The sequence below is a fragment of the Paenibacillus sp. YN15 genome (assembly GCF_003285005.1).
In the GTDB taxonomy this organism is placed as follows: domain Bacteria; phylum Bacillota; class Bacilli; order Paenibacillales; family NBRC-103111; genus Paenibacillus_AR.
In genome coordinates, this window is record NZ_QMFA01000019.1 from 1 (window position 1) to 115,343 (window position 115,343).

Here is a 115,343-nt window from a genome sequence, read left to right on the forward strand (position 1 = left end):
GTATTTGGATATTTTTTCAAAGGATTTCAGCTCCTTTCGAGGAGACCTAAGTAGTAACGATTTTTCATATACATTTGGACAGCGCACCCACTTTCGGCCCTTTTATGTATGATTTTTCATATACATTTGGACGATATACCCACTTTTGGCGCTTTTATATATGATTTTTCATATACATTTGGACGGTGCAACCCATGTCGAGCCCCATCGCATATGCCGGTGCAGGCGGCAACCCCCGTATACGGCTTTGCTGCTGCCGCTTACTTCCGGCTCTCCGCCGCCTCGCGGATGAGCCCGACGATCTTCCCGGTGGCGTCGAATCCGGCCGCCTCCTGCTCCATGGCCGCCGCGTAGGCGGAGCGGTTCGTGTACAAATCGCGCACCCGGGCAAGCAGCGTTTCCGCGTTCAGCTCCTCCTCCTCCAGCACCTGGGCAAAGCCCCGGCGGGCGAAGGACTCCGCGTTCAGGACCTGGTCGCCTCGGCTGACGTTCCGGCTGAGGGGAATCAGCAGCATCGGTTTTCGGAGCGCGAGAAATTCAAAAATGGAGGTAGCTCCCGCCCGGGACACCGCCACATCCGCCAGCGCCAGCATATCGGCCAGGCCAACCGTAATAAACTCCACCTGCTTATAACCACGGCGTCCGGCCAGAGCTTCATCCACATTGCCTTTGCCGCAGATATGGATCACCTGGAAATCCTGCAGCAGCTCCGGCAGCGCCTCGCGCACCGCCTGGTTAATGGACTTGGCCCCCAGGCTGCCGCCCATCACCAGCACCACCGGACGGGTGCGCACAAAGTCCAGCTCCATTCTGGCCTTGTCCGCCTTGCCCGCGAAAAGCTCCCGGCGGATGGGCAGGCCGGTATACACCGCCTTATTCCCTTTGATGTGCTTGACCGTCTCGGGAAAATTGACGCAGACCTTGCCCGCCAGCGGAACGGAAATCCGGTTGGCCAGCCCCGGCGTAATATCCGACTCATGGATAAGCACCGGGATGCCTCGCAGCTTGGCGGCGATCACCACCGGCACCGTGACGAAGCCGCCCTTGGAAAACACCACATCCGGCTTCACCCGCCCCAGCACCCGCCAGGCATCCCATACGCCCTTGACTACCTTGAAGGGATCGCTCAGATTCTTCAAATCGATATACCGCCGCAGCTTGCCCGACGAAATGGCGTGGAAGGGAATTCCTGTTCCTTCCACAATGCCCCGCTCAATGCCCTCGGCCGAGCCAATATAGTCCACCGCCCAGCCGGACTTGCGGAGCTCCCCAATAAGAGCAAGGTTCGGCGTCACATGACCCGCCGAACCGCCTCCGGTGAATACAATTTTGTTCCTGCCAATGAGTGAAGTGTTGTTCATATTGTGAGGATTCACCTCGAATATCGTGATATGTTCAGCAGAATGCCCATGGACACCAGCATCAGGGTCAAGGACGACCCCCCGTAGCTGATCAGGGGCAAGGTAATGCCCGTCACCGGCATCATGCCGATGACCACGCCGATGTTGATGATCACCTGGACGGCGATCATCCCGGTAATGCCGGCAGCCAGCAGGCTGCCGAAGGTATCCGGCGCCGTAATGGCGGTGCGCATCCCCCGCCAGACCAGAATGGTGAACAGCACCAGCACCAGGCCCGCCCCGATAAAGCCCAGCTCCTCCGAAATGATGGAGAAAATAAAATCCGTCTGCGGCTCCGGCAGGTAGCTGTACTTCTGGCGGCTGGCTCCCAGCCCCAAGCCCACCAATCCGCCGGGGCCGATGGCGTACAGGGATTGGATCGCCTGATAGCCCGCGCCCAAGGGATCTGACCAGGGATCAAGGAAGGCAGTGATCCGCTTCAGCCGGTAAGGCGCCGCGATGATCAGCCCCACAAATCCGGCCACGCCGATCATGCCCAGCCCCGCCAAGTGGGACATCCGCGCCCCGGCCGCATAGATGATCAAGAGCGACGCTCCCACCAGCACGGAGCCGGTGCCCAGATCGGGCTGGAGCATAATCAGCCCGAAGGCTGCGCCCATCACCGCCAGCGGCGGCAAAAGTCCCTTGGTGAAATCGGTGATCCGGTGGTTCTCGTCCGACAACAGCTTGGACAAAAACAGAATCATGCAAATCTTCATGAATTCCGAGGGCTGGATGCCGAAGGAGCTGATGCCCAGCCAGCTGCGGGCTCCTCCCCGGACCGCCCCGATGCCCGGAACGAGCACCAGGATCAGGAGGGCAAAGCCGCCCAGCAGGGCCGGTTTGGCCAGCTTTTTCCACACCTGGTAGTCCACGTTCATAATGGCGGTCATGGCGACAACCCCCAGAACGGCGAACAGGAGCTGGCGCTTCAGATAGTAGTACCAGTCCCCAAAATCATGGTACGACAGCACCGCGCTGGCACTGTAGACCATCACGACACCGATGCACAGGAGCGCAAGGGTTGCGATCAGCATAATCAAATCCGGCGAGTTACGTGTTTTTCCCATGCCCGACACCTCTTTAAGCGTAAGCTTGTGAGGGGCAAGCAGGGCTTGGACCCCTCTGTTAAAGGTTATGCACGGACTCCTTAAACATGCTACCCCGCTCTTCATAAGAGGAAAACATATCCCAGCTGGCGCAGGCGGGGGACAGCAGCACCACGTCGCCTTCTTGGGCAAAACCATGCGCCGCCTCCACCGCCGCCTGAAGAGCATCCGCAGGGGTGTTAGCAGTATCGACGGTTTTCACCAGCTTGATTCCCGCCAGTTCGGCGGCATGGGCGATTTTGTGCCGGGTTTCCCCCAGCGCCGCCACAGCCTTGACCCGCTCCCGGAAATGGGGAACCAGGTCCAGATAGTCCATCCCCCGCTCCAGTCCGCCTGCAATCAGCACGATAGGGCGCTGGAAGGCCTCCATAGCCTTGATGGTGGCCGCCGGGTTGGTGGCTTTGGAATTATTATAATAAACGATCCCGTTTTTCTCTCGGACAAACTCCAGCCGGTGCTCCACCCCCCGGAATTCCCGCAGCGCCTTGGCCACGGCGGACAGCTCCGCTCCTGCGGACAGGGCAGCGGCTACGGCAGCCAAAGCATTCTCCACGTTGAATTCCCCGGGGATGCCCACCTCCGCCGCAGGAAGCACCTGCACGGGCGCAGCGTCCGGTCCGACCTTATACATGATGGCGCGTTCAGGCGCGGCGGACAGATAGACGCCGGCCTCCAGCTCCTCCCTCATGGAGAAGGGCAGCACCCTGCCGCTTAACCCCGGAATCAGGGAGCGGCAGTAAGCGTCGTCCCAATTGACTACCGCCACATCCTCCGGCGTTTGGTTGGCGAACAGCTTGGCTTTGGAGCCGGCGTAATCCTCCATGGTGCCGTGGTAATCCAGATGGGTTTCGTAGACGTTCAGCAGCACGGCAATCCGCGGACGGAATTGCTGGGTGCCCTTCAGCTGGAAGCTGGAGAGCTCCACCACCATCCAGTTTTCCTCTGTGGCCTCCTCCGCCGCATCGCACAGGGCGCGGCCGATATTGCCGGCCACAATGGGCTTAAGCCCCGCCTCGTCCAACATCCGGCCGATCCAGGTGGTGGTGGTGGTTTTGCCGTTGGAGCCGGTGATTCCGATGATGGGCGCCTTGCAGATCCGGTACGCCACCTCCACCTCGGTGACCACCTCAATGGACAGCTCCAGCGCTCTGGCCACCGGCGGCGCTTTGTAGGGAATGCCCGGATTCTTCACCACCAGGGCTACGCCCTCATGAATCAGCTCGGGAGGATGTCCCCCGCACACAACAGAAATACCCAGAGCCTCCAGTTCGTCGGCCTCCGGGCATTCCTCGCGGTTCTTTTTATCGTTGACGGTCACAATCGCTCCGTATTGGTGAAACAGCCTGGCTACAGCCACTCCGCTCTTCGCCAACCCCAGAATGACAACCTGCTTGTGTTGATACCAGCCTGGCTCTCTCATGCCCTAGAACACCCCGTTCAAATATAGTCCGGCTCCCGCCAGCACCAGTCCGGCCAGCCAGAAGGAGAAAACAACCTTCCATTCGCTCCAGCCCACCAGCTCGAAATGATGGTGGATGGGGCTCATTTTGAATACCCGCTTGCCTCTTGTTTTGAAGGAGACCACCTGGATCACCACGGACAGCAGCTCAAAGACAAAAACGCCGCCGATGACCAGAATAAGCAGCTCGGCTTTGGTGAGAATAGCCACTGCCGACAAAGCGCCGCCGATCCCCAATGACCCCGTGTCCCCCATGAACACCTTGGCCGGATGGGCGTTAAACACCAGAAAACCCAGCACAGCCCCCACCATGGACGCGGCCAGAATGGCGGATTCCGGATGGTGGGCCTTCATGGCGATAATCAGAAAAGCGCCGAAGGCCACTGCGCTGGTGCCCGACAGCAGGCCGTCCAAACCGTCCGTAAAGTTCACGGCATTGGACATGCCCAGCATCATGATCACCACAAAGGGATAATACAGCCAGCCCAGAGGAATGGAGATATCCGTCAGGGGGATAGCCAGGTCCGTGGAATGTCCGATACGATACAGCATGTAGCAGACAAAACCCGAAACCAGCAGCTGCCCCAGGAGCTTTTGGCTAGCGGTCAGCCCAAGGGAGCGCTTGAACAGAATTTTGATGTAATCATCCAAAAAGCCCACCAGACCGTAGCCCAAGGTGGCCACCAGCAGGATGACCAGCTGTTCATTTTTGTCCGAGAACCGGAGAGCGGCCACGGATAAAGCCAAAAGGATAATGATGCCGCCCATGGTGGGCGTGCCCGCTTTTTTCTGGTGGCCCTGAGGGCCTTCCTTGCGGATCTGCTGGCCAAACTTCAGCCGGCGCAGGAGCGGGATAAACAGAGGCCCGGCCAACAGGGCGAATAAAAACGCAACTCCCATGGGAAACAGCACTTCTTTAAGATCGATCACAACATTTTGCCCCCTGTAATGACACGAGGATAAACGCCATACGGCGTCTTGCAGACGCCTTCGCGTTTGTCAAGAAATCGAGCAGCTTCCTCGCTTATGCTTTCTGTGATTTGTTTATACGCCTGTCAGCACCTCGACCAGCTCGTCGAGCCCCAGCATCCTGGAGCCCTTGACCAGTATGGCGTCCTTGGCATTGGCCTCCGCCGCTACGGCGTCGATCAACTCCGCCTTTTCCTGGAACCACTTGACCCGGCCCGGCGGCTGGCCTTTCCCTGCTTCAGACGCAATATGCCTGGCCAATGTTCCATAGGCGAATACCTTATAAATCTCCGGAGCCGTCAGCATGGCCCCGATCTCCTTGTGGTACCGCACCTCATCCGGTCCCAGGTCGGCCATATCCCCCAGCACCACGATTTTGCGCTGATAACCGGACAGCTCCTTCAAAAGCTCAATGGCCGCTTTCATCGATGTGGGCGTAGCGCTTAGGGAATCGTTGAAAATCACCGCGCCGGAGCGGGTGTACATGGGCACCAGGCGGGTATAGACCCGCTCCAGGCTGTTCATGCCGGTTACGGCGTCCTGGTCGCAAACCCCCATATACTTGGTCAGGGCGGCGGAGGCCAGCGCATTCATAATATTATGCAGCCCCAGCAAGGGAACGCGGAAATAAGAGGTGGTGGGCAGATTGGTCTTGAAGCAGGTGCCCTCCAGCTCGTTCATAATGGCGATGGGATAGATGTCCGCTTCCTCTGTGGAACCGAAGCGGTAAGTCAGCAGCCCTTCGGGTTTGTCCGCCAACGCCAGCATCTCCCTAAGCAAGGGCTCCTCGCCGTTATAGACCAACAGAGAGCCGGGCAAAAGTCCCTCCACCACCTTCATGGTGGCGGCCGCCACTTCCCGCCTGCTGCCCAGAAGCTTCAATTGGGTTTCCCCCACATTGGTGATGATGGCCGCCTCCGCCCGCACAAAACGGGCCTGCTCCGCCAAATCCTCATGGGCATTCCATTGCAGCTCGAACACCGCCATCTCCGTGGACTCCTCCATCCGGAGAATGGCGCAGGCCAAATCGGTCAGCGGGCGCTCCACTCCGCCGTCCGCCTGAAAGGTCTTGTAGGTAGTGGCCAGCATAGTCGCCACCACATCACGGGTAGTGGATTTGCCGTCGCTGCCGGTGATGGCAATGGAGCGTACCGGCAGCTCCTTGCGGTAAGCCGCGGCCAGCTTCAGCAGAGCCGCCTTGGCATCCTCCACGCAGATGGACGGAATTTGGCCCGGGTACTCCTCCATATGTCCCGCTTCACGCAGCATGGCGGACGCTCCGCGGCGCACCGCCGCCTCCGCCATTTCCCGTTTGTCCCCCTGGCTCTCGGACAGGGGGATGTAGAGACAGCCCGGCCGGACCTCATCCGGATGAAGCGCCACTCCTTGTATTTCCACTTCCCCGAACAGATCGGGCACACTGCCCTCCGCCATCCGGGCAACTTCACTCAGCTTTCTTGTTATCAATGCTTCCGACTCCTTAGCGCGGCCCTTGCTTCTTCCCGGTCATCAAAATGATGGGTGGCGCCATTTATAATTTGATAGGTTTCATGACCCTTTCCCGCAATTAATACTACATCTTTGGGGCTTGCCATTTCAATAGCCTTTTGGATGGCTTCGCGGCGGTCGGCAATGAGCTGGTAGTTCTCCGCGGCAAAACCCGCCTCCAGCACACCCGGCTCGATATCCCGCAGAATCGCCTCCGGGTTCTCCGAACGGGGATTATCCGAGGTGACAAACACATAGTCGCTGAACCGGGCGGCGATCTTTCCCATAATCGGACGTTTGGTCCGGTCCCGGTCGCCTCCGCAGCCGAAGACGGTAATCACCCGGCCCTCCGTCACTTCCTTCACCGCGGCCAAAGCGTTCTCCAACCCGTCCGGCGTATGGGCGTAGTCCACCAGCACCTGAAACTCCTGGCCTTCCCCCACCGCCTCCATCCGGCCCTCCACGGGCGGAATGGATTCCAGACTTTTAATTGCCTGCTCTAAGGATACACCTTCCAAAAGGCATACCGCAACCGCTCCAAGGGTATTGTAGACATTAAATTTGCCCACCAGCCGCAGCTTCACATCCGCTTCCCCCAGCCAGGTGACCAATCGGAAAAAGGTGCCCTGGGCGGTAATCCGGATATCCCTGGCGCTGACATCCGCAGCCTGCTCTACCCCGTAGGTGATCACCTCCACAGCTGTCTGCGAGGCAAAATAGGCGCTGGCCGGATCATCCGCGTTCAGCACGGCATAGCTCCGCTCACCGGCGTCGGAAACTCCTCCATTGCCAAGACGGGAGAACAGCAGCCCTTTGGCCTGGCGGTAATTCTCCATGGTTTTATGGTAGTCCAGGTGATCCTGGGTCAGGTTGGTAAAAAGTGCGGTGCGGAACCGGGTTTCCTTCACCCGGCCCAAATCCAGGGCGTGGCTGGATGCCTCCATGAGACAATATTGCACGCCCGCATCCGCCATCTTCCGCAGGCTTTCGTGCAGCTCCAGGGGCTCCCGGGTATTGGTGGAGCCGGTGGGATAGGAGGTTGCACCGATCCGCATCTCGATATTGCCCATCAGACCGGTGACATAACCTTGGTCGGATAAAATTTTCTCCATAATATAGGTGGAGGTGGTTTTGCCGTTGGTTCCCGTGACGCCGATCACCTTCAGCCGGCTGCTGGGATAGCCGTTAAAGCAGGCGGCAATGGCCGCCAGGGCGTGCCGGGCGTCCTTGACCACCAGCATGGGCACTGCAAGAGGCAGCGCCTCCTCTACAACCAAAGCGCTTGCGCCGGCTTCCACCGCTGCGGCGGCGTATTGGTGCCCGTCCGATACCAGACCTCTTACGCATATGAACAAATCACCCGGCTTCACCTTGCGGGAATCCGCCTGAATGCCCTGGATCTCCACACCGGCGTCGCCAATCAGCCTGTGTACGGCAAATAATCCGGCCAACTCTTGCAGCTTCATGCTCATTTCCTCCTTTAATCCGATAAATAAATCCGCACCGTGGAGCCTTGGGGAAGCCGGGTGCCGGCTGCCGGAAGCTGGCTCATCACCTTGGTGCCCGTGCCCGATTTGGCCAGCACCAGATCGGACCGGATGTCCTCATAGATATCCTGGATGGTCATGCCCACCATATTGGGCACCTCCACGTCGGGAACATCGGGATACTTGTATTCCTTCTGGATTTGATCCTTGCTGGGCTCCACCTTCATATAACGCAGGGAGTCGGCCATAATGTTGCGGACAATGGGGGCGGCGATCAGGCCGCCGAACTGGATGCCCTTGGGATTGTCCACGGCGATGTACACCACCAGCTTGGGATTGTCCGCAGGGGCGAAGCCGATGAAGGACACAATGTGCTCGCTGGCGGAATAACGGCCATTGACCACCTTTTGCGCCGTGCCCGTTTTGCCCCCTACCCGGTAACCGTCCACAAAAGCATTGCGTCCGGTGCCCAGGGCAACCACCTTCTCCAGGGACTCCCGCACCTTCTGGGAGGTCTCCGGGCTAATGACCTCCCGGACCAGCTCCGGCTTCACCGATTCCACCATCTCTCCCGTCACCGGGTGATACCAGCCCTTGGTGACGTGGGGCTTATACAGCTTGCCGCCGTTCACCGCAGCGGACACGGCAGTAATCTGCTGGATAGGCGTTACGGACACGCCCTGCCCGAAGGAGGTGGTGGCCAGCTCCACCGGACCGACGCGGCTTGGTTTGAACATGATGCCGTTCTCCTCGCCCATCAGGTCGATGCCGGTTTTTTTGCCAAAGCCGAACTTGCCGATGTAGTCAAACAGGGTTTCCTTCCCCAAATTCTGGCCCATCACCACAAAACCGGGGTTGCAGGAGTTCTCCACCACCTGCTGGAAGGTTTCGCTGCCGTGGCCTCCGCGTTTCCAGCAGCGCAGCCGCGCCCCTCCCACCTCGATATAGCCGGGATCATAGAAGGTATCGTTCAGGTTCACTTTATTCTCCTGAAGCGCCGCCGCCAGGGTGATGATCTTGAAGGTGGACCCGGGCTCATAGGTCATCCAGATGGGCAGGTTCCGGTTGTACACCTCGGAGGGATACTCCCGGAATTTGCCCGGATCATAGGTGGGCCTGCTGGCCATCGCCAGGATTTCCCCGTTGGTGGGGTCCATGGCAATGCCGATGACCCGGTCCGGCTGATGCTGCACCATCGCCTGGTCCATCTCCCGCTCCATGACGGATTGGATATAATGGTCCAGGGTCAGCTGAAGGTTCAGCCCGTCCTGGGGCGCGTTGTACTGGTCCGTGGAGCCGGGCATGGTTCCCCCGCTCGCCGTGGACAGAAACGACACCCCGCCGCGAATGCCTTGCAGCAAATTATTGTACGAAGCTTCCACTCCTGTCAAGCCCTGATTGTCAATTCCAGTAAAACCCAATATATGGGAGGCTAATGTTCCGAAGGGATAATACCGCTTATTGTCCTCCGCCACCACAATGCCGGGCAGCTTCAGCTTGTTGACCTCCTCGGCCTTCTCCGGCGAAATCTTCCGTCCGCCAGGCTGAATCCGCTCAATCATGGAGCGTTTGGTAATGGTCTCCAGCACCGATTGCTCGGAAATCTGCAGGACCTGGGCCAATTGGCGGGCCGTATCCTCGGGATTCTTGATTTGGGCCGGAATCGCCATAATGGTGGGTGTGGATACATTATACGTCAGCTTGACGCCGTTTCTGTCCCATACCTCTCCCCGCTTCGCTTCAAACGGAATATTGCGGCGCCAGGATTCCTCCGCTTTCTCCGCCAGGTCCGGCCCCATCCACAACTGCACGTATGCCAGCCGGATAATCAGGGCGGCGAACAGGACTGTCCCCCCCAGCATGGCATACCATAATCGGCGACGTATGGTTACATTGGAAACCCGCACGGGCGCTCTCCCCCATTCGCAAATAGTCAGACTCGTTCACTTCATGACTATTCGGGACAAACAGGGGATAGAACAAGCTCGTGCGGGAGATGACCGCTGGCATTGCTATGGCTTTTTGGAGGTCTGCGGCGTCGGTGTCGGCGTGGGCGTGGATGTGGCGGCGGTGGACGCCTTCTTGGCCGGCGGGGTGGGAGTCGCGGACGACTTGGCTTTCCCGCTGGGAGAAGGCGATGGACTCTCCGTGCCTTCCGGCACAGCCGCATCCGATCCCGGCTTCAAGGTGAGCAGCAGCTCGCGGTTATTCTCGTCCCCCGTCACCGTCTGCCCCACCACATAACCCTCTCCTTCCGTCTTGCACTTCAGTCCCGTTAACGAGCAGACCTCCAGCGCATCGCGCAGGGACTTGCCGGCAAGGTTGGGGATATTGGCCGTCTCCTCCTCCTGGGTCATCAGATAAACCCGCTGGGTGCTGGAGATTTTTGTATCCGGCAAAGGAATTTGCTTCAGCACATCCCCGCCGGAGCCGATCACCTCCGCTTTGAGCCCGGACTGGCTCAATGTGGTTTTGGCGGCCGAAATGGCCATCCCCACCACATCGGGCACAGGCGAGAGAGTCTCCATCTTGGCCATTTGGGCCGCGCTGGCTTCGGAAGTTACCCCCAGGTAGCTCAGAGACTGGGAAATAATCTCCTTGAACGCCGGAGACGCCACCTCGCCCCCCAGATGATAATCCTTCTGCAAATCAGGCACGTCGGCGACGATGACCACCACAATCTTGGGGTCCTCCACCGGCGCGAAGCCGGCGAAGGTAATCAGCCACTTCCCGTCGGCATACCCCTTTTCCCCGGGAAGCACGATATTGGCGGTGCCGGTTTTGCCGGCGATCCGGTAGCCGTCGATATACGCTCTCCAGCCGGTTCCGCCCATCTCCCGGTTGGCCACCACCTGCTCCAGGTCCAGCCCCACTTCCTTGGCGGTGGCTTCGGAAACCACCTGACGCACTATGGTGGGGGCGTTCACCTGAATCGGCTCCTTGGTGACCGGGTCAAGGATCTCTTTAATGATGTACGGCTTCATCAGCTTGCCGCCGTTGGCGATGGCCCCGTAAGAGGCCAACTGCTGGAGGGCGGTAGTAGTCAGGCCTTGCCCGTAGGTGGAGGTGGCAAACTCCGATTTATACTTCATTCTGACCACACCGGCCGCCTCTCCCGGCAGATCGATGCCGGTGGGGACGCCGAAGCCGAAATCGGCAATGTACTTGGACAGCTTCTGCGTGCCCAGCTTCTCAATGCCCAGCTTGACAAAGGCCACGTTACTGGAGCGGAGCAGACCTTCCATATAAGAAATTTTGCCCCAGCCGACGGTATTGTGGTCATGCAGCCGGCGGTCATCCACAACGATGCTGCCGGACTGGTACGTTTCATTGGGATTAAACAGCTTTTCCTCCACCGCTCCCGCCAAGGGGATCAGCTTGAAGGTGGAGCCGGGCTCATACGCATAGGACACCGCATTGTTGTTGTATACGGCGGGGTTTGAGGCAGCCTCCCAATATTTGTTGGGGTTGTAATCCGGCATGTTGGCCATGGCCAGGATTTCCCCGGTTTTGGGATTGGCGGCGATGGCCGTGACTCCCCGGGGATTCCACTTCTCATACACCTGGCGGATGGCATTTTCCACATAATACTGGATGGTCTGATCCAGAGTCAGAACCACATTTTTCCCGTTGATGGGGGCGGTATAGGACATTTTGCCGTTGGGAATTTCCACTCCCTTGCGGTCGCTCTCCTTTTCCAGCTTGCCCGGGGTGCCTTCAAGCAGATCGTTCAGGGAGGATTCCAGCCCGTATCCGCCGGGCTTCCCCCACTTGTCCATGTATCCCAATACATGGGAGGCCAGGTTATTGAAGGGATAAGCCCGCCGCTCCGTCTCGGTGAGGTAAACCCCCACATCCTTGGTATCCAGCTTTTTGCCTTCGGTTTCCTTGTTCCGCAGCTCGATCTTGGCCTTGAGCTGTTCGATCACCGCGTCTACCTTTTCCTTGGTTTCCGAGTCGATCTTGTAGCCCTCGCTCTGCACTTCCACAGAGATCATCATTTCTTCGCTGTTGGGTCTTTTGCGGGTAGCCATCTCGTAGATTTTGCTCTCCAGCTTGGCCACTGCCGCAGGATCATCGCTTGACGCCAACGCGGCCGACAGCCCTTGGGAAATATCCCGTTCCAGCCCCTTCGTCTTGATCACCTGGGGATTCAGCGTGACGATGTACGCAATCCCGTCCTCGGCCAGAACCTTGCCGTTGCGGTCGGTGATGGTTCCCCGCTCCGCCGGAATGGTCCTGGACTCCTGCCATTTTTTCTCCGCTTTTGCCATCAGCCATTCATGGTCAACAACCTGCACCCAATAAATCTTGACAATCAGTCCAAGAAAAAAAAGGGTAAAAAACAGGCCGATAACCAATGAACGGCTACGCGTTAGCTTCTCCATGTTTTCACCCTGCTTTATTCATATGTAGTTGGAACATCCGGATACGGCATTACGGCTTGGCCGCAACCGGCCCGCCCTCCCGGGCTTTCACTTCAACCGGCACACGAACGAAATCCGCTTCGGGAATCTGCACCAGACCCTTTTGGGCCGCTTCATCCAGGTACTGGGAGGGGTCCATCATCCTCGACAGCTTCTCCTTCAGAGCATTGTTATCCGCTTCCAGCCTGGAAATCTCCTTTTCCACATTTTGAATCCGGGTGTTCATCTGATAGATTTGCGCATACCGCCAAATGACCACCCCCGCCACCAGCGCACAAAGCAGCACCGTAAACAAATACAGGAGCTTTTCCTGTGTCGGAAGGCGGCTTGTGCGGTATACCACCCTGCGGGTTTCCTTGATTTTAACACGTTCCGGGGAGGGTTGTCTCTCCTCGACTGCCAAATTCCCACGTATGTAAGCTGCCATTTTTACACATCCTTCACCAGGTTCTCACTCGATCATTTCAATCCACAGACCGCTGTTGCAAGGGCGACACTTGATCTATGCGACAGACGACTTTATCCCAGCTTTTCGGCAATGCGCAGCTTGGAGGACCTGGCTCTCTGGTTTATTTCCAGCTCATTGTCCCCCGGCACGATTGGCTTCCTGTTCACCAGCCGCAGGGTGGATTTCCGGCCGCATACGCAGACGGGGAAATCCGGCGGGCAGGTGCATGACTCAATATGTCCGGCGAAGGCCTGCTTGACAATCCGGTCCTCCAGGGAATGGAAGGTAATAACCGAGATTCTTCCTCCCGGCTTGAGACATTCAATCCCCTGCTCCAGCACATCCTCCAGCGCTCCCAGCTCATCGTTGACAGCAATGCGGATGGCCTGAAAGCTCCGTTTGGCCGGATGCCCGCCGGTCCGCCTGGCTGCCGCGGGAATGCCCTCCTTGATCAGCTCGGCCAATTGGCCGGTAGTTTCAATAGGGGCCTTCTCCCGGGCCTTGACGATAACGGAGGCAATTCTTCTGGCGAATTTCTCCTCGCCGTATTCGAACAGAATCCTCGCCAGCTCCCCTTCCGGCCATTCATTCACCAGCTTCCGGGCCGTCAGGGAGGCGGTTTGGTCCATCCGCATGTCCAGCTCCGCATCCTGATGGTAGCTGAAGCCGCGATCCGCTTCGTCCAATTGGGGCGAGGACACCCCCAAATCCAGCAGGATGCCGTCCACCTGCGGCACACCCTCCGGGGACAGGGGAACTCCCGCCTTCTCCAAAGCTTGCCGGATATAGCGGAAATTGGTTTTCACCAAGGTCACCCTGTCGCCGAAGGGCAAGAGCTTCTCCCCGGCAAAAGCCAACGCCGCATCATCCTGGTCCAGGCCAATCAACCGGCCCTGCGGACCCAATTGCGCGGCGATCCGCTCGCTGTGGCCCGCCCCGCCAAGGGTGCAATCCACATAAATGCCGTCCGGCTTAACTGCAAGCCCCTCCACAGCCTCTTCCTTCAAAACCGTAATATGATGAAACAAATGTGTGAACCTCCCTGGAAATCCGAAATCAGAAGTTGAAGTCAATCAGCGTTTCCGCTATCTCGTTGAACGAATCCTGGGAGGCCTGGGAATAGCTCTCCCATTCCGCCTTGCTCCAGATTTCAATTTTTCCCGAAACGCCGATGATGACGCAATCTTTCTCCAATTGTGCATGGTTTATGAGATTATTGGGTATATTTACCCTTCCCTGTTTATCCAGCTCACATTCGGTGGCCCCGGAAAAAAACATCCGGCTGAAGGCTCTGGCCTCCGCCTTCATCATGGGCAGCGCCTTCAGCTTCTGCTCCAGAACTTTCCACTCCTCCATGGGATAAACAAACAGACATTTGTCCAGGCCTCTCGTCACGACAAAGGTAGGGGCAAGCTCATCGCGGAATTTGGAGGGGATGGTAAGCCGGCCTTTTTCGTCGATGGCATGCTGGTATTCCCCCATAAACATAATTCCGCCCCCTTTATCCCCACTTTGCCCCACTTTCCACCACACCTTTTAAAGAGTTCTCCACATGTGCAAAAAATCCTGCTGATGGCAGCAGGATTTCAAAAAAAGATTTCATGATTTTCGCTAAAAGTCAACCAATTGCGGCAAAGTTTAAATGGATTTTAGAAAATTATGTCGTTTTGTCGGGAGAATCCTCATCTTCTTCAGGCTCCACAGTAGGAAACGGATCATTCTTCGGGGGCAAGCTGCCCCTATACGCCTGCATGTTCCGAGTATATTCCTCCGCACGCGCGATCCGCTTCTCCCGGTTTCTTCTGTAACCTATCCACAGGGGAACACCGATCACCAGGCCAACGGCTGCGATGGGGATAAATCCGGCGATAAATACCAGCAAACCTTGCCCGAAGCCTACCAGGAAACCCAGGGAAGAAAGCATGGCATCCCGGGAGCGTCCGAATACGGAATCCGACTTGCTGATATCCAGAGAGCTGCCGGGCTGATAAAGGCGGATTTCCACTGTGGAAAAAGCCACATTCTGGTCGATGTAGCGCATCCGTCCCTTCATTTTTTCAATGGCTTCCTGAATCTTGGCCAGCTCGTTGGTGTATTGCACCAGCTCGTCTGTGCGGGTGGCCTTCTGCATAAATTCCAGATAACGGGCCTCCACCACTTGTTTGGCTTTCAGTTGGGCCTCCAGATCCACATATTCCTCCGAAAAATCCTGGGCCTGAACATTGCGCTGAATGGCCTCATTGGGGATCTTCTCCAGCTCCTTCAGGAAGGTGGAGAAGCCTGCGGACGGAATCTTCAGGACGAAGTTCCCGCCTTCCTCCCGGCTGGTACTGTTCTCCGAGAACTGGAGGATATACCCTCCCGACAGCGTGACCAGGTTGCGGATTTCCGCCTGGGCCTCTGCATAGCTCTTCACCTTCATGGTCAGATTGGCCTTATACACCAGCTTGCGGTTCAAGCCTTCCTGGTCCGTGCCCATTCCGGAGAAGCCTGCACCCTGCTGCTCCCCTACGCCGCTGTCCTGGCTGCCTGCGCCTGACTGGGCGGTTGGCTGTGAGGCGGGCGCGGCGTTACTGCTGCCCTTCGCCTCCGACTGCTGCGAGGTTTGGGTTGCTTCCATCTTGTCTTTTACAGTAAGGTTCAAATCCGCCGCCGCGCCGCTTTCATTGCTTAGCGAAGAGGATGACTTATCCGCCGCCGCGGAGCAGCCTGCCAATGCCAGCGCCGCCGCCAGCCACACCGCTAAAATCCTTTTCCCCCATTTCATGTCCGATTCCCCCTGTGTTTTTGGTCAGATTCACTGATCTGCGGAGCCTTGTAGGAGTCTGTTCGACGGTGTTGCGCAAGCAAATAAATATTCATTGGATTTCATTCCTTGCCGGGAAAGCAGTGCCTTGGATGCTCAAACAGTTTTTGTCGGCCTTGATTTTATTTTGAATGTTTAAGGTGTCAAAGCCGCCAAAAAAACTCGCCCTCAAGTCACTCTTTCCCTCCCAGTCATTCCATCATAAATATTTATTCGCTCGTTACTTTCGTCGGACAGACTCCTGGATGTCGGCATTATGCGGCTCCGATACCCCTCAAACGCAGCTTGCAGGGAAATTGTTGCAACAGGCCCGGCGCATCATCTTTTCAGGCTGCCATCCAGAGCGCCGAAGGCCAAACCGACTCCCCGGACAAATTTATTTTTCAGGGACAAATAGAAGAAAATATCGAGCACCACGAAAATGCCGTACATGAGGAAGACTCTGCTTTTCAGATAGGCGGAATACACAGTGAAGTTAAGGGCGGTGGTGATCAGGAACAATCCCAACAAACCGCCGATGATCATCGGGGCAAAAAAGATAATGGCCAGATGGGTCCGCAGATAAGCCCTGTACTCCGCCGCAGTCAGTCCGATCTTCATCAACAGCGCGGCCTGCTCCTTCTCCTCGTCGATGTCGGTAGCCACTTTATAGTACAGAACGATGCTGGAGGAAAGCAGGAACAGCACGCCCAGGAACGATAAGGCAAACAGCAAAAATCCGTTGATCCGGAAGACAATGGTTTGCCGCTCCGCCTTATAGACCGGACGCAGAGCCTCCGCATCGTTGCGGTCGATCAGAGCTTCCCCTGCGCGCTCGACAAACCTGGTATCGGGATTTGTCCAAAGGGAGGAATCCGCCTGATTTTTTTCCCGCAGCGCATCCAGCATGGCCGCAAAAATACGGTCCCCATCCCCAGCCTTCAGATTAAAAAGATAGACGGTATCCCGCTGGGCCCGGAGCTTGGCATACACCGAATCATTCACGATATTGGCCATGGCGCCCTTGAACTCTTCATCCCCGTAAGAATTGATAAAGCCGGCGTACATCGCCGTTGTTTTGCCGCGCTCAAACACCAGCCTCTCCGCATCCCCCAGCCCGGAGAGAAATTCGTCCATGGAAACGGGATTTCTCCGGAAAGCTTCAGCCCGGTTTATCCCTTCCTCCCACGGCTCAACGGCAATGACCGTATCATAGCCGATCGGCTCCTCCACCTGCCCTTTTACATTGTACACAATGACCAGCTCATCCTGCGCAAGCTCCAGGGATAGTCCCGTATGACGGTTAAATTCCGATTCGCTGATTAACAGGCTCGTCCTGTGGTGAACCAAACCGTTGGCCGTATTCCGGTAATTCACATTGTGGATAAACTCCAGTGCGCTGAAGGAAGCAAGGGTTCCGCCGTTATCCGCTACAATAGTCTGCAATTCCTGGCCGGTAATACGGTTGATGCCGCCGCTTGCCTCCACCATATAATCGTAAGGCACATATTCGCCGATTGTTTTCCTGGAGAAGCTGTAGAAGGTCAGGCCAAATCCCATAAAAACCATGGCCAATGTGATGAGGAGCGTAACCAGATAAAGCGAAACCTTGTAGGCGTTAAACCGGTGGGACAGATTGGTCAAAATCAAAATATGCCGGTTGTAAAGGGAAGGAAACCGCTTCAGCAGCATTCTTACGCCATCCATGCAGAAGGCCAGCACAAAAAAGAGCGCGCCAAAGATCCCGAATACCAGAACCATGTAGCCTGCCATGGGGTTGTTCTCGATAAATCCTTGGACCGGACCGTCTCCACCGGCTATGACAGCATGATAAATCCACAGCGACACGCTGAAAATGACGATTGCCAAACAGCCCACAACCGGATGGGGCTTGGAAATTCCCTTGGTGCTTGCAGCCTTGGCGATTTGAACAATCGATAATTTCCGCAAAAACCGTCCGGTAAACACTACGTTGCTTGAGAATACAAACAGGAACACGCCCAGACTCAGCAGGAAGGTTTTGTAGCTGATGGAATAAATCTCATTGGACACGGCAAGTATTCTGCCCAGAATCAAATAGAACAGCCGGGACAAGAGCATTCCCGACAGCAGCCCGGTTATGGCCGAGCCTGCCACAATAACCAGGTTCTCCAGACGGATCATCCGGCTCAGATCCCGGGTGGTCATGCCCAGAGTGAGATACAGGCCAAACTCTCTGCCGCGGCTCTTGACGAAATAAATGCCGGTGTAGCTCACAAAAACCACGGAAAAGATGACAATGGCATAGGCAGCGGCATCGATATAGGATTTGGCGATCCGCATGGCCGGGTCCTGCGCCAGAATGTCATTGAACAGCAGGCTGCCGTATAAAAACAACACCGCCACAACGAAGCTGTTGACGAACAGATAGGACAAAAACCGCTTGAGATTATGCTTCAGGTTCTGCAGGATAATATGCCGGAACGTCACCGGGAATCGCCTCCCATGACGCTTAATACCTCCAGGATTTTGTCAAAAAAGGCTTTCCGGTCCCCCGCCCGCCGGATTTGCGCGCTGACCTGGCCGTCCTTGATAAAGACAATCCGTTTGCAATAGGATGCGGCAAAGGCATCATGCGTCACCATCAAAATGGTGCAGTCCTTTTGTTCGTTCATCCGGGTCAGCATGTCCATTACATCTGCCGATGACTTGGAATCCAAATTGCCGGTGGGTTCGTCGGCGAAGCAAACCGCCGGGTCGGCGGCAAGGGCCCGGGCAGCGGCAGCCCGCTGCTTCTGCCCGCCCGAAGCATGGTATTGGTACTTTCCGGCCAGCTCAGCAATGCCGAAAAAGGCCATCAGCTCGTCCACCCGCCCTTCAATCTCCCGGGGCGTTTTTTTGTCCAGAATTAAGGGCAGGGCAATATTCTCCTTCAGCGTCAGGCTCTCCAGCAGATTGAAATCCTGAAAAATATAGCCTGTCCGCTGACGGCGAAACAAGGCCAGCTCATCCGGCTTCATGGCGGCGAGATTGCGCCCCTCAATCCTGACCGATCCTGCGGTTGCAGTATCCACGCCGGACAAAATATTGAGCAGGGTTGTTTTTCCGCTGCCGCTGGGCCCCATCACGCCGATAAACTCGCCCTTTTGGGCGGTCAGGCTGATGCCGTCCAACGCCGTAACCTCTTTGGCCCCCTTGAAAGAACGGTAAATCTTCGTCAAATTTTCAATCTCGATAATATCGCTCATAGGTTCATCCTCCATTCTTCCTACATCGTAGAGGATAGGGGGCCGCCGGGGAATCGAATTGCCTTACGGCAAGCTTACCGTTTTGCAAGGTTTCTTATCGGAGCGGAGCATCATGGGCGGCAAGAAATGTGATGCTGACGCAGGTCCCTTGGCCCACGGCCGATGTTAGCCCCACTTCATGCCCCAGCTGCTTGGCAATATGCTTGACCATGGCCAGCCCGATGCCTGTGGCGCTGTTGCGGGGAGAACGGCCGTTTTGCCCGGTATAAAACAGCTCGAATACCCGCGGCACATCCTCAGGCGGGATGCCGACGCCTTCATCGCGGATATGCAACGTCACCTGCTTGCCGTCGGATTCCATGTCAAAGCTGATTTTACCGTCGGCGGGGCTGTACTTGACAGCATTGGTCACAATTTGATCGAGCATGTATCCGCACCATTTTTTGTCCGTATAAACAAATGCTTGGGTATCGCACAGCTTGGGAAACACGCCTGCATAAATAAAATCCCGCCGCCTGTCATTAATCACCGAGGCCACAAGATCGTGAAGCTCGATGCGCTCGGGCACATAATCGTTGGCAAACTCGTCCAGACGCAGAATGTTCAGCGCCTGCTCCAGATTGCTCTTCATCTTCTCATTCTCCAGGGCGATATCGGCCAGCTTGCCGGCATGGGAAGAGCCTGCCGCCAATTCAATGACCGCAGCCGATGATTTCATATTGTGAATAAAGCTGGTGAACAATGTATTGCGCCCGGACACTTTTTCATTCAATGCCGCCAGCTTCTCCTGATACGCCGCATGAATATCCGCAATGGCGGAAAAAACCAACTCCTCCTTGGCATCATCGGTATAACGCGGCAAAACGCCGGCGGTGCCCGCGGCGTTCAGCTGGTCCAGAAAACAGTATAGGGTATACAGCTTGTACGACAGATACACCAGCAGCACAGCCAGGCTCATGATCAGCGGGTAGGCAATCGCAAGCTGATCCAGCATCAGGTTGAAGATCAGAATAAGGATTCCGGCATTGACCAGGTAAAATGCCAGAGCCGTTCTTTCCGTGCGCAGGGTTTTACAAACCAGCCGTATCCAGGACATAGCCCACTCCTCTTTTCGTGACAATGGCGTTGTCAAGACTCAGTCCGGCCAGCTTTTTCTTCACGCGGGTCATATTTACCGTCAGCGTGTTATCGTCTACAAAACCGGCGTCATCCCACAGCTCCTCCAAGATCTGCTCGCGGGTCACGATCTGCCCGGCGTTCCGGAGGAGAAGCCGCAACACCTTATATTCATTTTTGGTCAGCTCACAGGTTTGCCCCCGAAACCGCAGGCTCATGGTATCTCCGCAAAGGAAGAGGCTGCCTGTTGAGAGACCGGCGGCTTGTGCGTCCGACCGCCGCAAAACGGCGTTGATCTTGGCCACTAACACACCGATGGCGAAGGGTTTGGTGACATAGTCATCCGCTCCAAGCTCCATCCCGCGGATTTGCTCGCCTTCATCGTTGAGGGCGGAAATAATGATCACGGGAATATGCAGCTTTTTGCGGATTAAACGAAGGTAATAGAACCCGTCAAATTTCGGGAGGGTAATATCCAGCAGCACCAGGCGGGGCTCCAGCCTTTCGATGGTTTTCAGCACCGCGTCATAGTCATCCAGCACATGGGCCTCAAAATCATAAGCGTTCAAATAGTCGCAAATGTATTTCTGGAGCTGCTCGTTGTCCTCAATCAGCAAAATGCGGTTCATTGGGCTTAATGCTCCGACCAGCCTTCAAGATAGGTCTTTTGCTCCTCGGTCAGGGCGTCGATGGCAAGGCCCATGGAAGCCAGCTTGTAGCGGGCCACCTGCTCATCCAGCTCGTAAGGCACATTGACCACCTTGTTGCCGATGCTCTCGTACTGGTCATTGACATATTTCAGCGACAGCGCTTGAAGGGCGAAGGTCATATCCATAATTTCCGCCGGGTGGCCGTCGCCTGCAGCCAGATTCACCAGCCGGCCTTCGGCCAGCAGGTAGATGCTGCGTCCGTCCTTCAGCTTGTATTCCTCGATATTCTTGCGGACGGTGCGCTTGGAGACAGACAAGGCCTCCAGCTCCGGCTTGTTCACTTCCACATCGAAGTGCCCGGCATTGGACAGAATGGCGCCGTCCTTCATAACGGCATAATGCTCGCCGCGGATGACATCCCGGTTGCCGGTGACGGTGACGAAGAAGTCCCCTTCCTTGGCCGCCTCCAGCATCGGCATCACCTGGAAGCCGTCCATGTACGCTTCGATGGCCTTGATGGCATCCACTTCGGTGACAATTACCTTGGCGCCCAAACCCTTGGCCCGCATGGCCACACCCTTGCCGCACCAGCCGTAACCGACCACCACAACGGTTTTGCCTGCCACCACCAGATTGGTGGTGCGGTTAATGCCGTCCCATACGGACTGGCCGGTCCCATAGCGGTTGTCAAAGAGATATTTGCAGAAGGCATCGTTTACGGCAACCATGGGAAACTTCAGCTTGCCCTCCTTCTCCAGAGACTTCAGCCGGAGAATGCCTGTTGTGGTCTCCTCTGCCCCGCCCCGCACCTGAGCCAGCAGATCCTGGCGTTCGCTGTGGAGGATGGTCACCAGATCCCCGCCGTCGTCAATGATCAGGTCGGGCTTCTCCTCCAGGGTTTTGATCAGGAGGGCCTTGTATTCCTCGGGGGTGGGATTGTACTTGGCATATACCCGCACGCCGTCCTCCACCAATGCCGCGCAGACATCATCCTGGGTGGACAGGGGATTGCTGCCGGTGATGGTCACATCGGCCCCGCCGGCCTGCACCACCTTGGCCAGATAGGCGGTTTTGGCCTCCAAGTGGAGGGAGATGGCCACCTTCAGCCCTTTAAAGGGCTGCTCCTTCTGGAACTGCTCCTTGATCTTGTTCAGTACCGGCATGTGGGCATCCACCCAGTCAATTTTCAAATGCCCTTCCGGAGCCAGCGCCGGATCGGCAATGATGCTTTTGTTTTGCAAAGTCATTGGAATGCCTCCTAAAATTGAATTGGTTGTATTAAAAAAACATCAGCCGGTGTTTGCCGTCATTGTCATAGGGCGCGGCAATCAACTGGTCGATCCAGCCGCTTCCGTACCGGTTTAAATAAGCAAACACATTATACACTCTTTCCTGCGGCTTGGACAGCGGATTCAGGCTCAGATGGATGCGGTCCAGCTGCCGCAAGCCGCTGGAAAATTTGCTTTGCAGGGAATCGGCGGCCCGGTTGCGGAGATAGTCGATCTGCTCCACAATTTTTTGCCTATTGGTTTCCCCTAGCTTGGCCAAACCAGGGTTCAGGCTGGCTACCGTTTCCAATACCGGCCGGTACAGCTCCAGAAACCGTCTGCGGGTTTCCGAAAACAGCTCCTCCACCTCATATTGGCCCTGGTCCATCAGCCACTCCTCACGGAAATCATCGAACCGGTCCATGACGGCGTCATAGGTGAGGCCGAATTTCTCCATGTTCTTATGTACTGTTCCTTCAATTAAAGTAAACTCCAGACGGGGCATAATGAGCGGCAGCCGCAGCCCCATTCTGTGGAAAGCCTCCCGGGTCAAGGCCCAATAGGCGATTTCCCCCGGCCCCAGCACCACCGCCAGCACTGGCAGCAGATAATCCTGCATCATTGGCCGGGTCATCACATTATTGCTGAACCGCCAGGGCTCCTCCCGGGCAAGGCGCTCCAGCTCCGCCCGCTCTATCCTGAAGGTCCGCTTCCGGTTGGCAAAGCTGTCCCCGTCCCGGTACAGCAGCGTCCGCTCCCCTTCGTCATTGTAGAAGAACAGATTGGCCTGGCCGGGTGTTTGGTCCGCTTGGGGCGTATACCCCAGCTCCGCTACCACAGCGCTTCCGGTCAGAACGCACCGGTTCAGCTCCTCGCAGTCCGCCAGCAGCCGCTGGAACATGGGGCTCTCCAAACGGCGCAGCGCCGGGTCATCCGAATCCAGCAGCACCAGGCCATGGGCCCCGAACAGCCAACCCATAATCCGGGCAAAATAATCCGTCAGCGTCCGGGAGGAATCCGCATATTCCCGCAGCCGGGCCATCAGCTCGGGCTTGAAGTCGCTATCCTGCAGCCATTCCTCCATCTTCGCCAGCGCGTCGGCCCAGGATTCAAAAGCAAGACGGCTGACCGCCTCCCGCTTCCCGGTGGGATGCTCCAGCCGGAACCGCTCTACCGCAAGCTGTCCGGTCAAAGCATACCAATGGTTCACCTCGTCGAAATCATGGTCCTCTCCGGCAATCCAGAATACCGGGACAACCGGCTTTCCCAGCTTGGCCGAAGCCTCCCGGGCCAGACGGATCACCGATACCGCTTTATAAATCACCAGGAGCGGCCCCGTAAACAATCCCGCCTGCTGGCCGCCTGTAACCACCAGCGTCTCCTCCTGCGCCAATAGCGCAAGGGAATGGCGCACGGCCTCATGGTCGTTTCCTTGCTTGAGATTGTATGCTGTCAGCACATCGATCAAACCGCCCCGAGGCGCTCTCTCCAGCCGGGTGGAGGCAAGCCAGTCTGCCCGCCGCTCCCACTCGCCCTCCTGCCAAGGATGATAATCGAATCGCTCTGCCACCTTTTCAAAATGCCGGCAATAATCCTCTGCCAGCGGCTGGCTTTTGCTCCGTACCGCTTCTACCAGTTGCAAGATGCTCCGGCCTCCTCTCATGTCCAGCTTTTATCTTAACGCAAAGCCGGGGTTTGTACAAATGCTCAAACACAAAACCAATCCCCGAATGACACAAAAAAGAAGCAGTGCGCAAGCCATGCTTCTTTGGAGTATTTCAGCTATTCAGATTCGGCAGACGGGCTAAACAAGCAGCCCATGGCCGGCAAACGGGTAGTCGATTGTAATCCGGCCTGTTTCGCAATCTCCCAAGCCGCTGTACAGATCCACTTTCCCGTCCTCCCGCAGCACGATGCCGGAGGTAAACACGCAGTCCGTCAGGTCGGGCATTTTCGCCGGTCCCGGCGGATAGCAGCTGCGGGTGCCGATAATTTGCATATCCATAAATTCACGCCGCTCGGGATCAAACACAAATGACATATTCAAATAAACCTTCAGCTCCTGACCGCCGGAATCCTTGCCCTGTAAGAAATGTGGCCAATTATTCCCTATTTCCCCAGGCGTCAGGTCATGGTACAGCAGGGTGACGATATCATTTAATTGAAGCGGGGTTCCGATTTCCCATTCCCACCAATTTCCATAGGTTGCTATCGACGGATTGTAACGGTTGTGATACATCCAATCCAGCCCGTTGATGATGTCGTTCTTAAGGGCCTCATTGCCCTGCAAGGACGAACCTTTGACCTTGTAGGCCAACGTCATCGCCTTGAGATTCCCATAGGTCGTGGAGATTTGCGCCGGATTGCTTGTGCCTTCCAGCCCGGCCCACAGTGTGGTCCTCTCCGCTGTTTTGACCATGGTGCTCCACAAGGATTGGGCATTTAAGGTCAGCTTGTCGATGGCGGCACGGATGTCCGGCTCGTGATCTCGAATTGGCTGCCTCCTGTCAGATAATCACTCCAACGCTCGATCATCTGCTCATACGGGTCCGCAGGAGCTGCGCCCGCCACTCCCGCTTGTCCGAACAATGCAGCCAGCAAGGCCACAACACAGATAATCGCGTATAACCGCTTGCAAAATTTCGCCATTTCCTTTCCTCCGATCTGTTTGTTTGGAATTTACCCCGCTTTGGCTTTCACTTGCATCCCAAACATTAACAAACCCCCGACCCTTCGTATACCGACACCTCCGAAAGGAGGAATCATAATTTGATAATTGTGGAATTCATTTTTTGACCTACCGTTTATAAATTGAGATTGGGTGCCAATTGGAGTGAAAATTAGTAACTACTCAGCTATGTCCGTAACACCCCCAACTGTGTTGAACGCCGCGGCGTAAGCCTATGTAGGTAGTGAATGGGTCGTCGGAAATATGGAATAATATAGAATGCTCAACGTGTAAAAGTACATTTATTTCACGAGTTAGCTACTGGAACGGAGGGTCATCATGCAAAAGTACATCTATTTCACGAGTTAGCTACTGGAACGGAGGACCATAATGCAAAAGTACATCTATTTCACGCAGATTTCAGTTTTTTGGCGGTTTTAAACGAAAATAACTGCACTTTTGCATGATCGGAGCGAAAAAGTGGACTCGTGGCCAAAAATAACTGCACTTTTGCCATTATAGCATTGGTAGATGCTGGATCACCGGCAGGATGGCGCCCAAAAAGCCCTACCTTCCATCGGAGATGTTGTCACTAAAGCAGATAACGGCAATTTGGAATTGGGAGCGGAATGTGCCCGCGGCAGACAATAAGGGCTCCTAAGTCCCTTTAAAACACAATTTTTCCAAACAGATAACTGAGTAGTTACGAAAATTAGCCCGCTTTCCCGGCTCTCGGCCCGTATAACAAAAAAACCGCCTGCGGAGTCCCTAGGGAGCCGCGGCGGTTTTTGTATAGGATTAGTACAAGTGGCAGGCTGTAAAGTGGCCGGGTTCTACTTCCTTCATCTCCGGCATGGATTCCGCACATTTGGCCATTGCCTTGGGGCAACGGGTCCGGAAAGGACAGCCGCTGGGCGGATTCATGGGGCTGGGCACCTCGCCCTGAAGGATAATGCGCTCCCGCTTCTTTTCCACCTCGGGGTCGGGAATCGGAATCGCCGACAGAAGGGAAACCGTATAAGGGTGAAGCGGATGGGAATACAGCTTTTCGGAGGTGGTGATCTCCATCATTTTGCCCAGATACATAACGCCGATCCGGTCGGAGATATGCTTCACCATCGCCAGGTCATGGGCAATAAACAGATAGGTCAGATCCCGCTCGCGCTGGAGCTTCTTGAACAAATTTACCACCTGCGCCTGAACGGAAACGTCCAGCGCGGAAATGGGCTCGTCCGCTACGATAAACTGGGGCTGGATGGCCAGCGCCCGGGCAATCCCGATCCGCTGCCGTTGGCCTCCGGAAAACTCATGGGGAAAACGTCCGGCATGCTCGGCATTCAAGCCTACATCATCGAGCAGCTTATAAATCTGTTCCTTGCGCTCTTTGCCGGCAGCCAGGCCGTGGATATCAATGCCTTCCCCGATAATGTTTTCAATGGTCATTCTGGGATTCAGCGAAGCGTATGGGTCCTGGAATACCATTTGCATTTGCTGGTTGAACTTCTTGAGCTTTTGGCCCTTGTATTTGTAGATATTTTCACCGTTGAACAGTACTTCGCCTTCCGTGGCGTCGTACAGCTTCACGATGGTGCGTCCCGCAGTGGATTTGCCGCAGCCGGATTCGCCTACCAGACCGAAGGTTTCCCCCCGCTTGATGGCAAAGTTGATGCCGTCCACCGCTTTAAGCACGCCGTTTCTGACATTAAAGTGCTTCTTAAGGTTGCGTACCTCAAGCAAAATTTCTTCCTTCATCCTAGCGTACCTCCTTCGCAACAGGCCTGGACACTTCAGGCGCCATCGGATGGTTCAGCCAGCAGGCAGCCGCGTGGCCTTTGGCGATGTCGGTAAGCTCCGGGTCTATCTTTTTGCAAATATCCATAGCATAGGCGCAGCGGGCGGCAAAAGCGCAGCCCACCGGGGGAGCGAACAAGTCCGGAGGTGTGCCGTCAATGGGCATCAGCGGCTCGTCGGAATTTTGGTCCAGGCGGGGCATGGAAGCAAGCAGCCCCCATGTATAAGGATGTTTGGAGTTGTAGAATACATCATCCACCTTGCCCACTTCCACCACTTTGCCGGCGTACATAACTACAACCCGCTGGGCGATATTGGCAACTACGCCCAGATCGTGGGTAATGATAATAATGGACATCCCCAGCTTCTTCTGGAGGTCCTGCATCAGGTCGATAATTTGCGCCTGAATGGTAACGTCCAATGCAGTGGTAGGCTCGTCCGCAATCAGCAGCTTCGGACGGCAGGCCAGGGCAAGAGCGATCATAACCCGCTGGCGCATACCGCCGGACAGCTCATGGGGATATTGCTTCACCCGGGATTCGGGGCTGGGGATACCTACAAGCTTCAGCATTTCCACGGCTTGCTCAATGGCAGCCTTGTGGGAGAGCTTTTGGTGTTTGACCAGGCTTTCGGCAATTTGCTTGCCTACGGTCATGGTGGGGTTCAAGGACGTCATGGGATCTTGGAAGATCATGCCCATTTCATAGCCGCGGATATGCTCCATGTCCTTGTCGGACAGCTTGGCCAGGTCCTTGTCGCCGTCAAACATAATTTGCCCCTTCTTAATCTTTCCGGGAGGCATGGGAATCAGACGCATGATCGTCTGGGCGGTTACGGACTTGCCGCAGCCGGATTCGCCTACGATGGCGAGAGCTTCGCCTTTATGCAAATCGAAGGACACTCCCCGCACCGCCTGAACCTCGCCGGCGTATGTGCTGAAGGAGACTTCGAGTTCTTTAACATCAAGTATAAGGTCCTTGCTTGCTTTGTTCATGGGGTCCACCTCCTGTGTGTCCGCTTATTTGCGCATCCGTGGGTCGAGAGCATCACGGAGACCGTCACCCAGCAGGTTAAAGGCCAACATGATGAGAGAAATGACAGCAGCAGGGAAGAACAGCTGGTACGGATGTCCCTGAATAATGCTGCTGATGGCGTCGCTGGTCAGCGTGCCAAGGCTCGCCTGGGGAGCGGGAATACCCAGACCCAGGAAGCTCAAGGTCGCTTCAGTGAAGATGGCGCCGGGAATGGAGAATGTAATGTTAACGATAATAACGCCCAAGGTGTTGGGCACCAGATGTTTGAAGAGAATGCGGTTGTTGCCGGCGCCCAAGGTGCGGGCCGCCAAAATAAACTCCTGCTCCTTCAGCTGCATCACCTGGCCGCGGACCAGCCGCGCCATACCCATCCAGCCGAAGGCTGTCATGGCCACGATAATGGTCAGCAAGCCTTTTTCCATAACGACCATCAGAAGGATAACTACCAGAAGGTACGGAATGGCATAAAGCACTTCCACGATCCGCATCATGATGTTATCGGTAGTACCGCCCTTGTAGCCGGCAATACCGCCATAGATAACGCCGATAATCAAGTCCATGGTAGCGGCCACAACGGCGATGATCAGCGAGATCCGCGCGCCGTACCATACCCGCACCCACAGATCGCGGCCCAGGGCATCCGTGCCGAACCAGTGCGTGGCGTTGGGAAGCTTATTTACATTCATGAAGCTTTGCTCGGAATAAGAGAACGGGCGGATCATCGGCCCGAAAACCGCCAGCAAAATCAATGCGATCAAAGCAAACAAGGCGGACATGGCCACTTTGTTCTTCTTCAACCGGCGCCAGGCGTCCTGCCAATACGTGAGACTGGGCCGGACAATGCGCTCGCCCTGTTCATCCTTGGGCGCAGGCAAAAACATATTTTCATTAATATTCATCGACATCCGGTTCACCCCCTCAGCTTAATGCGCGGATCTATGATGGAATACAGCAGGTCTACTACGAAGAGTATGACGACAAGCGCAATGCCGTACACCACAGTAGTACCCATGATGAGGGAGTAATCCCGGTTATTGATGCCGTCCACCAGCATTTTACCCGAACCCGGCACAGAGAAAATTTTCTCAATGACAAAAGAACCGGTAACCAGATGGGCCGTAATCGGACCCAGGATGGTGATAACGGGAAGAATCGCGTTGCGGATGGCATGGTTTACAACGACACGCACATAAGGCAAACCTTTTGCCTTGGCCGTTTTGATGTAATCCTGATTCAAAACCTCAAGCATATTGGAACGCATTAACCGGGTAATCTGCGCCAGAGGCGAGGCCGATAATGCGAGTGTTGGCAAAACCGTATGTTTCATGGATGCCCATGTAGCTACCGGAAACCAATGCAACTGTACTGCGAAGAATTGGATAAGCAAGGTAGCGATTACAAAGCTTGGCACAGAGGTTCCGAAAACCGCCAGCACAGTCGCAACACGGTCCGGGATTCTGTTGTGGTACAAAGAGGAAGTAATCCCCAGGAATAACCCGCCGATAACGGCTACAACCAAGGCTTGCAAGCCCAATTGAATGGTAACGGGCATCGCTTCCTTCAGCATTTGGTTGACATCCCGGGACTGCGACTTGTAGGAAGGGCCAAGATCACCCTGCAGCAGGGAACCGACGTAACGGAAATATTGCTTCCAGACAGGCTCGTCCAAATGATAAAACTTATTCAAATTCTCCAGAATGGCTGGAGGCACCGGTTTTTCTTGGGTGAATGGTCCGCCGGGCACGGAATGCATGAGTATAAAGGTCAGAGTAATAATCACCAAAATTGTCAGAACGGCGTTTACTCCTCTTTTAATAAGAAATGATCGCATAAAGTTAGTTACCCCTTCCCAAGCCTCTATCATCAGAACATGAGGTATGCCTGCACGTACGGCATACCTCATGTGCGATCTTTTATATTTATTTGGTTACAGCGTAGCGGAAGTTCATTTCACGGTTAGCCGGAGTGTAGATGCCGGTGATTTCCTTCTTGATCGCATTAGCGGAGGAGTAGAAGTAAATCGGCAGGATCGGCATTTCATCCATCAGGATTTTCTCAGCGTCGCGGAACTGTTGGATACGCTTGGTCTCGTCTTGTTCCTTCTTGGCCGCAGCCACCAGTTCGTCGTACTTGGCGTTGCTCCAGCCGGTATTGTTGTTGCCGCCGCCGGTTACGAACATGTCGATGTAGGTCATCGGGTCCAGGTAGTCGCCAATCCAGCCGGTACGCATGATTTGGTAGTCCAGGTTGGATTGCTTGTCAAGCCATACCTTGGATTCAACGTTAGCCAGGGTTACTTCAATACCCAGGTTCTTTTTCCACATTTCCTGGATTGCTTCAGCAATCATCTTGTGGCCTTCGTTGGTGTTGTAAGTCAGCTCGGTCTTGGGGAAGGAGGTCAGGCCCAGTTCCTTCAAACCTTCATCCAGCAGCTTCTTGGCTTCTGCCACGTCTTCCTTGAAGTAGGCGTTGGTGGCAGCGTCGCCTGTACGGAAGTCCTTGCCGGCCATGATGATACCGGGGGAAACGAAAGCGAATGCCGGAGTTTGGCCGGTCTTGGTGATGTTGTCGATGATCGGCTGGCGTTGGATAGCCATGCTCAGAGCCTTGCGGATCTTGACATTGTTCATCGGAGCCTTGGTTACGTTAAAGCGGTAGAAGTAGGTAGCCAGCTTCGGAGATACAATCAGCTCGCCGTTCTTCTTGGCAGTATCGATAGCGGCCGGAGTTACGGATTGGTACACGTTCAGGTCGCCGGTGGTGTACATTTGCCATGCGGTGTTGTCATCGGTAATGTTGTTCCAGGTGATTTGGGTAGCGGTGATCTTGGCCTTGTCATAGTAGTTCTCGTTCTTGACAGCTACCAGCTTCTGGTCCTTGCTCCATTCCTTCACCATGAAGGGGCCGTTGCCGACCAGAGTTGCCGCTTCGTTGGCCCACTTGGGGTTGGCTTCAACAACCTTCTTGTTGACCGGATAGTAAGTATAGAAGGAAACCAGCTGTTTGAAGTAAGGAGTGGGGTTCACCAGGGTAACCACCAAAGTCTTGTCGTCAGTGGCCTTAACTCCGACAGCGTCCCTCAGTTTGTTCATTTCATCAGCGGAGAGCTTCTTGGGGTCAGCGGAGTTGTACTCAGTGCCGCCCTTCACGTAGTCACCGATTTGATATGCATATTCAGAAGCGAATGCCGGGTCCAAAACCCGTTTCCAAGCGTATTCGAAATCGCCTGCAGTTAACGGATCGCCGTTGGACCACTTCAGGTTGTCCTTCAGGGTGAAGGTGTAGGTCAGGCCGTCTTCGCTGATTTTAACGTCCTTCGCTTGTCCGGGAACCAGCCCGTCTTTGTCTTGGAAGAACAGACCTTCGAAAACATGGTCCAAGGACCAGCTGGATGAGGTGGACTTGGCAAGTCCCGGGTCCATGGTAGGAATTTCACCGTTGATGTAGGTATTGATCACTGCGCCTTTAGCAGCGGCCGGTGCAGAAGAAGCTGCCGCGCTGGCTCCAGGAGAAGCCGTAGGAGCTGTGGAACTGCCACCCTCATCAGATGTTGTCGTGCAACCTGCAGCAACGCCAAGCGCCATCACAGAGGACAGCGTGGCTGCTAACCACTTTTTCGTTTGCATAGTAACCCTCCCGAATATACTGAATACTTTTTTATGGTAAAGGTACGACATCCGTCCAGCAGTGACGAACATCACACCATTAGCCCGATTCCATGAACATTTGTACACCGGTCAAAAACATTTCGAATTTGCGCATTTTTGACCATGTTAGTTTTTATGACACGAAGCAAATTTCATGTTACTATTTTTAACACAAACTTATTGACCTGTAAATCATTTTTTTCAATTCCTTCACAAATTTCACAACTAAGTAACATTTCAATAAAAGAACGTTTTGCTTTGCCAGCCGAATTATAATCTTTTTCAATTATACAACCGCCGGTTAATAAAATCTACGATTTTCTTGTGGGAAAAATTGTTTTTCTGCGCAAACGCTTTAAGAAAAGCTCCCATGAGTTTGTGCGAACTCATATTTATACATTTCTAAGGCATTTTTATTCAACTCAAAAATATTTTCGACATATCCATACCTTCTTCGTTGCCTGCCCTTAACGCTTCTTTCGCCTTGACCAGCCGGTACACTGTTTCATGATGAGGAAGCTTCAGGCCATAGCGCTCTGCTTCCCGAAGTAAAGCGCCTGTCAGCCAATCCAGCTCCGTATGCCGCCCCCCCGTCAGGTCTTGCAGCATAGAGGATCTGTTGCCGGCTGTCGCCCGGCACACCTCAACAAGCTTTTGCCACCGAATCCCGGCCGTTCTCCCGTAACCGGCCGCTGCCGCCGCAGACTCCGCTTCCTCAAACAAACGCCGCATCAGCTCTATACTGTGGGCATCGTCCAGCAGCCGGCCGTTGCGTACCTCCAACAAAGCGGTCAGCGGGTTGATGACCGTATTTATGATCAGTTTGTCCCATATATCTGCCTGAATATTCCCTGAAGCAACAGCCTGCAATCCCGCATGGCCCAGAATCTCCGCCAGCAGGGCGGCATGTGTTCCGGACGGATCAGCTTCCTCTTCCGCAGCCCCGATGCGCGTGCTGCCCGTTCCCGTATGCCAAACCTCCGTATCCGACACCCGCATGGCCCCTTCTGTTGTAACGGCGGCATAAAGCCTGTCCGTACCCGTTGCGGCCCGCAGCTTCTCCAAATGCCCCATGCCGTTTTGGAGACAGCATATACGGGTATGCTGCCCGGCCCGCCTCCGGATAGCTTCTATAATCGAAGGACCGATATCCTTCTGCTTCAATGCCAGCAGAATCCAGTCCGCTCCGCCCTGGCTGCGCCGTTGCCCGTCCGAGTATGCCGCAAAATCCAGACATGCAGCAGCTGCCGTCCGGGGATGATTGCCGTCCTTGTCTTTGACCGTAATCCCCAAAGCGGAGATGGCCTCCGCCTGACGGAGTGTCCGCACCACTAGGGTAAGTGAAGCCCCGGTATCCGCGGCCGCCAGACTGCCTGCCAGCAGCAGGCCCAAGGAGCCTCCCCCGACAACCTCAATGTTCATGCCCTCACATCCTTTTTCCCACTATAGCACTTCAAGGAGAAAGGGAAAAGCGGCCCCGGTTACGGCAGCCGCTTGTTGATTGATAGACATTTTATTGGGAGGACATTTATTCAATTCTCTCCAAGTTGCCGTTGGCATCCATCTTAAACTTGGATTTGGCCTCTTCCTCTTCTTCCTGCAGGAGCGATAGCTTCCTCGCCCGGTCCATGATCTGGATCAAGGCTTTGTAATCATCATTTACCACTCTGTAATCGGTGGATACTTCATGAACCTCGGAATTGAGCTTTTCATTCTCCCTGCGCAAATTCGTCAACTCCTCGCGGGTCTCCGCCAGCTCCTTCTCCAAGGCGCGGATTTGCCGCGACATGTCGGCGTAGGTGGTTTTCCACTGGCGCAGGAAACGGATGACCGCATCGATGGATACGGATTCCTCGGAAATCGCCTCCGTCCGGGTGTAGCCGATGTCCTGGACATCCAGCATGGCAACGGACGCTGTTGCTGCCCCGGCGGCGGAATGCTTCTTGGCCTGATTCCGCTGCTGCCGCTGCTTTTTGGCGATCTGAATGGCCGCCTCATATTTTTTGCGGACAAAGCTGTTCCAGCGGAAGCCGCATGCGGCAGCCGTCCGCCCGATCCGCTCCCCTACTTCCTCGAATGCGGCCAATTGCGTGCCGCCTTCCCGTATATGGCGGAGTGTCACCTCGGCCAAAATCAGATCATCCTCTTCACTCCACGCATCTTGTCTGACTGCTGACATTTTACTACCTCCCAAAAAAGGTTATTCTCCTGTTGCGGCGCTCCAGAGCTCCTTCAAGCAGCCAGTAACCGCTTCATATCTTATAGGCGCTATCCTACCCGCAACTGCCTGGTATGTATCCCATACTTAAGGTTATGCCGATACTAGAATTCATAGAATCTATTTGCTTGCAAAAGTCTTCTCATACTATTCGGTATTGACACTTTTTCTTAGAAACATACCTTTATGGGAGGCTGCCATTGAAAATGAAGCTGCCTGCATAGAAGCCGAGATTCCGCGAGGTTCCTCCAAAGCTGGCTCCCTGCTGCGCGGTCCCTCAGCGGGCATCCGCCTGAACTCTGCATTATGGGCCTCATTTGGCGGACCGTGGTTCCGTTATTTCGCAAAAAGCCGCCTCTTTTTCTCCGGAGCGGACACAGAATCCGTTAAGTATGAAAAACAGGGGGTTCCCCTGTTCCAGAAGCGAAATAACGGATCGTGTGTCCTCGGAAATCCGCAGAAGGGTCAAATGCGAAAAATAACGGATTCTCTGTCCGCAACCATCGGAACTTTTCCCCCGCCATCATTAGTCCGCAAAACTTACAAAAAAGGCCGGCTTCCGAAGCGGCAAGATTGCCTGCCGGGAAACCAGCCTTGAAGAAGAACATCAGCCTTGCCGCCGCTGAATCAGCACCTTGAATAACTCGCTCATGCCATCGGACAAAAGAAGCTGCCTGATGGCCCGGTTGCGCCTGGCGGCCGGGCTGAACGGGTCCCGTCCATCGTGGGAGACAAGACGCTCCAGCACACCGCTCTCCAGCAAAAACTCCTTCTGGGTCATAAGCCGCCAGTCGACAATGCCTGCATGAATCCCCGCCCGGATGCAGGCGCTGAAATCCACATGCGCCGTCATATCCTGTTCACCTGCATAAATATACGGATTTTGGCTAGCCAAATGATTTTTATAGCACAGAAGCGTCCCGTTCATACGGTGATTTCCGAACAATTCCCCTGCCCTATCCCCATAATCGATAGTAATTAGCTCTCCACTTTCCAGTTGGCGCAGCCTCTCCCCGAGCCATTCCGCTGCCTCCAGGGAAATATCCGCGGTTTGCCCGTCCGCCAGTTCAATTCCCGAATCCCGCAGATAATCGGCGAGGGCCGGGTTGCTGCATGGCCATTCAAGCTCCCGGAAGCCGCCGCTGGTTTCATCCCAGCCTACATGAAGCTCCATCAGCATCTCTTTCCTTTGCCGAAGGCGGTGAACGGGAAATGCGTCCAGCAGCTCATTGGACAGCACAAAGCAACCCGCTTGTCCGCTGCTTCCGCCTGCCCCAGCCGCTTCTTCAGGCGTCAATTGGCGGACCAGATGCCAATGGGAGCGAAGATTTTCTCGCTGGCTTGCCTGATGCCAGGGGCTCTTTTCCACGGCGGTATATTGCAGCCGCCCATACAGCTCCGGAAAGTGTTCGCGGAAGCTGTCCAGAAGCTGGGCCGCCAGCCGGCCTGTGCCGGCCCCCCATTCCACGATCTCCACCGGACCGGTTAGAGACCGGGCTTGGCGGGCAATATAGAAAGCCAAGGCTTCTCCCAGAACACCGCCGATATTCGAAGCGGTATAAAAATCGCCGGCTTTCCCGATTTTCTCCCCGGGTTGCATATAATAACCAAGCTCGGCGTGATACAAGCACAGCTCCATGTAATCTCTGAAGGGGATGGCGCCTGCAGGATGGGCGCTGATCCGTTCCCTGATGACCGCTTCCAGCTCCGAAGGGGCTTCAGGCTGGTGGTCCGTTGGAAGTTTCATGATTCCTCCATTCTTCCGGTTTTCGTTGCAGGGTGGTTTCATAGAGACAAACAAACCGGATGCCAGTATAATGGAACATAACTTATTGCAAAAGGAGAATATCCCCGTTATGCGCAAAACTGTCACTAAAACCTTGCTCCTCGGCACCCTTTTGGCTGCCGCCGCAGTTGGAGCCGGCTGTACCCAAGAGCCGGACCTGGCCAAACAAAACATGGAGCAGGCATTTCTGAAGCAAAGTGAAGCCACGGCTTATTCCTTCGCCGGGAAAGCCTCTATGAATATTCAGCTGCCTTCCGAGGGAACCGGCAAAAACCTCATTGCCTCCGCCCTCAAGGGTATGCTGACCAAGGGCAATCTGGAATGGAGCGGCGCGGCTTCCTATGAGCCGGTCCGCCTGGAGGCCGAGCTGAAGAGCACGCCCGAAGGCTCAACCGCCCCTCTGAGCCTGCCCCTGTTGTTTAAGGATAACAAATTGTATCTGCAGCTGCCACTTTTAGGCAAGCAGAACGAGAGCTTTTCCTTGGATATGGCGGAGCTCTCCGGCTTGTCCGGACAAGCCAATCCCTTCACCCAGGACAGCCTGAAGGCGGCAGGCAAGCTGGTTTCCGAAGCCTTCCGGCTTTTGATCGCGGATATTGATGCCAAATGGTTTGCCACTGTGGAGGAAACGGAGCTGGCCGACGGCAGCAAAGCCCCGGTTTACCGCCTGGAAATTACCGAGAAGAATAAAAGCGAGCTTGAGACGGCTATCAAGGGCAGGCTTCCGGAGCTTATTGACCGCCTGTCTGCCGCAGGCATTGCAAGCGATGCGCAAGTTCAAGCCCTGAAATCCGCCGCCGCAGGCTTCGTTCTTCACGCGCCGGGGGAAATCTCCGTAGCCGTGGACCAGACGGGCTATGTCCGCCGCGAGAGCCTGCAGCTGGCATTCAGCGGCGCGGGAGCAGGCGGAGCATCCGCCCAAAATTCCATCAAGCTGGAGCAATCCTTTGCGGATATAAACGGAGCTCCCGCCTTTAAGCAGGAGCCGCCTGCAAACGCCAGATCCCTCGGCGATATCTTGAAGCTGCTGATGCCCCAGACCGGCAAAAAGTGAATCGCGCCTGTCCGTCCGCTATGTTTTTTTGAGGAAACTGTCATTTTTTCCGGCGGTGCAAGATATGGTTAATGATAGACTCTCCCAATGGCTGCCGCGCTGCTTGGGAGAGAATGAATGAGATGACCCTCCAATCGGCCCTGCCGGTTTCGAGTTAGGAGTCGTTCTATGAGAAACAACCCGCGATTGTTCACACGCATCTTTCGCTGCCGGACGCCCCGACGCGTCATAGGAACCGTTTTATGCCTCTGTCTTTCTTTGACCGGCGCTATGCCGGGCTCTGCGGAGCCCACTCTTGAGGAAACCCGCGCTTTGCTTCAGAAGGGCCTGAACCTTGCCGAGCTGGATCAGGAGATCGCCCGTCTGTCGGCACAGGACAGCAAGCTGGCCGTGCAAATCGCAGAGACGGAGCAGAGCATCGCCTCCAACCAGGAAAATGTGGAGAAAACCCGGGAGCATGCAGGCAAGGTGCTGCGCGCCTACTATATGGGCGAACGGGTGAATGTCTGGATGCTGGTGCTGTCGGCCCGCTCCATGTCCGATGCCATTTCCATCTATGAATATTTCAATCTGCTGGTGCAAAATGACCACCGCACGCTGAATGCCTACGCTGACTCTTACAACGGTCTGCTTGCCGCAAGAGAGCTTTTGCAGAAGGAGCGGCAGGAGCTGGCTGAGGTCAAGGCTTCCTTCGTTGCCCAGCGGGAAAAGGCGGCGACTATTGCCCAGGAAATTGAAGCCGTTATTGCCACAAACCCCGACGGGGAAACCCTCCGCCAGGAGCTGGACCGTTTTACGGTGGAGTGGAAAGAGAAGGGCGTACCCATGTTCCGCAAATACCTCTCCTCCATCTCCGATGCCATGCAAAGCCTGCCTGAGCTTTTGACAGGCAAAAACGCCAGCACTTATATCAAGGATATCGATTTTAAAACGGGCAGCATGGTCTTTGCAATCTCCGACGAGGATCTGACTTCCTTCTTCCGCTCCAAAAACCCGCTGTTCAGCAATATCAGCTTCCGATTCGAAAATGACGAGCTTTTTGCCTCCGGCCAAGAGGATGGCGTGGATGTCTCCATCAGGGGACACTATACCATCGAAAACAAAACGGTGAACAAGCTGCAGTTCCATGTGGACCAGCTGACGTACAGCGGCTTCGTGCTTCCGGAAACCTCCAACCGGTCCCTGGAGGAGGAATTTGACCTGGGCTTTACGCCAAGCCTTTTCTTGAAGGGGATCAGCGTAACGGAGGTCAGCATGAAGGGCGGCGTGCTGCGCCTCAAAATCAAGCAATGAGAAAAACCCGCGAATCCAATGGATGACCGCGGGTCTTTTTGTGTGCAGGTATGTGTTTTCGTTATCAACAAGTGCGAATAAATTCGGGTTACGGCTTGCGGTCTTCCAGACGCCAGGACTTGTCCGCGTGTTCCATCAGCGTCTTGACGGTGTTCTCCGCTTTCCACAGCTTGGCCAGCTCCTTTTGGAGAGCGGACAGGCTTCTGGAGGTTTCGGAAGCAAGGGGCAGCACCCTGCCTTGGCTGATCAGCCAGTCAAACGACTTGATCTGCTCATCCCCCTTAAGCGGGGCAAGGCTGTAAGCCGGAATTTGGGCAGGCAGCATCTGAGCCTCGCTCCAAAACTCAATTTCACTCTCCGGCGTGGTAAGCTCCTTAATCCAATCCATCAGCAGCTTGGTATGCGGGGAACGGGAAGACACGGCAAAGCTTCTGCCCTTCAGCCAGACCGTCTTCTGGTCATTGCCGATCAGCACCGGAATGGAGGCCATTCCCAAATTGGTATCGGCCGCACGGTGCTTGTACTCGGATACGGTGGTGATCATGGCGGCAATTTGCCCTTTGGCCAACAGCTCCCAGGGCGACCAGGCTGCGGAGGGCAGCGGATAATTCTTGGGAAATGCCTTGCCTGTCCAGGTTTCCTCCTGGGGCGCCAGGAAACTCTCCAGCCGCTTCTGCGCTTCGGCGTCGTTGGTCCACACTTCCTCTTTCCCCAGCCAGCCCGAGGTCAAAGAAGAAGCCGCCGCAATAAAGGCATACGGGTCCTGAGGGTCCAGATAGACGCCGTACCGGCCGTCCTCCGGCTTCATCAGCTGCTTGTTCCATGCCAGCAGCTCGTCGCCTGTCTCCGGCGCGCGGGACAGCTTGTTGTCCGACGCGGTTTTTTTGTTCCAGACCAGGATATACGGATCAACATCCTTGGGCACGCCCCATATGTAGCCGTTCCATTTCACCTGATTCATGAGCTTGGCAATCCGGGCGTTCTGCTGGTCGGTGGAGAAAAATTCGCCTACCGGCTGCAGGAAGCCCAATGCGGCAAACTCCTGGACCCAATCATTGTCCAAGAGCATCAGATCGGGAGCTTCTCCCAGCTGGGCGGCCTTCTTCCACTTCTCGTACGCCTCCGGCCGGGCAACATTCTCGATCTGGATATCAATGCCCTCATGCATATCCGAAAACCGCTTGGCCATGCGGGAGAACAGGTCATACTCCCTGGACTCCATTGCGACGGCCACCTTGATAATCTGGCCGCCTTCCGTGGAATCGCTTCCGTTCGCTGCCGAACGGGAGTTGGGAAGGCCTGTTGCTGTGGAATCACCGCCATTGCTCCGTGTACCGATGCATTGGCTGAAGACGAGAGCGGAAAGCCCGAAGATGCAAAGGATAATAAGCAAACCCTTCTTCTTTGTCAACGATCAACTCTCCTTTCATTTCCACCCCCGCCCTATATCATAACATAAAAAATCTGCCGTTGGACGTATTATTTTTGGAGAACGGTCGAAAACCAGGGACTTTTTGTCGAAATTGTTCCGAATTGTAGTTCTTTTATCCCACAAAATACAGACGAGAAAAGATCCGAAGTATGCAGTTCTATCAAAATTTGGTATAATCAGCTTTGTGCAGGCTTGGTGGGCGGTCGGCTATCCTCTCGAAAGGGAGGTGATGCCCGTGGAGATTAAGGACGCTTTGGCGCTGATGATTTCATTTGCGACATTGATCGTGCTAGTTCTCTCCTTCCATAACAAAAAGTAGACCGCCCCCTGCAAAGGTAATGGTCTACTTTTTGTCCATTTAACTTTGTTAATTGCCGACCGCCTTTCAAGCGGTGCACACTGAGGAGCTGTTCCAGCAGCTCCTCTTTATCATTCTATCCACAGTATAGCACACGTATTACCGTTTGTCTTACGTGTTGCTCACAGGTGTGCAAATTTTGCCCTCTCCCTTAACAACCTCTGCTGCGCGCCAGCTTCAAACATTCGATTCCCGCCAGCAGCACAATGCCGATGCCGTGGGTGTCATTCAGCTGCCAGCCCAACTGGTCCTTGTAATAATATTTGTTGAAGGAATAGCCGGAGCCCCGGCAGACGCCGTACACATTGCCCTGCTTGTCGATGCACAGCTCCGTCAGAGCCTCCCATGCCCGAAGAGCCGCTTCGGCATACACATCCGGCTCCTCCAGCCACCCGAAACGGATGCCTCTGGAGAAGGCGTAGATGAACATGGAGGTGCAGGACGCCTCCTGGTAGGAGCTGTGGTCCGTGAGCACCTGATGCCAAAGCCCGTTTGGCCCTTGCAGCCTCAGGTACCCCTGACACAGCTCCCGGAAAAAGGCCAGAAGCGGCTGGTACAGAGCATGGTCCGCAGGCATCAGCTCAAGAATTTCCGTGAGGGAGAACAATACCCAGCCGTTGCCCCGTCCCCAAGGCACGCCGTTGGGCTTGCCGAACTTATGGTCAAATACATGGTGCATGATCTGCTGCCCGGGAATGAACATCCGTTCCTTGTACAGCAGGAACTGGCGGGCGGCATCCTCCAGATAGGACAGCTCACCGGTTAGCGCATAATATTTGCCCAAAAAAGGCGTGCTCATATACAGGTCATCGCACCACATGGTGCCCATCATAAAATCCGTGGTCCCCTTCACCCGGTACAAAGCGCCATCAGGAAGCCGGTCCTGAACATGGGTAATGTAATGGGCAATATGCTCCGCCGCCTCCCGCGCCCCGGCCAAAGGTCTGGCTGCATGGGCGGTCAGCATCGCCGCCCCGAAGGAGCCGCAGTCGTCCAGGCTGTCGATCAGCGCCAGCTGGTGATTGATCCCCGGCGCGCCAAACTGCTCCGTATCCCACAGGGCATATTCGTGAAGGGCAGTGCATTGCTCAATATGGTCCGCCGCATAGTCCACATAATGGGACTTCTCCAGTTCCTCCCCCGTTTTGAGAATGCCGTAAAGGGTCACGCCCAGCGGATAATTCCATCTGCCATACAGGGCTGCCTCCAAATACGGACGGACGGCAGCCTCCGGCAAATCCGCCCGCCAAAACCGCTTGCCGCCCGTCGGCCCGAACACACTATCCATCCTGGCCACATCCTCCGCTGCGGGAGCATCCTCCGGCGCAAAAGGCCCCAGATACAGCCAGACATCCGGCAGCCCTTCCACCGGGTACGGCTTCTCCAGCCGGATGCCGCAGCCCGCCTCGGGGGCCTCCAGCCGGAAATCCCATTTCGCCGCGGGGCAGATGGAGCGCACCACAAGTTGATGGCGGCCATATGCCAGCTCAAGGGGAACCCGGAAGGCCCCCTCCTGCTTCTCCGGCGAACGGTAGAACTCGCGGCCATCCAAGTAAAGGGCAAACGCCCCGGAGGCCGTACCGGCCAGGTGCAGCTTAGCCCCTCCGGCCCGCCCGCAGCGAAGGCCGGTCCAGGCAAAAGCCGTTTGCCCGGGCGCCGCTTCTGCGCCGAGAATCCGGGCGAAGCTGCCGGCCGCCAGCTCCGCAGCCGTCCACTCCCGCCGGGGAAACCACCCCGGCCCGTCTGCTCCCTCCTCCTCAAGAGCCGCCAGCTCCGCAGCCGCAGCATCCGTCCAAGGCTCGTCCTGGGGCGCACTGTAAATCCAGCCCTCCCGCCCGGCCCTTGCCGGACCCGGCGACAGGAAGTGCAGGGGCGCCCCCTTCAGGCTGCCCGTTCCGAAAACAGCGCCGCAGCCGGTTCCCGTTGCCGTAAATTCCAGCACCAGATGGTTCCAGCCCTTCAACATCCGCGCCCGGAACACCGCCCGCCGGTCGGGGAACACATCGTCATTGAGATTGGAGGCAAACTGCCTGCTGCCGTTCACAAATACCTTCACCGGACCATAGCAGCTCACCGCAAAAGGAAGCTCCCCCTCCCGGGCGCACCACAGCTTGCCCCAGGCGTAGACAAACTGCCCGTCCCGGATCTCCGGCCAGCGCTCCCCCAGATTCATGTCATACCGGCAGTCCGCCAGCCGCCGGAAGCCCGCCCCGTCATGGACGCGGTAGACCGGCGGCTCCTGGGGATTGGCGCCGATATAGCGGTTGGCAACGGTCTCCAGGACCTGTTCCGTGCTGCCTCCGCTAGAGCGGGCAATGGATTCCATTTCATGAATATAGCCCCTCACGCCCTCGGCCTCCTTATTTGATGATTTCCCCGCCGGGATAAAGGGTCGAGCTGTACAGCCGCTTGGGCTGGGGAAGGGGTCCTCCGGCCGCCGCCGAACGGGTCAAATCAGCAGGAGCGCTTGCATACACCACTGCCTGGGTATTGGTGTACACAATCGCCATCTCATTGCCGCTTCCCAAAAGATCGCCATGGACCACATAACCCTCGGTAGGGAAGGTGGCCACCACATTCATATTGCCGTCATACAGGGACGGGAAAACGCCGCAGCCTCTGCGGAAGGCCAGAATATAGTCGGGGGCCCCAACTTCCCAATTGGAGAGAGTTTCGGCAATGGTCAGCCAGCCTGGCGTCTTGCGGTCCTCCTTCCAGAGCTCCTTGCCCTCACAGTCCAGAAGAAACAGGGCGTCTCTGCCCTTAAGACCCTTGCCGTCATCCTCGCGGACCATCCGGTCCAGCCCGGCCACCTGCAGGCCCGGCAGCTCCGGACAGAACTTGCCCAGGGCGATATGCTGGGATTCGATGGAGCCCTCATAACGCCACAGCTCGTTGCCGTCCCGGTCATACATCACTGTCACGCTGCCGCCTACCACCAGCTCCGGCAGGCCGTCGCCGTTCACATCCCCTACCCAGATGCAGTCGGCATGGTCGTCCAGATCCTTGCAGCTCCACTGGAGCTTGCCGTTATGGTCCAACAGATCATAACCGGCCATCACTTCGTCATAGCCGTCTCCGTTCAGGTCATACACCCACGGGAAATGGCCCGGATTGCCCTCGTGGGTCCACAGCAGATTAAATTCATTGTCCAGCGCCCACAGCTTATGGTAACGGTCCTTCAGGATAATGTCCGAAGGGCGCTCCTTCCCGGTCAAATTGGCGATAATGATGCAGTCATGGGCCTCCGCCCCCGGCAGCTCATGAACCGCCTTCACCGCTCCCGTAGCACCGTCAAGAATATGGAACCGTCCGTCCATCACACAGAGAACCTCCAGCTTGCCGTCTCCGTCGATGTCATAAATTTGGGCCGGGTAATCGGAGCCTTGGCTGCCCGCCCCCGGGTCCGGCTTGCCGGTTTGCCACAGCAGCTTGCCGGTGAGATCATAAGCGGTCAGGCATTGCACCTGATGGGGAATGTAGCGGACATCCTGGCGGTTGTCCGGCTGAACCAGCAGAAGCTCCATCCGGCCGTCGCCGTTTAAGTCGCCCAGCAGAAGCTTGCAGCGGGGTCCTGCGGCTTGAATGTCCAGGGTGGCCAGCGGGGAACAAATTCGGGTTTCTGTCGTCATGCGGGAATTCCTCCTGTGAATAAGCTTTGTCCGGCCAGGCCAGCCAACGACCTGCCGGCTGTACATCTATAGCGTATCAACCCTGCCGCCCTTCCGGCAATGGCACATTCTTGCCCCGGCGTCCGACAGAGGTTGCACTATTTTGTACAGCTCGCACTATCTTGCAGGAATCGGACAGGAGGCCGCTCACCGGAAAAACAGGTATACCGAAGATCCTTCTGCCAACTGTCAAAACCAGGGTATTGACAGTTGGCAATGGCTGATATATTTCAGACACGGGCTGATATATGCTGATAGATGATCACTACAATCTGCAAAAATTGAGAAAATGCGACCAAATTCGTCATATCTGTTTTTGCAGATGAAGCATATCCATTCCTATACCAAGAGAGGGACACGTCAATGATGAAGCTGAAAAGTATAAAAGCGGAAATATGCTTGGTTTTTGCGGCGTTGTTATTCACAGTTTGCCTGGGGTTGGGATATACCTCTTACACTCAATCACACGACTCCCTCTCTGCAACAATTAATGATACCCTTATCCAATTCACCAGGGAATCCTCCAAGACGATTGAGAGCCGTGTCAATATTCAACTGCAAACAATGGAGGCTTTGGCGGGAACTCCCATCCTCAGCGGCTCCGGCACCACCATGGAAGAGAAGCTGGCCATGCTCAATGCAGAGGTCAAACGAAGCGGCCACCTGCAGATGGGAATCGGGAATTTAAAGGGATATGTTGTTCTTACCGATGGCTCGGAATCAGATGTGTTGGACAGGGATTATTACCGGCTGGCCCTGGAGGGAAAAAGCAATGTCTCCGATCCCATCGTATCCAAAACGACCAATTCAGTCGTCGTGGTATACGCGGTTCCCATCCGTCAGGGAGACAGCATTACAGGTGTTCTGACCGCCATTCGGGACGGCAATGAGCTGAGCAGAATGGCCGAGGACATCCGGTTTGGCACAAACGGACAGGCCTTTATGCTGGGCAAAAGCGGAACAGTCATTGCCCATGCCAATCAGGATCTGGTTATGAGTATGTACAGCGCCATTGAGGAAGCCAAGCAGGATGACAGCCTAAAGCCACTGGCTGCAATGGAGGAGCGGATGGTGCAACGTGAAGAGGGCGTGGGAACCTATACCTTTCAAAACATAACCAAATATATGGGTTATAGTCCGATTGATGGAACTGACTGGTCCCTGGGAATCATGGCGCCCAAATCCGACATGGTGGACAAGGCCGTCAACAGCTTGACGGTCAAGCTTCTGGCAGCGACCTTGCTTCTGCTGCTTGCCGGACTCGTCGCCACCTATTTCATGGCGGATTTTTTGTCCAAGCCCATCAGGCAAGCAGCCGCGCACCTGGAGGTTGTGGCTACCGGCGATCTTTCCCGGCAAGTTCCACCGCGGTTGCTGGCCAAGCGTGATGAAACCGGCATGCTGGCCCAGGCAGTTGCCGCCATGCAAGCCTCCTTCACCGGGATTGTCCGGCAGGTAGTGGGCGGTTCCCAGGAGGTAGGACTTGCCTTGGAGCGCATTCATCATGGCATGGAGGAGCTGAACCGGAACATTCTGGACATCTCCTCGACAACAGAGGAGCTTTCTGCCGGAACCGAAGAGGCGGCAGCGGCGGCGGAGGAGATGAGCGCTTCCTCCGAACAAATGGAGAAAGCGGCCGAATCCATTGCGGTGAAGGCCAATGACGGAGCAGCGGCAGCGGGGAGCGTCAATGCCATGGCGGTGGAAATGCAGGAGGAAGCCTCCGCATCCAAGGAGCAGGCGTTGTCCATGTATGATCAGAGCAAAGTCAGCCTTCGCCAAGCGATGGAGCAGGCGGAGGCGGCACACCAGGTTCATGAGCTGTCGGAAGCCATCATGGAGATTGCTTCACAGACCAGCCTGCTTTCCCTGAATGCTGCCATTGAAGCGGCAAGAGCAGGGGAGGCAGGCAGGGGATTTGCTGTGGTGGCAGGAGAAATTCGCAAATTGGCCGATTATTCCCAGCAAACTGCAGTAAAAATCCAGCGGGCCAACAGTGCCATTCTTGGTTCCATAGAGAGCATGACCAACAGCTCCGGAGAGCTGCTGGATTTTATTGAGAACCGGGTAATGGGGGATTATGACCGCCTGGTCACAGCAGGAGAGCAGTACAGCTTACAATCCGGAGAGATTAACGACCTGGTTACAGACTTCAGTGCCGTTTCTCAGGAATTGCTGGCCTCTGTACATAATCTGTCCAAGGGCATCAATGAAATTGCCGTCACCTCCAGCGACGGCGCTGCCGGCGCCACCAATATTGCCCGTGAGGCGGGAGCCATCGCAGAGCTGTCCTCCGACGTGACCGGTCTGGCGGATTCTGCCAGGGAGAAGTCCCAACAATTGATCGATTCCGTATCCCGGTTCAAAATATAGTTCCTTCTTCCTACTCGCCATGCTATTCCTGTTCGTCTCATACGAATACAATGGAATCGCCGCTATGCTGCAGCAATAAAGCAGGCGGCGATTCCATTCACATCCGGGGAGGAAAGCGGTGATGGCTCAAATCACGTTTGGGGAGTGCCTCAGCCTGTTGCTATCCGCTCTGGACATGAGCGCCAACAGGCTGTCGCGGGCAATTAATGTGGACGGCTCCCTAATCAGCAGATGGATTCGGGGGGAGAGGGTTCCATCCTACCGCTCCAATTATATTGATGATATGGCCAGCTACCTGGCGCAAAATGTTCTCCATTCCCTGCAAATCCAGCAAATAGACAGGCTGTGCATCAAGACGTTCGGTGAAATCAGACAAGAGGACAGTACGAGGGACAAAATCAGGAGGCTGCTGCTGGAGGCTCAAGGGTACTCGTTGGAGGCCAGAAAACAGATGGAAAAGAAGAAGTCCGTCTTCCGCAAACAAGCGGTGGTTCCCTTTACTTCACTTTCGTCGGATAACAAGATTATTTCGGGACAGCGCCAAATATCGGCTCTCGCCCTGTCCATGCTGGAAGCGGCCTCCAGCCGCAGTGCAAAACGAACAGATACTATCCGGTTTTCTCTGCTCCATACCGCAGAGCTGTTTCCGATGCACGCGGATTGGGCTAGGCTGGGCGATATGCTTACGTCGGCTATTCGCAATGGCTGGAGTGTAATCTGTCTTATGCATATGGACCGGAATATGGAACGGCTGGTTCGTCTGACCGACTTCGCTTCCCGGCTGATCCAGACAGGACACTTCACTCCTTACCTGCTGCAAGGCAGTGACGCGGCAAGTATGGGCCGGGAGCTGCTGATCGTTCCGGGAGAAGGCGCCTTATCCTGCCTGGCAACCAGCGCCTCCGGGGGAATCGACCGTGCCTTCTTCATGAAGGACCCGGTGGCTGTCGAGGTTTTCAGTGACTATTTCCTCACCATTCAAACAACAGCGGCACGGGCCGGAATAGATTATTATGCTGAATCCCTGCGCAGGGATTATGCACGGGGGCTATTGGCGAGTGAGCAGGCGGCAGGAAAGCGGCTGTATATTGCCAGTTTATTCAGTACGCTTACACTTCCCGATTTATTGTTCGAAAAGCTTTGCGCCGCCAATGTCCCCGCTGAGCATCAGCAGTCCGTCATGGCCAATCACCGTGAACAGGTCCAGGCCTTCAGGAGCAATTTGCCTCACTTCGAGCACCGGGAAATATATAGCCTGAAGGCAATCGAGGAGTGGATGCATGGACGCAAGTATGCCTTTTGGAACGAATGGGGGATGCAGATGATTCGCCTGGAAACTGCCGATCTGATCCAGCATCTTCAATATGTGATTCACCTGCTCACGGCGTATGAACACTTCCATATTGCTTTGGAGCACCGGACAGAGAGCCCGTCCAACCACCATTACTATTTTATGATGAAGGAATATCAGGCAATTGTGCTCAGCTCCCGCCAGGAGCAGCAGGCTCCGGAGATTCGCGGAATCATACGGGAGCCGATGCTTGTCCGCGCCTTCGAGCAGTATTTTGCAGATCAATGGGAAAGCATTGCTCCGGTAAATCGGGATAAACAAAGCATCCTGCATTATCTGCGCAGCAAGCTTCGGGTGCTGGAGCAAGAGCACCGCCCCCCTATTCGCGGTAATTCTCTACAATAATATTCAGCTTGCCGGCCCCCGAGGTGTTACCCCCGTGACTGCATCCTCTTTCATGCCATGCCGCTCGCCCTGTCTGTGACAGGGGCTTTTGTCGATACGTTTCCACCGGCTAGAAAATGCGTGCCTCTGGGCACGCCGCACAAGCAAAAACAGCCTGCCCCGGCGGCTTCCCGTCAGGTACAGGCTGTTTGGCATAAATCCGTTAGAACCGGACGGTGGCGCCGCCCGGGATTTCCCGGATTTCTCCGTCAACGCTAAGCCATACGGAGGCGGCGCCCGGGTTCTCCACAAATTCCATCCCCGCGGAGAAGCGGAGGCGCTGGTAGGCTTTCATGTAATCCACAATCTCTATATTGGTAGCATACCAGGTGTCGTCCCGGCCGCCGGCGAATTCACAGAACTCCTCAATGATTTCCCAGTTGTTGTCATTGTCGAACTCGTAGCTGTGGCCCCAGACATACATCAGGTAGAGATATTGCTTTTTGTGCAGGGAAACAAAGGTTTCGCCATGCTTCATCAGATTGTCCTTATGGTGGCAGGTGGCTTTCCACTCCAGCCAGTCATGGGGCAGGCCGAAGCCGCCATGGGTGGTTTCCACCACCCGGGAATATTCAATGCCCAGCTGCGGCAGCAATTCCTTGATCTGCGGGTTGTAGGAGCCGTTGGGATAGGACATGCCACGGATGGTGTATCCGAAGATACGCTCCAGGTTCTTCCGGTCCTCCATCACCTCATGGACCAGCATCTCCTTGGGGCAGCGGGCAATGGTGGGGTGGGTCAGGGTATGGGCCGAAACCTCATGCCCCTTGTACAGCTCCACGCATTCCGCTTCCTCCAGACGGTCATACTCCTTATTGCCGAAGAAGCCGGAATTGATATGGAAGGTCCCTTTGATGCCGTTGCGGTTAAAAATCTCCACCAGCCGTTTGTCGGCTTTGCGGCCGTCGTCATAGCTCATGGTCAGGGCCTTGAATTTGCCCTGGGGGTACGTAACATAAATCTTGGCCATCTGTTGTAAAAGCCTCCTTGTTTATCGCTTGGCATATACCTGCATATTGGCATATTCCGCCAGGAGCGGCGCCATCTGGCGGAAGCCGATCCGGCCTCCGGCCAGCAGCGGCCCGTAGGCCGCGCCGTCATCCCGCCATGAAAAAACCGGCAGCTCATTGATATAGAAGGAGACGGAGCCTCCCTGCTTCACAGCCAGCATCCGGTAAGGCTCCACAACATCCTCCACTCCGGGGATGGGGTCCGCTCCCTGGGCCACCAGATGGAAGCCGTAGCTTTTGCGGAGGTTGCAGGTGTGGAACTGCCGCTCCTCCGGCCATTTCCGCCGGAAGTAGGAAATGTGGAAAGCATCCATCTCCCCGTGATGGTACTGGTCGTAAATCCCTGTCCGCGGGGCCAGGGCGGGATCGAACAAATCCTTGCCCGCGGCGCCTCTGGCTGCCAGGAACAAGATAGCCAGCCCCGGCTCGCGGAGGGGCCTGAACTCCCAGGACACCGCCATATCCCCAGGGAACTCCTCCGGGCACCAGAACACAAAATTGGCCGCCTGGCCCGCCTCCGGGTCCATGCCGTTCTCCAGCCGCATCCGGCCCTCCGGGAAGGAGACCAGCCCCTGTCCCTCCATCCGGAAGCCGTTCACATGGGACGCCTCAGCCAGCGGATTATGATAGATCCTCTCCCAGCCGGAGGGAATCAGCCGGCCCGCTTCATTCCCGCTCATCTCCTATCACCTCACTTTTGTTTGCTGCCCAACGGCGGAAGCCATTCACTGATCAATTCCAGACTCAGGATAGTATTCAGCGACCATTGGCTGGCTTCATTGGTATTCATCCAGTCGATTTCCTTGATCCCGTCCATATACACCACATCCTCCGACTGCTCCTGAAGATCCGCCGCGCCGAAGGGATTGCCGTGGAGGATATTCCAGCAGCGCTCGGCGGTTACCGTATGCTGCTTGTAATACGCGCCGTAGGCGGCAATGGCCACACTCAGCACCGGATGCTCAAAATGCTTGTGGGAGATTTCCCCATGGGACAAAAGATCCTTCTCCTCCTGCGGCGCATTGTAATAGATGCCGTATTCGGCCATCATCTCGTTCCACTCCGGGTCCTCCAGCATCTCCGCCAGCTCGAACCATACCTGGGGGCCGCCCATGCAGATGGACAGATGCCGTCCCCGGTTGTCGTCGCCCATGGAGGACAAGATCCCCGTTTTCGGATCGTAGCCGTAGGCCGGGCCGGAGATCAGCCGGTAATTGGCCTTTTTGATGCAATCGATGCCTGTTCTGATCTTATCCCGGTAGAAGGTATCCTCAAAGCGCTCCCAGCGGGTCATCCAGTTGGAGCTGAAGGCCGCCCAGTCGGGACCTACCCGGATATGGGTGGGATGCTCGTCCTTGGGATGATACGCCCGCAGCGGGTCAAGGGTGACAGTGGCGTAATCGGCGTCCTTCACCAGCTCCATACAATCGCCGATCCGCTCATCCGCCGTCAGGTAATAATAGTAGCGGTGCAAGCCGGCCATGGCGATGCGGGGCTCCTTGCAGCCGCAGCCCCAATGGACCACATTGTGCCGGGAGCCCAGTCCGGCGTATTCGCCGATGTGGTACATATCCACCTCACTGGTATGGCGGGTCATGGCCTCCGCCATCCGGAAGATATCCGCCCGGCCGGAGCGGAGGAACATGGTCCACAGCCACATGTTGGGGACCAGCTCCGAATTCTGCCAGGCGCAGCCGCCCAGATCATAGTTCCAGACATGGCGGGTTGCGTCATAGCTGTGCATAAAATCGCCGTAATCCCAGAAGCCGAACCACTTGCGCTGCTCCACCTCCCGCTGGTAAAAGGCGATGATGCCGTCCAGCCGGTCCTCCAAATAAGCCTTCTCCGGGGTGCTGCGGTCCGGCAGGCTCCACAGGCCGAAGGCCCGGGTGTCGTGGTAATATTCCGGCGTACATACCAGAAGCTCCGGCATATCCGCTGCCTCCGCCAGCTGCCCGAAGGTATCGGAACCGGGGGTGGCGCCAAGGCACCAGACAGTCAGCTCATGGGTGTTGCCAACGCCGTAAGGCGTAGCCCTAAGCTCATCGGCTCCCTCATAGGAGGAGAGCACATGGGTTTCCGTATCGTAATGCCGCATATCCATGGCTTCCGCGTCCGGTGACCAGAACCAGACGGTGAAGCGGGCCTGCTCCCCGGCCATTCCCGTAATTTCCATACCGGAGGGATATTTCCTCCAGAAATCCTTCAGCCCAACGGCGATCCCGCCGGATACTCCGCCTGCGTAGCCTACGCCGCCTGCCCGGCGGCCTTCCGCCCCTTTTACCCAGGAGCAGCCTTCCTTGGTGCGCTTCCGGACGGTGAAATGCTCGGAGGAATCCTGCAGGATTTTGAAGCTGTCCCAAGTGGCGGCATCCTTCAGGAGGCCCAGGTAATAGGCATCCTCTTCCTCATCGAAGGAAAGGGCCTTGCCCTCCAACTGATCCTCATACTTCTCCAGATACTCGCCTTTGGTCCGCCGGTTGTACATGGACTTGGGCGAATCCTTGAACAGCCCCTGATCCCCCGCAAACCGGATATGGCGGTTATAATGCGGCCCCGACAGGGGCACCTCAAAGGAAATCCCCAGCCCTTTGATAAAATCGGTATGGGGGTTTCCGTCATAATAGAAGGTATGCACCAGCCGGATGGATTCCTGGCCCGCATAGAAATAAAGCCGCAGCGTAAACGGCAGCCACTCCCGCGCGCCGGACTTGGCCCGGTACCGGCCCTCCAGCCGGATCACCGCTCGCACCGGACCCGCGGCTTCCACGGTGGCCTGACGGATCATGCCCTCAAATGGCTCCTGTCGGTACGCCTGCATCCCCGAAACACGGTCATGCACTTCCGTCAGCGCCACCAAAGCTCCGCCAGCGCAGATTTCCGTTCCGCCGCGTTCAATCCCCTCGATAATCCGGCTGCCTTGTTTGGCCACAGCCCAACGGATTGCCCCGGAGGAAACCATAATCCGTTCTGCGGATTCTTCAACCGTTACGCGGGAAGCAGGAGCCGCCCCTTCCCCTTTGCCCAGCACAAAACCCCCGCTTTCCCAAGCGGGGACAACCGCCGCGTGGGCGGACCATTTGATACTTCCGTCAGGCCAATACGCCGTTGGCCAACTGTCCATGGGGTATTGGCGAGCGCCGTCGGCGCTTGAGAGGCACAGGCTCTCCTTGCGGTTAAGCTCGCCTTTCTTCCAGGGAATCCCCCAGGTAATGCCGGCGTCTCTCGACGGGTTCTTGAGCCAGCGCAATTGGACCGGTGTAAGTGAAGACAACAAGACCATCTCCTTTGTTCGTCTTTCGAAAGCTGCACCCCCATTCTAGGCCGCTTCCCCCTTGATGACAATGAGACTTTCTTGTCCGTCCGCTTCCCTGCAATAGCACATTTTCACCTGTTTTGGACTTTATTGCAGCCCCTTCTCCCGGCTTAATTCCCGGTACCGGGTGGGCGTCATGCCTTCCAGCTTCTTGAAAATCCGGTTGAAGTAGCTGTGCTGGTAACCCACCCGCTCCGCCACATCGTTAATCAGCAGATCCGTATCCCGCAGCAGCTCTCTGGCCTTCTCCATCCGGATTTCTGTCAGGTAGTCGATGAAATTCTTGCCGGTAACCTGCTTGAAGGATTTGCTCAGGAAGAAGGGATTGGTGCCCGTATGCTCCGCGCAATTGTCCAGGGAAATATCATTCATGTAGTTTTGCTGGAGGTACAGCATGGCCTGCTCAATAATCCGCTTCACCTGGGCGTCTGTCCGCTGCATCAGCTCCCGCAAATAAGGGGCGACGATTTTGTCCTGGAACCATTCCAGGATCAGCTTGGTTTCCCGGATCTGGGACAGGGATTCATACATATTGATCCCCTTGAACAGGCGGTTGGGATTGATGCCCGACACCATCACCGCATGCTGGATGCTGCCCAACAGGTGAAGCATACCCTGCTGCACATCGATTTCCTTGGCTCCGTTGGAGGAGAGCGACACCAGGAAATCCTCCAGCAGCTTATAGGTATCCGATTCCTGGCCGGTGCGCATGGCCTGGATCAGCTCCCGCTCCAGAGAGAAGGGATACTGCAGCTCCGCCTCCTCCGGCACATGGGGCTGGGTTTCCATATCGAGAATCTGATTCTCGTTGGAAAAATTGCGGAAGGCGGCAGCCTGTCTGGCCGTTTCAAAAGAACCGGGAATTTCGGAAATTTTGCTTACCGGCCGGCTGATGGCCAAAGTCACATTCATCTTCAGCATCTGGTTGACGGCCTGGGTCAGCTCCTCCGCGAAGGCCTGAAGCTCGCCGGCATAGGTTTCGTCATTGGGCACGATAACAAGCAAACCGGCGGTTAAGTCATGAAAGTTAATGGAATTATGCTGTTCAAAATGGAGATCGGCCAATTCGCTGATAATGTTCACCGCGGCGAAGGTAACCAGCCCTTCGTCGCCGTATTTGAATTTCCCCTCATGGCTGGTGATGCCGGTCAACTGCACATACATCACAATAAACACCCGGTCCCGGACTTCCCACTTGAAGCTCTCCATCCGGTTCAGCAGATCCTCCTCCGAATAGGCATAGAGGTAACCCTGCATCAGCTGGTGCAGGAAGCTCTCCTTAACATGGGGAAGCTGCTCGGCCAGTCTGCTTTGCAGCTCATGGCTTTGCTCATACAGGCTGTTCCAGCGCTGCTCGATCAAGGCGAATTCATCCTCTTTGCCTCCCGCCGGCGCCTGGCCGCCCAGGAGCTGCTGGACCAGCCGGTTCACCGGGGAATAGATGCGCCGCGAAGCCACCCACGACAGCAGCACCGCCAGCAGCAGCGCACAGAAGCTGATAATCAGGATCAGCTTGGAAATAAACACCACCGGCGAGGTAATGCTGGAGATGGGCGACGCCGACACATAAGTCCAGTTGGAGGCAATCCGGGAAAAGGTGCCGTACGATACCGTATAGGTAATGCCCTTCCACTCGAAGAAAAACGCTCTGCTGTCCGGATGCTCCTCAATTTTGTCCCGCAATGCGGTGACAAAGGATGAATCCAGCGCCCCTCCTCTTGCCGAGGCATATACATCTCCGGAATCCTGAAGCAGGAAGCTTTCCCCTTCATTATAGGGCAGCATGGTTTTGAGCATATCGGATACCTTCTGGGAATCCAGCCGGACCAGCAAGGTGCCGAAGGGGTCGAAGCTTCCCCCGGGAATTTGGTGAACCAGGGTAATATCCTTCTCATTGGGTCTGGCAGGGTCGAAGGCCCATTGGGTCCAGTAGGTAATCCGGTTGGGCTGGATCAGCTGCTTGTAGATTTCGGAAACGGCAGGGCTGCGGATGACGGAATATTCCGGGTCAAACATCACCTCAGGGGTTTCCTGCAGATACAGCTCCACCCGCTTGGTCATGGTATTGGAGCCCTGCATCACCAGCAGCGTTTTGGAAATATCCTTGGCCCGTTCGAAGTCGGTGTTAAAATCCACATCCAGCAGACTGTAATCAAACTTGTTGTCAAAGGCCCAATGGGACAGCATCAGCTCCAGATTGGTGAGCTGCTCGTCAATATTGCGGGCTCGCTGCTCAATTTGCACATTATGAAGATTAAGCAGCTCGGATTCCAGCCGCCCTCCTCCCATCCAGTACACCAGCGCGCCGATAATGAAGCCCGGAATACTGGACACCAGGAGAATCATGGCCAAACTTTTATTATAATGGGGCCGCTTGTTCCGGCCGAGCCGCTCCAGAATAGGCTTGCCAATCCGTTCCACAATACGATTCATCGCTTATTCACCACTGGTTCCTTGAATTGGTTTCGCTGTATTCATTTTCAAGCGGTAGGCATCATTGATTTCCCGGATCACCTGATCGCCTCCGATGGTGCTCCACGCCTCCAGCAGCGTGTCGAAGGCCTGATCGTCGATTTTGCCGGTGATATACTGGATTCTCGCCTGCTCAATCATTTCATCCAGCATGCCGCCCTTCTGGATATAGGTGGTGGACTCCAGCCCCTCCGCGGGATTGGTCACCAGAATCCGGGCATTCTCGGCAATGACGACATTGACCTTTTCCCGCAGGGGGGAGCCGGATTTAAACTTGGTCAGCTCCGGGATCAGCGGCAGCAGCTGCTCCAGATCATTGGCGTTGTACTCCGGAGGAACCTGGTCATTGGGGACGGCCTCCATGGCTCCATTGTACATCTTGTAGTGAATATTTTCCAAACCGTAATAAAGCATCCGCTGCACGGGCCCATCATTCAGCTTGTCCATAAAATCCAGTACCTTGAGCAGCTCCTGCTCCGTCTTGACTCCGTTCCTGGAGATCAGATAGACGCCGTTGTATCCGGTAGTGCTCAGGCTCCGCAAGCCATGGGATCCGGCAACCGCCCCCAGAACGTCGATGACCGCCTTGGGGTTATTCTGCTTCAGCCCCGTTTCCAGCCGCCCCGCCGTGTCCGCCACATCCAGCATCACTCCCGCATGTCCGCTGGTCACCTGCTCGTTCCAGCGCGTAGGGTCAAAGATTGGAAAGTCGGAATTCACCAAACCCTCGGCGTAAAGCTTGCGGAAAAACTTCAGGCTATCGCGGTACTCGGCCGTAAAATGCTCCGGAACCAGCTTGCCGCTTTCATCAATCCCCCATTTGTTGGGGGCTCCGAACCAAACCTGCATCATATCCCAGGGAAGGGGATACTTGGATACGGCAAGGCCATAGGTATCATGGAGGCCGTTGCCGTCCGGGTCGCCTTCGGTAAAAGCCTTCAGCATGGCGTAGAAATCATCAATGGTTTGAGGCTCGGCAAGCCCCAGCTTGTCCAGCCAATCCTTGCGGTACGAAATTCCCGGTCTGCCCTGCTGTCTCGCCCGATAGATGCCATATACCTTCCCGCCGTTGGAGATATTGCCGAGAATCTCCGGATTCGCCTTGCTCAGGTTGGGATAGCGGCTCAGGTAAGGGCCGATTTCCCAGAACTGTCCCTTCTGAATGGCAGCGGCCACGCCGGGAATGCGGGTATTCTCCACCTTGATCACCATGGGCAGCGTCCCGGAGGCAAGAGTAATATTCATTTTATCGTTATAGGACGCATTGGGCGTCCAGATTATATTCAGATCGGTATCGGTATACTCCTCCAGCATCTTCCACACCTTGCTGTCCTTGCTTGCAGGGTTATTGGAGAAGCTGGCAGTAAGCAGCGTGATGGAAAAAGGGGCATCAGAAGCAGCCTCCCCTTGTTTGCCGGACTGACAGCCGCTTGCAGCGGCAAGACTCGCGGCAGCCAGGAGAATCGTATATTTAGTTCTTTTCATCATAGCCTCCGACTGTATATCCGCTGAATGCACGGAACGTATAACTTAGCATATACCGTTTTCCTACCCAAGAACAAGCTTTTCATGATCCGGCGGACAAAAAAACGCAAAAAACAGGAGGGGGTGTGCTGTTCGCACATCCCCAATCCTGTCGGCTATGCCTGCAATCCTTGCGGATTATTTCTTTTGGGCAGCCACATACAATTCGTTCATTTCCTTCACCAGGTCGTCGCCGCCGGACTTCTTCCAGGTTTCAAAAGCGGAGCGCAGGCCGGCTTCGTCGATTTGGCCCACGATGAACTTGATGCGGGCGTCGTTGATGATGTTTTCCAATTGCGGTCCCTTTTGGTTGTAGATATCGGAAATCAACGGAGCGGCAGGGTTAGCCACGATGAATTCTTCATTTTTCTTGATCAGCTCGGTTTGCTTCTTTCTAAGCGCGGTTTGCTTTACAGTCAAAGCGCTGCTCTTCGGCAGGAAGGAGAGCATTTGGTTCAGGCCTTCCACCTCGGATTCCAGCAGAACCGTATCCTTGCTGATGGTGACATTCTTCTCGGCATCGGTGGTGTAGTGTTTGCCCTCCAGACCGAAGCTCAGCAGCGTTTGCATGTCCGGATCATTGATCTTGTCCAGGAACGCCAGAATGCGCTTCAGTTCAGCCTCTGTCTTGACAGAGGATTTCGGAATGGACATCATGCCGGAGTAGCCGGCAGTGGGCAGGGTATACAGCTTGCCGTCCTTGCCGGTTACGCCGCTGGCAACGTCAACATAATGAATGTCCGGATTGTCCTTGCCTTCCTTGGCCAATGCGGCATGGATCTTGTCGTCGGCGCGGGCGCCGCCGTCCACTACGTCCACGATTACGCCGGCCTGGTTGTTGACCATGGGGTCCACCCACTTGGCGCTGTCGAAGACGGCGAAGTCGGAGTTGATCAGCTTCTCGTCATACAGCTTCTTCATGAACTTCAAGCCGTCGATATATTCCTCGTATTGATGCTCGGGAACCAGCTTGCCGTCCTTGATGCCCCATTTGTTGGGAGCGCCGAACCACAGCTTGATGGTATCGAAGCCGCTGGCCCAGCCGCCGGTCCATTTGACCAGGATCATGCCGTAGGTATCGTTTTTGCCGTTTTTGTCCGGGTCCTTTTCCTTAAACGCTTTCAACATGTTGTAGAAATCGTCGATGGTTTTCGGCTCCTGCAGGCCCACCGCGTCCAGCCAATCCTTGCGGTAGTAGTAGCCGTTCCGGCCCAAATCGCGGCCGCGGTATACGCCGTAAATCTTGCCGTCGATGGAGCTGTTGTTCAATACGGTGGGGTTGGCTCCGGACAGGTTCTTGTAATCCTTCAGGTACGGGCTCAGCTCCCAGAAGGCGCCGGAACGGACCGCATTGACGAAGCTGGAGGACCGGTCGCTCAGTACGGCAATCAGGTTAGGCAGCTTGCCGGATGCCAGGGTAATGTTGAACTTGTCGTTGTAGGACGCGTTGGGCACCCACTCGAAGTGAATGTTAGTGTTGGTTTGCTTCTCCAGTTCAGCTGCAACAGGGCTGTCATCCTTGGGGAAGTTGGTCTTGAAGGTTGGAAGCATGATGGTCAGATCAAGCGGCGGCTGTTGGGTAGCTGCTGCGCTCGATCCGGCAGTTGCGCCGGCGGCAGGAGAAGACGCGTTTTCTTTATCTCCGCCCCCGCAGCCTGCAAGTGCTCCGGCGGCAATGGTTCCAACGGATACAACGGCAACAAAACGCTTCATGCTGCTTGCTTTTCTTTTCATTTTTTACCCTCCTTGATTTGGTCAATCATATATGGAATAACTCCAGATGGAGCAATTCTTGATTTTATGGAGGCGGATGGCATTGGGCTCATCCGCCTCCGGCTTCCGCGGGAGGATTAACCCTTCACGGAGCCGATCATGACGCCCTTGGCAAAATGCTTTTGCAGGAACGGGTATACGCACAGGATGGGAATCGTACCCACCACGATAACCGCCATCTTGATGGACTGCTCCGGTGGTTTCACGAAGTTGGGGTCCATGGAATTCATATCCCCGGCTGCCTGGGACAGCATGACGATCTGGCGGAGCATCACCTGCAGGGGCCACTTGGCCGGATCATTGATGTACAGCAGGGCCGAGAAGAAGTTGTTCCAGTGGCCTACTGCATAGAACAGGGTGAAGGTGGCTATTACCGGCATGGACAGGGGCAGCACGATTTTCCACAGAAGACTCAGCTCCTGGCAGCCGTCGATCCGGGCCGCTTCCTCAATTTCAGGCGGCAGCTCCTGGAAGAAGTTCTTCACGATAATCAGATTGAAGGCGCTGATGGCTCCGGGAAGAATCAGCGCATTGAACGAATCCAGCAGATGCAGCTCGCGGATAACCAAGTATGTGGGAATCATTCCGCCGCCGAACAGCATGGTGAAGATCACCATGTTCAGGAACACATTGCGGCCCATCAGGCTGCGCCGGGCCAGGGGATAGGCCATGGTCACGGTGAAGAACAGGTTGACGATGGTGCCGACAACGGTGACATAAACGGAAACCCCGATGCTTCGCATGATGGAATCCGTGGAGAAAATAAACTCATACGCGTTCAGCGTGAAGGTTTCCGGGATCAGGAATACGGCGCGCTGGGTAATTTCCGCATCGGATGCGAAGGAGCCCGCGACGATGATAATAAACGGCAGAATAGCGATAAGACCGGCTGCCCCCAGAAAGAGGTAGTTGGATACATCGAAGACCGTTCCGCCGACTGTTCTGTATTGCTTGGCCATCTGTTAACCCTCCTCTTAGTAAAGTCCGGACTCGCCGAATTTTTTGGCCAGCCAGTTGCTTCCCAGCACCAGCGTCACGCCGATGACGGACTTGAAGAGGCCGACTGCCGTACTGTAGCTGAACGCGCCTTGGGTAATACCCATGGTATAGACATAGGTATCGAAGACCTCCGCCACCTCGCGGTTCAGCGCATTCATCATCAGGTAAATCTGCTCGAAGCCGTTGTCCATAATATTGCCCATCCGCAGGATCAGCAGGATGACGATGGTGCTGCGGATGGAGGGCAGGGTAATATGCCAGGTTTGCTTCCAGCGGTTGGCCCCGTCCATAATCGCCGCCTCATATTGCTCTACATCCACGCCGGCCAAAGCCGCCAGGAAGATAACCGTCCCCCAGCCGCATTCCTTCCAGATGGTCTGGATGATGATCAGCGGTCTGAACCATTTCGGGTCAGTGAGGAAGGAGATTTTTTCCCCCGTTAATTGAAAGATAAATTCATTGATGGTGCCGCCCTCCGTGGTCAAGAGGATGTAGGTCAAGCTGGCCACGATAACCATGGAGATAAAGTGGGGCACATACACCAGGGTTTGTATGGAGCGCTTGTACCAGGAAAGCCGTACCTCGTTCAGCAGGAGCGCCAGCAGGATCGGGGCCGGAAACGAAAAGACCAGGCTGTACAAGGACAAGACCAGGGTATTGCGCAGCAGCATGCCAAATTCGATATTCTGGAAAAACATTGTAAAGTGATCCACGCCCACCCAGTCGCTCTTCATAAAACCAAGGAAGGGCTGGTAATTCTTAAAGGCCAGCATAATGCCCCACATGGGCACGTACTTAAAGATGATGAAGTAAAGCAATCCGGGTGTAATCAATAGATACAACCACTTGTCTCTCTTCAATCGTTTGCCAATCAGGTTCCATTTGCTATTCTGGGTATTCGGTACAACAGTCAACTCATCCGCAGCTGCCTGCTTCACTCCCCATCACCTCCGGGTTGTCTTTCGCTTCTCTCGAGCGGTTATGACCTGATTATGTCCTGACGGAAATTTTCCGACAATCGGAGATTCTTGAACAGCCGAAAATCGGGGTTTTCCGGCCTTGCTTCAAGAAAGTGCAAAGCCGGCAAAACTGTGTAAACCCTTGTGCTAAGCGGGTAAAATCGTCCTATTGAAGGGCTGTGCAGGCTTGAAGTAAAGTGAAAGCGAGTGCCTGCAAGCTGTTGAAATAAGTTGAAGGAGCGTGGAACAATGAGCCGAAAGCTCTATCACGGCGCATCGTGGTATCCCGAGCTGTGGAGCCGGGAGATATGGGAGCAGGATATCGCCATGATGAAAAAGACCGGCATCAATGTGGTGCGGCTGGGCGAGTTTGCCTGGTCCGTTTTTGAACCGGAGGAGGACAGGACCGATTTTTCATTATATATAGAGGCGGTCAGTCTGCTGCATTCGCATGGAATCGACACCGTAATCTGCACGCCGACGGCCACCCCGCCCATCTGGCTGTCCCACGGACATCCCGAACGGATGCACCGGGAGCCGGACGGCAGGATCATGGGCCATGGGTCAAGGCAGCATGCCTGCACCAATAATCATTTTTTTAGAGCACGCTCCGCCAAGATTGTGGAAGCCCAAGCTCAAGCTCTGGGCCGCCTTCCCGGTGTCATTGCCTGGCAAATCGACAATGAATTGAAGTCCCATGTAGCGGAATGCTTCTGCGATACCTGCCGCGGACTGTGGCAAAAGTGGCTGGAGAAGCGTTACGGAACCGTCCAAGCCCTGAACGAGGCCTGGGGAACGGCGGTGTGGAGCCAAACCTACCAATGCTTTGAGCAAATTCCGCAGCCTTCGACGGCAGTCCCTTTCCTGCACAGCTCGTCCCTCTCCACCATGCACCAGCTTTTTTCGATGGAAAAAATCGCTGAATTTGCGGATATGCAGGCGTCCATCATCCGCAGGCATTCTCCGCAGCCCATTACCCATAACAGCAGCATAGCGTTCCATCTGGATAATGAGCGGCTGTTCCGCGGCCTGGATTTTGCCTCTTACGACACCTATGCCAGCTTCCCGAACCGGAACGCTTATTTGATCAACTGCGATTTATGGCGCAATGTGAAAAAAGGCCGGGATTTCTGGGTGATGGAAACCAGTCCCTGCCATGGCGGCTCGCTGCATGGCCAGCCCCAGCTGCATCCGGACGGCTACTTAAAGGCCGAAGCGGCGGCAGCGTATGCGTTGGGAGCGGAAGCCTTCTGCTACTGGCTGTGGAGACAGCAGCGCTCCGGCAGCGAACAGCCCCACGGAGCGATCCTAAGCGCCTGGGGCAACCCCTCTATCGGTTACCGGAATGTGCTGGAGGTGGAGGAGGCGCGAAAGACGCTGGAGCCGGTGATCCTGGACACCCGCCCGCTTCAGGCGGAGGTGGGTTTGACGTATTCCGATCGGTCCAAGGTGTTTTTGCGGACCGAGCCTCACCGGAAGCTGCAGCACCGCTCCTTGATTACCCATTTTTATGAGCAACTGCTCCATTTGGGGCTTCACCGCGATTTGGTACCGGAAGGAGCAGCGGCATTGGACGGCTACAAGCTGTATGCTTCCCCCTACCTCCCTTATCTACCCAAGGAGCTGACAGACCGGGCGGTTGCCCGGGTGAAGCAAGGAGCGGTGTGGATTGTAGGCCCGCTTACCGGGGGAAGAACCGAAGAGCATACGATTCCAACCGACGCCGCTTTGGGCCGGTATCTGGAGGAGCTTGCAGGTGTGGAGACTCTCTACACCTATCCCATGGACGGCAGCGGCACTACGGGTACGGCCTTTGGCCATACGGCTCCGCTGTCGTTATGGAGCGCCGTGTTCCGGCCGGTAGCCGCCCAAGCTATGGGGGTTATTGACCAGGGGCCTGCCCGGGGCGAGGCTTTTTTGACGGAGCGGCGGCTTGGCCGCGGCAAAATTGTCATGCTGGGGTCTATGCCTGCGGGGGCTGAGGGCGATGCTATGCTGCGGCGGATTCTTCTTCATTATGCGGATGAGGCGGGGGTTGCCCTGCGGACGGATGTTACGCCGGGCACCATTGTGGCTCCCCGGGAAGGGAAGGGTTACCGGGTGTGGGTGGCTGTGAACATGGACGGCCAAGGAGGAAGCGTCACCCTGCCGCCGGGCTGCCGGGATGGGCTGACCGGGGAGCCGGTTCCGGCAGGACGCCTCTCCCTCTCCCCTTTTGATTGCCGCGTGATCCGCATGGAGCTTCCCGCCAAATCATGATACACTGGGGATATGAGCCCATTTAGATCTACAATCGATCCTCTTCAGCCCCATCTTCAAACGGATTGCAGCCAATGCTTCGGCCTGTGCTGCGTTGCCCTGCCCTATGCCAAGTCGGCGGATTTCCCCTGTGATAAACCGGGGGGAAGCCCTTGCCGGCATCTGCAAAAGGATTACCGCTGCGGCATTCATGACTCCCTGCGGAAGCAGGGCTACAAGGGCTGCACCGTCTACGACTGCTTCGGGGCGGGGGAGCGTGTCTCCAAGCTGACGTTCCACGGACGCAGCTGGCGGGAGGACGGCAATACAGCCCCGCTAATGCTGGCCGTGTTCCCGATTATGCAGCAGCTGCATGAAATCATCAGCTATCTAAGGGAAATTCTCGCCGGGGAACGGACGGCCACTGTGCATGAGGAAGCCGGGGATGCTTTAACCCGGCTGGAAGCTTGGGCCGGCCTGCCGCCGGAGGAGCTGCTTGCCCTGGATTTGGCGGCGGTGCGTGCGGCGGTGAATGAGACGCTGCTGGAGGCCAGCCGCCTGGTCCGGCAAAGCGGGGTGCAGGAATCCGGCCGCAGCGCCGGAGCTCTTCCCGCGCGGAAGGACTTCATGGGCGCCAACCTGAAGGGCAAGCGGTGGCGGGGCACGGACCTAAGAGGCGCCATGCTTATTGCCGCCAATTTGCAGCAGGCCGATCTGCGGGATTGCGACATGATCGGAGCGGACCTGCGGGATGCGGATTTGCGGGGCGCGGACCTAAGAGGCGCGCTGTTCCTGTCGCAGATGCAGGTCAATTCCGCCATGGGGGATGCCCGCACCAAGCTGCCGTCGGGTTTGCGGGCGCCCGCCCATTGGGCATAAGTACCGCCGAGTTGCCAACGGCTGTCGGGGCGTTGACGTCACGCAACTGATGCCGGACGGCAACGGCGGACCCAGCGTTGCACTCACGCAGCTGGGCCCGGATTAGATTCTAACGGAAGTGAGCGCCCCTATTTACACAAAAACCGCCCTCCGCAATTTCTAACGGAAGTACAGGCCGTTATTTGACCTTTTCAGGGCAAAAACAGGCTTCATGGCATCATATAGCGGCTCTGGCCGCCGTTAGAATTTCTCAAGGCTCATTTCGGAGCAAATAGCGGCTCTCACCGCCGTTAGAATCTGCCTGTCCCGCAACGCAAAAATCATTCCCCCAAAAGTGACGTACTGCTTCGAAAGTATATCCCGGGTACTTTTGGGGAAGCCCCCGAATGAAAATGCAGGCCTCCCGCATTTTCGTAAAAAAAGCCCTTGGTTCCGCGCGTACAACGCGGCAACCAAGGGCTTTTTTGCTGTTCTGCTATGCTCCTCCGGCTACAGCAAATCTGCGGCCAACTGGGCCAAATTGGAGCGTTCCCCCCGCTCCAGCATAATATGCCCGGCAATCCCCTGCTCCTTAAAGCGCTCCACCACATAAGACAGACCGTTGCTGGTGGCATCCAGATAAGGATGGTCGATTTGGTGGGGGTCGCCCAGGAGCACAATCTTGCTGCCCTCCCCTACCCGGGAGACGATGGTTTTCACCTCGTGGCGGGAGAGGTTCTGGGCTTCGTCGATGATAATAAATTGGCCCGGAATAGACCGGCCGCGGATATAGGTCAAAGCCTCCACCTGGATGCTGCCCAGTCCCGCCAGCACCTTGTCGATGTCCCCCGGCTTTTTCGTATCGAAGAGATACTCCAGGTTATCGTAGATCGGCTGCATCCACGGGCGCAGCTTTTCGTCCTTTTCCCCGGGCAGATAGCCGATATCCTTGCCCATAGGCACCACCGGCCGGGCGATCAGCAGCTTCTTGTATTTATGGTCATCCTCCACCTTCATCAATCCCGCGGCAACGGTGAGCAGGGTTTTGCCTGTGCCCGCCTTGCCGGTGAGGGTAACCAGCGGAATATCGTCGTTGAGCAGCAGCTCCAAGGCCATCCGCTGCTGGGCGTTGCGCGCCGCAATCCCCCAGATGGGATCATTGCTCAAGAACAAGGGCTCCAGCCGTTTGCCTTCCTTGTTCACCTTGAGCAAAGCGGATTTGGAGGTGCCCATCTCATCCCTCAGAATCACAAATTCATTGGGATACAAGGTGAAGCCCAAATTCAGGCTTTTCACATCAAGAAAGCGGTAGGTGTAAAATTCGTCGATAACCGCAGGATGCAGCTTGAGAGTAACGCATCCGGTATACATATCCGAGTTGGACACAACCCGGTCAGACAAATAATCCTGCGCCGTCAGACCAAGCACATCGGCCTTAATCCGGACCAAGGTGTCCTTGCTCACCAGAATAACCGGCTGGGGATGCTCCTTTTCCTGCTCCTCCATATGATAATTCAGCGCAACCGCCAGAATCCGGTTGTCATTGGACATTTCCCCGAAGACATCCTGCATCTTGGCAAAGCTGCGGTGATTCAACTCCACTTTGATCGAACCGCCGTTATCCAGCGTAACCCCGTCCTGAAGCTTGCCTTTGGCCCGGAAGCCGTCCAGAAGACGGGAGGTGTACCGGGCATTGCGCCCGATTTCGTCGGCCAGCCGTTTTTTGGCATCCAATTCCTCCAGCACGATGGCGGGGATAATCACATCATTGTCCTCGAAGGCGAATACTGCGTTGGGGTCCTGCAAAAGAACGTTGGTATCCAGAACATAAATTTTTCTCATAGGGTGTCGCCTCCAAGTGTGTCTAGTCAACCGGCATACATACGATGATGGAGATGTGGTCAAACTATCCTTATTCTCGAAAACCTAGAAGGGTGGGAACATCCCGATGCGATTACGATTACGGTTATGGATACTCTTGGTTGCGTTGGCGGCGGTTGCCGCCGGTTGCGGCAAGGCCGGCCACCAGGCAGGCGAAGGGGAAACCAATCTGCGGGCCCAGCAGGCGCAGCCCGCCAATCCCCAGGAAACGGCCGGACTTCCGGCGGATACGGCTGCACGTTTGGAGGAGCTGGCCAAAAGCATTCCCCAAGTTGAAGATGCCAAATGCGTTATCATGGGCAAAACAGCGATTGTCGGCATTACCGTGGAGCCCAATCTGGACCGCTCCCGGGTCAATATTATCAAATACTCCGTTGCGGAAGCTTTCCGCAAGGACCCGGAGGGCATCAATGCCTTCGTCACGGCGGACATGGCCCTGGGTGAGCGCATCCAGCATGTGCGCGACGACATTCAGAACGGCCGCCCCTTTTCGGGATTTGCCCAGGAGCTGGGCGACATTATCGGACGGGTAGCGCCGCAAATCCCCAAGGATATTGCACCGATGGACAACGGCAAACACCATGATCCCGACAGCAGCCAGTTCCAGGACGAGAATCTGTAGAAGAAATGCGGAAATAAGTGCAGAAAAGCCTAACTGCAGGCGCAGTTAGGCTTTCTTCATGGCTTCAAACACTTGTCCGTCCAGCTTGTCGGCTGCACGTTTGTCGTAGGTCTTTTCGTATTCGGGTGCAATCGACACGCGGGAGCCGTAGAACATGGCATCTCTGACCTCACGTATCGACACATCGATGCAGGCCAGCTTGAAGGGCACGCCGGCCAGCTCCTCCGCCACCACACGGGCATCGCCGTAAACCGCGTGGAAGGAACCCGCGGCGAAAAGCGACACGGCCGCCTGCGGCTTGGCCCTAAGGTTGGCAATGATTCGGGAACGCCCGTCCACTGCGAACCGGATGGTTTTCTCATCCTTGGCGTAAACCCAGGATATGGCGTTGACGACCGGGGCGCCGGTATCCGCATCCACCGTATTGAGGATGACGAAGGTCTCCTTTTGCAAAGTTGACATCAGCTCTTCATTCAGAACAGTTACCGCTTCTGCCATACCATCAGGTCCTCCTTTGACGTTGTGCCATAGATGCGAAGATAGTGCTGGTGTTCTTACGTCCAGTATAGCATAGCGCTTGGCATTTCGGCCACTAAAGCAAGCGCCCGTCCGCTATTCCAGCTGCTGCTTGAGGTGGGCCGTGGCCATTTTCCACTCTTTATCTGATATGTATACATAAGGGCTTTTCCATTCGCCCTCCAAATGTATATACTCCATCTTATCCTTGTCGATTCCAATATATGTCCGAATCATGGACTTCAGCTGCTCCACGGGGATATCCGTGGTGATATGCTCGCCGATTGCCTCCATCAGATTTCCCGCCGCCAGCACTCCTGCAGGGGTTTTCAGCTTATGGAGCAGCTCCGCCACCACCATTTGCTGCCGGGCATTGCGCTCCTGGTCGCTGGATTCGGCGGTGCCGTTATTGGATTTGCGGTACCGGACAAAATCCAGGGCGTTTTTGCCGTCCAGGGTCTGAAGTCCTTTGGTCAGGTTAATGTTGGTGCCGTCCGCCTTGTCCACATACCGCATATCCATGTCCACCTCAACCTTCACCCCGCCAACCGCATCCACAATATCCCGGAATCCCTGGAAATTGACGGTGGCCACATAATCCACGGGAACCCCCAAGGCGCCGGCAAACACCTTTTTGATTTTATCCGGCGCGGTGCTTTTGGAGGAAGCCATCAGATTGGGATAGAAGGCGTTGGCTTTGTTGGCTCTTAAGCCCTGGGACGCCTTCAGATAGGTATCCCTGGGAATCGAAACCACCGTGGCCGATTTGCGCGACGGGTTCAGCGCCGCCACCATAATCACATCGGTATTCAGGCTCCCGGTTTTGGGGCGGGAATCCGTCCCCAAAAGCAGCAGCACCAGCGGCTTTTCATTTGCCGCCATGCCGGCGGGAACGGACTGGTCCGTGCCGATTTTGCCCAGCATGGGCGTGAGCTTAAAGACATACAGGTAGGCGCCGTAGCCGATTGCGCCAACCAATGCCAGAACGGCCATCCACACAAAGGCAAAGGCGATTTTGCGTGGTTTGCCGGAGCGCGGGCGGGACTGGCTTCCCTGTTCCCCGGACAGAGGGTCTGACTGAGCCATGCGGCATTCATCTCCGTTTAATGATATTTGGGATTGGCATCGATATCCGAAAGCAGCTGCTCCGCCTGCTCTCTGCCGAACATTTGCATTTTGGTTTTGCCGTTTACCGTGTAGCGGATGTGGATCATCGTCGTGTCCTGGGCGCTGATGGCCAATTCGCTGACGCCATGATCCTCCGTCAGAATGTCCTCGAAAAAACGGACTGTTTCCTTGGCCGCCCGATCCTCCGGCCTGGCTTCCGCCACCAGATGAATTTGCAGCCAATTAAAAAGCGACTCTTCCAGCTTCATGGCAAACTCTCCCTTTTTGTATCCATTCGGATACCTCTGCTTTTATTCGCCAAAATTTGCAAAAAAGGCCCGGCGCAAACGCACCGGACCTGACTTCCCTTCAGCTACAGGCCGTTGCCAGCTTGCGAAAGTCTTGCATATCCCAAAGTCTGCCGCCGCCCGCCTGCCCTGTGGGGCAGATTAGGAGTTCACTTCCGCGTTTTTGCGCTGCTTATCTGCCCGCTCACGCTCGCCGCGGTTCAGGAGCTTCTTGCGCAGCCGGATGGACTTGGGGGTAATTTCACAATACTCATCATCGTTCAAATATTCAAGGGCGGCCTCCAGGGAGAAAATCCGCGGCGTCTTCATGCGCACCGTTTCTTCCTTGGTGGCGGAGCGGATATTGTTCACCGCTTTTTCCTTGCAGATGTTGACGACAATATCCGTATCCCGGGTATGCTCGCCCACGATCATGCCCTCATACACCTCGGTGCCGGGCATCAGGAACAGGATGCCGCGGTCCTCAACGGACAGAATGCCGTACAGGGTGGAGGTGCCGCTTTCGGTGGAGATCAGCACGCCCTGGTGGCGTCCGCCAACTCCGGCTCCCAGGTAAGGGCCATATTTCTCGAAGGCATGGTTCATCACACCGTAGCCGCGGGTCAGTGTCAGGAAATGGGTCCGGTATCCGATCAACCCGCGGGCGGGGATCAGGAACTCCAGACGGACAGAGCCCATGCCGTTGTTGGTCATGTTGATCATTTCCGCCTTGCGGCTGCCCAGGCTCTCCATTACCGCGCCCATGCTTTCCTCGGGCACGTCGATAATGAGGCGTTCGATGGGCTCCATCTTTTCACCGTCGATTTCCTTGATGATAACCTCGGGTTTGGAAACCTGCATTTCATAACCTTCCCGGCGCATATTCTCAATGAGAATGCCCAGATGCAGCTCGCCGCGGCCCGATACGATAAAGGCGTCGGGGCTGTCGGTATCTTCCACCCGGAGGCTGACGTCGGTTTCCACTTCCTTATACAACCGCTCCCGCAGCTTGCGGGAGGTAACGAACTTGCCTTCCTTGCCGGCGAAGGGGCTGTTGTTTACCAGGAAGGACATCTGCAGGGTAGGCTCGTCAATCTCCAGCACGGGCAGCGCTTCGGGGTTGGCCAGATCGGCAATGGTTTCACCGATGTTGATATCCTTGATGCCGGCAATGGCAACAATATCCCCGGCTCCCGCTTCATCCACTTCAACCCGCTTCAGACCCTGGAAGCCGAACAGCTTCTCGATGCGGGCTTGCTTGACGGTTCCCTCCCGGGTACAAACCGCTACAGCTTGTCCTTGGCGGATAACGCCGCGGTTAATCCGGCCGATGGCGATACGGCCCATATAATCATTATAATCCATCAAGGTAACAAGGAATTGGAGCGGATCTTCGACACTTTCGGTAGGGGCGGGGGTACGGCCTACAATGGTTTCATAAATGGCTTCCATATTAGGCTGTTGATCATCGGCAGTAAGGGAAGAGGTCCCTTGAAGGGCTGAAGCGTATACCACAGGGAAGTCCAGCTGCTCATCGGAAGCGCCAAGCTCAATGAAAAGATCCAGCACTTCGTCGATGACTTCCTCCGGGCGGGCATTGGGGCGGTCGATTTTGTTCACGACAACAATGGGGTGCAGGCCGCTTTCCAGAGCCTTGCGGGTAACAAACTTGGTTTGGGGCATACAGCCCTCGAAGGCATCCACCACCAGAAGAACGCCGTCCACCATCTTCATGATCCGTTCCACTTCACCGCCGAAGTCGGCGTGGCCCGGGGTGTCGACGATATTGATCAGATAGTCCTTATATTCAATCGCGGTGTTTTTGGCCAGAATGGTGATGCCGCGTTCGCGCTCGATGTCGTTGGAGTCCATGGCGCGCTCCTGAATGGCTTCATTTTCCCGGAAAATGCCGGATTGCTGAAGCAGCTTGTCTACCAGCGTGGTTTTGCCGTGGTCAACGTGGGCGATAATGGCGATATTGCGGATTTTCTCTCTTGCATGCATAGTATGGGATTCCTCTCGCTTCCAATAAAATAGCGCCGGACAGCTCCGACGCTTGACTTTTGTTCTAAGTATACGTTTTGCGGGCCAAAAAATCAAGAGCATCCCATATGTTCCATAAACTCTTCAAGAACACTTTCCAAAAGTGGAAGCCCCTCCGCCAGGAACACCTCTATTCCCAGCGCGTCTAGAAGTCCATGCCAGCTTCTCGCCATGCCTTCATCGGCGAACACCAGCCTCCCGGGTCGGAAGCCCAGCCGCTCCAGCAGCTCCGGCAGCAATTCCGCCCCCTGCAGCAACCATTCGCTCTTTTCCCGGAGCTCGGTCTGGATAATCATCCCCGACGCCTCGTCCATCATGATCAGCATCTGAGGGTATACCGGACGCTTTCCTGCTTCCTTGACCGGCATCGGCAGGAAGAATATTCCCGTCAACCAGGTTTGCTCCTCCCTCACAGGCAGCTTGCGAAGCCTGGCGATGCGGACTTGGTCTATGGGCGAGGCCGCCTGGGCATCCCCCGCCGCAGCGCTCCGGCTATCTGCATCCGCAGCTGCGGACGCGGCGGCGGGCGCCATCCAGCGGCTGCTCCAGCTAAAGCCGCCGTTCTCCGCCTTTTCCGGAACACGCACCAGAAAAGTACTCCAATCCCCTGCCAACAAGGCATCCGGGTTCCCCTGCCCCTCCCGGGCGACGATTGCCGCCTGCTCCAGGCACTGGATAAGGAAGCGGGCCTGTCCCTCCTCCCATACCGGCCATGGGGTAAATCCAGGCTCATACAACCGGAAGGTAGGCCACGAAGCCCGCCCGCGGAAGGAAAGCCCTAATGCCTTGATCTGGGCATACTCCTCGGGATACAGCTCGTCGCGGCTGTCGAAGGAGAGCATCAGGCAATGCTGGGTGAACATCAGATCCTTAGTGGCCTCGCCTCTTAGCAGAGACAGGACGGTTTCCAAGCCTGCGGTGCCCAGATATACGGCCATCCCGTACATTTCACCGCCATTGCCCATAACCGTGCAATAGCCGATCTCTCCGTTCTCCGGATTCCGCACTCCAAAAATGTGGCAGTTGCTCAGCCAGTTCCAGCATTTTAGCTCTTTAAAAGCCGCAGCGGCATCATACAACGGCCCAGCAGCCTCCAGGGGCAGCTTCATTTGGCTTCACCTCCTCGGCACTCATTTCATTTTTATTAATCCATCTACCGAAACAGCCTTTCATTATGGAGGCGGAGGAATACGCCCCGCACGGGGCGTGCCGTCTTACCAGCTCCGCTTCCGGGTCATGATCAGCCCCACACCCACAACAATCAGAACAAAGATGATGAAGTAGATGCCTGCGGTAAACATGAACGCAAGAGCGAAAAAAACGGCGGATAGAAGCGCCAGAATCATGGCTGCGGTAAACACGCCCTTGCCCGCATGCCGGTCAAACAGATGAAGCTCGTACAAGCCGACGGCTACCCCGAAGATAAAGCCCGGCCACAAATAGGACATAGCTCCCCAACCGAATATATTGCAGAAAAAGAACATGAGCGAGTAAGTAACCAGGATTCCCCCCGGCACCAAAACCCCGGCCGGCAGCACTCTGGAAAAATACAGGAAATGAAACACAACCCCGGGCAGCAGGATGAAGACCGGCCACAGAAGCCCGCCCAAAAACGAGAATACCCCCAGTTTGCCAAGCAGCAGAATAACGGCGATGCCTATCAGCAATAATCCCACGGAATAATTGTTGCGCGTCATTGCTTTGATCCCCCCAGGCAGACAGATTGCGACACATTATAGGTCTAGTTTAGCCGAAAAGGGGAGAAAATGCCAGCCGCCCTTTCCCAACCCAGTTTAGGCCGGCGGATGTGTTTGCAAAAGCCGCGAAATTGGCAGCCTTCATATGGGGGAGTATAACCGTTGCAGATTCCGCATTGGCTCAGGAAATAGCGGAAAATCTCCATCCGCTATTTTTCCAGCGCCCCACTCTGCTATTCCTTCAGCTTGGTGAAGGAAGCATTGTATAGTCTAAACATGGTTTTGTAGCCGGACTCGTCAATCTTGATGCCCACATCCAGCCGCCCGGTAATCAGCATAGGCCCGCTGGTGTAGCGCAGCTTTTCCCCGCTATCCGTAAACGCGATCATGATCTTGTTCCAGTAGGTTTCGTCTCCGTTGTCGAAGGGGCATTCCGCACCGGGGGAGGGAATCACCAGGAACCAATGCTTCTCAAAGGACAGCACCTCGCCCATATACCCGCGGATGGATACGGTTTTGCCGTTCAGATCCCAAAACCGCTCCGAGGGAGTATCCTGCTTGTCGTCATCGAAGAATTCCGACCATTGGATGGTACCCTCTTCTTTTTTAGCGGGCTGTGCCGCAGCCGGTGCGGAAGATGCGGCGGCTGGCGCCGCAGATGCCTGGCCGGAGGCAGTCGGCTGCTCCGGCTCCGGCGGGGCCGCCTGCGGGAACGCGGCTGGCGCTGCCGAGACGGCGGCTGCCTTCTCTGCGGCCGACGGCTGCGCAGCCGGGGCCTCCGAAGGCTGGCCGGAAGCGGCGGCCGAAGGCGCTGGCTGCGACGCAGCTGTTGCGGCGGCGGGGTCGGCCTGGGCTGCCGAAGCAGCGGGAGGCGGCGCCACGGAGGCCGCCGGACTGCCCGGCGCAGCGGAAGGCCCCGGCTGCTGCACAGCGGAGGCTGCCGACGCGGCTGCCGCCACAACTGCAGCCGCCGCTGCCGGGCGGGCGTCGCCGAAGCTGCCGGCCGCTCCCGCCTCCCCGCCGTTGCCGCCGCAGCCTGCCGCTGCAGCCGCTGTTAGCGCCACCACCAGCACAGTTCCCATCGGTCGATTCAGCTTGCCCATATATGCAATCCCCTTTCTTCTGTTGGTTTTCGGGGGTCCCTTAACTGCGGAACAGCTGCAGCGGGTCCGCTCTGTACATGTTCAGGGCCGGAACCAGCGTCGCCAAACCGCCCAGCACCAGCGCCCCGGCCAGAAGCAGCCCCTCTCCAGGGGCCGGCGCCCATGCGGACAGCCGGATGCCGGTATAGCCGAACACCGCATCCGTAAACAATCCGCTTGCCCCGTGGCCCAACAGCACTCCCGCCGCAAGGCCGATTACCGTAAGCATAAGCCCCTCCCCCATCAGCGTCGCCCACACATAGCTGCGGGATTTGCCGATGAGACGCAGCAGCCCCGCATCCCGCCGTCTTTCATTGGCGGCGGCTATCAGCGACAAAGACAGCGTAATCGAAGCCAACGCCACACACAGCACGGTCAAAGCGCCTGCCGCCTGGGTTCCTTTATCCGCCATATTGACCACATCCGCCACCGCCTTGCTGGTAAATACCGCCTGGACATTGTCCAGCGCGTCGTATTTCAGCTTCAGGGCCTGAGCCCCGGTCAAGGTGGCCGGTTTAATCATAACCGCCGTAATCTCCCGGTTCTCCCCATGCTCATTGTGATGAACCGCCCAGGCATAATCCAGAGTGGTGAACACCGCCCGGTCATCAGGGGTATGGAGCTGAGGCAGAATGCCCACTACTTTGTAGGAAAAGCTCTCATGGGCCTCGTGCTCCTCTTCCCCCTCCTCCTCATGATGCTCCTCTTCGGTCAAACCATGGGCGCCATGGAAGGTATCCCCAACCTTGAGCCCGGCCGCCTTGGCGGCGTAAGCCCCGACAACCGCTTCCCCCGTTTCGGCATACAGCTTGCCGGAGGCCAGACGTTTGTCGCCGTACCGGACCTGAAAATAACCCGGGTCAATCCCCACAATGGGATATCCGTTGTAGCTGTCCCCGGTGGTCATGGCGAAAGCGGCAGCCGTATCCGCCTCCGCTTGGACACCCGTAAGGACGCTGTACGGCACATTGCCTGTGGGCGCGCCCACGTGGTAGAAAGTATTCAGGGCAAGCTGGGATTCGCTTCCGTCCGCGCCGATCACCACTTCGAAGGGGCCGTAGCCCTTTTCCGCCCCCTGCTCCACCCCATCCCGCAAAAGCAGCAAAAACACCGTCAGCGCCGCCGTCACCGCCACCGCCGCAGCCGTCAAAATCGAAAGTGTCCTGCGGTGCAGCACATTGCGCCAGACCAGTTGAATGAGACTCATGCCGTAGCTCCCCCTTCCACCGCAGCGGATTCTCCCGCCGCGCCGAAGGAATGGCCCGACAGCACCGTATTAATCTCTCCGATGCCGATCCGTTCAGGAAACAGCTGCGCCAAATGCAAATCATGGGTCACCGTCACCAGCGTGCTCCCCTGATCGGCGCACAGCTCCAGCAGCAGGCGCATCACCAGCTCCGCCGACTCATAATCCAGACTTCCGGTAGGCTCATCCGCCAGCACCAGAGGAGGGCGGTTAATCAGCGCCCGCACAATCGCCGTCCGCTGCTGCTGGCCGCGGGACAGTTGGCCGGGCAGATGGTCCATCCGGTCAGCCAGGCCAACCCGGCCGAACCATTCCCGCAAGAGCTTTCGCTGCTCTCCCCGCTTTCCCGCCGGAAGCATCAGCTCCACATTTTCCGCCGCAGTCAAGGAGCCGATCAGATGAAAATCCTGCATAATATAGCCCACATGGCGCAGCCGGAACCGGTCGCGCTCCGCTTCATTCCGCTCGTGGAGAGGCGTGTCCGCCACACGGAGCTCTCCGCGGTCCGCCTTCAGGATGCCGCTGAGCAAATGAAGCACGGTGCTTTTCCCGCTTCCGCTGGGCCCCAGCAGGGCCAGGCGGCCCCCGGCCTCCACAGTCCAATGCGGAATGTGGAGGATAGGAAGCCGCCTGTCCGAAACAACAAAGTCCTTGCGGACCTCGTGAAGCTTGATCATCGCTGCGCTCATGATTACGGCAGCAGAATCCGCTCGGACAGGGAATCCCAAACGAGATTCTTGCCGGTCAGCTTGCTGAAGGCGGAGAGCGGCAGATACAGCTTGCCGTAGTCGTTTTCTGCGGTAATGGAGTCGGCGGCGCCGTTCCAGCTTACAGCCAAGGAATCCACGTTGACGGAATAGGTTCCGGCAGTACCAGTGAGCGAAACCGCTCTGGCAGCCTCGTCATAGGCTACAGCAACGCCCAGCTTTTCAGCCAGCGCCTTGGCGGGATACAGCACTTCCTTGCTGCGGTTGATTTTGAACTTGGGATAAATCGCTTGGGCTTGCAGCTTGGCAGTAGCGGCGTCCAGATCAACGCCGAGGACCTTGGCGGAGCTTTTGGCGATGTCGGTATTGTCCACTTGACCCTTCACCAGGTCGGCGATGGGGCCATATGCCCATACACCCACGTCTACGCCGGAGTGGCCGTGGCCGGTCCAGCCGATCAGGAGGCGTTTGGCAATCACCGCGTTATAGCTGCCCTCGCGGCCGTAGGAGGAGCCGTCGCCAGCCATGATTTGGGCGATTTCCTCATCAGTCAGGTCGGTGATCCAGGTATTGTTCTGAACGATCTGCTTGATTTCTTCCGGAGTTTGGGCGGCCTTCAGCGCGGCGGCAATGGATTCGGAGGAATGCTTTTGTTGGTCCCACAGATCGTAATTGCTCTCATAGATGTTGTCCCGGGCCAGGGACAAACCGCCGGTTTCATGGTCGGCCGTAATAACCACGGAAGTATTGCCGTCCTTTTTGGCAAAATCCATCGCGACCTTGACGGCTGCATCGAAATCCAGCACTTCGTCAATGGTGGTGGAGAAATCGTTGGCATGAGAAGCATGGTCGATCCGGCCGCCTTCGATCATGATGGCAAAGCCGTTTGTGTCCTTGGACAGAATATCCAAAGCCTTGGTGGTCATTTGAGCCAGGCTGGGCACCGTTTCGTCACGGTCCGGAGTATAGGCCACATGGGAGCTGTTGAACAGCCCCAGCGCCTTGCCGCCGGCGAGAGAGGAGAGGCCTGCCGCATCATAGGCAACGGCATAACCCTTGGCTTCAAATTCGCCGATAAGGTTCTTGTCGGTCCGTTTTCCTTTTTCTGCAGTGGTCAGGAAAAACTGCTTGCCGCCGCCGAACAGCACATCGATGCCGCTGTCCAGGTATTGGCTGGCAATGGCGGACTCATTGTCCCGGTTCCGCACATGGGAGGCGTACACAGCCGGAGTTGCATGGGTGATGCGGGCCGTGGTCACAAGGCCGGTAGCCTTGCCTGCGGCTTCAGCCGCTTCCAGCACGGAGGCAAACGGCACGGAAATATCTTCATTGGATACGCTGATGCCGGCATTGTAGGTTTTGTGTCCGGTAGCGAAGGCGGTGCCCGCGGAGGCGGAATCCGTTACGATACCCGATACAATAACGCCGCCGTCCTCGCCCCGGTCGGCAAAGGTAGTGGCTTGTCCCACATAATAGCTGTCCAGCTCCAGATGGTTGATGTTCTTTATGTACTTGAGGTAATCGCGCCCGGCTGTTACTTGTGCCGGACCCATGCCGTCGCCGATCAGGACAATGAGGTTTTTGGAAACGGGAGCCGCCGTATCCGCAGCCGAAGCCTTCCGCTCCACAACAGCCGCAGGCAGCAAGGACAGCGCCAACCCGCCGGTCACAATGATTTTTGCATACTTGTTCAACTTGATCTCTCCCTTTTTATAATTTCATATGAATATCTGAGCAAGTCTTGGTGTCATATGCTTTATTCATCATAATCGGGGAGTGTAAATGGGAGATTAACGGGAGAAAGGATTAGGTCATTGCAATGTAAAAGGGAGATTGAGATTTTGTTAATATTTCCCGCATTTATCCGGCTCATGTTGCACGGACCCTGGTTCCGTTATTTCGCAAAAATCCGCCCTTTTCTCTCCGGAGCGGACACAGAATCCGCTAAATCTCCAAAGCCGGGGCCTCCCTCTGCTTTTGCAGGGAAATAACGAATCGTCTGTCCGCGAAAATCGAGAAACGGGCCAAATGCGGAAAATAACGACCTCTGTATCCGCAAGCTGACACGACAAAAAAGCAGCCGCAAATGGCTGCCGTCTCCGTACCTCAGCTGAAAATCATCTTTTAAGCCGTTCTGCTTGGCCCCGGCTCCAGCAGCTTCTTCAGCAACCCTGCGCCCAGCACAATGCCTGCTGTTGCCCAGGGCAGGCTGCTGTGCCATAGATGACTGTTCAGCAGCTCTATCATTTTCGGGTCCTTCACCATCATCTCCCCGGCCGTATAGCCGAGAATGCCTGCGCCCAGATAGACCAGCACCGGGAAGCGGTGCAGGAGTTTCACCACCAATGTACTACCCCAGATAATGATGGGCACACTAAGCCCGATGCCGAGAAGAATCACGAAATAATCATTGTTGGCCCTGGCGGCGATGGCCAGCACATTGTCCAGACTCATAATAAAATCGGCGGTGATAATCGTCCAGATGGCCTTGCCCAGAGTGGACGCCTCCCTCACCTGATGGTCCTTTTCCTCATCAAGCAGCAGCTTGATGGCGATGTACAGCAAGAACAGTGAGCCGATGGCCTGGATAAAGGCCACCTTCAACAGCACCACGGCGGCAGCCGTCAGCACCAGCCGCAGGGCGATAGCGCCGAAGGCGCCCCACCAGATGGCTCTCTTCTGCTGCTTCTGCGGCAGCTTCCGGCTGGCCATGGCGATGACCACCGCATTGTCTCCGGACAACACCAGGTTGATAATCATAATCTGGATAAAAAGCAACAGCCAGTCCAGCATGTATTTCTGCCCCCTCATTTCCAGGAATCGTCCACTCCATGTTATTAAGACTATGATTATTCATATGCGGGACATGACTGAAGTTTGTCCGTACCGGAAAAAAGCCGAAACCGGACAAGCCCCTGAACCGTAATATCCATCAAAGATTTGGCAAATGCTTCAGAAATCCGAAATCGGGGTATTTGAAAAGATGCCGGTCAGACGAAATGCAAATCTCAAGAAATGCGAATCTGAATAAGGACGGTGTTTACCATCTGGTACATGAAATCGAAGGAAAAAACGTTGGAGGAGCTGCGGGTGAATCCGCAACAGGGCCTAAGCGATGAGGAAGCTGCCAAACGGCTTGCCGAGCACGGCCCCAACCGGTTGGCCGGCAAAAAGCAGAAATCTCTGCTCCGGCGGATTTTTGCCCAAATCAATGATGTGCTGGTCTACGTGCTTATCGCCGCCGCGGTCATATCGGGCATCGTTGGCGAGATCGCGGACGCCCTGATTATTTTCCTGGTGGTAGTGCTGAACGCAGTAGTGGGGGTTGTGCAGGAGTCCAAGGCGGAGCACGCCCTGGAAGCCCTGAAGCAGATGTCCACTCCCCGGGCGGTGGTCAGGCGGAGCGGAGAGCTGAAGGAGATTCCATCCGAAGAGGTGGTTCCCGGCGATTTGGTTATTCTCGACGCGGGACGGTATATCCCCTGCGACCTGCGGCTGACGGAATCCGCCAACCTGCAAATTGAAGAATCGGCCTTAACCGGCGAATCCGTCCCCGTGGATAAAAATGCCGACTTCGCCCCGGAAACCGCCAACCCTGCCGACCTGCCCCTGGGGGACCAAAAGAACATGGCCTTTATGTCCACATTGGTTACCTATGGACGGGGTGAAGGGGTTGCAGTCGCCACAGGCATGGACTCGCAAATCGGCAAAATTGCCTCCCTGCTGGAGCAGGCGGACGAGGACACCACCCCTCTCCAGAAAAATCTGGCCCAGGTGGGCAAATATCTCGGCATTGCCGCCATCGGCATCTGTGTCATCATGTTTGCCATCGGCCTGCTTCAAGGCCGGGACATGCTGGAAATGTTCATGACCGCCATCAGCCTGGCTGTTGCCGCCATTCCCGAGGGTATGATCGCCATCGTCTCCATCGTGCTGGCTATCGGCGTCCAACGGATGATCAAGCAAAATGTCATCATCCGCAAGCTGCCTGCCGTTGAAGCGCTGGGCTCCGTCAACATTATTTGCTCGGACAAAACAGGCACCCTGACGCAAAATAAAATGACGGTAACGGAATTTTATGCAGACGGCCAAACCGCCAAGCTGGACCGGCTTTCCACCGCCAGCGAGTCCCACAAATTGCTGCTGGAAGCGCTGGTGCTGTGCAATGACGCTACATATACCGCCGGCTCCAAAACGGGAGATCCTACGGAAATCGCGCTGCTGGTAGCGGGAGACCAGGCTAATCTGGATAAAAAAACATTGGACGAGGAATACCGCCGGGTCAACGAGCTTCCCTTTGATTCGGACCGGAAGCTGATGTCCACCTTGAATATGTACAACGGGGAATTCCGTATCCATACCAAAGGCGCCATCGACAATCTGCTGACCTTGTCCTCCCGGATTCACCGCAACGGCACCATTGAGCCCATGACCGACGCCGACCGCAAGGCAGCCATGGACGCCGCCCAGGCTATGTCCGACAAAGCGCTGCGTGTGCTGGGCGCGGCCTACCGCCCTGTCCCTGACCGGCATATTCCCGTGGACGAGATGGAACAGGACCTGATCTTCGTCGGCCTGGTGGGTATGATCGATCCGCCGCGGACAGAGGTGGCCGCTTCCATCGCCCTGTGCAAACAGGCCGGGGTCAAAACCGTTATGATTACCGGCGACCACAAGGATACCGCCTTCGCCATCGCCAGCGAGCTGGGCATCGCCTCCTCCAAGGACGAGGTTATGTCAGGCGTGGAGCTGGATCAGACCTCCGAGCAGGAGCTGTCCGGGCGGATTGACAAGCTGCGCGTGTTTGCCCGGGTTTCCCCCGAGCATAAGGTGAAGATCGTCAGCGCGCTGCGGCAACGGGGCAATATTGTCTCCATGACCGGCGACGGCGTTAACGACGCCCCTTCCCTGAAGCAAGCGGATATTGGCGTGGCCATGGGCATCACTGGCACGGATGTGGCCAAGGGCGCTGCGGATATGGTGCTCACCGACGATAACTTCTCCTCTATTGTCAAAGCGGTGGAGGAAGGACGGAATATTTACCGAAACATCAAGAAAGCCATCCTGTTCCTGCTGTCCTGTAATCTGGGGGAGATTGTGGCTTTGTTCCTGGCGATTCTCTTCGGCTGGGCGACGCCGCTGCGGCCCATCCACATTCTGTGGGTTAACCTGGTGACGGATACGCTGCCTGCCCTGTCTCTGGGAATGGACCCCAAAGACCCGACAGTAATGAAGGAAAAGCCCCGTTCCTCCAAGGAAAGCCTGTTCCATGGCAAAATCGGCTATATCCTGCTGTACGGAGCCATTATCGGCGTAGCAACCCTTTCAGCGTTTATTATCGGCATGAAAATGTACACCGACCATACCGGCTTTTTCCCGCTGATGCCGGAGGGTTATTCCGAAGACGCCCTGCGCCATGCCCAGACCCTGGCCTTCGGCGTACTGAGCTTCTCCCAGCTCGTCCATTCCTTCAACCTGCGCTCGGATACGGAATCCATCTTCAAGCTGGGTTTTGGCTCCAACATGAAGCTGGTATACTCCTTCCTGTTCGGCGTCATTATTCAAGTCTGCATCATCTCCATCGCTCCCATCGCCCGGATTTTCAACGTCCATGCCCTGGGCCTGGCTGATTGGCTGATCATTGCCGGCTTGAGCCTGCTGCCGCTTGTGGTGGCGGAAATCGTGAAGGTGTTTAAAAGAAGCCGGCTGAACTGACGGCCGGTTGTACACCGGCGTCTGCCGCACATGGCAAAAAGCCCTTTGCATGGATGACGAACATCCGTGCAAAGGGCTTCTTTTAAAACAAATCATCCAGCTTCCGGGAGGATTGCCCTGCGCCGATCACCTGGGTTTCCGTGTTCTCCACCGCAAGCCGGATCAGCTCGTCCAGCCCTTGGATTCCCGCCTCCACCTTCTCCACCGTCCGGAGGCCCGGATTCGTAGACGGAGATTTGGGCAGGAACAGGGTGCAGCAATCCTCATACGGCTGAATGGAGATAGGGAAGGTGCCAATTTTCTCCGAAACCTTCACAATCTCCCCCTTGTCCATGGTGATCAGCGGCCGCAGCACGGGAATCTCCGCCGCCCGCCCGATCACGTCCAGGCTGGCCAACGTTTGGCTGGCTACCTGCCCCAGACTTTCCCCGGTAATCAGCGCCTTGGCGGACCGGCGCTCCGCCAGCTGCTCGGCAATCCGCAGCATGGCCCGCTTCATGCAAATCACCAGCAGATTCTCCCGCCCCTGCTCCTTCAGCCTCACCTGAATATCCGTAAACGGCACCATATGCAGCTTCAGCGTTCCTGAATAACGGGCCAGCTCCCGGGCCAGCTCCTCCACCTTCCGTTTGGCGCGCTCACTGGTATACGGGTAGCTGTGGAAATGAACCGCCTCCAGCTCCAGCCCCATCCGCATGGACAGCCATCCGGCTACCGGACTGTCAATCCCGCCGGACAACAGCAGCAGCGCCTTCCCGTTGGTGCCTAAGGGATACCCGCCGCTGCCGCGGACAATATCCGTGAACACAAAAGCCTCCTTGTCCCGGACATCCACCCACAGCGTAACCTCCGGCTGATGCACATCCACCGCCCAGCCTTGGGTATGGCGCAAAATATGACCGCCCACCAGCTGCATCAGCTCCATGGAATCATAGGGATACTTTTTGTTGGAGCGTTTGGCCGCCACCTTAAAGGTGCGCTTCCCTTCCGACGGCTCCAGCTCCCGCATCAGCTCCAGCGCCTTCCCCCGGATCTGATCCAGCTCCAATCCGGTTTTATGGGCCGGGCTGTAGGAGGCCAGCCCAAAAATTTTGTCCAAGGCCTCTGCCGCCGCCTCATACGGAGCATCCTGCAAATCAATATGAATCCGGCCAAATTCCAGGGATATTCCCACCTGCGGATATTGCTGCTGCAAGGGCTGGAGCTGCCCCAGCACTCTTTTTTCAAAACGGTGCCGGTTGCGCCCCTTCAGGGTAAGCTCGCCCAGTCGGACAATGACTGTGTTGGGGTTCATCATTTGCTTCCTCCTAAGAGCTTTTCGTCAGAAAAGCTGGCATCGTAAGCATTAGCTTGTCCGGGTGAGGGGGCCAGCTTGCGCAATACCCGCTCCAGCTCGTCGGCAGCCCGCTCCATATCTTCTATGGTCTCGTTTTCGGAAAAACTGATGCGCAAGCCCGCGGCAGCTTCTGCCTCCGGCAGACCCATAGCCAGCAGCACCCGGCTGGGACGGCTGTCGCCTGACGAACAGGCGGAACGGGTGGAAATGTAAATTTCCTTTTCCTCCAGGCTGTGCACCAGCGTTTCCGGCCGGTAGCCGAGGCAGGAGAATTGCACCACATGGGGAGCCATCTCCTCCATCCGGGGGGAGCCGTGCACCACAACGCCATCCATGGCAGCCAGCCGCCGGACCAGGGTTTCCCGCAGCCTGTACATATGCGCTGTCCTCCCGGCCAGCCCCTCCACAGCCAAACGGGCCGCCTTGGCCATTCCCACGATTAAGGGCACATTCTCTGTGCCCGAACGAAGGCCCTGCTCCTGGCCGCCGCCGGCCAGCAAGGGATAAAGCTGCAGCCCCTGCCGTTTGTACAGCATCCCCACTCCCTTGGGGCCGCGGAATTTATGGGCGGAGAAGCTGACCAGATCGGCATTCCATTTGGCCGGAGCCACAGGAAGCTTGCCGAAGGCCTGAACCCCATCCACATGGAAAACAATCCGGGGATATTGCTTCAAAAGCCGCCCCGCCTCTTCCACCGGCTGAATCCGGCCCGTCTCATTGTTCACCGCCATGATGCTGACCAGCGTGGTCTCCTTGGTCAGGGCGGCGGCCAAATCCTCCACCCGCACAGCGCCGGTGGCGTCCACAGGCAGATAGGTCACCCGGAAGCCCTCCTGCTCCAGCTGCCGGAAAGCCTCATACACGGAAGGATGCTCAATAGCGGTGGTGATCAGATGGTTGCCTCTGGAGCGGAAGGCCATTGCCGCACCTTTTACCGCCATATTGTTGCTTTCGGTTCCGCCGGAGGTGAACAGAATTTCCTTAGGGTTAGCCGAGAGTGCGGCGGACACCACCTCCCGGGCCCGAATCAGCAGCTTCTCCGCTTCCACACCCAGGCGGTAAAGGGAGCTGGGATTTCCATAATACGAATTCATACACTCCGTTACGGCGGCAATTACCTCCGACCGCGGCGGCGTAGTAGCGCAATAATCCAAATAAAGCATATTTCTCGGTTCTCCTTCTGATTCAACATAAAAAAAGAAAAGACCGGTATCTCGATCTTTTCCCGTCTACGTTCTATGGTAGTACAGCCTGCGCCAAAATACCAGCCCCAGATCGGGCCGGAGGCTGTTCTATGCTTCGTACTGCGCTTTATAGCCCAACACCTTGGATACGTAGGCTTGGGTTTCCTTGGGCAATTGCCCCAGTTTGGCGTACAGGTCGGCATCATTCCTGATGCCCAGCTTGTCCACTCTGCCCGGACCGGCATTGTATGCGGCTAATGCCACCGCCTCGTTGCCGTTGTACTTGCGGAGCAGATTGGATAAATACCGTGTGCCGCCTTCAATATTCTGAGCCGCATCGAAGGGATTGGCAACGCCCAAACCTTGGCCGGTTGCATCCATCAATTGCATCAACCCTTTGGCTCCCGCCTTGGACACGGCATTGCTGTCATAACCCGACTCCGCCTCAATAACCGCCTTCACCAGACTGGCTTCCACACCGTGGCGGCGGCTGGCCGCCTGAATGGGCTCTTCATAATCGGCAGGCGCCGACTTGCTTGAAAACTGGCCGCTTACGGCAACATTGCCGGGGTAAGCCGAGCTCCATTTTCCTCGCGCCAGCAGCTCTGCGGCAGGGATCACCTTATGGCTGGAGGATTGCGCAGCAGAATCGCCCAGCAAAAGCTGGAGCAGCTCGGAAAAATCCGTTCCTGTTCCGTTTGTTTGGCCGCTGCCTGTCAGCGTATCCGTACCCTGAAGCATCTGAAGGGACAGAAGCTGTTTGAGCACGGAAGGATCAATCGACATGACTATTCGCTCCCCGGTTGTAAAGTTGCGCCTTGCTTTCCATTATTGTACCTTGTTTGGATTGTCTAATCTACTGGAAATATAGCAAATTTCCATGAATCAGGTCTATGGGCTTAGGGCAGACTATTGGAAAATAAGTCCAAAAGCATATAAGGAGCCGCCAATGCTGGGAAAACTGCTGAAATTCCTGAAGGAAATCAATTTGCTGATCGCCTTTTTGATCCTGCTGGCCGGGCATCTTCTGATGTATTACCTGCTGCACAACCAAAAATGGATTGCCCTGGCCTTCGCCGCCTCCCTTACCGACACCGCCGTTCTGGCTGGACTGCAGCTGTACGCCATGTTCAAAACCCGGGCCAAGTAATAATCCCCCAAAAGTGACGAGATGCTACGAAGCAAACTCCCAATACTTTTGGGGGAGCCCCCGTGTAAACATTCACCAAAAAAAACAGACCCGCTGAACCAAATCAGCCGGGTCTGTTCCGTGTTATTAAAACCGCTGCTCCCGGACATACGGGACACCCAAAGCCTCCGGCGTGCCGGAAGGCTTGTTGCGGTTGCGCCAGCCCAGGTACATCAGCACCAGGATGGTCACCACGTAAGGAATCATTTTGAGAAAATAAACCGGGATGGTGCTCCCCGTGAGCTGAATCCGGAAGCCCAGGGAATCCAGCGCCCCGAACAGATACGCGCAGAACAAGGCCCGCAGCGGATTCCATCTGGCGAAGATAATCAGCGCCACGGCAATCCAGCCCTTGCCGGATGTCATCCCCTCTGTCCAACTGGGGGTATAGGCCAGAATCAGGTCCGCCCCGGCCAAGCCGATCAGCGCCGTGCCGCTGATGACGTACAGATACCGGGACAGCTGCACCCGGATGCCCATCACGTCGGCTGTGGCCGGGCTGTCGCCGATAGCCTTCAGGTGAAGCCCCAGGGAGGTGTAATGGATCAGCAGATGAAGCACAATCACCAGGAAAATGCTGAACCAGGTGAGCACATCCATATGGGCGAACAGCTCGCCGATCACCGGAACCGGCTCCAGAAAGGTCAGGTTCACAAAAGGCGCTTTTCCCGGCAGAGGCTGGCCGCTGATGGACTTGCCCAGATACGCGCTTAGGCCGCTGCCGAACAGGGTCATGGCCAAGCCGGTCATGGCGTGGTTGGCCCGCAGCGTCACTGTCAGGAAAGCGTGCAGCACACCAAGCAGCGCCGTTACTGCTACCGCAGAAATCAAAGTCAAAGCCAGACTGCCGGTGCGGATGTACACCAGACAGGTTACCACAGCGCCCATGAGCATGATGCCTTCGGCGCCAAGCTGGATAATGCCCGCCCGTTCGTTAAGAATCCCCCCCAGCGTGGCCAAAAGAAGCGGAGTGCCGGCGGATACTGCCGCCACCAGCAATTGAACGGAAAAGCTGTACAGGTTGAAGTCGTTCATATGCTTGTCTAAAGCCTCCTTAGTTTTTCCGCAAGCGGAACCGGACCAGCATGTCGCCGGCGATCAGGAAAAACAGAATCGCCCCCTGCAGCATATCCGATATGGATGAGGGCAGTCCGATGGTCTGCACGCTGTAGCCGCCGACGATCAAAGCGCCGAACAGCACCGACGAAACCACGATGCCCAGGGGATTCAGCTTGGCCAGCCAGGCCACAATAATGGCGGTATAGCCATAGCCCGGGGAGATGCCCTGCATCAGCTTGTGAGTGACGCCGGATACCTCGGACATACCGGCGAGACCCGCCAATCCACCGCTGATCAGCATCACAATGAGAATATGGCGTTTGATGTGGATGCCGGCATATTTGGCCGCATTGGGATTGGCGCCGATGAGACGGAGCTCATAGCCCCATTTGGTGTATTTGACCATCAGGAAATAAACCAGTACCGCAATCAGTCCGAAAACCAGGCCGAAGTGGAGCCGTGTTGTCCCCAGCACCGGCAGGGATTGAGCGTCCGTAAACACGGGAGAGCCGGGAAAGTTGAAGCCCTTGGGGTCCTTCCACGGACCGAAAACCACATAGTCCATAGCCAGCAGCGCAACGTAGTTCAACATTAATGAAGTAATAAGCTCATTGACCTGAAAGTAAACCTTGGGCAGCGCTGTAAGCAAGCCCCATACGCCGCCTGCCACAATACTGGCGATCACCATAACCGGTATCGCCACATAGCCGGCCACGCCGGGCATGTAAATGGTGACGGCAGTGGCGGCCATGGCGCCGGCCACAAATTGGCCCTCGGCTCCGATGTTCCAAACGGAAATCCGGTACGCCACGGCAATGCCCAGGCCGCACAGCAGAAGGGGAATGGCCTTCACCAAGGTTTCGGTAAAGCCGTAGCTGGAGCCGAAGGCGCCGCTAAACATTTTGGCATAGACGGTAAGCGGGTTCATTCCGTTGGCCGCAATAAACACGGCACAGGCCGCCAGCGCCAAAATAATGGACACCACGGGAGCCCACCACGGGGTCTTAATAATGGACATATCCAGCTGGAAGCGATATGAAAAGCCTTTCTTCTCCTTCACCGCAGCGGTGTCGGCGATGCCTTGCCGGCTCATACGGCAGCCCCTTTCTCGTGTTTGATACCGGCCATCAGCATGCCGATTTGCTCCCGATTCGCTTCCTCGAAGGTTTGCTCCCCGATGATCTGGCCGTTGTAGATAACCAGAATCCGGTCGGACAGCTGCAGAAGCTCGTCCAGATCCTCAGAAATCAGCAGCACGCCGCTGCCGGATTGCCGCAGCTCCATCAGAAGCTTATGCACACCTTCCGTTGCGCCTACGTCCAAACCCTGAGTGGGGTGAACAGCCACCATCAGCTTCGGGCGGTGGCTGATTTCCCGGGCGAACAGCAGCTTCTGCTGGTTGCCGCCGGACAACTGCTGGACAGGGGCGTCCAAGGAAGCCGTCTGCACATCGAAATTCTCCACCAGGGACTGGGACCAAATGCGGTTTTTCACAGAGCGGAGCATGCCGAAAACAGAATGCTCAGGCGTACGGTACGATTTGAACAGCAGATTATCCACGGAGCCCAAACGGCCGGCAAGGCCGCTTTTCATCCGGTTTTCGGGAACATGGGCAATGCCAGCGTCAATGGCCCCTCTTACAGAAGCGCCTTTTACCCGCTTGCCGTCAAAGCTTATTTCACCATCCCGCCACGGGTGCAGGCCGGTCAGCACCTCGGCCAGCTCCTTCTGCCCGTTCCCGGCTACGCCTGCGATGCCGACAATCTCGCCTTCACGGACATTCAGGGACAGATGGTCCAGCGCCTTGCGCCCATGCTCGGCAAATACGTTCAGGTTCTTCACCTCAAGCAGCCGTTTGCCCTTGGTCGGGGTGCGGGGCTGACGCACAATAGTGATCTCCCGGCCCACCATCAGCTGGGCCAATTCCCGCTCGTTGGTGTCTGCCGTATTCAGGGTGGCGATCATCCGTCCCTTGCGCATAACGGAAATCCGGTCGGATACGGCCAGCACTTCCTTCATCTTATGTGTAGTAATAATGACGGTTTTGCCCTCCTGCTTCATGCGGATCAGGGTGGCAAACAGCTGCTCCGCCTCGCCGGGAGTCAATACCGAGGTGGGTTCATCCAGAATAATGATATTGGCCCCACGGTACAGGGTCTTCACAATCTCCACCCGCTGCTGCTCGCCTACGGACAGCTGCCAGATGGGGCGGTCCACCGGGAACGCAAGTCCAAAATGCTCCGCCAGCTCTTCAATTTCCTTGCATTTGGCCTTCATCCATTTCGTGCCGCGCCAAAAAGACGCCTTTTCGCCAAGCACGATGTTCTCCGCCGCTGTCAGCGTGTGAACAAGCCTGAAATTCTGAAATACCATCCCCACGCCCAATGCGGCCGCATCCTTGGGGGAGCGGATTTTCACCGGCCTCCCGCGAATGATAATGTCGCCCTCATCAGCGCGGTAAACTCCTGACAGCATGCTCATCATCGTGCTTTTGCCGGCCCCATTCTCGCCCAGAAGCGCATGAATCTCACCGACAGATGCCGAAAAATCGACTTGATCGTTTGCGAGCACCGAACCGAACCGTTTTACTATCCGTTTCATCTCGACTGCCTGGTCCAGCATACCGATTTTGGCCCCCTTGAAAGTTCATACACATGGGGAAGACTCCGGTTGGAGCCCTCCCCATTATGCGTTTTTCTAAAATTTACACAAATCTTATCACTTCGGAATAGTACCGTCTATACCTTTTACAAACCAGTTCATGCCGAGAACTTCATCGAGAGTAAGCTTCTTGCCGTCTGCTACCTTGGTTGCGCCGGATTGGTCCAGAATCGGGCCGGTGAATACATCGAAGGTGCCGTCAACAATCGCTTTTTGCTTGTCGGCGATGAGCTTCTTGGTTTCGTCGGAAACCTTGTTGCCGAAAGGAGCCAGGGCTACGGTGTTGTCCTTCATGTCGCCGGAATATTGCTCGGATTTGAAGGTGCCGTCGATAACGGATTTAACAGCCTTCACATAATACGGGCCCCAGTTCCAAACCGGGTTGGTCAGGTAGTTGTCGGGAGCAAAGCGGGACATGTCGGAGTCGTTGCCGCCTGCGAAGGCGCCGCGCTCTTGGGCGGCCTGAATGGTAGCCGGGGAGTCCTGGTAAGCCATCAGCACGTCAGCACCCTTGTCCAAGAGGGAGATGGCGGCTTGCTTCTCGGTAGCCGGATCATACCAGGTGTTGGACCATACGACCATTACCTTAACGGCCGGGTTTACGCTTTGGGCGCCCAGAGTGTAGGCGTTGATGTTATAGATAACCTCGGGAATGGGGAACGCGCCCACATAGCCGATCAGGTTCTTCTTGGTGGCTTTGCCTGCGGCGATGCCGGACAGGTAGCTGGCCTGATAGTTCTTGCCGAAGTAGGTGCTCATGTTATCGGAGGTTTTGTAGCCGGAACAGTGGAAGAACTTCACCTTGGGGAATTTCTTGGCCACGTTCAGGGTGTAATCCATGTAACCGAAGCTGGTGGTGAACACGATATCGGATTCTTGGGCCAGCTGGGTGATAATCCGCTCGGCGTCGGCGCTTTCCGGCACGTTCTCAACGGCCTTGGCCTTGATGCCCAGCTCCTTCTCCATATAGAGGCGGCCTTGGTCATGCTGGTAGGTGTAGCCGCCGTCGCCGGGAGGCCCGATGTAAACAAAGGATACCCGGGGATTCTTGATTCCGGTGGATGCAACCGCCGATGCGGCTGTAGCAGGCGTTACAGTTGAAGCGTTGGATGCGCCCTCTTCTTTTTTCTCGCCGCAGCCGGCCAGGATGGTGGTCAGGCTCAGTGCCGCAGCCAGACCGAGCTTCAAAAAACTCTTTCTCTTCATGGTTCTCCTCCTCGTAGTTAGAAACGAACGAATAACCCGGGTTTCACCGGTTCGCCCCTTCTTATTCCATCAAAACCCGATTCCCCCTGAAAAATCACCGATGAAAGCAATTTTAACATTCGTTCGGTTTTGACCAGCGTTTATCTCATTTTCATTGTGCTTTATGTTAGAAATAATGTCAATACAAAACTTTAGGGTTCAAACAAGTTTCAAATGTTCGTGAAACGAGGATTTTTCACCTGGTTTTACCCTTGACAAAATCCGAACGTTCGTCTTTCCCGCAAATCGAATGAGCAGCTTGACTGCGCGCATATAGAGGAGGAAAACGCTTTCCATTGTCTTAGGAGGAGTATCTTCTACCGGAGGTACTCCGGAACAGTGTGATTCCATTTGGGACTGACTGGAGTGTAACGGGAGGAGTTTAGGCAGGCCGGGTTCGCCTTTGATGCCGAAAGGGGCGGCATTTGATCGGACTCAGATTCCGTTATTTTGCAAAAAAATCGGGCTTCTCCACTTATGCGGACAGAGGTTCCGTTATGCAGAGGAAAATGGCCGATTGGAGGGTAATTGGAGTTCAATAACGGAATGTCGGTCCGCGAAAATCCCGGAATGACGCAAATGCGGCAAATAACGGATCGTGAGTCCGGGTAAATTGCTTCTGACGGCAGCTGAGTACCTCAGATATTAGGCTCCGAATGGGTCCAGACGCCCAAAGCCTCTCCGGATCGCCCGGAGAGGCTTGAGGACTAGCCTAATATAATCGCGGTAGCAGGACGTAATAAGCGATAACCGATAATAATCCCAATGCAACAGACCATACACCCACGGATTTGTTCCCGGCAGCGTAGGCGATAACGCCCATCACCACCGCAGCGGGTCCCAGCACGGCGGGCCAGAACATTAAGGAGCCGATGGCCAGAATGATGGCAATCCAGGCGCTTACCCGGTTCTTGCCCTTGCCTTCTTCCCCCGATCCGGCATCCGTTGCCGGAATCCGCTCCCGGTCGGTCCACTGTCCCAGCCGCGGTGCCATCCCGGAGGAAAACGCCTGTCCCGGCCCCAATTCACCGCTGAATTCCATGTACGAGTCCTCGATGGCTCTGTGGACCGAATCAATGGGCGGATCAGCTTCCCCTGCCGCGCCTCCGGCAGCCAGCTCCTCGCTGAACTCCTCATCATCGTCTATGGAAGTATCGGCGGAATTGGAATCCTTCACCCGTTTGGGTTCTTCCAAGTCCCAATCATTCTCAACATCCATCTCTCGTTGGCCTCCTCCCCTGGGGAGAGGCTCCACGCCATTGCTGACCGCCGGACGGCTGAGAGCGGAATGGCCGGAGCCTCCGGACAATTAAGATTTCGGCTTGAAGGTGTGGCAGCAGGTATTTTTCCCATTCGAAGCATGGTCCTGATGTTCGGTGTCGAATCCCTCACCCGCAAATTCGGCGTCGAATTTGACATTGGCGTGCTGATCCACTTCAATCATGATCCGGTCGGCACCGCATTTGTTCCCTTTGTTCCAAAACGCGCAATTGGAAACGGCACATTTTACGTCGGGCATCGTTATCACCTCCCCAACTCAGTGTGCCCCGGGAACAAATTTAGGGCGCCGCTGAAGCTCCGTTAATTTTCGCCAATGGCTACAAAAAAAAGATGCCGCGGAGGCATCCCTTTTCATTCGTATTCATTCAGTCTAGGCTTATATCTTCTCGCCCTGCATACGGCGTTTGGTAATGTAGTCGGTTTCGTAATAGGTCAGGTCCTCCCGCAGCTCCTCAAAAATCTTGGACAGCTCGATGGTCAGATCCCTGACCAGGCGGCTGGGCTTCTTGCGGAAGCGGATGGCATCCTGGCCCGTGTAGGCATAACGGCCGTCCTCGGAGTAGCATTCGTTCTTGGGGTAGAAGAAATTGTTGACGCAATTATGATAAACGTCGTACAGCACCTTTTCGGAATAGTCCAGATTGAACTGGGGGCGGCGCAGACTGACGCCAAGCTTCTCGTAGGCAACCTCCGAAAACACCAGAAGATGCCGGGTATCCTGGAGATAAGCCCGGTAAAACTCCTCCATGGCCGGATCGGTATCGGTGTTCAGTTGGTCCAGGGAATGATGGTTCAGGAACAGCTCCATCTTGGCAATGGCTTCCTTGAGCTTTACCCGGGTGGTTTCGCATAAATTTTTTACGTTGTCATTGGGCATAACAAAATGTCCTCCTAAGTGGTAATCCGTCAATACTGCCAAGGATGGCGAGGCAGCGCGTCTTCCAGCTCTATCGTACCACAAACGGCAGGGAAGCGGAATCCAAAAAGCCGCCTTTTCTGCATAAAAAGCCCCTCCGGTTCCAACCCTAAGTTTGGACTCAAATTTACGCCCGGCCATGCCGATGCACATAGACTCGAGCGGACGCTTACGAAGTCAGTTTTTGCTGACGCAAAAACTCTAAGGAGGAATTGCAGTGAGGAGACAACTTGTAACCATTGCGGCGCTGGCCCTTTTGGCAGTGCTGCTGTTTCCCCGGGAGGAGAACAGGGGCATCAGGCAGCAGCAGCTGGACGAGGGCAATGTATCGCCGGCCCATGAGCTCAACATCAAGCAATCGCAGGTGGCGGAGGATGTAGAGGCTACCAACGGCTTGTGCCGGAAGCAGTGCGCCGTGGATCTGCGCATCGCGGCGGCGGACCTGGCTGCAAGCGGACCGGGCGCCGCCAGGGAGCGTTTGGCTGCCCTGCAGGCGGAGCATCCCCACATGGCAAGGCTCTATTTCACCATGGGGCCGGAAGACGCCCATATGGACGCTATGCTCGCCGGGAATGTTCCGCCGGAGGTGCTGGCAGAGGCGCAGCCGGAGCTGGATAAGGCTCTCCATATGGCGGCCAAAGGCGGAGAATATCAGTCCCCGGCCATCAATACCCCTGATGGAACCTATTTTGTCATGTCGGGCATGGACCCCGGCGGCAGCCGTTCCGTGGTGACCGCGCTGGTTCGCCAGCATATTTTGGACAAGGTGAAGGAGCACCAGATCCGCAATCTCCGGGTAGTTCCGTATCCGGCGGAAGGCAACTGGAAGATCGAGTCCGTCGATACGGACACCCTGCAGGACGTGAATGTGGACCATCCGGAGGAAAATGAAGGCACCAGCCACTACCACAAGAACCAGGTGGTGGTGAAATTCGCCACCCCGCCTTCGGACGAGGACCTGCAGCGGATCGCCCGTGAGCTTCATGCGGGACCGGCCCAAAAGCTGGGCTACACCTATGTGTTTGAATCCTCCGACATGGAGGCCCAGCAAATGATGGCATACTTCAAGAATTGGAATGTGGAGTATGCGGAGCCCCATTATCTGTATCTGACCAATGACAGGCTGCGGTTTGTCAAATCGGCGGAGGAAACGGAAGGCGGCGAGCGCAGCGCCCTGGACATGAACGGAACTGTGCCCAATGATGCCCTCTATTCCCGGTATCAATGGAACCTGCCGCTTATCGAAACCCTTCAGGGCTGGAATATCGGGCGGGGCAGCCAGGATGTGAAGGTGGCGGTTGTGGATACGGGCGTGGATCTGAACCATCCCGATTTGAAGGACAACCTGCTGGAGGGAACCAATGTGGTTGCCCAGAACTCCCCTCCCCAGGATGACGTGGGCCACGGCACTCACGTTGCAGGCATCATCTCGGCGCTGGTGAATAACAACGAAGGGGTAGCGGGCATGACCTGGTACAACCCCATCCTGCCTGTCAAGGTGCTGGATGCCTCCGGCTCCGGCAGCACCTACGCGGTAGCCCAGGGCATTATTTGGGCGGCGGATCACGGGGCCAAGGTCATCAACTTAAGCCTGGGCAACTATGCCGATGCGCAATTTCTGCATGACGCCATCAAATATGCCTATGACAAGGATGTTGTGCTGATTGCCGCCAGCGGCAATGACAATACGGAGCGGCCCGGCTACCCTGCAGCATATGAAGAGGTGTTTGCGGTAGCGGCGACGGACGCCAAGAAGGACAAGGCCAGCTTTTCCAATTACGGCAATTACATTGATGTGGCCGCTCCCGGCGTCAGCATCCCCAGCACCTATCCCGACAACCAGTATGCCGCCCTCTCCGGCACCTCCATGGCCAGCCCCCATGTTTCCGCGCTGGCCGCCCTGATCCGCTCGGCCAACCCGCTGCTGAAAAACACCGAGGTGATGGAGATCATGCGCAAGTCGGCAGCGGATATCGGCGAACCGGGCAGGGACAAATACTTCGGCTACGGGCTGATCGATGTGGTCAAGGCGCTGGAAATGGCCGATACCAGCCGGATTTCCCTGAGCTATCTGCCGGAATGGCTGTCCCGGCAGTTGGAACGCTGGACAGGGGCTCCGCCCGTTCGATAGGCCATCCACCCCCCCCAAAAGCGAAAAGAAGCTCCGAAGCGATTCGGGTACTTTTGGAGGAGCCCCCGAATGAACAAGCAAATCAGAACAGAGAACGGGCATCCCAGGAGGGGTGCCCGTTTTTTGGCTTGGAAGAAGGCTGCGTTGTGACTTGCTTGTGGTTGGCTTGGTTTGCCTGGTTTGCTTGGTTTGCTTGGTTTGCTTGGTTTGCTTGGTTTGCTTGGTTGGCTTGGTTGGCTTGGTTGGCTTGGTTGGCTTGGTTGGCTTGGTTGGCTTGGTTGGCTTGGTTTGCTTGGTTTGCTTGTGGCTTTGTGGCTTTGTGGCCTGCTTGTGGTTTGCTTCTGGTTTGCTTATGGTTTGCTTGTGTTGCCTTCAGCCGGGTCCGATCCTGGCCCCAGTAAGAGACAGGTGAATCTGCCAAGCTGATGTAAGCGCCAAACAATGTATGCTAACCGTTTATTCGCCGGCGAATTTCCCAAATAGCAATCATGAAATGTATCCTATTCGCTCCATTTTGCCTATTTAACGGAGCTTGAGTGGCATTAGCATACATTTTATGTACGCTAATTGGCGAATTTTATCGGTTTTATGCAAATAGCATACATTTGTTATGCGCTATCATTTTCCTTGCCGCTTACGGAAGGACTAGACCAAAAAAGCCGCCTTTCCCGCCTGACTCGGATCAGGTTGGGAAAGCGGCTTTTTCAGCGTATGAAGAAGAGGCGGGAAAACAGGCGGATTATTCCTTCACTCTGCGGACTGCCCCGTACGCCGCGGAGGAGGAGCTGGCGGCATACAGCCGCAGCAGCTTGCTGGCCTCCTGCTTGACATATTCCAGATGCTCGGCACGTCTCCCCAGCTCCTCTTCGGAAACCTCCAGATGGATCAGCCGCTCCTGGACGTTAATCACAACGGTGTCTCCATCCTGCACTAGGGCGATGGTGCCGCCGTCTGCAGCTTCGGGGCTGGCATAACCAATGGACAGGCCGGCGCTGGCGCCGGAGAAGCGGCCGTCTGTAACCAGGGCCACCCGCTTGAACTTGCCCAGAATCTCGGTGCAGCGGTGAAGCTCCCGCATGCCGGGACCGCCCCGGGGGCCTTCATAGCGGATGATGACGGCGTCGCCCTCCTGGATTTTCCCCTCCTCATAGGCGTGGTCAAACTCCTCCTCGGAGTTGAACACCCGAGCCGGGCCGCTGAACTCCCGGAGCTCCGGAGCCACAGCGGATTGCTTGATAAGACAGCCGTCGGCGGCCAAATTCCCCTTCAGCACGGCGATACCGCCTTCGTTGTCGATGGGCGAGCCGATAAAATGGATCACATCCCGATCCGTCACCTGGGCCTCGGCAATATTGGCGCCGATGGTGCGGCCGGTAACCGTCAGGGCTTCCCCGCGGATCAGGCCGCCCAACTCCTTCATCAAAGCCGGCAGCCCTCCCGCCCGCTGCAGGTCATTGGTGGTGTACTCCTGATTATTGGGGGTAACCCCCGCCAGGAAAGGCACCTTGCGGCTGATCTGGTCGAACAGGTCCAGCGGCAGGGTGATGCCCAGCTCATGGGCAATGGCCGGCAGGTGCAGACAGGCGTTCAGCGAGCCGCCCATAGCCAGAAGCACCGAAATGGCATTTTCAAAAGCGGCCTGGGTCATAATCTTGCTGGGGGTAATTCCTTGGCGCACCAGTTTAACCGCCTGTCGCCCCGCCTCCTCGGCGGCGTCCAGCTGCTCATCGGAGAGGGCCTGCATCCACGAGGTGTACGGCAGAGACATGCCTAGAGCCTCCGACATGCCCTGCATCGTATTGGCGGTGCCCAGGAAGGGGCAGGCGCCGGGGCCGGGATAATACTGGCTGGTGACCTCCACCAGACCTTGCTCATCCAGCTTGCCGTCCAAAAAAGCGCGGCGGGCGGCTTTGGATTCCTTGGGCTTAATATGGTTGGGCATCACTCCTCCCAGCACCACAAGGCTGGGCAGGTTAAGCCGGGCAGCGGCCATCAGCATGCCGGGCACAATCTTGTCGCAGGAGCTTAACACCACCATTCCGTCAAAAATCCCGTGGCCGTTGACCATAATCTCCACGCTGTCGGCAATGGTTTCCCGGCTGGGCAAGGAATACTTCATTCCTTGGTGGCCTTGGGCAATGCCATCGCATACGGCGATAGTGTTGAATTCCAGGGCAACTCCTCCCGCCGCTTCCACTCCTTCCTTCACACGGTCGGCCAGCTGGCGCAGATGCACATGGCCCGGCACAATTTCATTCCAGGAGTTGGCGATGGCAATCACAGGCTTGTCGAGGCTTTTATAGTCCACTCCGCAGGAGCACAGATGCGCTTTCAGGATAGCGCGGGTGAAGGGAGCAATTTCCGAAATGCGGTTTTTCATAGCTTCTCCTCCTAACAGATCATACTGCAATAATAAAAAAATTTTTTTCGTTATTCAATAACGAAAATGTGAATTTTTTTCTTTTTTTCATACGGTTTCGCGAAAGATGTTCCGCAGCCCTTCCTCTATCGTAACCTCATATGCCGATGGTTCACCGGGAAATGGCCTGGCTCACACCTGTTCTTACGCACCCGGAAGAACGTAGCGGAACTGAGCGACTCTTATCGCGGCTTTTGCCGCTTATTCCCCTCTGAAACGGAACTAAGAAGCCCTTATTCCCCGCCGCCGCCTGATTTCCTCCCTATTTTCGCCGCATCAGGGATGTAACGGTTTCTTAGTTCCGCTGATTATCCAAACTCCCGCCTTCACCACCATAAGAGTCGCTCTGTTCCGCAACAGAAGCGAACTTGCCTGGCCGATGCGAAAAAAGGAAGACAAATCCCAGTTTACAAGGGCGCAGGCTTGCGTGGTTGCAAACCAGGTCAGAGGATGATTCGCAGAGCGCGACGCGACAAGATGGGATGGGAAAGGGCGGCCCCCACCACGGGATTTTATACTTTCCTTATATGACAAAAAAACGCCTGCGGATTTACAGGCGTTTGCTGGAGATAACCTCCCGGATTTTCTGCAGATTGTCCAGCGTTTCCTCCTGCCTGGCCAGAGACAGCCCCACGTACAGGGTATCGATGATGCACAGCTGGGCGATCCGCGCGGAGATGGCCTCCGTCCGAAAGGAGGTCTCCCGGGTGGAGCTGTAGAGCTTCACATCCGCCAACTGGGCCAAAGAGGATTTGGTGTAGCTGGTGATAACAATGATTTTGGCGCCGGTTTTGTCCGCCGCCTTCACTACCTCAATGAGATCCTTGCTGCTGCCCGAGTGGGAGATGGCCAGCACTACGCTCTCCGGGCCCAAAAGGGCCGCCGTGGTCAGCTGCAGATGGGGATCGGAGTGCATAACGCAGCTGATTCCCGCCCGGATAAACTTATGGTAGGCGTCCATGGCGATGGGCGCAGAGCCTCCCACAGCGTAGATGCACACGTTCCGGGCCCCGTTCAGAAGCCGGACCGCCGCGTTTAAGGACTCCGTATCCAGAAGCTGGAGCGTGTCCGTAATCCCGATAATATTGGAGGTAAACACCTTGCGGGCCACCTGGGCCATGTCGTCCTCCGGCAGCACCTCCTCATGGATGTTCTGCACGGGCTGCTCCACCATTTCCCCGGCCAGGGAAATCTTCAGCTCCTGGTAGCCCTTCATGCCAATCAGGCGGCATAACCGGAAAATAGTTGCCTCAGCGCATTGGGTGACCTCCGCCAGCTCGGTAATGGACAGATGGACCACATCCTGGGGCTGGGCCAAAATATGGTCGGCCACCGCTCTAACCTTGGGAGGGAGATCCTTGTATACTGCCTGTATCCGCGCCAGGCCGCTGTTTGGAGAACGGGCTTTCACAGTCTTCACCGCCTAGTGCGTGGGATAGGGTAAAATTCATTTTTGTTCCGATGAGGATCATTATAAAAAAATTTTTTTCTTTCGGCAATAAATAGATGAAACCAACCCTACCGTCTCTCGCCTGAAAAAAAGAAACGGCTCCCGGCTGCATCGCCGAAAACCGTTTCCGGATTCTTCGCATCAATGGAAAGTTTGCCGTAAGCCGGGTTCTGTACCTCGGGTGGTGATAACGGGGATTACCCTCCCACCAATGAGGCGACAATCATCTATCTAGGCCGTACATTGCTGCACGGCTCAAGCGACCAACCCGAACGCGCCTCGGGCTAAGGCTGGGGCGCGAAGCCCCTCGCGTTCCTCTAGGTCTTGCTCCGGATGGGGTTTACCAGGCGCTATGTCACCATAGCCCCTCGTGGTCTCTTACACCACGGTTCCACCCTTGCCTGTGCGGTCCGCTTCCGAAGAAGCGGCGCCATCGGCGGTCCGTTTCTGTGGCACTATCCTTCAACTCGCGCTGACTGGACGTTATCCAGCATCCTGCCCTGTGGAGCCCGGACTTTCCTCCCGCGGCTTAAAGCCGCCGGCGATTGTCTGTCAAACTTTCCGTTGCATTCTGTAGTATACAGGCTTAGCCGCCGAAATACAACCCGCAGAATTTTGCAGCAGCAGCCAATGGCAGGGTCCGCCAGTGCCGGACCAGTTCTAACAGAAGCCACGGCCCTTATCCGGCTCAAAAGCAGCCGTTTAAAAATCTAACGGAAGCAAGCGCCGCTATATGCCGGAAAACAGGCCCTTTCAAGCCCGCAGGCCCGAAATAGCGGAGCTGGCCGCCGTTAGATTTTCCGTCAGGCTTTCTTCAGCGGAATAGCGGCGCTCACCGCCGTTAGGAATTCCCGCTCCCGCCGGTTAAGTCCCGCCATGCAGCAGCTGCCCCAGCGTCCTCCGCATTCACCCCTGCAGCTTGTTGCTCCCGGACTGCGCCGCATGCCCGATATTGTCCAGTTCCTCCTTGGCATCCCGTACGATGCACTTCAACACAATCCCGAGCACCAGGGAAAATACCGCGGACAAAAAGAACATGGCAAATAAAATCCCGTTCTTGACAAAGTTGCCGTTGCTGAACTCAAAAATCTGGTCGGACACTGCACCTTTGAAGAAAATTCCCAAGGAGATGATAAAGCACAGCCCGGCAGCGGCAAAAAGAATATGGGCCATCCGGTTCGTCCGTTCAAAGTACCGCATCGGAACAACCTCCATCCTGCTGGAATCGGGCAAAAGGCCCGCCATCATTCTATGCGGACAGCCCGGCTGATATGGCAAACCGCCGCTATACGAACCGGAAAACCTCCGTATCCACCGATGACGGAACCGCCACTGTATCCCATTTCTTCTCCTGGAACCGCCGGTTCAGGAAATCGGCTACTCCCGGCTTCATGATCTTCTCCACATTATGGCCGGGATCAATAACCGCCAGCCCCGCTGCCAGCGCGTCATGAGCCGCATGGTAGTCCACATCCCCCGTAATCAACACATCCGCGCCCGCAAACAGGGCATGGCGGATGTAGCGGCCTCCGCTGCCTCCCAGCACCGCAATTTTGCGGACCTGCCGGTCCGGGTCTCCCACAAGCCGCAGGGCAGCCACGCCAAATGCCTGCTTCACCCGCTCTGCAAGCTCGCCCAGGGTGGAGCCCTGCGGCAGCTTGCCTATCCGGCCCAGACCGAAGGCGCGCCCCTTCAGATCCATGGGATACAGGTCATAAGCCACCTCTTCATAGGGATGGGCCTTCAGCATGGCGGTTACCACCCGCTTTTCCACACTTTCCGGGACAATGGTTTCCAGACGGATTTCCTCCACCTGCTCCAGTTGGCCGGCTTCCCCGATAAACGGCTCCGCCCCCTCTTGAGGCAGGAAGGTTCCCTTGCCTTCGATGTTAAAGGAGCAGTTGCTGTATTTGCCGATCCATCCGGCCCCCGCTCCGAACACAGCCTGCTGCACCTTCCCGTGATGGTCCTTGGGCACAAACACCACCAGCTTCTTCAGCTTTTCCGTGTGGACCTCCTCCAGATGAGTCAGCCCTTCCAGTCCCAGCGCTTCGGCCAAAAGATCATTGACCCCGCCCTCGGCCACATCCAGATTGGTATGGGCGATATAAACGGCGATATCATGCTTGATCAGCTTGGCGTACAAGCTGCCTGCAGGGGTATCCGTGCGCAAATGGGCGATGGGCCGGTACATGATGGCATGGTGGGCAATAATAAGCTCAGCCCCCTCGCGGATGGCCTCGTCCACCACCTCATGGGTTACATCCAGCGCCACCAGCACCTTGCGGATCTCCTTTTGCAGGGAGCCCAATTGCAAGCCGATGCTGTCCTCGGGCTGGGCATAATGCTTGGGCGCCAGCTCCTCCATCAGTTGAATAACGGTTTGTCCTTTTGCAAACATGCCGTCAGCTCCTTCAGTCTCTTGATCTCCTCCAGGACCTTCAAGCGCTTTTGCCGGGCCTCCTCCAGCTCCGAGCCGGCCATGGACCGGGCCACCCGCTCCAGCTTGGCAGTTTCCCGCCGCCACTTTTCCAGGAATACCGGCTCCGCTTGCTTCAAGAGATACGGTCCGAAGGCCAGCCAATCCGCTTCGCCCAGAACACCGAATCCCGCCAGCTCCCGCTCCCGGTACAAATCCGCCTCCGCCGCGGCTCCATCCTCTACCTCAATCGCAGGATAAGCGGACAGAATTTCATAAATTTTGCCGTCTTCCTCCAAAATCTCCTCGCCAACCAAAAGCCAGCCGTTCTGCCGCAGCCAGATCCGGACCAGTTGCTCGCCCACATTGGGCTGGAGGATCAGATGGCGCACACCGCTGAGCTTGCCCTTGACACGCCCTGCCTCCAGAATCTCGGCGATCAGGGCGCCGCCCATGCCGGCAATGGTTACGGTATCCGCTTCCCCCGGGTCCAGCACATCCAAACCGTTGCCTTGGCGGGCCTCCACAAGGCTGCCCAGGCCTGCTGCGGCAATTTGGCGTTTGGCCGCCGTGAGCGGCCCTTTGTTCAGCTCCCCGGCAATGCCGCGGGCAATCCTGCCGTTAAGAGCCAGAAACGCCGGCAAAAGCGCATGGTCCGAGCCAATATCCGCCAGACGGCTGCCCGGCTTCACCTGGGCGGCAATCGCCCCCAGGCGTTTTGACAATAGTATCATCTACATAACCCACTCTACCCATTTTTTTCGCAAAGCGAACAGTACACCGCCGCCGACGGCAAGCTTCGCGCCCAACAGGAGCTGCAGGACGGCATCATCCAGATTGGTCCAGATAAAGCCGTACAGCTCCCCTCCGAACCAGCACAGCACACCGGTCAGAAACAATACGGCGGAAATCTGCTTATTCACATGATGGAGCAGCCAGGCCAGCCAGCACAGCACCAGACTGAGGGGAACCCAGGAGAGCTCCACTCCGATCCAGTCGATATCCGTTATATTGTGCCGCAAAACAAAGGCGTAAATCAAGAGCAGGACAATCCATCCGGCAAAATGAAACACCGGAAATTGGGCGGCAATGCCCGTCAAAATCCAGAGCATGCCGCAGAGGGCCACTACAAAAACCAGCGGCACACTGCCTGCCTCCCTCACATTCAGAAGATAGATGCCGCCGAGCAAGATGATTCCTGAAGCGCCTCCGAAGCAAAGACAGGACACAAAAGGCTGCTTCACCCGCTGGGCCGCGCCCAGCAGGTACAGGGTCGCTGCCAGCAGCCCAAGAACCCCGGTTTGCATCCAGAATGAAAAAGATGTAAAATGAAGTCCAATAAAGGAAATGATTCCCGTTATCCCAATAACTGCAAGCCAGGTTTTCCAGTTGCTGTTGCTGACCGCCTTTTGCGAAATGCCCATTACGGTGGGGCCTTCCACTTCCCGGTCATCCATATACAAATTCAGCAGAAAATCGCAATAATGCTCCGGCAGAAGCTTGCTTCTCCGCCATTTATCGATTTCCGCCACTATAATCTGAACCTTGTCCTGATCCATCTTCCATCACCCCAGCCGATTCCTGATACAATCTTTACCTTATATCGGCTCCCGAAGGCAATTTTTTTACGAAAATGCAGTGTACTCTACAAAGAAAGCCCCGCCGCTTCAGGCAGGGCCAACATCAGCTTCTATTCCAGGAAATCCTTCAGCCGTTTGCTGCGACTGGGATGGCGGAGCTTGCGCAGCGCCTTGGCTTCAATCTGGCGAATCCGCTCACGGGTAACGCCGAAGACCTTGCCCACTTCCTCCAGGGTCCGTGTCCGTCCGTCATCCAGACCGAACCGGAGCCGAAGCACATTTTCCTCCCGCTCGGTAAGGGTGTCCAGCACATCCTCCAGCTGTTCCTTCAGAAGCTCATAAGCGGCTGCATCCGCCGGAGCCAGAGCCTCCTGATCCTCGATGAAGTCTCCCAGATGGGAGTCGTCTTCCTCGCCGATGGGCGTTTCCAGGGAAACCGGCTCCTGGGCGATCTTCATAATCTCCCTCACCTTATCCGTGGACAGCTCCATCTCCTTGGCAATTTCCTCCGGGGTGGGCTCGCGTCCCAGCTCCTGCAGAAGCTGCCGGGAAACGCGGATCAGCTTATTGATGGTCTCCACCATATGTACCGGTATCCGGATGGTTCTAGCCTGGTCGGCTATAGCCCGGGTAATCGCCTGGCGAATCCACCAAGTGGCATAGGTGCTGAACTTGTAACCCTTGGTATGGTCAAACTTTTCCACGGCTTTGATCAAGCCCATGTTCCCTTCCTGAATGAGGTCCAGGAACAGCATGCCGCGGCCAACATACCGCTTGGCAATGCTGACCACCAGCCGGAGATTGGCTTCCGCCAGCCGGCGTTTGGCTTCTTCGTCGCCGTTTTCGATCCGTTTGGCCAAACCGACCTCATCTTCTGCGGAGAGCAGCGGCACGCGGCCGATTTCCTTCAGATACATCCGGACAGGGTCATTGATCTTGATGCCCGGGGGAAGGGACAGGTCATCGTCGAAATTAAATTCATCATGCTCCTGATCGTCGTGGGACAGAGGCGGCATGTCGTCCTCTTCGGATTCATTGCCTACCTCAATGCCCAGTTCGGAGAGCTGCTCGAAGAAATCGTCTATTTGTTCCGGGTCCTGATCGAAGGGCGACAGGCGTTCCATGATGTCCTTATACGTAAGTGATGAGCGCTTTTTGCCCAGTTCAATCAGCTGTTCCTTCACCTGGTCCAAGGTTAGTTCTGACTCGAGCTCCGTGTGTTGATCGTTCGCCATTTCTCCTACTCCCTCCTCCCTAGAATCATTCGCGTCAATAACCTTTGAACGAGTTCAATTGCTTTTCTAGGGCCTGAATATCTTTTTTCACTCTTGCGATGTCTTGCACAATACCGCCCAGCCGCCGCGCCGCTTCCAGCGGGTCATGCAGGCCTTCGGCTTCCGCGCGTTCCTTCTCCAGCTGCTGCAGCCGCGGATAAAGCTTCAGATAGCCGATGTAATCGGGAAGCGCCCGCAAAGCGGGCTGCGGATCGGTCATGGACAACGAGGCTGCCGCACGTTCCAGCGTCTCGTCCTCCAGTCCCGCCATAAATTTGCTGATGTCCGGCTCATTGCCTTGTGCATAATAGGCATATAAATAAGCGGCAAGAGCCGCGTGAAGCTCTGTGGCAAACCCGTCTCCCAGCTCCTCCTGGACCTTCAGGGCCGCCTCCCGGTCATTAAGCATAGCTGCAAGCAGGGCTATCTCTGCATGCTCATGGGCGGGAAGAACAGATACTTTATTCCTGTTGTTTCCATTATTCCTAATATTATTCCACGAATTGTCCGGATTATCCCCAGGCTCCCGTTTTTTCAGAAGTTCCTGCCGGTATCCGTTCATCTGCTGGGTCAGATTGTCCGCCGCATAGGGGAATTCCGCCGCCAGCTCCTGGATATAATGCTCCCGCTGATACGGAGCGTCCAGCTCCGCCACCAGCCTCAAGGCGGCTTCAATGTACCGGAAGCGCCCGTCCACATCCGTCAGATTGAAATTTTTGCGGATGTATTGCAGCTTGAACTTGGTTGCCGTCAGCGCGCCTTCAATAATCTCCCGGCGGAACCGCTCTCCGCCGTGCTGGGTAATGTACTCGTCGGGGTCCTGCCCCCCCGGCAGCCAGGCTACCTTCACGTGGAAGCCTTCCTTCTCCAGGAGCTCAATGCTCTTAAAGGCTGCTGCCTGTCCGGCTGCGTCCCCGTCGTAGCAAACCAGGGCTTCATCCGCATTGCGTCTCAGCAGTTGGGCATGCTCCCGGGTCAGGGCCGTGCCCATGGACGCCACCCCGTTCTGAATGCCGGCTTCCCACACCTTAATGGCATCCACATACCCCTCCAGCAGCACCACTGTGCGCGACTTGCGGATCTGGGGCCGGGCTTGGTGGAAATTGTAAAAGTTGCGGCTTTTGTTAAAGAGAGGGGATTCCGGACTATTCATATACTTAGGCTGAATGTCCCCCATGGCCCGCCCGCCGAAGGCAATAATCCGCCCCTTCTGGTCATGGATGGGAAACATGATCCGGTCGCGGAATTTGTCGTAATAGCCCGACCCTTCCCGGTGGGAAAGCAGGCCGCCCTTCTCCATCAACGCCGGGTCAAAGCCCCGCTTTTCGAGAATTTCCGCAAGCTTGTCCCTCATGTTGGGGGAATACCCCAGTTGGAAGGTTTCAATGATGCGGTCATTCATCCCCCGGCTCCGCAAATAATCCAGCGCCTGTTTGCCTTGCTCCGTGTTCAGCATAATGTAATTATAGAACTTCGCCGTAAACTCGTAGGCGTCATAGAGTGCCTTGGCTTCCGCCTGCTCCTTGGTCTGCTCCGGCGTTACCGGAGCCCAGTCCACCGGGATATGCGCCTCCTCCGCCATCTGCCGCACCGCTTCGCCGAAGCTTAGCCCCTCCACTCCCATAATAAAGTGGATGGCATTGCCTCCCGCGTGGCAGCCGAAGCAGTGATAAATCTGCTTCTCCGGCGTAACGGTAAATGACGGGGATTTCTCCGAATGGAACGGGCACAGTCCCTTGAGATAATGGCCCTGCTTCGACAAATGCACATGACGGCCTACTACGTCCACAATATCGTAAGCCTTCAGAACAGCCTCGATCACCTCATCGGGGATACGTCGGTTCAAAGCATAACCACCTTCATTCCAATTGACAAGTATTACTTATTCGCTCTCCCGGTTTATTTTCCTGCAAGGATTGCAAAAGTTTTGTCAAAGAATGTAGAAATCGTTCCCGGTCCTGTGCGGTAAAAGGCTTAGGTCCTTTGCCGTAATGTCCGCTTCTTCGTTTTTTGGCGTGCTCATGGCGGCTTTCCAGCAGAAAATCGATATTTTCATCCGTGTATTCCTGCCCCCGGTTGGAAAGCACAAAAGCGCGCTTGGCCAAGCCGATGGTCGCCAAACCAAAATCCTGCGTCACCAGAATGTTGCCGGGCGCCAGATGATTGGCAATATACAAATCTGCCGACTGATCCGACCGGTCTACCTGCACAACAGTTACGCCGGGCTCCTCCGCGAGCCGGTGATCCAGAGACGCCACCATCAGCACATGGGCTTGAAACCGGCGGGCAGCCTGAATAATCTCCTGCTTCACGGGACACGCGTCGGCGTCAACGACAATGGCAAGCGCCATGCTCAACTCTCTCACCGCCTTTAGGATTGGCAGCACTTCCGTAATATTATATACGATGGGGAAATAAAAAATCCTGCCTGCACCACAAAAAAGCTTGACTAACGGAGCGGAATTCGTTCCATGATAATCCCCGCCGTTTCCTCCACCGCTTTGTTGGAGACATCGATGACCATACACCCCAGCTTCTTCATGATCGCCTGGGCATGAGCCAGCTCCTCATTGATCCGCTGCACCTTGGCATAGATGGCCTCCTCGCCCAGTCCCAGCGCCTTCAGCCGCTCCTTGCGGATTTCGTTCAGCTTTTCCGGGGTGATGGTAAGGCCGACAATTTTGCTTGGATTGACGGTGAACAGCTCCCGGGGCGGCACCAGTTCCGGCACCAGGGGAACATTGGCGACCTTGTAGCTTTTGTGGGCCAGAAACATGGCCAACGGCGTCTTCGACGTGCGGGAAACCCCCGCCAGGACAATATCCGCCTTGATCACGCCGGTGGGGTCCCGGCCGTCGTCGTATCTTACGGCGAATTCCACTGCCTCCACCTTGCGGAAATAATGCTCATCCAGCCTATGGATGATTCCGGGTTCGTGGCGGGAGCGCTGGTCCAGCGCTTTTTCCAGACTGGTGATAATGGGGCCCAACAGATCAATGCAGATGACCTGGCTTTGGGTGGCCCGCTCCAGCAGGTAGTCGCGGAGCTGGGGTATCACCAGCGTGAACACAATCACGCCGCCGCAGGAAGCGGCATCCTTGATAATCTGGTCGATGCCTTCGGGCGTATGTATAAAAGGCCGGCGCTTCAATTCAATGACAGTCGGCAGAAACTGGACAATGGCCGCTCTGACCACGGATTCCCCCGTTTCCCCGGCAGAATCGGAAACCACATAGACATACTGGACTTTTCTCCTATTGGACAAGGTTGATCACCCTCCCTTTCGCTTAACTAAAGCCTAAAAAAGCTCCCGCTCCTGCGTCTGCCGGCAAGCTGCCAAGCACAGGAACAGGAGCCGCGTCATTCACGGTTCCACCCTTTATTTGAAAGCGGCATCGGCCAGAATCGTAACAAATTCACGCTTTCCTGTCAAACCCCATTATTCGATGCCGTATTTGTCCATCTGGTCGAGAAAGCTGCGGGATTTCCACTTGGTTTCCACATACATGTCCATCATCCCGCGCATACAGCGCTTTAATTGCGCTTCCGTGACAGGCTTGACGTCAATTCCCCCCAAGCGCCGCAAATCCATGCTGCGGAACAGGCGGAGCAGCTTCAGGGTACCCGGTCCCAGGATGATGGCCTGGGGGTCCCTGGCCCGGCAGCGCGGGCAAAGAATCCCTCCCGCCGCAATGCTCAAGGCCATTTCCCCCTCCTTGCTGCCGCAGGAGACGCATTGATCCAGCTCCGGCATGTAACCGGACAGCACCAGCATGTTCATCTCCATAATGTGGGCAATGATATGGGGCGGCTTATCGTCGGCGATGCCCCTTAACGCGGCCAACAGCTGCTCGAACAGCGGGGCGTTGGGCTCCATTTCCCCGGTGAGCTTCTCCACCATTTCCGCTATATAGGCGGCATACGCCCCCTTCATCAGATCCTCCCGGAGCTTGTGGAAGGAGTCGGTAATTTCCGCTGCGTTCAGGGTCCCCATGTGCGCATTTTTGTAGATGACAAACTCTCCGTATGTAAAAAGCTGCGTGACAGCCCCATGGCGACTCTTCAGCTTCTTGGCCCCCCGGGCCATCACGCTCATTTTTCCGGCTTCCCGGGTATATACCGATATAATCTTATGCCCTTCCCCGTAGTCCATGCTCCGGGCGACAATTCCTTCTACCTTATACAGCATGGGCCTCAGCTCCTAACGCTTGGCTGCCCCGTGTTAGACCACCGCTTCTCCCTCTTCCTGCTCCTGCGGCTCCTCCACCGGCAACGTGCTTTCCGCAGGCATCAGCATCTCCTTGTACAGCAGGTACGCATTCACATCTCCCGTCATCGAAAAATAGTTCCAAGAGAAGTCTCTCATCTGTACCATCCCCTCCTACAGTCTGTGAATTGCCCCACATATGTAGGATAGGAGAAAAGGGGTGAATCTATCCGAAGCAAGTACTGGCAGGGGGTCGAATCCCCCCTTCCCCCTTTCGCCAAAGGGGGGAGACTTGGGCGCTGCCGCCCCAAGACCCCGGCAAGGGTGCGGTTCGTCCCGGGTGGGCCGTCTTCGATGGGGGGTGGGTGGCAGGAGCGCTTCCGTTCCCCTGGAAGACCGATTGCCCCCTTTGTTGGCGGGGCAACCGGTCTTGAGGGCGGGAACACGCTGGAGGTTTGGCGTTCTTCGCCGCGTGATGCCCGTGGTGGTGCAGCGGTGGCCGGGTGAGAGGGACGATGGAGGGGGAGCCGCCTCACGCTGCCGCATGAAGCTCACGGTTTAAACCTTAACCCCCTAAACCCAAAACCTCAAACCCTTCGCTCACATCGCTTTGCTGGTTCGCTCTCCGGCCGCTTCCGCTTCGCCCGGCCGGACTTCAAACCAAACCCCTTAACCCCAAAACCCCTTTTCGCTCACTCCGCTTTGCTGGTTGGCTCTCCACCCTTCCCTAACGGCGGTGAGAGCCTCTATTTGCCCCAAAAAGAGGGGTTGCGAAATCTAACGGAAGCAGGAGCCCTTATTGGGCCAAAAATGGGCTTGCGACGGGGCTTTTGGCCCACATAGCGGCTGTGGCCGCCGTTAGATTTTCTCAAGCGGCATTTTCGCCGAAATAAAGGCTTCCATCGCCGTTAGAAGCGGTTCGCCAGCTCAATATAATCAATGGCCCGGTTCAGCCGGATGTTCCAATCCACTCCTCTCACCTCCTGATCACAATTTTAGGAATGTGAGGATGGAATGTCCTCTCCTCTGCCACTTAAAAATGAGAGGACTCCATGCATTTATTCGCATTAGCCAGGCCGTGTCTGAAAACCCGCTTGAGGCATCTTTCACCGCCTTTTCGCCCCTTGCTTCGTTACCTTTGCTTGATGTCCCCCCCCCGGTGAACTCACGCAAAAGTGCCTTGCCTGGAACGAAAATTCGCCAAAATCTGTTCCCCTTGGAGTTATCAGACACGCCCTATTTGCCGTCAGCTCCTTAGTCGTGCCGGAAGCCCAGGTCCTTCAGCACCCGGTCCTGGTTGCGCCAATCCTTTTTCACCTTGACCCACAGCTCCAGGAAGCATTTGTTGCCCAGCAGCTTCTCGATATCCAATCTGGCCAGCCTGCCGATTTCCTTGAGCAGCGCGCCGTTTTTGCCAATGATGATGCCCTTCTGCGAGTCCCGCTCCACGAAGATGACAGCGGAGATATGCACCAGGCCATTCTGCTGCACCTTCATATCCTCGATGGTGACGGCGATGGAATGGGGAATTTCCTCCCGGGTCAGATTCAGGATTTTTTCCCGCACCAGCTCGGCGCACACGAATTGCTCCGGATGGTCCGTTACCTGGTCCGCGGGATAATACATGGGCCCCTCGTCCAAGTAGCGCACCGCCTGCTCCAGCAGAATGTTGACGCTGGTGCCTTGCTTGGCGGAGATGGGCACGATTTCGGCAAAGGGGTACAAGTCCTTGTATTGCACGATGATCGGCAGCAGCTCTTCCGGCTGCACCTTGTCAATTTTGTTCATCACCAGAATAACGGGAGTTTTGACCTGCTTCAGCCGTTCGATAATATACCGGTCTCCGCCGCCCAACCCTTCGCTGACATCCACCAGAAAGAGGATGGCGTCCACCTCGTTTAAGGTGCCCTCCGCCACCTGCATCATATAATTGCCCAGCTTGGACTGGGGCTTATGAATGCCCGGTGTGTCCAAGAAGACGATCTGGGCGGTGTCGGTGGTATACACGCCGTGAATTTTGTTGCGGGTGGTCTGGGGTTTGTCCGACATAATGGCTACCTTCTGACCCACCACCCGGTTCAACAGGGTGGATTTGCCCACATTGGGGCGCCCAATAATGGCCACAAACCCGGATTTAAAGCCTTTTGGCATATGCAAAATTCCTCTCGTGGTCAATTTGGCGGTGAGTTTCCGTCATTCCTTGAAATCTCTGGAGGTGAAGGCTCCCGGCAGCAGCTCCGCTACAGTTGTCTCCTGGATGTCGCCCTTCAGGTTGGTCAGATAAACCGGCATGTCCGGACCGCACAGCTCGCTTAGCACCTGCCGGCAGATGCCGCAGGGCGAAACCGGCTCCTCCGTGTCGGCGATAACGGCAATGGCCTTGAAGCTGCGCGGGGCAAGACCGTCGGCTACGGCGCGGAAAACGGCTGTCCGTTCGGCGCAGTTGGTTGGGCCGTAAGCGGCGTTTTCAATGTTGCAGCCATGATGGATATGCCCGTTAGAGTCCAGCAGCGCCGCTCCCACCTGAAAGCGGGAATACGGAACGTATGCTTTTTTGCGGGCTTCCGCCGCTTCTTCAATCAGCTTTTGTACAAATTCGGGGACTGCCATACGATTCATCCCTCCGTCATTATTGGTGAAGTGTGATGCCCATTCCATTCCCTACCTGCCCAGGAAAAAGGCCAGCACCGTCAGCACCGCTCCCAACAGGCCGCCTGCCAGAATCCCCGCCAGGGAGCGCCCCTGCTTCTCATAGAGCATCACTAGAAACATGCCGCACATGACCAGGGCCAGCAGCCCGATTAACGTGTCGCCGCTTTTCAACGTGATTAGTGTTCCCAATGAAACCGCCAAGGCCATCCACAGGCTGGGCTTCAGCTGCCCGTTGGCCCGAAAGCGGGTGCGGACCACGATAACCGCCAGCGCCACCAGCGTCAGATAGAGCCAGACGGAGCCGATGGACAGCGGCATCTCCGGATGGCGTCTGTGCCGAATCCACTGCTCCACCGGCGGGTAGAACACCGCCACTCCCACAGCGGCGGCAAAAACCGCCGTCACCAGCACCGCGGCGGCTGCCACATCCTTGGCGATTTTGGCCAGGGGGTGCAGGTCGGGCATGGCGAGATCGACGGTTTTTTCGATTCCGGTATTGATCAGCTCCGTGACAATCACCAGCGTAATTGCCAGCAGCAGAAGCAGGATATCGGTCCGCGGCAGCCGAAAAAACAAAGCGGAAACCAGCACGGCAAAGGACGCAAAAAAATGGAACTTCATATTCGGCTGCGTCGACAGGGCGTACTGGATGCCTTCGTAGGCATGGCGCATGCTTTTTAACCAGCGGACCAAAGGATTCAACGGGTGATCCCTGCCTTCGCCAGAATCTCTTCCTGCTTCCCGAACATGATTTTTTCGTCTTCCTCCGTCATATGGTCATAGCCAATGAGATGCAGGAAGCCGTGAACGAACAAAAATCCGATCTCCCGTTCAGCCGAATGCCCGTATTCCTCCGCTTGGGCCAAGGCTTTGGGGATGGAGATCACAATATCCCCCAAGGGCTCCGCCAGAAGCTTCTCCGGCTCCTCCTCGAACTCCTCCAGCGTATCCTCCCCGCCGTCCAAGAGCCCCAGCTCCGCCATCTCCTGCAGCATCTCCAGCTCCACTTCCTCCAGATCCTCCTCATCGTAATAAATGGGGGGCTCGTCCTCGGAGGACTCGGACATGGCAAAGGACAGCACATCCGTCGGCTTGTCGATGCCGCGGTAATCCCGGTTCAGCTGGCGGATGGTCTCATCGTCCACAAAGGACAGGACCACTTCGCCGGACTCCACCTGCTCCTGCTCGCCGGCCAACCGGAGCAGCTCCTCCAGCTTTTGGACCAAAGCAGGCGTAATCTCGTACTCATCCTGTTCATTGATGCATTCCAGATATAGATTCAAGGGAGATCATCCTTTTTCTCTAAAATACTGTCATTATGTTTGCCGGTTCGTATCGGGGGCTCCCCCAAAAGTAATCGGAATAAGCTTCAGAGAATCACTTCACTTTTGGGGGTCAGTTTTAGGAATATCCGCCGGATACTCGATGCGGGAGTGGAAGATGCCCAGCAGCGTTTCATTCAGGGCTTTGGCCACCGTATCCAGCTCCTTCAGCGTCATATCGCATTCATAGAACTGCCCGTCATCCAGGCGGTCCTTAATAATTTTCTGCACCAGGGAATCGATCTGCTCCACTGTCGGATTGCGCAGGGAGCGCACCGCCGCCTCCACACTGTCGGCAATCCCCACAATGGCGGATTCCTTGGACTGGGCCTTGGGACCGGGATAGCGGAAGTCCTCCTCGCGGATTTTATCCGCCCCTTCCTCACCCGCCTGCTTCAACGCCTTGTGGTAAAAATATTTCAGAAACGTGGTGCCGTGATGCTGCTCGGCAATATCCCGAATCTGCTTGGGCATCTTATATTCCTTCAGCATTTCCACTCCGTCGCGGGCATGGGCCACAATGATGGAGGTGCTTAAGGACGGCGCAATACTGTCGTGGGGGTTCTCGATATTCTGCTGGTTTTCAATAAAATAGCTGGGCCGTTTGGTTTTGCCGATGTCGTGGTAGTACGAGCCTACCCGGCACAGGAGCCCGTCGGCCTTCACCGCCTCCGCCGCTGCTTCCGCCAGATTGCCCACCATAATGCTGTGATGGTAGGTGCCCGGCGTCTCCGTCAGCAGCTTCCGCAGGAGCGGGTGATTGGGATTGGACAGCTCCACCAGCTTCAGGGGGGACAAAATGCCGAAGGCGGTTTCGAACACCGGCATCAGCCCGATGACGAAGATGGCTGTGATCAGCCCCCCTGCAATAGTAAAGGCGCTGGCAAAGGCAATGTCCTTCACCGTATAGTGGCTGTCCAGCAGGAACAGGATCAGCATTCCTACCAGGCCGAAGAGGGAGACAATGGTGCCCGCCTTCAGAATGGAGGAGCGCTGGCTGGCCTTATGCAGGGAGTAAACCGCCGCAAAGCACATGACAATGGCCAAAAACCCGTACCGGAAGTCAAACAGAAACTCCGGCTGGTTATTGAAGATAACGCTGGCCACCACGCTGGTCAGCACGGAGAGCAAAAAAGCCAACCGGTCATTCATCAAGAGCACCAGCAGCATGGTTCCCAGGGATACCGGCGCCAGGAATCCGATAAACGGGTAATCCAGGGTTTGGCCCAGAGCCACCAGCTTCATCACCAGGTAGTTCACAAACATAATGGCCCCCAGCATCAACAGCTGCGCATTGTTGCGGCTGCCGGGAGAGCCGCTGTGCTCCAGGTACGCGTACAAGCCCACCATAATAAGGGCCACCATCAGCCAGAGGCCAATCTGGGGCCAGTGGGTGCCTTTATCCTTCAGCAGATCCAGCTTGGCCAACCGCTGGTAAATCTCCTCGGTAATCATATCCCCCCCTTGGACGATCACATCCCCTTTGTCAATGGTAACAGTGGGGGTGGCCTCCCGGGCTTCCGCCTTGGCCTTGTCCGTGGCGTCCGCATCGTAGAAGGAATTGGGGGTAATGGCAAAGCGGGCGATTTCCTGAACCAGCTCCCGCTGCGTATTCTTCGTCAGGTTGGAGGAATTAACCAGCTCCGTCACCTTGGAGCGGGCCGTTGCCGCATCCGGAATCTGCTCGTTCATCAGCTTCTGGACAATCTCCTGGGTGACCGGCTGCATGGCGATCAGGTCCTCTTTGGAGAGAAGCGGCAGCTTGTAATACGCCTCCTCGGGAATTTTGTAGATCTGCTCCTTCATTTTGGCCCCGGTTTCCTCCTGAAGCTTGGCGCCGTACAGGCTGTTGCGCCCCATGCCGCTTACCGTCTGCTGGATGAAATCATTCATCACCGACGGAAAAACATCCTTGTACAGGCTGGTTTTGGTTTCCTGGGCCAGACTGGAGTTGGCGTTGTTGGTAATCAGCTTCTCATACAAGGCGTCGATCAGCGTATCGTTGCGCAGCGAAATGACCTTGTAAACAGGGGACACCTTGGCAGCCGCCTCATCCCTGGCTTTTTGGGTTTCCTTCTCCAACGGAAACTGCTGGGGCGCCCGGATGGTGCTGCCTGCAGGCGTATTGGGCACGATATCATAGGTTTTGGGCACCAGTTTGTCAGCCAAAAGCACATACAGAAGCACCGCAAACAACGCGAACAGCAGGAAGCGCACACTTCCCGCCTGCTTCCACCCGCCCGGGCGGCTGCTGAAATTCGCTTTGGCTTTCATACCGTTACGTATCATGGATAAGCGTCATTCCCTTCCTTATCGAAGAAGTCCCTTAAGATGGGCTTGGCCCGTTTTCGAGGCTTCCGGAACATGACCCGGCCTGCGGGAGGAACGGTTGTTGGCTCAGGGCTCGTTTCTCTCCGCATCCTCCGTGTAGGCGACGATAATCTTCTGCACCAGCGAGTGGCGCACCACATCCTGCTCGTCAAAATAGATGAAGCCGATCTCCTCCACCTGCTTCAAAATCCGGTCCGCTTCCATCAGTCCGGACTTCTTGCCCCGGGGAAGGTCGATCTGGGTCACATCTCCCGTTATTACCATCTTGGACCCGAATCCCAGCCGGGTCAAGAACATTTTCATTTGTTCAGGGGTGGAATTTTGCGCTTCATCCATGATGATGAATGAATCGTCCAACGTCCGGCCGCGCATATAAGCCAAGGGCGCAATTTCAATGGTCCCCCGCTCCAGGGACTTGGCCACCTGCTCGGGGCCCAGAACATCGTTCAGGGCGTCGTAGAGGGGGCGCAGATACGGGTCCACCTTCTCCTGCAGATCGCCGGGCAGGAAGCCCAGGTTCTCGCCGGCCTCCACCGCCGGGCGGGTCAGCACAATGCGCTTTACGGCGCCTTCCTTCAGGGCCACCACCGCAAGCACCACGGCCAGGTAGGTTTTGCCCGTTCCGGCAGGTCCGATGCCGAAGACAATATCCCGCTTTTTGATCAAATTTACATACTTCTTCTGGCCGATGGTCTTGACGCGGATGGGTTTGCCCCGGTGGGTCACCGTAATCTCGCCCTTGAACAGCTCCAGGAGCTGGTCGGCCATCATCTGCTTGGAAAGCTCTACTGCATACGACACATCCCGCTCCGTAACGGCGTAGTTATTGCGGACCAGGGCCAGCAGCACCTCGAACAGCTGCCTTAAGGATTCCAGCTCCTTCACCGGCCCCTGAATGGCGATCTCCGCCTCCCGGGAGAAAATCCGGGCATTGGTCTCTTGCTCAATAATATGAAGAAATTTATCCTGGGGCCCAAATAAGGCCAATGCCTCCTGGGCATCCTTCACCTGAATTCTAATGGTGTCTTCCTGCTTGTTGTGTTCTGTCAAATGTCTCATTCTCCTTGGACGATAGGTAATTCTTCCGAAATGGTTTCCTCCACCTGGAAAAGCACATTCATATACACTTTACCATTGTCGGTCTTCTCTTGCAAAACATTGTAAGAAACGAACCGGGCATCCTTGCCCGCCTGGATCAAAATATCCGCCTTGGCCCGCTCCAGCCCGGCCTCCCTGGCCGCCTCGGGTCCTTCCGCTCCTTCATCGAGACGGGTTTCCAGCACCTTTTCCTTTATCCACCCGAAAGGCAGGTTATAGTTTTTCCAGCCTAACGTGGTGCGGGATTCCCGCTTGTCCGAGGAGGCATAATCCTCCTTGCCGTAGCCGGTGAGCTGGAGGGCTCGTCCCCCCAGAACCAGATAAAAGCGGTCAAAGCTCTCTCCGGTATAGACCATATACTGGCGGGAGACGGGAATTTCCAGCTTGGATTCATACCACACAATGCCGCGGACGCTGCCCTCCGCCGGCACCACCTGCCGGTTCACCTCGTCGCCGATGACGCCGGAGATAAGGATGTCCCCTTTTTTGACATAGCGGTTGGGCTCCACAACAGGCTTTCCCTTGGTGGACCGGACCTCGGTAACCACCGCCGCTTTGGACGCCACCAGATGGCGGGGACTTAGGAGCTCATGCTTTTCCGGCTTGGCCGCCTCCACCACCTTGATGACAATGCGGGTGCCCTGCTTCTCGATGCCGATCCAGGAGATGTCCGGCAGCTCCTTATGCAGATCCCGGGCCATTTCGTCCATGGGCTTCAGGCGGAAGGTCCACTGGTACGGCTTGAGCCCCTGAAGCTTGGCGGCCTGCAGAATTTCATAGGTGGGCACCGTGTCATTGCCCTCCACCTCCACCTGCCACACCACGGAGGACAGCAGGTAGATGCCGATGAAAAAGCCGACGATTCCGGCGGCGAAAAACTTCCGTTTCTCCAGGCGGCCCAGCATAAAGGGAACACCCTCGCGCTTTTCCACGTGAACCCGACAGCCTGTCTCCTTCAGAAGCGGCCGCAGGCGAAAAAAATCCTTCAGCACCAGACTGGCGGCAGCTTTCCCGGGACCGGTGCGGCGGATATCCCAGATTTGGAACTCTTGTCCCGCCGCTTTGTTCAGGAGGAACTCAATCTCCCCTCCCCTGATGGTAATTCTCACATAACCGCGAAGCTTACGGATAAAAAGCGGCTGCATGTTTTTCACTTCTCCTCTTCACTGGAATAACCTCATCAGGGTATGTATTTCAGCTCGCGGATGACGCCTTCCACCAGCACTTCCTCCGCCATGATGGTCCGGATGCTCAAGTTGCTGCCGAGGATCTCCAGGCTTCCCCGGGACAGGGTCAGCAGGAGGCGCTCTTCGGAAAAATGGAGGACGCCCCGGTGGTTTTCAATTTGCAATCTGACGTTGCCGATCATGATCAGGCGGGGGATATCCTGGGCGATGTCCTCCGGAACATCGAGGATTCCGGCTGTCCATTGATCAAATTTTTTGCGGATGCGGCGCATGGGCTTCGCTCTCCCTCCCGGCGGTGCAGCTGTCTTGAAGCGCAATCGTATCGTTACAGCCTATGCGCGGACAGCCGGGATTATGAAGCCTGCCGGCGGACTCCTCTCCCAGAAAATGGGCCGTCTCCAGGCAACTAACCAATCCCCCAAAAGTGACGACAAGCTCCGAAGCGAAAGTCCGGGTACTTTTGGGGGAGCCCCCGAATGAAAATGGCGCAGTACACTGCATTTTCGCACAAAAAAACCCGGCTTTGGGCCAGGTTAGTTGTTGTCATATGTGCCGGGGAACGGACAGGAAAGCCGCTACACCCAGCCCAGCAGTCTTGCCGCCGTGGCGGTGAGGAAGGTGACTCCGATGGCAATCCCCAAGGGAAGCGCCGCTGAAATAAAGGTCCATTTTTTGCTTTTGGTTTCCTTGTAGATGTTGTACAGCGTGGTGCCGCAAGGGAAATGGAGCAGGGAAAACAGCATCATATTCAACGCCGTCAGCCAGGTCCAGCCGTGCTGCAGCAGGATGTCCTTGATATTGGCAATGCCGTCGGCATCCACCATGGCTCCCGAGGACAGATAGCCCATCAGGAGAATGGGGATCACCACTTCATTGGCCGGCAGCCCCAGGATGAAGGCCATCAGGATAAAGCCGTCCAACCCCAACAGATGGGCAAAAGGATCGAAAAACGCCGCCATATGGTCCAGTACGCTGCTTCCGCCCACAAACACGTTGCCGAGAATCCATGTAACCACTCCCGCCGGAGCGGCCACCACCAGCGCCCGGGTAAGCACGTTTAAGGATTTGTCCCGGGAGCTCAGCAGGATGGTCTTCCAGATTTGCGGCCGGCGGTAGGGAGGCAGCTCCAGGGTATAGTGGGAGGGCACCCCTTTCAGCGCCGTTTTGGACAGGGCCCAGGAAACGGTGAGGGTGACGGCAATGCCGAACAGCACCATCCCCATCACCACCATGGCTGTAGCCAAGGAACGCACCCCGCTTGCCGCCCCCGCCGCCATAAACAGGGAGGACAGGAGAATCAGGGTGGGCCAGCGGCCATTGCAGGGCACGAAGTTATTGGTCAGAATAGCCAGCATCCGCTCCCGCGGGGACTCAATAATCCGGGTGGACATAATCGC

At 56.2% G+C, this 115,343-nt stretch carries 93 protein-coding genes and 1 other RNA gene (1 of these 94 running past the window's edge); 11 read left to right on the forward strand and 83 right to left on the reverse strand.

Annotation, left to right across the window (positions count from 1 at the left end; translation table 11 throughout):
* Positions 1-260: 260 nt before the first annotated feature.
* From DQG13_RS16030 to DQG13_RS16170, 28 genes are all read right to left on the reverse strand, one after another.
* Positions 261-1,361, reverse strand: a complete 1,101-nt coding sequence (locus DQG13_RS16030) for an undecaprenyldiphospho-muramoylpentapeptide beta-N-acetylglucosaminyltransferase (protein WP_113020797.1) — start codon at positions 1,359-1,361, stop codon at positions 261-263.
* An 11-nt stretch (positions 1,362-1,372) separates the two neighbouring features.
* Positions 1,373-2,470 (reverse strand): stage V sporulation protein E, encoded by a 1,098-nt coding sequence (gene spoVE / locus DQG13_RS16035; protein ID WP_113020798.1) that lies wholly within the window; start codon positions 2,468-2,470, stop codon positions 1,373-1,375.
* Between the two features lie 58 nt (positions 2,471-2,528).
* The gene (murD, locus tag DQG13_RS16040) at positions 2,529-3,929 is read right to left on the reverse strand and encodes a UDP-N-acetylmuramoyl-L-alanine--D-glutamate ligase (protein ID WP_113020799.1); all 1,401 of its coding nucleotides are present in this window, start codon (positions 3,927-3,929) and stop codon (positions 2,529-2,531) included.
* Between the two features lie 3 nt (positions 3,930-3,932).
* Positions 3,933-4,895 (reverse strand): phospho-N-acetylmuramoyl-pentapeptide-transferase, encoded by a 963-nt coding sequence (mraY, locus tag DQG13_RS16045; protein ID WP_113020897.1) that lies wholly within the window; start codon positions 4,893-4,895, stop codon positions 3,933-3,935.
* 117 nt (positions 4,896-5,012) lie between these two features.
* Positions 5,013-6,404: a UDP-N-acetylmuramoyl-tripeptide--D-alanyl-D-alanine ligase gene (locus tag DQG13_RS16050; RefSeq protein WP_113020800.1), complete on the reverse strand. Its 1,392-nt coding sequence runs from the start codon at positions 6,402-6,404 to the stop codon at positions 5,013-5,015.
* Positions 6,401-7,891 carry a UDP-N-acetylmuramoyl-L-alanyl-D-glutamate--2,6-diaminopimelate ligase gene (locus DQG13_RS16055; RefSeq protein WP_113020801.1) on the reverse strand — a complete coding sequence of 497 codons (1,491 nt, stop codon included), beginning with the start codon at positions 7,889-7,891 and terminating at the stop codon, positions 6,401-6,403. The genes DQG13_RS16050 and DQG13_RS16055 overlap by 4 nt, the downstream gene beginning before the upstream one ends.
* Positions 7,892-7,905: 14 nt before the next feature.
* Positions 7,906-9,819 (reverse strand): stage V sporulation protein D, encoded by a 1,914-nt coding sequence (locus DQG13_RS16060; protein WP_113020802.1) that lies wholly within the window; start codon positions 9,817-9,819, stop codon positions 7,906-7,908.
* Positions 9,820-9,924: 105 nt separating this feature from the next.
* Positions 9,925-12,300 (reverse strand): penicillin-binding transpeptidase domain-containing protein, encoded by a 2,376-nt coding sequence (locus DQG13_RS16065; protein ID WP_113020803.1) that lies wholly within the window; start codon positions 12,298-12,300, stop codon positions 9,925-9,927.
* Positions 12,301-12,349: 49 nt separating this feature from the next.
* Positions 12,350-12,766 carry a cell division protein FtsL gene (locus DQG13_RS16070; RefSeq protein ID WP_113020804.1) on the reverse strand — a complete coding sequence of 139 codons (417 nt, stop codon included), beginning with the start codon at positions 12,764-12,766 and terminating at the stop codon, positions 12,350-12,352.
* Between the two features lie 92 nt (positions 12,767-12,858).
* On the reverse strand, positions 12,859-13,815 hold the full coding sequence (gene rsmH / locus DQG13_RS16075; RefSeq protein WP_113020805.1) for a 16S rRNA (cytosine(1402)-N(4))-methyltransferase RsmH: 957 nt from the start codon (positions 13,813-13,815) through the stop codon (positions 12,859-12,861).
* A gap of 28 nt (positions 13,816-13,843) precedes the next feature.
* A complete protein-coding gene (gene mraZ, locus DQG13_RS16080) occupies positions 13,844-14,275 on the reverse strand; it encodes a division/cell wall cluster transcriptional repressor MraZ (RefSeq protein WP_113020806.1) in 432 nt (143 codons plus the stop codon).
* A 169-nt stretch (positions 14,276-14,444) separates the two neighbouring features.
* Positions 14,445-15,554, reverse strand: a complete 1,110-nt coding sequence (locus DQG13_RS16085; protein WP_113020807.1) for a DUF4349 domain-containing protein — start codon at positions 15,552-15,554, stop codon at positions 14,445-14,447.
* A gap of 357 nt (positions 15,555-15,911) precedes the next feature.
* Positions 15,912-18,041, reverse strand: coding sequence for an ABC transporter permease (locus DQG13_RS16090; protein ID WP_113020808.1), 2,130 nt, complete (start codon positions 18,039-18,041; stop codon positions 15,912-15,914).
* Positions 18,038-18,799, reverse strand: a complete 762-nt coding sequence (locus DQG13_RS16095) for an ABC transporter ATP-binding protein (protein ID WP_113020809.1) — start codon at positions 18,797-18,799, stop codon at positions 18,038-18,040. Before DQG13_RS16095 ends, DQG13_RS16090 begins: the two co-directional genes overlap by 4 nt.
* A gap of 94 nt (positions 18,800-18,893) precedes the next feature.
* Positions 18,894-19,895 carry a sensor histidine kinase gene (locus DQG13_RS16100; protein WP_113020810.1) on the reverse strand — a complete coding sequence of 334 codons (1,002 nt, stop codon included), beginning with the start codon at positions 19,893-19,895 and terminating at the stop codon, positions 18,894-18,896.
* The gene (locus DQG13_RS16105; protein WP_113020811.1) at positions 19,870-20,544 is read right to left on the reverse strand and encodes a response regulator transcription factor; all 675 of its coding nucleotides are present in this window, start codon (positions 20,542-20,544) and stop codon (positions 19,870-19,872) included. Before DQG13_RS16105 ends, DQG13_RS16100 begins: the two co-directional genes overlap by 26 nt.
* Positions 20,545-20,549: 5 nt before the next feature.
* Positions 20,550-21,812 carry an adenosylhomocysteinase gene (locus DQG13_RS16110; RefSeq protein ID WP_113020812.1) on the reverse strand — a complete coding sequence of 421 codons (1,263 nt, stop codon included), beginning with the start codon at positions 21,810-21,812 and terminating at the stop codon, positions 20,550-20,552.
* Between the two features lie 31 nt (positions 21,813-21,843).
* On the reverse strand, positions 21,844-23,475 hold the full coding sequence (gene bshC / locus DQG13_RS16115) for a bacillithiol biosynthesis cysteine-adding enzyme BshC (protein WP_258525700.1): 1,632 nt from the start codon (positions 23,473-23,475) through the stop codon (positions 21,844-21,846).
* Between the two features lie 162 nt (positions 23,476-23,637).
* Positions 23,638-24,252: a DUF1861 family protein gene (locus tag DQG13_RS16120; RefSeq protein WP_113020814.1), complete on the reverse strand. Its 615-nt coding sequence runs from the start codon at positions 24,250-24,252 to the stop codon at positions 23,638-23,640.
* A 29-nt stretch (positions 24,253-24,281) separates the two neighbouring features.
* Positions 24,282-24,482 (reverse strand): hypothetical protein, encoded by a 201-nt coding sequence (locus DQG13_RS16125; protein ID WP_113020815.1) that lies wholly within the window; start codon positions 24,480-24,482, stop codon positions 24,282-24,284.
* A gap of 817 nt (positions 24,483-25,299) precedes the next feature.
* Positions 25,300-26,253 carry an ABC transporter ATP-binding protein gene (locus tag DQG13_RS16130; RefSeq protein ID WP_113020816.1) on the reverse strand — a complete coding sequence of 318 codons (954 nt, stop codon included), beginning with the start codon at positions 26,251-26,253 and terminating at the stop codon, positions 25,300-25,302.
* A 1-nt stretch (position 26,254) separates the two neighbouring features.
* Positions 26,255-27,286, reverse strand: a complete 1,032-nt coding sequence (locus tag DQG13_RS16135) for an ABC transporter ATP-binding protein (protein ID WP_113020817.1) — start codon at positions 27,284-27,286, stop codon at positions 26,255-26,257.
* A gap of 24 nt (positions 27,287-27,310) precedes the next feature.
* On the reverse strand, positions 27,311-28,231 hold the full coding sequence (locus tag DQG13_RS16140) for an ABC transporter permease (protein ID WP_113020818.1): 921 nt from the start codon (positions 28,229-28,231) through the stop codon (positions 27,311-27,313).
* A 5-nt stretch (positions 28,232-28,236) separates the two neighbouring features.
* Complete coding sequence (locus DQG13_RS16145) at positions 28,237-29,157, reverse strand: ABC transporter permease (protein WP_113020819.1); 921 nt, start codon at positions 29,155-29,157, stop codon at positions 28,237-28,239.
* A gap of 88 nt (positions 29,158-29,245) precedes the next feature.
* Entirely contained in the window at positions 29,246-30,952 is a 1,707-nt protein-coding gene (locus tag DQG13_RS16150) for a peptide ABC transporter substrate-binding protein (protein WP_181592786.1), read from the reverse strand.
* Between the two features lie 438 nt (positions 30,953-31,390).
* Positions 31,391-32,395, reverse strand: a complete 1,005-nt coding sequence (locus DQG13_RS16155) for a ketopantoate reductase family protein (RefSeq protein ID WP_113020821.1) — start codon at positions 32,393-32,395, stop codon at positions 31,391-31,393.
* Between the two features lie 106 nt (positions 32,396-32,501).
* Complete coding sequence (locus tag DQG13_RS16160; protein WP_113020822.1) at positions 32,502-33,152, reverse strand: RsfA family transcriptional regulator; 651 nt, start codon at positions 33,150-33,152, stop codon at positions 32,502-32,504.
* A 646-nt stretch (positions 33,153-33,798) separates the two neighbouring features.
* Positions 33,799-34,938, reverse strand: a complete 1,140-nt coding sequence (locus DQG13_RS16170; RefSeq protein ID WP_113020824.1) for a class I SAM-dependent methyltransferase — start codon at positions 34,936-34,938, stop codon at positions 33,799-33,801.
* 109 nt (positions 34,939-35,047) lie between these two features.
* Here DQG13_RS16170 and DQG13_RS16175 point away from each other — a divergent pair, with 109 nt between their 5' ends.
* Both DQG13_RS16175 and DQG13_RS16180 read left to right on the forward strand, forming a co-directional pair.
* Positions 35,048-36,031 carry a hypothetical protein gene (locus DQG13_RS16175; protein WP_113020825.1) on the forward strand — a complete coding sequence of 328 codons (984 nt, stop codon included), beginning with the start codon at positions 35,048-35,050 and terminating at the stop codon, positions 36,029-36,031.
* Positions 36,032-36,343: 312 nt separating this feature from the next.
* Positions 36,344-37,324 carry a hypothetical protein gene (locus DQG13_RS16180; protein ID WP_146767163.1) on the forward strand — a complete coding sequence of 327 codons (981 nt, stop codon included), beginning with the start codon at positions 36,344-36,346 and terminating at the stop codon, positions 37,322-37,324.
* 88 nt (positions 37,325-37,412) lie between these two features.
* Here the strand turns inward: DQG13_RS16180 and DQG13_RS16185 are convergent, their stop codons facing one another.
* Positions 37,413-38,735 (reverse strand): sugar ABC transporter substrate-binding protein, encoded by a 1,323-nt coding sequence (locus DQG13_RS16185; protein WP_113020827.1) that lies wholly within the window; start codon positions 38,733-38,735, stop codon positions 37,413-37,415.
* Between the two features lie 250 nt (positions 38,736-38,985).
* Between DQG13_RS16185 and DQG13_RS31875 the strand changes: the two genes are divergently transcribed.
* On the forward strand, positions 38,986-39,075 hold the full coding sequence (locus tag DQG13_RS31875; RefSeq protein WP_220094389.1) for a putative holin-like toxin: 90 nt from the start codon (positions 38,986-38,988) through the stop codon (positions 39,073-39,075).
* A 190-nt stretch (positions 39,076-39,265) separates the two neighbouring features.
* Here the strand turns inward: DQG13_RS31875 and DQG13_RS16195 are convergent, their stop codons facing one another.
* Positions 39,266-41,461 (reverse strand): glycoside hydrolase family 88/105 protein, encoded by a 2,196-nt coding sequence (locus DQG13_RS16195; RefSeq protein WP_309472241.1) that lies wholly within the window; start codon positions 41,459-41,461, stop codon positions 39,266-39,268.
* A gap of 13 nt (positions 41,462-41,474) precedes the next feature.
* Positions 41,475-42,746 (reverse strand): FG-GAP-like repeat-containing protein, encoded by a 1,272-nt coding sequence (locus tag DQG13_RS16200; protein ID WP_113020829.1) that lies wholly within the window; start codon positions 42,744-42,746, stop codon positions 41,475-41,477.
* Between the two features lie 402 nt (positions 42,747-43,148).
* Here DQG13_RS16200 and DQG13_RS16205 point away from each other — a divergent pair, with 402 nt between their 5' ends.
* The gene (locus DQG13_RS16205) at positions 43,149-45,158 is read left to right on the forward strand and encodes a methyl-accepting chemotaxis protein (protein ID WP_220094390.1); all 2,010 of its coding nucleotides are present in this window, start codon (positions 43,149-43,151) and stop codon (positions 45,156-45,158) included.
* Positions 45,159-45,279: 121 nt separating this feature from the next.
* Positions 45,280-46,854, forward strand: coding sequence for a helix-turn-helix domain-containing protein (locus DQG13_RS16210; RefSeq protein WP_113020830.1), 1,575 nt, complete (start codon positions 45,280-45,282; stop codon positions 46,852-46,854).
* A 202-nt stretch (positions 46,855-47,056) separates the two neighbouring features.
* On the opposite strand, the gene DQG13_RS16215 is transcribed toward DQG13_RS16210, so the two are convergent.
* From DQG13_RS16215 to DQG13_RS16250, 8 genes are all read right to left on the reverse strand, one after another.
* The gene (locus DQG13_RS16215; RefSeq protein WP_113020831.1) at positions 47,057-47,863 is read right to left on the reverse strand and encodes a polysaccharide deacetylase family protein; all 807 of its coding nucleotides are present in this window, start codon (positions 47,861-47,863) and stop codon (positions 47,057-47,059) included.
* A gap of 21 nt (positions 47,864-47,884) precedes the next feature.
* Complete coding sequence (locus tag DQG13_RS16220) at positions 47,885-48,583, reverse strand: DUF1961 family protein (RefSeq protein ID WP_113020832.1); 699 nt, start codon at positions 48,581-48,583, stop codon at positions 47,885-47,887.
* An 11-nt stretch (positions 48,584-48,594) separates the two neighbouring features.
* A complete protein-coding gene (locus DQG13_RS16225) occupies positions 48,595-51,186 on the reverse strand; it encodes an exo-rhamnogalacturonan lyase family protein (protein WP_220094392.1) in 2,592 nt (863 codons plus the stop codon).
* Positions 51,187-51,306: 120 nt separating this feature from the next.
* Positions 51,307-53,652, reverse strand: a complete 2,346-nt coding sequence (locus tag DQG13_RS16230) for a helix-turn-helix domain-containing protein (protein ID WP_113020834.1) — start codon at positions 53,650-53,652, stop codon at positions 51,307-51,309.
* Between the two features lie 3 nt (positions 53,653-53,655).
* Positions 53,656-55,179 carry an extracellular solute-binding protein gene (locus DQG13_RS16235; RefSeq protein WP_113020835.1) on the reverse strand — a complete coding sequence of 508 codons (1,524 nt, stop codon included), beginning with the start codon at positions 55,177-55,179 and terminating at the stop codon, positions 53,656-53,658.
* Positions 55,180-55,353: 174 nt separating this feature from the next.
* On the reverse strand, positions 55,354-56,949 hold the full coding sequence (locus DQG13_RS16240; RefSeq protein ID WP_113020836.1) for an extracellular solute-binding protein: 1,596 nt from the start codon (positions 56,947-56,949) through the stop codon (positions 55,354-55,356).
* Between the two features lie 116 nt (positions 56,950-57,065).
* Positions 57,066-57,947 carry a carbohydrate ABC transporter permease gene (locus tag DQG13_RS16245; protein WP_113020837.1) on the reverse strand — a complete coding sequence of 294 codons (882 nt, stop codon included), beginning with the start codon at positions 57,945-57,947 and terminating at the stop codon, positions 57,066-57,068.
* Positions 57,948-57,962: 15 nt separating this feature from the next.
* Positions 57,963-58,901 carry an ABC transporter permease gene (locus DQG13_RS16250; RefSeq protein WP_258525704.1) on the reverse strand — a complete coding sequence of 313 codons (939 nt, stop codon included), beginning with the start codon at positions 58,899-58,901 and terminating at the stop codon, positions 57,963-57,965.
* A gap of 294 nt (positions 58,902-59,195) precedes the next feature.
* On the opposite strand from DQG13_RS16250, the gene DQG13_RS16255 reads away from it, so the two are divergent.
* Both DQG13_RS16255 and DQG13_RS16260 read left to right on the forward strand, forming a co-directional pair.
* On the forward strand, positions 59,196-61,205 hold the full coding sequence (locus tag DQG13_RS16255) for a beta-galactosidase (RefSeq protein ID WP_113020839.1): 2,010 nt from the start codon (positions 59,196-59,198) through the stop codon (positions 61,203-61,205).
* 12 nt (positions 61,206-61,217) lie between these two features.
* Positions 61,218-62,063 carry a pentapeptide repeat-containing protein gene (locus tag DQG13_RS16260; protein WP_113020840.1) on the forward strand — a complete coding sequence of 282 codons (846 nt, stop codon included), beginning with the start codon at positions 61,218-61,220 and terminating at the stop codon, positions 62,061-62,063.
* 489 nt (positions 62,064-62,552) lie between these two features.
* On the opposite strand, the gene DQG13_RS16270 is transcribed toward DQG13_RS16260, so the two are convergent.
* On the reverse strand, positions 62,553-63,884 hold the full coding sequence (locus tag DQG13_RS16270; RefSeq protein ID WP_113020842.1) for a PhoH family protein: 1,332 nt from the start codon (positions 63,882-63,884) through the stop codon (positions 62,553-62,555).
* Positions 63,885-63,990: 106 nt separating this feature from the next.
* Here DQG13_RS16270 and DQG13_RS16275 point away from each other — a divergent pair, with 106 nt between their 5' ends.
* A complete protein-coding gene (locus DQG13_RS16275) occupies positions 63,991-64,545 on the forward strand; it encodes a YhcN/YlaJ family sporulation lipoprotein (protein ID WP_113020843.1) in 555 nt (184 codons plus the stop codon).
* Between the two features lie 45 nt (positions 64,546-64,590).
* Here DQG13_RS16275 and DQG13_RS16280 read toward each other — a convergent pair whose 3' ends face one another.
* The 11 genes from DQG13_RS16280 to DQG13_RS16330 form a co-directional block, all read right to left on the reverse strand.
* Complete coding sequence (locus DQG13_RS16280; RefSeq protein ID WP_113020844.1) at positions 64,591-65,043, reverse strand: pyridoxamine 5'-phosphate oxidase family protein; 453 nt, start codon at positions 65,041-65,043, stop codon at positions 64,591-64,593.
* Between the two features lie 114 nt (positions 65,044-65,157).
* On the reverse strand, positions 65,158-66,147 hold the full coding sequence (locus tag DQG13_RS16285) for an LCP family protein (RefSeq protein WP_113020845.1): 990 nt from the start codon (positions 66,145-66,147) through the stop codon (positions 65,158-65,160).
* Positions 66,148-66,164: 17 nt separating this feature from the next.
* The gene (locus DQG13_RS16290; protein WP_113020846.1) at positions 66,165-66,437 is read right to left on the reverse strand and encodes a hypothetical protein; all 273 of its coding nucleotides are present in this window, start codon (positions 66,435-66,437) and stop codon (positions 66,165-66,167) included.
* Positions 66,438-66,617: 180 nt separating this feature from the next.
* Positions 66,618-68,459, reverse strand: a complete 1,842-nt coding sequence (gene typA, locus DQG13_RS16295; protein ID WP_113020847.1) for a translational GTPase TypA — start codon at positions 68,457-68,459, stop codon at positions 66,618-66,620.
* A 92-nt stretch (positions 68,460-68,551) separates the two neighbouring features.
* The gene (locus DQG13_RS16300; protein WP_113020848.1) at positions 68,552-69,607 is read right to left on the reverse strand and encodes a DUF7309 domain-containing protein; all 1,056 of its coding nucleotides are present in this window, start codon (positions 69,605-69,607) and stop codon (positions 68,552-68,554) included.
* A gap of 105 nt (positions 69,608-69,712) precedes the next feature.
* Positions 69,713-70,195 (reverse strand): hypothetical protein, encoded by a 483-nt coding sequence (locus DQG13_RS16305; RefSeq protein WP_113020849.1) that lies wholly within the window; start codon positions 70,193-70,195, stop codon positions 69,713-69,715.
* 233 nt (positions 70,196-70,428) lie between these two features.
* Positions 70,429-71,298: a hypothetical protein gene (locus DQG13_RS16310; RefSeq protein ID WP_113020850.1), complete on the reverse strand. Its 870-nt coding sequence runs from the start codon at positions 71,296-71,298 to the stop codon at positions 70,429-70,431.
* Positions 71,299-71,338: 40 nt separating this feature from the next.
* Positions 71,339-72,544: an ABC transporter permease gene (locus tag DQG13_RS16315; protein ID WP_113020851.1), complete on the reverse strand. Its 1,206-nt coding sequence runs from the start codon at positions 72,542-72,544 to the stop codon at positions 71,339-71,341.
* Positions 72,541-73,272: an ABC transporter ATP-binding protein gene (locus DQG13_RS16320; protein ID WP_258525701.1), complete on the reverse strand. Its 732-nt coding sequence runs from the start codon at positions 73,270-73,272 to the stop codon at positions 72,541-72,543. Before DQG13_RS16320 ends, DQG13_RS16315 begins: the two co-directional genes overlap by 4 nt.
* A 2-nt stretch (positions 73,273-73,274) precedes the next feature.
* The gene (locus tag DQG13_RS16325; protein WP_113020853.1) at positions 73,275-74,990 is read right to left on the reverse strand and encodes an alkaline phosphatase; all 1,716 of its coding nucleotides are present in this window, start codon (positions 74,988-74,990) and stop codon (positions 73,275-73,277) included.
* A 424-nt stretch (positions 74,991-75,414) separates the two neighbouring features.
* The gene (locus DQG13_RS16330; RefSeq protein ID WP_113020854.1) at positions 75,415-76,083 is read right to left on the reverse strand and encodes a TerC family protein; all 669 of its coding nucleotides are present in this window, start codon (positions 76,081-76,083) and stop codon (positions 75,415-75,417) included.
* Positions 76,084-76,344: 261 nt separating this feature from the next.
* On the opposite strand from DQG13_RS16330, the gene DQG13_RS16335 reads away from it, so the two are divergent.
* Positions 76,345-79,005, forward strand: coding sequence for a cation-translocating P-type ATPase (locus tag DQG13_RS16335; protein WP_113020855.1), 2,661 nt, complete (start codon positions 76,345-76,347; stop codon positions 79,003-79,005).
* Between the two features lie 82 nt (positions 79,006-79,087).
* On the opposite strand, the gene thiI is transcribed toward DQG13_RS16335, so the two are convergent.
* The 3 genes from thiI to DQG13_RS16350 all read right to left on the reverse strand — a co-directional run bounded on the left by thiI (position 79,088) and on the right by DQG13_RS16350 (position 82,311).
* Positions 79,088-80,299: a tRNA uracil 4-sulfurtransferase ThiI gene (thiI, locus tag DQG13_RS16340; protein WP_113020856.1), complete on the reverse strand. Its 1,212-nt coding sequence runs from the start codon at positions 80,297-80,299 to the stop codon at positions 79,088-79,090.
* On the reverse strand, positions 80,299-81,504 hold the full coding sequence (locus DQG13_RS16345; RefSeq protein ID WP_113020857.1) for a cysteine desulfurase family protein: 1,206 nt from the start codon (positions 81,502-81,504) through the stop codon (positions 80,299-80,301). The genes thiI and DQG13_RS16345 overlap by 1 nt, the downstream gene beginning before the upstream one ends.
* A 129-nt stretch (positions 81,505-81,633) precedes the next feature.
* Positions 81,634-82,311 (reverse strand): lytic transglycosylase domain-containing protein, encoded by a 678-nt coding sequence (locus DQG13_RS16350; RefSeq protein WP_113020858.1) that lies wholly within the window; start codon positions 82,309-82,311, stop codon positions 81,634-81,636.
* A 163-nt stretch (positions 82,312-82,474) separates the two neighbouring features.
* Between DQG13_RS16350 and DQG13_RS16355 the strand changes: the two genes are divergently transcribed.
* A complete protein-coding gene (locus DQG13_RS16355) occupies positions 82,475-82,675 on the forward strand; it encodes a hypothetical protein (protein ID WP_113020859.1) in 201 nt (66 codons plus the stop codon).
* A gap of 126 nt (positions 82,676-82,801) precedes the next feature.
* Here the strand turns inward: DQG13_RS16355 and DQG13_RS16360 are convergent, their stop codons facing one another.
* The 7 genes from DQG13_RS16360 to DQG13_RS16390 form a co-directional block, all read right to left on the reverse strand.
* Positions 82,802-83,749 (reverse strand): ABC transporter permease, encoded by a 948-nt coding sequence (locus DQG13_RS16360; protein WP_113020860.1) that lies wholly within the window; start codon positions 83,747-83,749, stop codon positions 82,802-82,804.
* Between the two features lie 19 nt (positions 83,750-83,768).
* Complete coding sequence (locus DQG13_RS16365) at positions 83,769-84,866, reverse strand: ABC transporter permease (protein WP_113020861.1); 1,098 nt, start codon at positions 84,864-84,866, stop codon at positions 83,769-83,771.
* Positions 84,863-86,395 (reverse strand): ABC transporter ATP-binding protein, encoded by a 1,533-nt coding sequence (locus DQG13_RS16370; protein ID WP_113020862.1) that lies wholly within the window; start codon positions 86,393-86,395, stop codon positions 84,863-84,865. Before DQG13_RS16370 ends, DQG13_RS16365 begins: the two co-directional genes overlap by 4 nt.
* 96 nt (positions 86,396-86,491) lie before the next feature.
* Positions 86,492-87,640: a BMP family ABC transporter substrate-binding protein gene (locus tag DQG13_RS16375; protein WP_113020863.1), complete on the reverse strand. Its 1,149-nt coding sequence runs from the start codon at positions 87,638-87,640 to the stop codon at positions 86,492-86,494.
* Between the two features lie 751 nt (positions 87,641-88,391).
* Positions 88,392-88,898 (reverse strand): hypothetical protein, encoded by a 507-nt coding sequence (locus DQG13_RS16380; RefSeq protein ID WP_113020864.1) that lies wholly within the window; start codon positions 88,896-88,898, stop codon positions 88,392-88,394.
* Positions 88,899-88,988: 90 nt separating this feature from the next.
* Complete coding sequence (locus DQG13_RS16385; RefSeq protein WP_113020865.1) at positions 88,989-89,198, reverse strand: DUF1540 domain-containing protein; 210 nt, start codon at positions 89,196-89,198, stop codon at positions 88,989-88,991.
* A gap of 138 nt (positions 89,199-89,336) precedes the next feature.
* Positions 89,337-89,837: a YpuI family protein gene (locus DQG13_RS16390; RefSeq protein WP_113020866.1), complete on the reverse strand. Its 501-nt coding sequence runs from the start codon at positions 89,835-89,837 to the stop codon at positions 89,337-89,339.
* A gap of 256 nt (positions 89,838-90,093) precedes the next feature.
* Between DQG13_RS16390 and DQG13_RS16395 the strand changes: the two genes are divergently transcribed.
* The gene (locus DQG13_RS16395; protein WP_113020867.1) at positions 90,094-92,007 is read left to right on the forward strand and encodes a S8 family peptidase; all 1,914 of its coding nucleotides are present in this window, start codon (positions 90,094-90,096) and stop codon (positions 92,005-92,007) included.
* A 739-nt stretch (positions 92,008-92,746) separates the two neighbouring features.
* Here DQG13_RS16395 and ilvD read toward each other — a convergent pair.
* The 22 genes from ilvD to DQG13_RS16515 form a co-directional block, all read right to left on the reverse strand.
* Entirely contained in the window at positions 92,747-94,387 is a 1,641-nt protein-coding gene (gene ilvD, locus DQG13_RS16405; RefSeq protein WP_113020868.1) for a dihydroxy-acid dehydratase, read from the reverse strand.
* 589 nt (positions 94,388-94,976) lie between these two features.
* Positions 94,977-95,837, reverse strand: coding sequence for a MurR/RpiR family transcriptional regulator (locus DQG13_RS16410; RefSeq protein WP_113020869.1), 861 nt, complete (start codon positions 95,835-95,837; stop codon positions 94,977-94,979).
* 183 nt (positions 95,838-96,020) lie between these two features.
* Positions 96,021-96,437: RNase P RNA component class A (gene rnpB, locus DQG13_RS16415), an RNA gene on the reverse strand.
* 345 nt (positions 96,438-96,782) lie between these two features.
* Entirely contained in the window at positions 96,783-97,076 is a 294-nt protein-coding gene (locus DQG13_RS16420) for a hypothetical protein (protein ID WP_113020870.1), read from the reverse strand.
* A gap of 85 nt (positions 97,077-97,161) precedes the next feature.
* The gene (locus tag DQG13_RS16425; protein ID WP_113020871.1) at positions 97,162-98,277 is read right to left on the reverse strand and encodes a Nif3-like dinuclear metal center hexameric protein; all 1,116 of its coding nucleotides are present in this window, start codon (positions 98,275-98,277) and stop codon (positions 97,162-97,164) included.
* The gene (locus tag DQG13_RS16430) at positions 98,244-99,029 is read right to left on the reverse strand and encodes a tRNA (adenine(22)-N(1))-methyltransferase (protein ID WP_113020872.1); all 786 of its coding nucleotides are present in this window, start codon (positions 99,027-99,029) and stop codon (positions 98,244-98,246) included. Before DQG13_RS16430 ends, DQG13_RS16425 begins: the two co-directional genes overlap by 34 nt.
* On the reverse strand, positions 99,030-99,854 hold the full coding sequence (locus tag DQG13_RS16435) for a hypothetical protein (RefSeq protein WP_113020873.1): 825 nt from the start codon (positions 99,852-99,854) through the stop codon (positions 99,030-99,032).
* Between the two features lie 131 nt (positions 99,855-99,985).
* Entirely contained in the window at positions 99,986-101,110 is a 1,125-nt protein-coding gene (gene rpoD, locus DQG13_RS16440) for an RNA polymerase sigma factor RpoD (RefSeq protein WP_113020874.1), read from the reverse strand.
* Positions 101,111-101,144: 34 nt separating this feature from the next.
* Positions 101,145-102,995 carry a DNA primase gene (gene dnaG / locus DQG13_RS16445; RefSeq protein ID WP_113020875.1) on the reverse strand — a complete coding sequence of 617 codons (1,851 nt, stop codon included), beginning with the start codon at positions 102,993-102,995 and terminating at the stop codon, positions 101,145-101,147.
* 13 nt (positions 102,996-103,008) lie between these two features.
* Positions 103,009-103,500 (reverse strand): YaiI/YqxD family protein, encoded by a 492-nt coding sequence (locus tag DQG13_RS16450; protein WP_113020900.1) that lies wholly within the window; start codon positions 103,498-103,500, stop codon positions 103,009-103,011.
* A 98-nt stretch (positions 103,501-103,598) separates the two neighbouring features.
* Complete coding sequence (locus DQG13_RS16455) at positions 103,599-104,414, reverse strand: pyruvate, water dikinase regulatory protein (protein ID WP_113020876.1); 816 nt, start codon at positions 104,412-104,414, stop codon at positions 103,599-103,601.
* A gap of 174 nt (positions 104,415-104,588) precedes the next feature.
* Complete coding sequence (recO, locus tag DQG13_RS16460) at positions 104,589-105,338, reverse strand: DNA repair protein RecO (RefSeq protein ID WP_113020877.1); 750 nt, start codon at positions 105,336-105,338, stop codon at positions 104,589-104,591.
* A gap of 33 nt (positions 105,339-105,371) precedes the next feature.
* Positions 105,372-105,515, reverse strand: a complete 144-nt coding sequence (locus DQG13_RS16465; protein WP_113020878.1) for a YqzL family protein — start codon at positions 105,513-105,515, stop codon at positions 105,372-105,374.
* 1,095 nt (positions 105,516-106,610) lie between these two features.
* Positions 106,611-107,507, reverse strand: a complete 897-nt coding sequence (era, locus tag DQG13_RS16470; protein WP_113020879.1) for a GTPase Era — start codon at positions 107,505-107,507, stop codon at positions 106,611-106,613.
* A gap of 42 nt (positions 107,508-107,549) precedes the next feature.
* Positions 107,550-107,966, reverse strand: a complete 417-nt coding sequence (gene cdd, locus DQG13_RS16475; RefSeq protein ID WP_113020880.1) for a cytidine deaminase — start codon at positions 107,964-107,966, stop codon at positions 107,550-107,552.
* A 51-nt stretch (positions 107,967-108,017) separates the two neighbouring features.
* Positions 108,018-108,710, reverse strand: coding sequence for a diacylglycerol kinase (locus tag DQG13_RS16480; protein WP_113020881.1), 693 nt, complete (start codon positions 108,708-108,710; stop codon positions 108,018-108,020).
* The gene (gene ybeY / locus DQG13_RS16485) at positions 108,707-109,291 is read right to left on the reverse strand and encodes an rRNA maturation RNase YbeY (RefSeq protein WP_113020882.1); all 585 of its coding nucleotides are present in this window, start codon (positions 109,289-109,291) and stop codon (positions 108,707-108,709) included. The genes DQG13_RS16480 and ybeY overlap by 4 nt, the downstream gene beginning before the upstream one ends.
* Before the next feature lie 99 nt (positions 109,292-109,390).
* Positions 109,391-111,604, reverse strand: coding sequence for an HD family phosphohydrolase (locus DQG13_RS16490; protein WP_113020883.1), 2,214 nt, complete (start codon positions 111,602-111,604; stop codon positions 109,391-109,393).
* A gap of 123 nt (positions 111,605-111,727) precedes the next feature.
* Complete coding sequence (locus DQG13_RS16495) at positions 111,728-112,711, reverse strand: PhoH family protein (RefSeq protein WP_258525702.1); 984 nt, start codon at positions 112,709-112,711, stop codon at positions 111,728-111,730.
* 5 nt (positions 112,712-112,716) lie between these two features.
* Positions 112,717-113,904, reverse strand: coding sequence for a sporulation protein YqfD (gene yqfD, locus DQG13_RS16500; RefSeq protein ID WP_113020885.1), 1,188 nt, complete (start codon positions 113,902-113,904; stop codon positions 112,717-112,719).
* Positions 113,905-113,939: 35 nt separating this feature from the next.
* Complete coding sequence (gene yqfC / locus DQG13_RS16505; RefSeq protein WP_113020886.1) at positions 113,940-114,218, reverse strand: sporulation protein YqfC; 279 nt, start codon at positions 114,216-114,218, stop codon at positions 113,940-113,942.
* A 303-nt stretch (positions 114,219-114,521) separates the two neighbouring features.
* On the reverse strand, positions 114,522-115,343 hold the 3' portion of the coding sequence (locus tag DQG13_RS16515; protein ID WP_113020888.1) for a nucleoside recognition domain-containing protein. 585 nt of this gene lie beyond the right edge of the window; 822 of the gene's 1,407 nt are visible here — the last part of the coding sequence; its start codon lies off the right edge, out of view; its stop codon occupies positions 114,522-114,524.

What these genes read in the sequence shown, in the direction of transcription:
- DQG13_RS16155 (WP_113020821.1), bottom strand. Translation starts at nt 32,395, where the DNA reads ATGAACATTGAGGTTGTCGGGGGAGGCTCCTTGGGCCTGCTGCTGGCA.
- era (WP_113020879.1), bottom strand. Translation starts at nt 107,507, where the DNA reads ATGCCAAAAGGCTTTAAATCCGGGTTTGTGGCCATTATTGGGCGCCCC.
- yqfC (WP_113020886.1), bottom strand. Translation starts at nt 114,218, where the DNA reads ATGCGCCGCATCCGCAAAAAATTTGATCAATGGACAGCCGGAATCCTC.
- DQG13_RS16380 (WP_113020864.1), bottom strand. Translation starts at nt 88,898, where the DNA reads ATGGATGTTGAGAATGATTGGGACTTGGAAGAACCCAAACGGGTGAAG.
- DQG13_RS16290 (WP_113020846.1), bottom strand. Translation starts at nt 66,437, where the DNA reads ATGAAGCTGGAAGAGTCGCTTTTTAATTGGCTGCAAATTCATCTGGTG.
- thiI (WP_113020856.1), bottom strand. Translation starts at nt 80,299, where the DNA reads ATGAACCCCAACACAGTCATTGTCCGACTGGGCGAGCTTACCCTGAAG.
- DQG13_RS16435 (WP_113020873.1), bottom strand. Translation starts at nt 99,854, where the DNA reads ATGGATCAGGACAAGGTTCAGATTATAGTGGCGGAAATCGATAAATGG.
- DQG13_RS16140 (WP_113020818.1), bottom strand. Translation starts at nt 28,231, where the DNA reads ATGTCGATGAATATTAATGAAAATATGTTTTTGCCTGCGCCCAAGGAT.
- DQG13_RS16085 (WP_113020807.1), bottom strand. Translation starts at nt 15,554, where the DNA reads ATGAAATGGGGGAAAAGGATTTTAGCGGTGTGGCTGGCGGCGGCGCTG.
- DQG13_RS16130 (WP_113020816.1), bottom strand. Translation starts at nt 26,253, where the DNA reads ATGAAGGAAGAAATTTTGCTTGAGGTACGCAACCTTAAGAAGCACTTT.
- DQG13_RS16285 (WP_113020845.1), bottom strand. Translation starts at nt 66,147, where the DNA reads ATGGCTCAGTCAGACCCTCTGTCCGGGGAACAGGGAAGCCAGTCCCGC.
- DQG13_RS16235 (WP_113020835.1), bottom strand. Translation starts at nt 55,179, where the DNA reads ATGATGAAAAGAACTAAATATACGATTCTCCTGGCTGCCGCGAGTCTT.
- DQG13_RS16135 (WP_113020817.1), bottom strand. Translation starts at nt 27,286, where the DNA reads ATGAACAAAGCAAGCAAGGACCTTATACTTGATGTTAAAGAACTCGAA.
- DQG13_RS16230 (WP_113020834.1), bottom strand. Translation starts at nt 53,652, where the DNA reads ATGAATCGTATTGTGGAACGGATTGGCAAGCCTATTCTGGAGCGGCTC.
- DQG13_RS16390 (WP_113020866.1), bottom strand. Translation starts at nt 89,837, where the DNA reads ATGCCCAATGACAACGTAAAAAATTTATGCGAAACCACCCGGGTAAAG.
- DQG13_RS16425 (WP_113020871.1), bottom strand. Translation starts at nt 98,277, where the DNA reads ATGTTTGCAAAAGGACAAACCGTTATTCAACTGATGGAGGAGCTGGCG.
- spoVE (WP_113020798.1), bottom strand. Translation starts at nt 2,470, where the DNA reads ATGGGAAAAACACGTAACTCGCCGGATTTGATTATGCTGATCGCAACC.
- yqfD (WP_113020885.1), bottom strand. Translation starts at nt 113,904, where the DNA reads ATGCAGCCGCTTTTTATCCGTAAGCTTCGCGGTTATGTGAGAATTACC.
- DQG13_RS16330 (WP_113020854.1), bottom strand. Translation starts at nt 76,083, where the DNA reads ATGCTGGACTGGCTGTTGCTTTTTATCCAGATTATGATTATCAACCTG.
- DQG13_RS16055 (WP_113020801.1), bottom strand. Translation starts at nt 7,891, where the DNA reads ATGAAGCTGCAAGAGTTGGCCGGATTATTTGCCGTACACAGGCTGATT.
- DQG13_RS16105 (WP_113020811.1), bottom strand. Translation starts at nt 20,544, where the DNA reads ATGAACCGCATTTTGCTGATTGAGGACAACGAGCAGCTCCAGAAATAC.
- DQG13_RS16030 (WP_113020797.1), bottom strand. Translation starts at nt 1,361, where the DNA reads ATGAACAACACTTCACTCATTGGCAGGAACAAAATTGTATTCACCGGA.
- DQG13_RS16300 (WP_113020848.1), bottom strand. Translation starts at nt 69,607, where the DNA reads ATGAAGCTGCCCCTGGAGGCTGCTGGGCCGTTGTATGATGCCGCTGCG.
- DQG13_RS16210 (WP_113020830.1), top strand. Translation starts at nt 45,280, where the DNA reads ATGGCTCAAATCACGTTTGGGGAGTGCCTCAGCCTGTTGCTATCCGCT.
- ilvD (WP_113020868.1), bottom strand. Translation starts at nt 94,387, where the DNA reads ATGAAAAACCGCATTTCGGAAATTGCTCCCTTCACCCGCGCTATCCTG.
- DQG13_RS16370 (WP_113020862.1), bottom strand. Translation starts at nt 86,395, where the DNA reads ATGCTGGACCAGGCAGTCGAGATGAAACGGATAGTAAAACGGTTCGGT.
- DQG13_RS16120 (WP_113020814.1), bottom strand. Translation starts at nt 24,252, where the DNA reads ATGGTCAAAACAGCGGAGAGGACCACACTGTGGGCCGGGCTGGAAGGC.
- DQG13_RS16145 (WP_113020819.1), bottom strand. Translation starts at nt 29,157, where the DNA reads ATGCGATCATTTCTTATTAAAAGAGGAGTAAACGCCGTTCTGACAATT.
- DQG13_RS16355 (WP_113020859.1), top strand. Translation starts at nt 82,475, where the DNA reads ATGCTGGGAAAACTGCTGAAATTCCTGAAGGAAATCAATTTGCTGATC.
- DQG13_RS16065 (WP_113020803.1), bottom strand. Translation starts at nt 12,300, where the DNA reads ATGGAGAAGCTAACGCGTAGCCGTTCATTGGTTATCGGCCTGTTTTTT.
- cdd (WP_113020880.1), bottom strand. Translation starts at nt 107,966, where the DNA reads ATGGCAGTCCCCGAATTTGTACAAAAGCTGATTGAAGAAGCGGCGGAA.
- DQG13_RS16245 (WP_113020837.1), bottom strand. Translation starts at nt 57,947, where the DNA reads ATGGCCAAGCAATACAGAACAGTCGGCGGAACGGTCTTCGATGTATCC.
- DQG13_RS16125 (WP_113020815.1), bottom strand. Translation starts at nt 24,482, where the DNA reads ATGGCGAAATTTTGCAAGCGGTTATACGCGATTATCTGTGTTGTGGCC.
- DQG13_RS16345 (WP_113020857.1), bottom strand. Translation starts at nt 81,504, where the DNA reads ATGCTTTATTTGGATTATTGCGCTACTACGCCGCCGCGGTCGGAGGTA.
- DQG13_RS16260 (WP_113020840.1), top strand. Translation starts at nt 61,218, where the DNA reads ATGAGCCCATTTAGATCTACAATCGATCCTCTTCAGCCCCATCTTCAA.
- DQG13_RS16095 (WP_113020809.1), bottom strand. Translation starts at nt 18,799, where the DNA reads ATGAGCGATATTATCGAGATTGAAAATTTGACGAAGATTTACCGTTCT.
- DQG13_RS16170 (WP_113020824.1), bottom strand. Translation starts at nt 34,938, where the DNA reads ATGAAACTTCCAACGGACCACCAGCCTGAAGCCCCTTCGGAGCTGGAA.
- DQG13_RS16200 (WP_113020829.1), bottom strand. Translation starts at nt 42,746, where the DNA reads ATGACGACAGAAACCCGAATTTGTTCCCCGCTGGCCACCCTGGACATT.
- DQG13_RS16215 (WP_113020831.1), bottom strand. Translation starts at nt 47,863, where the DNA reads ATGGCCAAGATTTATGTTACGTACCCCCAGGGCAAATTCAAGGCCCTG.
- DQG13_RS16335 (WP_113020855.1), top strand. Translation starts at nt 76,345, where the DNA reads ATGAAATCGAAGGAAAAAACGTTGGAGGAGCTGCGGGTGAATCCGCAA.
- DQG13_RS16255 (WP_113020839.1), top strand. Translation starts at nt 59,196, where the DNA reads ATGAGCCGAAAGCTCTATCACGGCGCATCGTGGTATCCCGAGCTGTGG.
- typA (WP_113020847.1), bottom strand. Translation starts at nt 68,459, where the DNA reads ATGCATGCAAGAGAGAAAATCCGCAATATCGCCATTATCGCCCACGTT.
- DQG13_RS16225 (WP_220094392.1), bottom strand. Translation starts at nt 51,186, where the DNA reads ATGGTCTTGTTGTCTTCACTTACACCGGTCCAATTGCGCTGGCTCAAG.
- DQG13_RS16270 (WP_113020842.1), bottom strand. Translation starts at nt 63,884, where the DNA reads ATGAGAAAAATTTATGTTCTGGATACCAACGTTCTTTTGCAGGACCCC.
- DQG13_RS16280 (WP_113020844.1), bottom strand. Translation starts at nt 65,043, where the DNA reads ATGGCAGAAGCGGTAACTGTTCTGAATGAAGAGCTGATGTCAACTTTG.
- DQG13_RS16275 (WP_113020843.1), top strand. Translation starts at nt 63,991, where the DNA reads ATGCGATTACGATTACGGTTATGGATACTCTTGGTTGCGTTGGCGGCG.
- rpoD (WP_113020874.1), bottom strand. Translation starts at nt 101,110, where the DNA reads ATGGCGAACGATCAACACACGGAGCTCGAGTCAGAACTAACCTTGGAC.
- DQG13_RS16385 (WP_113020865.1), bottom strand. Translation starts at nt 89,198, where the DNA reads ATGCCCGACGTAAAATGTGCCGTTTCCAATTGCGCGTTTTGGAACAAA.
- DQG13_RS16305 (WP_113020849.1), bottom strand. Translation starts at nt 70,195, where the DNA reads ATGACGCGCAACAATTATTCCGTGGGATTATTGCTGATAGGCATCGCC.
- DQG13_RS16315 (WP_113020851.1), bottom strand. Translation starts at nt 72,544, where the DNA reads ATGAGTCTCATTCAACTGGTCTGGCGCAATGTGCTGCACCGCAGGACA.
- mraZ (WP_113020806.1), bottom strand. Translation starts at nt 14,275, where the DNA reads ATGTTTATGGGGGAATACCAGCATGCCATCGACGAAAAAGGCCGGCTT.
- DQG13_RS16220 (WP_113020832.1), bottom strand. Translation starts at nt 48,583, where the DNA reads ATGAGCGGGAATGAAGCGGGCCGGCTGATTCCCTCCGGCTGGGAGAGG.
- DQG13_RS16240 (WP_113020836.1), bottom strand. Translation starts at nt 56,949, where the DNA reads ATGAAAAGAAAAGCAAGCAGCATGAAGCGTTTTGTTGCCGTTGTATCC.
- DQG13_RS16160 (WP_113020822.1), bottom strand. Translation starts at nt 33,152, where the DNA reads ATGTCAGCAGTCAGACAAGATGCGTGGAGTGAAGAGGATGATCTGATT.
- DQG13_RS16110 (WP_113020812.1), bottom strand. Translation starts at nt 21,812, where the DNA reads ATGACTTTGCAAAACAAAAGCATCATTGCCGATCCGGCGCTGGCTCCG.
- DQG13_RS16360 (WP_113020860.1), bottom strand. Translation starts at nt 83,749, where the DNA reads ATGAACGACTTCAACCTGTACAGCTTTTCCGTTCAATTGCTGGTGGCG.
- DQG13_RS16420 (WP_113020870.1), bottom strand. Translation starts at nt 97,076, where the DNA reads ATGCGGTACTTTGAACGGACGAACCGGATGGCCCATATTCTTTTTGCC.
- DQG13_RS16100 (WP_113020810.1), bottom strand. Translation starts at nt 19,895, where the DNA reads ATGTCCTGGATACGGCTGGTTTGTAAAACCCTGCGCACGGAAAGAACG.
- DQG13_RS31875 (WP_220094389.1), top strand. Translation starts at nt 38,986, where the DNA reads ATGCCCGTGGAGATTAAGGACGCTTTGGCGCTGATGATTTCATTTGCG.
- recO (WP_113020877.1), bottom strand. Translation starts at nt 105,338, where the DNA reads ATGCTGTATAAGGTAGAAGGAATTGTCGCCCGGAGCATGGACTACGGG.
- DQG13_RS16310 (WP_113020850.1), bottom strand. Translation starts at nt 71,298, where the DNA reads ATGGGCAAGCTGAATCGACCGATGGGAACTGTGCTGGTGGTGGCGCTA.
- DQG13_RS16490 (WP_113020883.1), bottom strand. Translation starts at nt 111,604, where the DNA reads ATGAAAGCCAAAGCGAATTTCAGCAGCCGCCCGGGCGGGTGGAAGCAG.
- DQG13_RS16070 (WP_113020804.1), bottom strand. Translation starts at nt 12,766, where the DNA reads ATGGCAGCTTACATACGTGGGAATTTGGCAGTCGAGGAGAGACAACCC.
- DQG13_RS16150 (WP_181592786.1), bottom strand. Translation starts at nt 30,952, where the DNA reads ATGCAAACGAAAAAGTGGTTAGCAGCCACGCTGTCCTCTGTGATGGCG.
- DQG13_RS16320 (WP_258525701.1), bottom strand. Translation starts at nt 73,272, where the DNA reads ATGAGCGCAGCGATGATCAAGCTTCACGAGGTCCGCAAGGACTTTGTT.
- DQG13_RS16465 (WP_113020878.1), bottom strand. Translation starts at nt 105,515, where the DNA reads ATGAGAGACTTCTCTTGGAACTATTTTTCGATGACGGGAGATGTGAAT.
- DQG13_RS16365 (WP_113020861.1), bottom strand. Translation starts at nt 84,866, where the DNA reads ATGAGCCGGCAAGGCATCGCCGACACCGCTGCGGTGAAGGAGAAGAAA.
- DQG13_RS16450 (WP_113020900.1), bottom strand. Translation starts at nt 103,500, where the DNA reads ATGGCGCTTGCCATTGTCGTTGACGCCGACGCGTGTCCCGTGAAGCAG.
- murD (WP_113020799.1), bottom strand. Translation starts at nt 3,929, where the DNA reads ATGAGAGAGCCAGGCTGGTATCAACACAAGCAGGTTGTCATTCTGGGG.
- DQG13_RS16375 (WP_113020863.1), bottom strand. Translation starts at nt 87,640, where the DNA reads ATGAAGAGAAAGAGTTTTTTGAAGCTCGGTCTGGCTGCGGCACTGAGC.
- DQG13_RS16430 (WP_113020872.1), bottom strand. Translation starts at nt 99,029, where the DNA reads ATGATACTATTGTCAAAACGCCTGGGGGCGATTGCCGCCCAGGTGAAG.
- DQG13_RS16350 (WP_113020858.1), bottom strand. Translation starts at nt 82,311, where the DNA reads ATGTCGATTGATCCTTCCGTGCTCAAACAGCTTCTGTCCCTTCAGATG.
- DQG13_RS16175 (WP_113020825.1), top strand. Translation starts at nt 35,048, where the DNA reads ATGCGCAAAACTGTCACTAAAACCTTGCTCCTCGGCACCCTTTTGGCT.
- DQG13_RS16205 (WP_220094390.1), top strand. Translation starts at nt 43,149, where the DNA reads ATGATGAAGCTGAAAAGTATAAAAGCGGAAATATGCTTGGTTTTTGCG.